At 43.6% G+C, this 115,343-nt stretch carries 75 protein-coding genes and 2 pseudogenes (2 of these 77 running past the window's edge); 44 read left to right on the top strand and 33 right to left on the bottom strand.

Annotated elements, in window-relative coordinates:
- The 8 genes from K6V30_RS04285 to K6V30_RS04250 form a co-directional block, all read left to right on the top strand.
- On the top strand, positions 1-119 hold the 3' end of the coding sequence (locus tag K6V30_RS04285; RefSeq protein ID WP_055269277.1) for a hybrid sensor histidine kinase/response regulator transcription factor. The gene continues 3,961 nt to the left of window position 1, outside the view; only the last 119 of its 4,080 coding nucleotides appear in the window; the start codon falls outside the window, past its left edge; the stop codon is at positions 117-119.
- Between the two features lie 414 nt (positions 120-533).
- A complete protein-coding gene (locus K6V30_RS04280; RefSeq protein ID WP_117615196.1) occupies positions 534-3,734 on the top strand; it encodes a SusC/RagA family TonB-linked outer membrane protein in 3,201 nt (1,066 codons plus the stop codon).
- Between the two features lie 12 nt (positions 3,735-3,746).
- Complete coding sequence (locus K6V30_RS04275; RefSeq protein ID WP_224207260.1) at positions 3,747-5,714, top strand: RagB/SusD family nutrient uptake outer membrane protein; 1,968 nt, start codon at positions 3,747-3,749, stop codon at positions 5,712-5,714.
- Between the two features lie 34 nt (positions 5,715-5,748).
- A complete protein-coding gene (locus K6V30_RS04270; RefSeq protein ID WP_055269275.1) occupies positions 5,749-7,020 on the top strand; it encodes a DUF4959 domain-containing protein in 1,272 nt (423 codons plus the stop codon).
- A gap of 14 nt (positions 7,021-7,034) precedes the next feature.
- Complete coding sequence (locus K6V30_RS04265; protein WP_055269274.1) at positions 7,035-7,718, top strand: DUF4998 domain-containing protein; 684 nt, start codon at positions 7,035-7,037, stop codon at positions 7,716-7,718.
- A 105-nt stretch (positions 7,719-7,823) separates the two neighbouring features.
- Complete coding sequence (locus tag K6V30_RS04260; protein ID WP_141758178.1) at positions 7,824-8,657, top strand: hypothetical protein; 834 nt, start codon at positions 7,824-7,826, stop codon at positions 8,655-8,657.
- A gap of 111 nt (positions 8,658-8,768) precedes the next feature.
- Positions 8,769-10,598, top strand: a complete 1,830-nt coding sequence (locus K6V30_RS04255; protein ID WP_055269272.1) for a DUF4838 domain-containing protein — start codon at positions 8,769-8,771, stop codon at positions 10,596-10,598.
- Positions 10,599-10,662: 64 nt separating this feature from the next.
- Positions 10,663-12,249, top strand: coding sequence for a beta-N-acetylhexosaminidase (locus K6V30_RS04250; protein WP_055269271.1), 1,587 nt, complete (start codon positions 10,663-10,665; stop codon positions 12,247-12,249).
- A gap of 1,214 nt (positions 12,250-13,463) precedes the next feature.
- Here K6V30_RS04250 and araJ read toward each other — a convergent pair.
- Complete coding sequence (gene araJ, locus K6V30_RS04245; RefSeq protein WP_022301329.1) at positions 13,464-14,606, bottom strand: MFS transporter AraJ; 1,143 nt, start codon at positions 14,604-14,606, stop codon at positions 13,464-13,466.
- A 529-nt stretch (positions 14,607-15,135) separates the two neighbouring features.
- Between araJ and K6V30_RS04240 the strand changes: the two genes are divergently transcribed.
- The 6 genes from K6V30_RS04240 (at position 15,136) to K6V30_RS04215 (ending at position 27,450) form a co-directional block, all read left to right on the top strand.
- Positions 15,136-16,827 carry a DUF6377 domain-containing protein gene (locus K6V30_RS04240; RefSeq protein WP_055269269.1) on the top strand — a complete coding sequence of 564 codons (1,692 nt, stop codon included), beginning with the start codon at positions 15,136-15,138 and terminating at the stop codon, positions 16,825-16,827.
- Between the two features lie 232 nt (positions 16,828-17,059).
- Entirely contained in the window at positions 17,060-20,062 is a 3,003-nt protein-coding gene (locus K6V30_RS04235) for a SusC/RagA family TonB-linked outer membrane protein (protein ID WP_055269318.1), read from the top strand.
- Between the two features lie 42 nt (positions 20,063-20,104).
- Positions 20,105-21,568 (top strand): RagB/SusD family nutrient uptake outer membrane protein, encoded by a 1,464-nt coding sequence (locus K6V30_RS04230; protein WP_371441490.1) that lies wholly within the window; start codon positions 20,105-20,107, stop codon positions 21,566-21,568.
- Between the two features lie 36 nt (positions 21,569-21,604).
- The gene (locus tag K6V30_RS04225; RefSeq protein ID WP_055269317.1) at positions 21,605-23,119 is read left to right on the top strand and encodes a SusE domain-containing protein; all 1,515 of its coding nucleotides are present in this window, start codon (positions 21,605-21,607) and stop codon (positions 23,117-23,119) included.
- Positions 23,120-23,133: 14 nt separating this feature from the next.
- Complete coding sequence (locus K6V30_RS04220; RefSeq protein ID WP_010535881.1) at positions 23,134-24,912, top strand: endo-dextranase; 1,779 nt, start codon at positions 23,134-23,136, stop codon at positions 24,910-24,912.
- 24 nt (positions 24,913-24,936) lie between these two features.
- Complete coding sequence (locus tag K6V30_RS04215) at positions 24,937-27,450, top strand: glycoside hydrolase family 31 protein (RefSeq protein WP_032836618.1); 2,514 nt, start codon at positions 24,937-24,939, stop codon at positions 27,448-27,450.
- A 283-nt stretch (positions 27,451-27,733) separates the two neighbouring features.
- Here the strand turns inward: K6V30_RS04215 and K6V30_RS04210 are convergent, their stop codons facing one another.
- Positions 27,734-29,872 carry a glycoside hydrolase family 31 protein gene (locus tag K6V30_RS04210; RefSeq protein WP_010535879.1) on the bottom strand — a complete coding sequence of 713 codons (2,139 nt, stop codon included), beginning with the start codon at positions 29,870-29,872 and terminating at the stop codon, positions 27,734-27,736.
- Between the two features lie 445 nt (positions 29,873-30,317).
- Between K6V30_RS04210 and K6V30_RS04205 the strand changes: the two genes are divergently transcribed.
- From K6V30_RS04205 to K6V30_RS04170, 8 genes are all read left to right on the top strand, one after another.
- Complete coding sequence (locus K6V30_RS04205) at positions 30,318-31,121, top strand: alpha/beta hydrolase (RefSeq protein WP_010535878.1); 804 nt, start codon at positions 30,318-30,320, stop codon at positions 31,119-31,121.
- 165 nt (positions 31,122-31,286) lie between these two features.
- On the top strand, positions 31,287-32,936 hold the full coding sequence (locus K6V30_RS04200; protein ID WP_022301339.1) for a glycoside hydrolase family 32 protein: 1,650 nt from the start codon (positions 31,287-31,289) through the stop codon (positions 32,934-32,936).
- A gap of 80 nt (positions 32,937-33,016) precedes the next feature.
- Positions 33,017-33,358 (top strand): cupin domain-containing protein, encoded by a 342-nt coding sequence (locus tag K6V30_RS04195; RefSeq protein ID WP_055269268.1) that lies wholly within the window; start codon positions 33,017-33,019, stop codon positions 33,356-33,358.
- Between the two features lie 122 nt (positions 33,359-33,480).
- Positions 33,481-34,428, top strand: coding sequence for a cysteine synthase A (cysK, locus tag K6V30_RS04190; protein ID WP_010535875.1), 948 nt, complete (start codon positions 33,481-33,483; stop codon positions 34,426-34,428).
- Between the two features lie 105 nt (positions 34,429-34,533).
- Positions 34,534-35,019 (top strand): DUF4252 domain-containing protein, encoded by a 486-nt coding sequence (locus K6V30_RS04185; RefSeq protein WP_010535874.1) that lies wholly within the window; start codon positions 34,534-34,536, stop codon positions 35,017-35,019.
- Entirely contained in the window at positions 35,006-35,518 is a 513-nt protein-coding gene (locus tag K6V30_RS04180) for an RNA polymerase sigma factor (RefSeq protein ID WP_010535873.1), read from the top strand. Before K6V30_RS04185 ends, K6V30_RS04180 begins: the two co-directional genes overlap by 14 nt.
- Positions 35,505-36,032: a hypothetical protein gene (locus K6V30_RS04175; protein WP_055269267.1), complete on the top strand. Its 528-nt coding sequence runs from the start codon at positions 35,505-35,507 to the stop codon at positions 36,030-36,032. The genes K6V30_RS04180 and K6V30_RS04175 overlap by 14 nt, the downstream gene beginning before the upstream one ends.
- The gene (locus K6V30_RS04170; RefSeq protein WP_010535871.1) at positions 36,029-36,487 is read left to right on the top strand and encodes a DUF4252 domain-containing protein; all 459 of its coding nucleotides are present in this window, start codon (positions 36,029-36,031) and stop codon (positions 36,485-36,487) included. Before K6V30_RS04175 ends, K6V30_RS04170 begins: the two co-directional genes overlap by 4 nt.
- Positions 36,488-36,629: 142 nt before the next feature.
- Here K6V30_RS04170 and K6V30_RS04165 read toward each other — a convergent pair whose 3' ends face one another.
- The 10 genes from K6V30_RS04165 to K6V30_RS04120 form a co-directional block, all read right to left on the bottom strand.
- The gene (locus K6V30_RS04165) at positions 36,630-37,109 is read right to left on the bottom strand and encodes a pyridoxamine 5'-phosphate oxidase family protein (protein WP_010535870.1); all 480 of its coding nucleotides are present in this window, start codon (positions 37,107-37,109) and stop codon (positions 36,630-36,632) included.
- Positions 37,110-37,334: 225 nt separating this feature from the next.
- Entirely contained in the window at positions 37,335-39,491 is a 2,157-nt protein-coding gene (gene rnr, locus K6V30_RS04160) for a ribonuclease R (RefSeq protein WP_022301341.1), read from the bottom strand.
- Between the two features lie 147 nt (positions 39,492-39,638).
- Positions 39,639-41,867, bottom strand: coding sequence for a fibronectin type III domain-containing protein (locus K6V30_RS04155; RefSeq protein ID WP_010535868.1), 2,229 nt, complete (start codon positions 41,865-41,867; stop codon positions 39,639-39,641).
- Between the two features lie 39 nt (positions 41,868-41,906).
- On the bottom strand, positions 41,907-42,986 hold the full coding sequence (locus tag K6V30_RS04150; RefSeq protein ID WP_022301343.1) for a BACON domain-containing protein: 1,080 nt from the start codon (positions 42,984-42,986) through the stop codon (positions 41,907-41,909).
- Between the two features lie 36 nt (positions 42,987-43,022).
- A complete protein-coding gene (locus K6V30_RS04145) occupies positions 43,023-44,369 on the bottom strand; it encodes a DUF4302 domain-containing protein (protein ID WP_010535866.1) in 1,347 nt (448 codons plus the stop codon).
- A 13-nt stretch (positions 44,370-44,382) separates the two neighbouring features.
- Positions 44,383-45,333 carry a zinc-binding metallopeptidase gene (locus K6V30_RS04140; RefSeq protein WP_010535865.1) on the bottom strand — a complete coding sequence of 317 codons (951 nt, stop codon included), beginning with the start codon at positions 45,331-45,333 and terminating at the stop codon, positions 44,383-44,385.
- A 21-nt stretch (positions 45,334-45,354) separates the two neighbouring features.
- Positions 45,355-46,926 (bottom strand): RagB/SusD family nutrient uptake outer membrane protein, encoded by a 1,572-nt coding sequence (locus K6V30_RS04135; protein ID WP_010535864.1) that lies wholly within the window; start codon positions 46,924-46,926, stop codon positions 45,355-45,357.
- Between the two features lie 32 nt (positions 46,927-46,958).
- Positions 46,959-50,546 carry a SusC/RagA family TonB-linked outer membrane protein gene (locus K6V30_RS04130; RefSeq protein ID WP_029425140.1) on the bottom strand — a complete coding sequence of 1,196 codons (3,588 nt, stop codon included), beginning with the start codon at positions 50,544-50,546 and terminating at the stop codon, positions 46,959-46,961.
- A 154-nt stretch (positions 50,547-50,700) separates the two neighbouring features.
- Complete coding sequence (locus K6V30_RS04125; protein ID WP_010535862.1) at positions 50,701-51,873, bottom strand: FecR family protein; 1,173 nt, start codon at positions 51,871-51,873, stop codon at positions 50,701-50,703.
- 80 nt (positions 51,874-51,953) lie between these two features.
- Complete coding sequence (locus tag K6V30_RS04120; RefSeq protein ID WP_010535861.1) at positions 51,954-52,448, bottom strand: RNA polymerase sigma-70 factor; 495 nt, start codon at positions 52,446-52,448, stop codon at positions 51,954-51,956.
- Positions 52,449-52,586: 138 nt separating this feature from the next.
- On the opposite strand from K6V30_RS04120, the gene K6V30_RS04115 reads away from it, so the two are divergent.
- Both K6V30_RS04115 and K6V30_RS04110 read left to right on the top strand, forming a co-directional pair.
- Complete coding sequence (locus K6V30_RS04115) at positions 52,587-53,594, top strand: NAD-dependent epimerase/dehydratase family protein (protein ID WP_010535860.1); 1,008 nt, start codon at positions 52,587-52,589, stop codon at positions 53,592-53,594.
- Positions 53,585-54,550 carry a phosphatase PAP2 family protein gene (locus tag K6V30_RS04110; protein ID WP_010535859.1) on the top strand — a complete coding sequence of 322 codons (966 nt, stop codon included), beginning with the start codon at positions 53,585-53,587 and terminating at the stop codon, positions 54,548-54,550. Before K6V30_RS04115 ends, K6V30_RS04110 begins: the two co-directional genes overlap by 10 nt.
- A gap of 14 nt (positions 54,551-54,564) precedes the next feature.
- On the opposite strand, the gene dusB is transcribed toward K6V30_RS04110, so the two are convergent.
- Positions 54,565-55,557: a tRNA dihydrouridine synthase DusB gene (gene dusB, locus K6V30_RS04105; RefSeq protein WP_055269265.1), complete on the bottom strand. Its 993-nt coding sequence runs from the start codon at positions 55,555-55,557 to the stop codon at positions 54,565-54,567.
- Positions 55,558-55,695: 138 nt separating this feature from the next.
- Between dusB and K6V30_RS04100 the strand changes: the two genes are divergently transcribed.
- The 13 genes and pseudogenes from K6V30_RS04100 to K6V30_RS04045 all read left to right on the top strand — a co-directional run bounded on the left by K6V30_RS04100 (position 55,696) and on the right by K6V30_RS04045 (position 70,340).
- Complete coding sequence (locus K6V30_RS04100) at positions 55,696-56,979, top strand: peptidase U32 family protein (RefSeq protein WP_029425139.1); 1,284 nt, start codon at positions 55,696-55,698, stop codon at positions 56,977-56,979.
- 4 nt (positions 56,980-56,983) lie between these two features.
- Positions 56,984-57,388, top strand: coding sequence for an acyl-CoA thioesterase (locus K6V30_RS04095; RefSeq protein ID WP_010535856.1), 405 nt, complete (start codon positions 56,984-56,986; stop codon positions 57,386-57,388).
- On the top strand, positions 57,385-58,509 hold the full coding sequence (gene dprA / locus K6V30_RS04090) for a DNA-processing protein DprA (RefSeq protein ID WP_055269264.1): 1,125 nt from the start codon (positions 57,385-57,387) through the stop codon (positions 58,507-58,509). Before K6V30_RS04095 ends, dprA begins: the two co-directional genes overlap by 4 nt.
- Before the next feature lie 60 nt (positions 58,510-58,569).
- Positions 58,570-60,081 (top strand): putative Ig domain-containing protein, encoded by a 1,512-nt coding sequence (locus K6V30_RS04085; RefSeq protein WP_055269263.1) that lies wholly within the window; start codon positions 58,570-58,572, stop codon positions 60,079-60,081.
- A 211-nt stretch (positions 60,082-60,292) separates the two neighbouring features.
- Positions 60,293-60,397 (top strand): annotated as a pseudogene (locus K6V30_RS25340) (DUF4248 domain-containing protein); the annotation flags it as partial.
- 547 nt (positions 60,398-60,944) lie between these two features.
- Entirely contained in the window at positions 60,945-61,946 is a 1,002-nt protein-coding gene (gene rhuM / locus K6V30_RS04080; RefSeq protein ID WP_022301352.1) for a virulence RhuM family protein, read from the top strand.
- Between the two features lie 327 nt (positions 61,947-62,273).
- Entirely contained in the window at positions 62,274-62,588 is a 315-nt protein-coding gene (locus K6V30_RS04075) for an HU family DNA-binding protein (protein WP_010535843.1), read from the top strand.
- Between the two features lie 248 nt (positions 62,589-62,836).
- Positions 62,837-64,117 carry a DUF3575 domain-containing protein gene (locus tag K6V30_RS04070; protein ID WP_055269262.1) on the top strand — a complete coding sequence of 427 codons (1,281 nt, stop codon included), beginning with the start codon at positions 62,837-62,839 and terminating at the stop codon, positions 64,115-64,117.
- A gap of 7 nt (positions 64,118-64,124) precedes the next feature.
- Positions 64,125-65,087, top strand: coding sequence for a DUF5119 domain-containing protein (locus K6V30_RS04065; RefSeq protein WP_055269261.1), 963 nt, complete (start codon positions 64,125-64,127; stop codon positions 65,085-65,087).
- Positions 65,088-65,138: 51 nt separating this feature from the next.
- On the top strand, positions 65,139-66,149 hold the full coding sequence (locus K6V30_RS04060; RefSeq protein WP_010535840.1) for a fimbrillin family protein: 1,011 nt from the start codon (positions 65,139-65,141) through the stop codon (positions 66,147-66,149).
- A gap of 303 nt (positions 66,150-66,452) precedes the next feature.
- Entirely contained in the window at positions 66,453-67,349 is an 897-nt protein-coding gene (locus tag K6V30_RS04055; RefSeq protein ID WP_055269260.1) for a helix-turn-helix domain-containing protein, read from the top strand.
- A gap of 112 nt (positions 67,350-67,461) precedes the next feature.
- Positions 67,462-68,235 carry a 3-keto-disaccharide hydrolase gene (locus tag K6V30_RS04050; protein ID WP_029425128.1) on the top strand — a complete coding sequence of 258 codons (774 nt, stop codon included), beginning with the start codon at positions 67,462-67,464 and terminating at the stop codon, positions 68,233-68,235.
- Positions 68,236-68,813: 578 nt separating this feature from the next.
- Positions 68,814-70,340, top strand: a complete 1,527-nt coding sequence (locus K6V30_RS04045) for a sulfatase (protein ID WP_055269259.1) — start codon at positions 68,814-68,816, stop codon at positions 70,338-70,340.
- 142 nt (positions 70,341-70,482) lie between these two features.
- On the opposite strand, the gene K6V30_RS04040 is transcribed toward K6V30_RS04045, so the two are convergent.
- The 4 genes from K6V30_RS04040 to K6V30_RS04025 all read right to left on the bottom strand — a co-directional run bounded on the left by K6V30_RS04040 (position 70,483) and on the right by K6V30_RS04025 (position 74,992).
- Complete coding sequence (locus tag K6V30_RS04040) at positions 70,483-71,238, bottom strand: succinate dehydrogenase/fumarate reductase iron-sulfur subunit (RefSeq protein ID WP_008761731.1); 756 nt, start codon at positions 71,236-71,238, stop codon at positions 70,483-70,485.
- Positions 71,239-71,274: 36 nt separating this feature from the next.
- Positions 71,275-73,254: a fumarate reductase/succinate dehydrogenase flavoprotein subunit gene (locus K6V30_RS04035; RefSeq protein WP_010535836.1), complete on the bottom strand. Its 1,980-nt coding sequence runs from the start codon at positions 73,252-73,254 to the stop codon at positions 71,275-71,277.
- A 37-nt stretch (positions 73,255-73,291) separates the two neighbouring features.
- The gene (locus tag K6V30_RS04030) at positions 73,292-73,996 is read right to left on the bottom strand and encodes a succinate dehydrogenase/fumarate reductase cytochrome b subunit (protein ID WP_010535835.1); all 705 of its coding nucleotides are present in this window, start codon (positions 73,994-73,996) and stop codon (positions 73,292-73,294) included.
- A gap of 120 nt (positions 73,997-74,116) precedes the next feature.
- On the bottom strand, positions 74,117-74,992 hold the full coding sequence (locus K6V30_RS04025) for a helix-turn-helix transcriptional regulator (protein ID WP_029425127.1): 876 nt from the start codon (positions 74,990-74,992) through the stop codon (positions 74,117-74,119).
- A 124-nt stretch (positions 74,993-75,116) separates the two neighbouring features.
- On the opposite strand from K6V30_RS04025, the gene K6V30_RS04020 reads away from it, so the two are divergent.
- Entirely contained in the window at positions 75,117-75,521 is a 405-nt protein-coding gene (locus K6V30_RS04020) for a discoidin domain-containing protein (protein WP_055269258.1), read from the top strand.
- Between the two features lie 569 nt (positions 75,522-76,090).
- On the opposite strand, the pseudogene K6V30_RS04015 reads toward K6V30_RS04020, so the two are convergent.
- Positions 76,091-77,071, bottom strand: a pseudogene (locus K6V30_RS04015) (sulfatase-like hydrolase/transferase); the annotation flags it as partial.
- A gap of 474 nt (positions 77,072-77,545) precedes the next feature.
- Positions 77,546-77,851 (bottom strand): LamG-like jellyroll fold domain-containing protein, encoded by a 306-nt coding sequence (locus tag K6V30_RS04010; protein WP_022301287.1) that lies wholly within the window; start codon positions 77,849-77,851, stop codon positions 77,546-77,548.
- Between the two features lie 306 nt (positions 77,852-78,157).
- Here K6V30_RS04010 and K6V30_RS04005 point away from each other — a divergent pair, with 306 nt between their 5' ends.
- Positions 78,158-79,120 (top strand): glycoside hydrolase family 18 protein, encoded by a 963-nt coding sequence (locus tag K6V30_RS04005; RefSeq protein WP_022301286.1) that lies wholly within the window; start codon positions 78,158-78,160, stop codon positions 79,118-79,120.
- A gap of 78 nt (positions 79,121-79,198) precedes the next feature.
- On the opposite strand, the gene K6V30_RS04000 is transcribed toward K6V30_RS04005, so the two are convergent.
- A complete protein-coding gene (locus tag K6V30_RS04000; RefSeq protein WP_055269257.1) occupies positions 79,199-83,314 on the bottom strand; it encodes a hybrid sensor histidine kinase/response regulator transcription factor in 4,116 nt (1,371 codons plus the stop codon).
- A gap of 223 nt (positions 83,315-83,537) precedes the next feature.
- Here K6V30_RS04000 and K6V30_RS03995 point away from each other — a divergent pair, with 223 nt between their 5' ends.
- From K6V30_RS03995 to K6V30_RS03975, 5 genes are all read left to right on the top strand, one after another.
- Positions 83,538-86,684 carry a SusC/RagA family TonB-linked outer membrane protein gene (locus K6V30_RS03995; RefSeq protein ID WP_022301283.1) on the top strand — a complete coding sequence of 1,049 codons (3,147 nt, stop codon included), beginning with the start codon at positions 83,538-83,540 and terminating at the stop codon, positions 86,682-86,684.
- A gap of 32 nt (positions 86,685-86,716) precedes the next feature.
- Positions 86,717-88,732: a RagB/SusD family nutrient uptake outer membrane protein gene (locus tag K6V30_RS03990; RefSeq protein WP_055269256.1), complete on the top strand. Its 2,016-nt coding sequence runs from the start codon at positions 86,717-86,719 to the stop codon at positions 88,730-88,732.
- 20 nt (positions 88,733-88,752) lie between these two features.
- Entirely contained in the window at positions 88,753-90,093 is a 1,341-nt protein-coding gene (locus K6V30_RS03985) for a BT_3987 domain-containing protein (RefSeq protein ID WP_055269255.1), read from the top strand.
- A 109-nt stretch (positions 90,094-90,202) separates the two neighbouring features.
- Positions 90,203-92,155: a glycoside hydrolase family 97 protein gene (locus tag K6V30_RS03980; protein WP_055269315.1), complete on the top strand. Its 1,953-nt coding sequence runs from the start codon at positions 90,203-90,205 to the stop codon at positions 92,153-92,155.
- A 36-nt stretch (positions 92,156-92,191) separates the two neighbouring features.
- On the top strand, positions 92,192-93,781 hold the full coding sequence (locus K6V30_RS03975; protein WP_029425119.1) for a glycoside hydrolase family 30 protein: 1,590 nt from the start codon (positions 92,192-92,194) through the stop codon (positions 93,779-93,781).
- Between the two features lie 95 nt (positions 93,782-93,876).
- Here K6V30_RS03975 and K6V30_RS03970 read toward each other — a convergent pair whose 3' ends face one another.
- The 13 genes from K6V30_RS03970 to K6V30_RS03910 form a co-directional block, all read right to left on the bottom strand.
- Positions 93,877-94,878 (bottom strand): FecR family protein, encoded by a 1,002-nt coding sequence (locus K6V30_RS03970; RefSeq protein WP_055269254.1) that lies wholly within the window; start codon positions 94,876-94,878, stop codon positions 93,877-93,879.
- Between the two features lie 15 nt (positions 94,879-94,893).
- On the bottom strand, positions 94,894-95,403 hold the full coding sequence (locus tag K6V30_RS03965) for an RNA polymerase sigma-70 factor (RefSeq protein WP_010535822.1): 510 nt from the start codon (positions 95,401-95,403) through the stop codon (positions 94,894-94,896).
- 54 nt (positions 95,404-95,457) lie between these two features.
- Positions 95,458-98,040 carry an outer membrane beta-barrel family protein gene (locus K6V30_RS03960; RefSeq protein WP_055269253.1) on the bottom strand — a complete coding sequence of 861 codons (2,583 nt, stop codon included), beginning with the start codon at positions 98,038-98,040 and terminating at the stop codon, positions 95,458-95,460.
- An 80-nt stretch (positions 98,041-98,120) separates the two neighbouring features.
- Positions 98,121-99,698 (bottom strand): S41 family peptidase, encoded by a 1,578-nt coding sequence (locus K6V30_RS03955; RefSeq protein ID WP_055269252.1) that lies wholly within the window; start codon positions 99,696-99,698, stop codon positions 98,121-98,123.
- A 63-nt stretch (positions 99,699-99,761) separates the two neighbouring features.
- Positions 99,762-100,220, bottom strand: a complete 459-nt coding sequence (gene coaD / locus K6V30_RS03950) for a pantetheine-phosphate adenylyltransferase (RefSeq protein ID WP_010535819.1) — start codon at positions 100,218-100,220, stop codon at positions 99,762-99,764.
- Complete coding sequence (locus tag K6V30_RS03945; RefSeq protein WP_055269251.1) at positions 100,217-102,094, bottom strand: DNA topoisomerase IV subunit B; 1,878 nt, start codon at positions 102,092-102,094, stop codon at positions 100,217-100,219. The genes coaD and K6V30_RS03945 overlap by 4 nt, the downstream gene beginning before the upstream one ends.
- 9 nt (positions 102,095-102,103) lie before the next feature.
- The gene (locus K6V30_RS03940; protein WP_010535817.1) at positions 102,104-103,240 is read right to left on the bottom strand and encodes a hypothetical protein; all 1,137 of its coding nucleotides are present in this window, start codon (positions 103,238-103,240) and stop codon (positions 102,104-102,106) included.
- A gap of 108 nt (positions 103,241-103,348) precedes the next feature.
- The gene (locus K6V30_RS03935) at positions 103,349-105,853 is read right to left on the bottom strand and encodes an outer membrane protein assembly factor BamB family protein (protein WP_055269250.1); all 2,505 of its coding nucleotides are present in this window, start codon (positions 105,851-105,853) and stop codon (positions 103,349-103,351) included.
- Between the two features lie 23 nt (positions 105,854-105,876).
- Complete coding sequence (locus tag K6V30_RS03930; RefSeq protein ID WP_055269249.1) at positions 105,877-107,775, bottom strand: sodium:solute symporter family protein; 1,899 nt, start codon at positions 107,773-107,775, stop codon at positions 105,877-105,879.
- A gap of 364 nt (positions 107,776-108,139) precedes the next feature.
- On the bottom strand, positions 108,140-109,333 hold the full coding sequence (locus tag K6V30_RS03925) for a glycoside hydrolase family 130 protein (RefSeq protein ID WP_010535814.1): 1,194 nt from the start codon (positions 109,331-109,333) through the stop codon (positions 108,140-108,142).
- Between the two features lie 109 nt (positions 109,334-109,442).
- Complete coding sequence (locus tag K6V30_RS03920; RefSeq protein WP_010535813.1) at positions 109,443-110,984, bottom strand: glycoside hydrolase; 1,542 nt, start codon at positions 110,982-110,984, stop codon at positions 109,443-109,445.
- 26 nt (positions 110,985-111,010) lie between these two features.
- A complete protein-coding gene (locus K6V30_RS03915) occupies positions 111,011-112,795 on the bottom strand; it encodes a RagB/SusD family nutrient uptake outer membrane protein (protein ID WP_010535812.1) in 1,785 nt (594 codons plus the stop codon).
- Positions 112,796-112,828: 33 nt separating this feature from the next.
- Positions 112,829-115,343 carry the 3' portion of a SusC/RagA family TonB-linked outer membrane protein gene (locus tag K6V30_RS03910; protein WP_022301275.1) on the bottom strand. 539 nt of this gene lie beyond the right edge of the window, so only the last 2,515 of its 3,054 coding nucleotides appear in the window; its start codon lies off the right edge, out of view; its stop codon occupies positions 112,829-112,831.

Raw genomic sequence — 115,343 nt, 5'->3', positions numbered from 1 at the left:
CCGTTCAGGAAGTTTGTGAGATGGTGGGGTATAATGATTATGACACATTCAGAAAGCATTTTGTCGCCAAGTTTAAAGTTTCACCTTCCAGATATGATAATTCAGCTGAGCACCAATAGAATTGAGTTGTCGGCAAATTTTCTCCAAATATATCATAAGTTTTGTTTTTCTCACATATTCCTATAATATGTGGGAAAATGTTGTCGGGCATATGGAGAGACTAAATGTCAAGGAACCCCGTAACTGATAAAGAATCGAATAAACGATTTAATGTGGTCCTTCTGGTGTTCTGTGACTGTATTTGAATAAAAAAACGGGAGTTTATGATTAAAATGCCTGCAATGAAAAAAGGCCGTTATTTATACTTTTGCAAGTAATAAAAGGAGGAGAAAGCTTAATTTCTTCTAGTGGATCCGTTTTGCCGGAAGAGAATACCTTATTATTATAATCTTAAATTAATTGTTAGCCTATGGAACAAAAAAAGTTTCGGTATTATTATGAAATCTATTTTATTAATGAAAAACAAAATTTTTATGAAACATTACTCAACTATTGAAAGACAATTTCACTTTCGATGGAAAGAATGGTGTACGGTCTACCTGTTCTTTCTGTTTGCATGTGGATTACCATTGGCTCTGAAGGCTGAAACAAGCGAGGTCGCATCCGTATTTCAGAATAAGACAAAATCCGAATTGAAAGGAGTAATCCTGTCAGCGGATAATGAGCCTGTTATAGGGGCGAATGTTCGTATTGAGGGAACCAATGAAGGTGTTATTACTGATTTGGACGGACAGTACAGTATCTCGGTTCCATCGGAAGGCTGTAAAATTCTGATTTCCTTCATGGGATTCAAATCGCAAACACTGACTTTTAACGGAAAAAATCAGAATAAATTTCGTAGTATCACTCTTTTCGAGGATGAGAATATGCTGGATGAGGTGGCGATAGTCGCTTTCGGAACTCAGAAGAAGGAGAGTGTGATAGCGTCAATTTCGACTATCAAGCCTGCAGAGCTGAAAGTGCCCAGCAGTAACCTGACCACCGCGCTTGCGGGACGTATGGCCGGTATCATTGCTTATCAACGCAGCGGTGAACCGGGGCAGGACAACGCGGACTTCTTTGTGCGTGGAGTCACCACTTTCGGTACGGGAAAAAAAGACCCTCTAATACTTATTGACGGGATAGAGCTTACGGCAAATGATTTGGGGCGGCTCAATACAGACGATATCGCCTCCTTCTCTATTATGAAAGATGCCAATGCCACCGCCTTGTATGGCGCTCGTGGCGCGAATGGTGTAATCTTGGTAACCACCAAGGAGGGACAGGAGGGAACTGCAAAGTTTTCCGTCCGTTTCGAAAACTCATTCTCAGCAGCAACGCGGAATATTGAATTGGCGGACCCGGTTACTTATATGAAACTGTATAATGAGGCAGTCAAAACGCGCAATCCACTTGGAGTAGATTTTTACTCGGAAGATAAGATTAACAATACTGGCAAACCGGGGTCGAACCCCTATGTTTATCCTGCTACCGACTGGCAGAAAGAAATCATGAAGGATTTCACTTCCAACCAGCGTCTCAACGTGAACCTAAGCGGTGGTGGAAAGGTGGCCCGTTTTTATATCGCCGCGCAATATAATCAAGACAACGGCTTGCTGAAAGTAGCCAAAGAGAATAATTTCAACAGTAATATCAATCTGAAAAAGTTCTCCTTGCGTACTAATGTTAATATGAATATCACGCCTTCTACGGAAGTGATATTCAGAATGCACGGAACGTTTGATAGCTATACAGGGCCTATTCAGGGTGGAACGGATGTATTCAGAAGCATCATGCGTACCAATCCTGTTCTTTTTCCGGCTGTCTATCCCAAAGACGAAGCCAACAAAAACACCCGGCATCTGCTCTTCGGAAATTACGACGGAGCCAATTACATCAATCCTTATGCCGATCTGGTGAAAGGATATAAGAACTATAGCGAAAGTCTCGCTTTAGCGCAGGTGGAATTGAAGCAGAATTTAGATTTCATTGTGAAGGGGCTATCAGCGAGAGTTATGTTTAATACCACTCGTTACTCCTTTTTTGATGTCTCGCGCTTTTATCAGCCGTATTATTACAGAATCGGAAGTTATGATAAGAAATCGGACGTTTACCAGCTTCTGGCTTTAAATAATGAGGACGGTACGGAATATCTGAATTATAACGAAGGTCAGAAGAGAGTTACAAGTACCACTTATGTGGAAGCCGCATTGCAGTACAACCAGACTTATGCGGAGAAGCATAGCGTAAGCGGATTGTTGGTATATACCCTCAGGGAAGAACTGAACGGAAATGCCGGCAGCTTGCTTCTCTCTCTGCCTAAGCGTAATATCGGGCTATCAGGTCGTTTCACTTATGCCTATGACAGCCGCTATTTTGTTGAGGCGAATTTCGGCTATAACGGCTCAGAACGGTTTGCAGCGCAGGAGCGGTTTGGATTCTTCCCGTCTGCCGGTGTAGGTTATATAATCTCTAATGAGGCATTCTGGGGAATTAATAAAGATATTGTCAATAAATTGAAATTCAAGGCTACTTATGGTATGGTTGGTAATGACCAGATCGGAGAACCGACGGATCGTTTCTTCTATCTCTCCAACGTTAATCTTAACAATGGTGACAAAGGCTACTCTTGGGGAACGAATTTTGATTATAATGTAACGGGTGTTTCTACATCCCGCTATGCCGACCCTTTTATTACATGGGAGACTTCCTACAAGCAAAACTACGGTTTTGAGCTAGGTCTCTTTAATAAAATAGAGTTGCAAGGTGATTTCTTTATCGAGCGGCGTAAGAAGATACTTCAGAATCGTGCCAGCATACCTACGACAATGGGACTTCAGTCGGCCCCACAAGCGAATATCGGAGAGACGAAAGGAAGCGGATTTGAACTCTCGCTTGACTACAACGAAGTGATAAATAAAGATTTCTGGATCACGGCCAGAGGAAACTTTACCTATGCGAAAGCAAAATATGTAGTTTTTGAAGAGCCGAATTACTTCGATTCTCCGTGGCGTCGCATAACAGGATCGCAACTTGGACAAGGCAGAGGACTTATCGCCGAACGACTATTTGTAGACGATGAAGATGTACGTAATTCACCTAGACAAGACTTCGGAGCATACACTGCGGGGGATATCAAATACAAAGATATTAATAATGATGGAATCATTAATGCCAAAGACGTAGTTCCGATTGGATACCCGACGAGCCCAGAAATCATCTATGGACTGGGTTTCTCTATCGGATATAAAAGTTTCGACTTCTCCTCCTTCTTTCAAGGGTCGGCTCGTTCCTCTTTCTGGATCGATACGACGGGGGATGACCATATCAGTCCGTTTGGCGGTGAACGAGCTCTTTTAAAAGTGATTGCCGACGATCATTGGTCGGAAACGGATCGTAATATTCGTGCTTTCTGGCCGAGATTATCTGTTGGCGGTATGAGTAACAATAACCAACGAAGTACTTGGTTTATGCGGGATGGATCATTTTTGAGATGGAAATCAGCGGAATTGGGATACACACTTCCTAAGGATATTTCCCGAAAGGCTAGAGTTGAGGTAGCGCGTCTTTATTTGAGCGCGACCAATTTGCTATGCTTTAGCAAATTTAAGCTATGGGATCCTGAGATGGCCGGTAATGGATTGGGATATCCCTTGCAAAGAGTTATCAATATTGGTATAAACTTAACTTTTTAATCTTCCGTGATTATGAAAATACGACATATATCTAAGGTGCTGATAGCACTTCTATTTACTACCTCTTGTGGTGATTATCTAGATGTGATTCCAGATAATATTCCGACTATCGACCATGCATTTATCGATCGGATCTCCGCCCAAAAGTTTCTAGCTACCTGTTATTCGTATCTTCCGAATGATGAGACCGCTCCGAACAATCCGGCGATGGTTAGTGGTGAATGCTGGATAGCGAAGGAAGGACGCGGCTATTTTAATTTCTTCGAGAGTGATGTATGGGATATGTTCAGGGATCAGGGATTCCAGACGGTAGGAAATCCTATCAGTAACTATTGGGATGGCGGTGCTAACGCGAAAAACCTCTGGATCGCTATCAGAGACTGTAACATTTTTCTTGAAAACATTTATAAGCCTCAGGATTTGACTGAAGGAGAGCGTGCCCGTTGGATTGCCGAAGTTACGTTCTTGAAAGCGTACTACCATTATTATCTGTGGGTGCGCTATGGTCCTATACCGATTACAGATACGAACATCCTGGTTTCCGCTGGTCCGGATAAGGTTCGGGTTTATCGAGATCCCTCCGACGATGTAGTCGATTATATTGTAAGCACTATCGACAAAGCGCTACCCGATCTGTTTGAACAGGTTACTTCCGAATCGCAGGAGTTGGGAAGGATCACTAAGCCTATCGCATTGGCCATCAAGGCAAAATGTCTTGCCTACGCTGCCAGTCCTTTATATAACGGCAACCCTTACTATGCTAATTATGTTGACAACAGAGGCGTTCATCTCTTCCCCGTCGAGTATAAGGCAGAAAAATGGCAACGTGCTGCCGTGGCATTGAAAGAGGCTATTGATGTGTCTGAAAAGGCAGGACATAAGTTGTATTATTACGACAAGTATTTCGGAAGTATCAGCGATTCCACTAAGAGAACATTGAATATCAGGCTGGCAGTGACCGATCGCTGGAATAAAGAGGTGATTTGGGGTAGAAGTGCCGGGGCTATTAATCGATTGCAGATTAACTGTGATGTCCGTACAAGTGGAAATGGACTCAGTTCGGAAATTACCGAAGCGCTTTCTCCTACGCTTGAAACCGTAGAACGTTTTTATTCTGACAATGGAGTTCCTATTGACGAGGATAAGACTTGGCAGGAACTTTACAAGGAGCGTTATCAGACGCAGGCTATTACTTCGGACTATAAATATTACATGTGGTATAGTTCAAATAATCCTCAGGTAACGGCCAAGCTACATTTCAGACGTGAAACCCGTTTCTACGCGTCACTCAATTTCGATAGAGGAACAGTGTATGGTAAAGATAAAACTCTGTATGATACATATGCTACTACTGGTACTCCAGGTAGTGACAAAACGATGGAGGTGGCACAAATGCGGAGCGGTGAAACTGCAGGCCGTACGGCCGCTGAGAAGTTTTCAATCACCGGGTATACACCTAAGAAAATGGTGGCTTTGACTTCATACGTAAAGGAAAATTCATACGTGGGTTATGCTTATCCTTTCCCTATTGTCCGATTGGCAGATCTTTATCTTTTGTATGCCGAAGTACTTAATGAGGTTAAGTCGGCTCCCGATGATGAAGTTTACAAGTATATTGATTTGGTCAGGAAGCGTGCTTCATTGGAGGGTGTTGTCGACAGTTGGAAAAAATATTCGCTTGATCCTAACAAACCGCTTAGTCAGGATGGTATGCGTGAGATTATTCATCGTGAGAGGGCAAATGAACTGGCTTTCGAAGGGCAGTACTATTGGGATATCAGACGTTGGAAGACTATAGAACAAGAATTTGCGAAGCCGATACGCGGGTGGAGTGTGACCGAAGGCAATCCGAATGAATATTATAAGGTACAAACACTGCAGCCTAGTATTTCATTCTCGGTGAAAGACTATTTTTGGCCCATAAGTCAGAGCGCTCTGGATGTTAACCGGAATCTCGAACAGAATCCGGAATGGAAGTAAGTATGTAACATAATCAATTTAAAAGTTAACAGCAATGAAAACAAAATATTTCATGCCTGTCCTCTTTCTCTTCTTATCAGCCTTGTTGGTATGTTGTACGGAAGAATTTGTGGGACAACCATCTACTGATAGTACCTCTCCGGGCACAATTAGTGTTGTTAAGGTGGAGAGTACTCCAGGTGGAGCTAACATTATTTATAAGGCTCCGTCTGACCCCGATCTACTTTACGTGAAGGCTTATTACGAGCTCAATGGGAAAATGCAGAATACAAGTGCTTCGCTCTATACCGATACGTTAAAAATAGTTGGTTTCGGAAATACAGATCCACAGACTATACAGGTGTGTTGTGTAGATCGGAGTGGTAACGAAGGAAAAGCCGTACCTGTAGATATTAAACCCCTTACTCCGGTTGTCGAACAGGTTTTCGAAACCATTCATATGGTGACGGCATCGGGCGGTATACAGCTTACTTGGGAAAATAAAGTCCGTGAATCGGTGGCTATTGTGATTTACGCGTCTGACAACAATGGATATCTTACCGAAGCGGATGTCGTCTATACATCTGTCCCCAAAGGTAAATATACGCTTAGGGGATTTGATGATAAAGAAAGGACATTTGCTGTGAAGATACGCGACCGTTGGGGAAATAATTCAGAGATAAAGGAGGGGAAATTCACTCCTTATTTTGAAGAAGAGATCCCCAAAGAAAATGGTAAAGGAGCAATGAAACGTTATTGGTTACCTTTTGACAACCCTACGAATATTAGCTGGACGAATTTTGAGTTCTGGAATATGTTTGATGGCATTACAGTTGGTGAAAATATGTTCCACACTAATTATGGTCCTCCACAAAGCCCGGTTTACTTTACTATTGATTTAGGTTGTCTGGTTAAATTGGGACGTTACAAACTTTGGTATCGCCAGAACACAGGATGGGGGCATCACAATCCCCGGAAATGGCGTCTTTATGCCACAGCCGATCCAAAACCTTCTCAAGATGCCCATCCTTCGGATGAGGAGGAGTATTGGAATAAAGACGCGAATGGTGTTCCTCCCGGAAAGTTTGCTACTGATACGGCACTAGGCTGGTATAAAGTGGGAGATTTTGAGGCCGAAAAGCCTTCTCTCAACGGTGGCTCACCACAGGATGATAATGATGTCATGTTGTCGGGACTCGAGTTTGAGGTAGACCCCAATTTGCCTCCGGTACGTTATATCCGTTTTGAGTTGGTTATCACGTGGGGAGGAGCGACAGATAATGTCCATATATCGGAATGGGGATTCTGGGGTAAGATTATAAAGTAAAAAACAAAAAGATTATGATGAAAAACAAGTATTTACCAATTATTTGCTTATTCTTCCTGTTTGCTTCGTGCTCTGGAATGAACGATATCATACAAGATTATCTTGACCGAGGTGAGATTAACTACATAGGACGTCCCGACTCACTGCTGACAACCGGTGGAAATGGACGGATGCAGCTTAGATGGCTTGCAGGGAAAGACCCTCGCGTAGAAGGATATATCATCTATTGGAATAATCGGACAGATTCGGTTGTGGGCGAAATAGACCGTAACAACCTCCTGAAAGATCGCTATAATTTCTGTATATTTAATGTGAAGGAATCATCTTATGAGTTCGAATTAGTTCAGACCGGTTCGAAAGGAGTCAATTCTATCGCGTCTACTGTGACAGGTAACGTGTATGGAGATAGCTATATTTCGCAACTGAAAATAAGGGAACTTATAAACGTAGCCGAAGACGTCGATGGAGTCAAATTGACGTGGGGAATCAGTAACAGCAGTAAGTATGTGGATTTCACTTACGAAAAGGCAGATGGAACTGAAGCAATCTGCCGTATATCATCGCAAGTGAATGACATAATTCTGCCGAATCCGAAGTCACGGGGTGCATATAGTTATAGTACCTACTATGTGCCAGGTAAAGATTCGCTGGATGTATTTAAGGCACCGGAAGTGGTTGATGGTAATTTTCCGTTTTGATTAGGATTAAACAGTGATAACAGACAAAAGGTAAAGGGGGGGCAACCGCCTCCCCTTTATTTCTTTTGGGTTTGCATGATATTATTCAATATTAAAAATATGCTTATGAAGTCGTGTCTCATTCTCTTTCTATTAGTATGGAGCTGTGCTTCTTCAATGTTTTCTCAAGACTTGCTGGTTACCCAAAGGAAAGATTCTATTAACTGTGATGTAGGGGTGCTTGACGAGAAAGGATTTTATCCGTTTATATTTATGATGGATGGTAAACGTATGGAAGGTCTCATTCACAAAGATTCTGTTCTTTTGGTGCGTAAGAAACTATTTAGAAGTCTCTATTCCAATCGTCTGAGACCTTGGTATCCTCTTCTTGAGATCGGCATTGATGCAGGTGTTGCCCATCAGTTGGGAGCATTTCGTCAAGATCCGGATCTAACTTCCGGAAGTGGATTTCAAGCTCGCACAGGTTATTATATTGGGGCAGACATTACTTATTTTGTTTCCAAACGGATAGGATATGGCGTCAAATACAATTACCGTTCCCTTTTAGGTGGTGATCTTTCCTATAATTATCTCGGACCACTTGTTCATATTAGGTTCTGGTCTCCGAAAAGGAAAAATAATCTCTTTTTCATGGCATCGGTAGGCTATGGGTGGATGGAACAGAAGGATGCTCCCGTTCAAGTGGGACTGACTAGACCTCGGATTACGATGTCTGCCAAAGCCGTTTCGGGGGACATTTCGGTAGGAGGAAATTTACGCTTGTCCAAAGCTGTATCACTGCGCGTCAAGTTATCTGGGATAGTTGGCTTCCCTAGTTTCAAGAGGGTGAAAGATATTCAGAAATATGTGCAAGCAAGCGATGAGCCTCTTGAACTCGGAAGCTATTGTGATAATATGAACTCAATCAACCTTTCTGTTGGATTCACTTTCCATAAGTAAAACCTTAGATAAGTTTGAATCGAATCATTTCTTATATTCGTTTGAGAGATTTTGATCAATGAACTTTTTGTATATCGGATATTAGCAAAATATCCATGATTATTATTGCCCATGAAATATTGCATTGCATTTATATCGTTTTTTTTATTTTCCTGTTATAGTTTTGGTGGAGGATTCACTATTACGAAGAATAAGGAATATGCCATTTATATCCGGCAAGATTCTCCAAAGCTTATGCGTTATGCCGCTAATGAACTGGCCAGATATCTGGCTGAAACCACCGGAGCTATATGTGAAGTGAAAGCTGAAAAACAGTGTGCGGTTAATCAACTAACTGTGGGGACGGAGAAACCGGTTAAGGCAGTTTTTCTTCCGAATACACTAAAAGAATCCGCTGATGATGAATTTATAATCCGTGTAGATGATAATAGTCTGACAATAGACGGTGGAAATGCGCGAGGGGTACTGTATGGTGTCTATACTTTTCTTGAAGATTTTTTGCAATGCAGGTGGTATTCTTCCAAGGTTCGAATTATTCCGTTCTCGGGCACTACTCGGATAAAGACCTGCAACATTGGATATAAATCGCCCGTAAAATGGCGTGAAGTATATTATTATGAGTTGTGTGACCCTTATATCGCTGGCATCCTTAAACTGAACGGGAATGGTGAACGGCAAAATAAGGTTGCGCCATATCGTTTCGCTATTAGTGGAGGGAATCATGCAGGATGGGGATATTGGTGCCATTCGTTATACTCGATGGTTCCACCTTTTCTTTATGATACTCATCCCGAGTATTTTTCTGAAATAAATGGAAAAAGAATAGCTCCTGTCGGTAAAGAAGGTGGTACGCAGCTATGCCTGACCAATCCTGATGTATTAAAGCTGTCGGTCGAAAAACTTCGGAAAGAAATGAGTAAGCCTGTCACCGGTATGCCTGTATGGGCAGATTCTACTGCTACTTATTGGAGCATAAGCCAGATGGATGGGAACGGAAATTGCACATGTGACGAATGTAAGCGTTTGGATAAGTATGATGGAAGTCCCAGTGGATCAATTCTTAGTTATGTCAATAAAGTTGCTGCTAAATTCCCCCATAAGAAAATAGCTACATTGGCATATATATATTCGCGCAAAGCCCCTCGATATACGAAGCCTGCCCCTAATGTCGCCATTCAACTGTGTGCTATTGAAACAGCCCGTGATGGAATAAACCTGCCTATTACATCTTCTCCAATTCATGCTTCATTCAGGAATGATTTTCAAGAATGGGGACGAATCTGTAATGATATCGTTGTTTGGGATTATGTTGTACAGTTTCAAAATCTGATTTCTCCTTTTCCTAACTTCTCTGTAATGCAGGACAATATTCAATTTTATATAAAAAATAATGCAACAGGAATATTCTGTCAGGGTAATCGTGAAAAAGGAGGAGAGTTTGCCGAATTGAGAGGCTATTTGCTAAGTAAGTTGTTATGGAATCCGAATTGTGATTTTCTGGTTCAGATGAAAGACTTTCTGAATGGGTACTATGGAGCAGCAGGACCTTATTTATATGAATATATAAAGATGATGGAATCGGAATTGAGAAAGTCAGGACTTAAACTTTCAATCGATGGCGAACCGGAATTTCATAGAATGGGTTATCTGTCCGTAAAATGTTTAAAGAAGTATAATGAATTGTTTGATAAGGCAGAAAATAGTGTCCAAAACGATCGAGACATATTAGCGAGAGTACAGAAGGAGAGAATGGGAATTATGTATGTTCAGCTACGTTTGGGATATGGCAGTCTACTTGAAAGAAAAGCGATTTTACATCATCTGATAGAATTGGCAAAGATTAATGATGTATGGATGTTTAGCGAAGTAGATTGGAGAAAGGATCAGAGTGGAAACAGAGAAATGTTTGAAGTTAAAATGAAATCAAGTTTGAGTGAATGAAAAAGTTTATATGCATATTGTTTGAATTATTTAAAATGGATATAGATTTAATAATTAATGAACCATGAAAATTTACATTAGCCTTTATTTTGTCTTTTTTGTCAGTTGGTTGTCAGCTCAGGACATGACTTCTGCTCTGATACCTATGCCGAATCAGGTAAACATGTTGCAAGGTAAACCATTTTGTTTGGTTGACGGGAAAACAATGATTTATATAAATCGCCCGGAATTGGAGTTTGCAGCGCATAGTTTGCAGAGTGTCATTCAAGAGAGAATGCAGATCACTCTCTCTTCTACAGAATCTATCCGGGCTGATATACGCTTGTTGATAGATCCTTCTATAAAAGGAAATGAACATTATCTTATACATGTAGATAGCCGGGGGATGACAATTAGTGGAGCCACTGTAGCGGCAGTCTATTATGGAGTGAAGACTGTAGATCAGCTTCTTCTAGGAGATGTATGTACTACTATGCAAAAAAAGATATCTCCAGTATTGATTGATGATGCTCCAAGATTTTCTTATCGAGCATTGATGCTTGATCCGGCTCGGCATTTTTTATCAGTGGATGATATTAAGTTTTACATTGACCAAATGGTATGTTATAAATTTAATGTTTTGCAATTGCACTTAACAGATGATCAAGGGTGGAGAATTGAGATTAAGAAATATCCTCAGTTGACTAATAAAGATTATTATACTCAAGAACAGCTTGCTGATCTTATTCGTTATGCTGCTCTACGCAATGTCGAGATCATTCCCGAATTAGATATTCCCGGACATACAACAGAAATATTGGCTGTTTACCCTGAATTGGGTTGCGACATTTGTGTTGATACGATACCTAAAGTAGGGAAACAGTATGATAATATGCTTTGTGCAAGTGTTGAGAAAGTTTATACAGTATATCAAGATATTATCAATGAAGTTTCCAAATTATTTCCGTCTCACTATATTCATTTAGGAGGAGATGAAGCTCTTGTCGATAAGAACTGGGCTGTGTGTTCACGATGTAGAGCATTGATGGTAAAACTAGGATATGAAAAAGCATCGCAGCTTATGATTCCTTTCTTTAATCGTATGTTATCTTTTGTCCGGGAAAACAAAAAAACACCTATTCTTTGGTGCGAGCTTGATAATATTTATCCGCCTGCCAAGGATTATCTTTTTCCCTATCCTAAGGATGTGACATTGGTTAGTTGGCGAGGAGGTTTAACTCCTACTTGTTTGGAACTTACCTGTAAGTATGGTAATCCTGTAATTATGGCACCAGGTGAATATGCCTATTTAGACTATCCGCAATTGAAAGGTGACTTTCCGGAATTCAATAATTGGGGGATGCCTGTCACCACTTTACAAAAGTGTTATCTGTTTGATCCAGGTTATGGTGTGTCAGCTAAAGAACAGGAACATATACAGGGGGTAATGGGTACTTTATGGGCAGAAGCTATACAGGATATCAATAGGGTGACATACATGACTTATCCTCGTGGTATGGCTTTGGCCGAGGTCGGATGGACCCAAATGGAATATCGTAATTGGGATTCATTTAAGCATCGACTTTACCCTAATTTAATGAATCTAATGAAAAAAGGTGTTTCTGTTCGTGTCCCTTTTGAAATAGTGGAAAGAAGATTGGGTAATCAATAGGCTTCATATATTTTTCTGTTTCAACGTGGGGTAGCACTAAATGTTAAGTCATAACTGGGCGACCGTTAAAAGTAGTTTGTGTGCTGATATTCATAATGTCATTGCTACTCCTAGGTAAGGTTCACTGAATAATTTATTTTGTCTAAAATTGAGCAAAAACGTAGATATTTTTAGAAATACAGCATGGATAATGGCATTTGTGTGCAAAAATACTACTATAAAATACACCGATACCATTTTTCGCTTGTAGTTTTAGGTCGTTTAACGTGAAAAAGGATGCATTTAGTGTTAAAATCATTAGATTTTATATGCTATACATTTAAATATCAGCAAATAACGATTATTTAGTAAACTCTATCTAAAATCTGCAAGTTTTTGTATCTTTAGATATTAAGACTTGCAGATTTCCTTTTAAAGTCCATTCCATCCTTTTTATTACTTTTTTCTTTTCTTGATAATTTATTGAACTGGCAGCATACTTTGAACAAACTCTCTCACAAGGTAAAGTGACAAGGGTTTTGAAGAATCATTCAACTTCTTTTTGTAGTTTATACAACAAGAATTCTACTAAATCTATTGCAGAGACAGTCATTTTTGAGCTAATGAGGGAAACTTGGTATACTTTCTGTCTTTTTCTGATAATTGTGCAGGTTTGGAAAAAGGTCTGGAGCAAATTGACAAAATGAATTTTTAATCTCTTTAGAAGGTTCTTTTTCTGCCTGACGGCAGGAACGGATGGAAATAAAGGAATGAAAATCTGTATTTCGTTCATAAATAGGGTGGTATATGAATCTTTACAATTCTAATAATTCGGTATTCATACCTTTCCTGTCAAATAGGGTAGCTTGACTTGTTGGATACCGTTAGCTGACATGCAGAACATTAATGGCTGACATGTCAGGTAGCCTTACTCAACGTGTCAGTCATTAATGTGCTGCAAGTTGGATATATATATTCTACATGTCAGATAACAACACTTTTGCATAATCTTCCATTCAAACGGGACAGATATACAGATCATCTGTATATTCATGCATTGCCTTATTTCCCCGAAGGCTGGTTTGCTCGTTTTTGAAAATGCATCTGTCAGCAGAATCGTCAATATGGTGCCATTGGTCTTCTTATTCTTCGGTTTTTCTCTCTATTCGAAAATGATTAAGAATAAGGTGAAAATCCAGTATTTATTCGATAAAGGGGTTAGGAAGCTGTAAAGTCTAGTACTTGGCTTGATACTTCTTATAAAAAATTAGGAACAAGGTAAATCCGATCAGCGCAAACGGAACACCTGTCAAGGCAGGATAGCGATAGCCACCACTAACTGCAAGTCCCCCGGCATAAGCACCGATAGCATTTCCCAAATTGAACGCAACTTGTACGCAGGCAGCTCCCAACATCTCTCCACCTTTAGCTACCCGGATAATCAATAGTTGCTCCGGACTGGAGACAGCAAACAGTCCTGCTGTACAGAGGCACATCAGTAGAGCAGCTGCCCATTTGTAAGGAGAGAGGAAGAAGATAAGCAGCAGCATCAGACAGATAAGTGCTTGTGCAGCAGTACCTACCTTTCCGGGAGAGTAACGGTCAGAGAGTCGTCCACTGATCAGATTGCCCATGACCATACCGAATCCGGCAAGAATCATCAGAGGGGTGATGCTTTCGGCAGAGAAACCGGAAACATTTGTCAACATGGGATTAATATAGCTGTACCAGCAGAATACACCGCCATTTCCCAATGCCGTAGCACCGAGAATCAGCCAAGGAGCCGGAGTTTTGAGAAAGCGGAACTGTCCTTTGAAGCCGGTATCTTTCAGTCCTTCTACATGAGGAACCCATCGCCAGATATAATACAGAATGACGATTCCCCAAAGACCTACCAGCAGGAAGGTAGCACGCCACGAAAGCATGGTGCTTAAAGAAGTTCCCAATGGTACACCGAATAGGTTGGCAATGGTCATTCCGGCAATCATGATGGAGACAGCTTCCGAGCTTTTACCTTTATCGGCAAGTCTTTCTGCCACAATAGAACCTACTCCGAAATAGGCTCCATGAGGAAGTCCGGAGATGAATCGGGAAATAAGCAGCATCCAGTAACTAGGTGATAAGGCTGCACAGATATTACCTATCATAATCAGGGTGACTAATACCAGCAATATATGTTTTAATGGATACTTCCGGGCCAATGTTAATACGGGGGCACCTACACAAACCCCCAATGCATAGGCGGAAATAAAATGCCCGGCAGTAGGGATACTTATCTGTAAATCTCTCGCTACATCGGGCAGTATACCCATCATCACAAACTCTGCGATACCCAATCCGAGGGTACCGAATGCCAATGCAATAAGACTCTTCTTCATACGAAACTTAACCTAATACCTGTTACTTTTTTTACCTTACTTTATTTAGCGTGACTTTTATCGGAGCGCAAAGGTAAAACAAAATATCTCAGGGTGAGTTCGCCATGAAAGATTTTGATTTAAATCAATTTATACGGTTTAGAGGTAGGACGGATATATGGAGTTATCCACTAATAGCTCAATCCGGGAGAAAGGAAAAGGGAGTCAGTTCAATGAGTAGTCCGATTAAATACAATGACTTTAAACCGCTTTTTTGAGGATTTTATAAGAGATTATTTACAAATATTCTTTAAATATCAGATAGTTAATAATTTCTTTATAGCCGGGCTCTTAATAATTTGTCGGATACTTCATATCTGTTTTATCCTGGTGTGACCAGATTTATGGCCATTATTAGAAATGTAATTATTGCAAATATAATAATTATCCTCCGTCTGTTTTTTAATGGCCTCATTTATCATAATAATTGTAAGAAAGGCTTGAGGTTTCTGAAAGACTTTTATCTTTGCAGTAATAATATGCATAGACTATGAGAAAGATTGTTTTGATTTTCGTGACAGTTGTCCTTCCCTGTTTGCTTTGTGCAAGAAATGATGATAAGAGTACCGACGCGTTGCTTCGTCAGATTGATGGTATCATTAAGAACCGCCAGACTTACGGAGCAGAGAAGGAAGCTCGTATTGCTGACCTGAAGAAACTACTTTCGGAAGCAACTTCCGATGAACAGCGTTATGGGTTTTGTGGCAGGCTCTTCGATGAATATCGGGCCTATAATCTGGATTCTTCTTATGTATATGCACAAAGAAAGCAGAATCTGGCTTCTCATATGGGAAAACAAGATTATCTGGATGATTCCGCGATGAATATGGCAGAGGTAATGGGAACAACCGGAATGTATAAAGAAGCTCTGGAGCAGCTGGGGCAGATAGACAAGAAGACATTGCCCGATTATCTGTATTCCTATTACTATCATTTATATCGTACCATCTATGGACTGATGGGAGACTATGCCGTCACGGAAAAAGAAAAGAAGGCATATTACCGGATGACAGACCTGTATCGGGACTCTCTTTTGCAGATAAATGCTTCCGATTCTTTGGGGCACGTATTAGTCATGGCTGATAAATGTATAGTCCATGCCCAATATGATGAAGCAATTCGTATGCTGATGGATTATTACGGAAGACCTTCGATGGATGAACACTCCAAAGCTATGATTACTTACACCCTTTCAGAAGGATATCGCCTGAAGGGAGATAAAAAAGGGCAAAAGCACTATCTGGCTCTTTCGGCTATTGCCGATTTGAAATCGGCGGTGAAAGAATATGTATCTCTTCGGAAACTGGCCTCTCTTGTCTATGAGGACGGAGATATAGACCGCGCTTATAATTATCTGAAGTGCTCGTTAGAAGATGCTACTCTTTGCAATGCCCGTCTGCGTACATTAGAGATCTCTCAGGTGTTCCCTATCATCGATCAGGCCTACCAGCTGAAAGCGAAGCGGCAGCAACAGGAAATGAAGATATCGCTGATCTGTATTAGCTTGCTTTCTATCTTCTTGCTGGTAGCTGTCTTCTTTGTTTATAAACAGATGAAGAAAGTGGCGGCAGCCCGTCGTGAAGTGCTTGACACCAATACGCTGTTGCAAGAGCTGAATGAAGAACTTCATCACTCCAATTCACAACTGAAAGAGATGAACCATACGCTTTCAGAAACGAACTATATCAAAGAAGAGTATATCGGGCGATATATGGACCAATGTTCTACATACCTCGACAAAATGGACCTGTACCGTCGCTCTCTGAATAAGATTGCGGCTGCTGGTAAGGTTGAAGAACTCTATAAAGCAATCAAATCCTCCCAATTCCTCGAAGAAGAATTGAAAGAGTTCTATGCTAATTTCGATATGACCTTCCTGCAGCTCTTCCCCAACTTCGTGGAAGAATTCAATGCTCTGCTCGTTGAGCCGATGCAGCCTAAAGCGGGAGAACTATTAAATACCGAGCTTCGTATCTTTGCTCTTATCCGGCTGGGGATTACGGATAGTACGAAGATTGCCCAATTCCTGCGTTATTCTGTTACTACCATCTACAATTACCGGACGCGTGTCCGTAATAAAGCACTTGGCGAACGAGATGAGTTTGAGGCTAAAGTGATGAAAATAGGTAAGGTAGAAGAGAAGGTTGCGGAGACGGAAGAGAAAGCCGCCCGCCCGGAATAGAGAAAATGAAGGGAAAAAGTGAAAACCGGTAAGACGGAAAAGTAAGAAAACCACTACTTTTTTAGCATAATTGTTATTTTATAATAATCTTATTATTAATGGTTTATACTGTATGTTACTGTATAAATCACTATATTTTTGCTATCTCTCAAAAGAAGCGGGTTTAATTGTGGATACTTTTGTTTCAGCGAGAACAAATAGTAATCCTAATATTAACTTTAAATTATTGTACATGAAACAGAGCATGAAGTCGAAAGGCTTTGAACGCCGCCTCTTATTAATAATGTGGGGCTTGTTCCTATCTCTTAGTGCATTTGCACAACAGATTACAGTAAAAGGACATGTGGCAGACGCTGCAGGTGAGCCGGTTATCGGTGCCAGCGTGATAGAAGGGAAATCCACGAATGGTACGATTACCGATATAGACGGTAACTTCTCATTAAGTGTTTCAGCCAACAGCACACTGACTGTCTCTTTTGTCGGCTATAAGACGCAAACCATTTCGGTGAACGGGAAAACCTCGTTGAAAGTAACTTTGCAGGAAGATACGGAAGTATTGGATGAAGTAGTTGTAATAGGTTACGGAACAATGAAAAAGAGCGATTTGACCGGTGCCGTGTCTTCTGTCGGGGTGAAAGATATCAAAGACTCTCCGGTAGCCAATATCGGTCAGGCGATGCAAGGCAAGGTATCCGGCGTACAGATTATCGATGCCGGTAAGCCGGGTGACAATGTTACCATTAAAATCCGTGGCTTGGGAACGATCAATAACAGTAACCCTTTGATTGTCATCGACGGAATCCCTACCGACTTGGGATTGTCTTCTCTGAACATGGCTGATGTAGAGCGGGTAGACGTATTGAAAGATGCTTCGGCAACGGCTATCTACGGTTCGCGTGGTGCAAATGGTGTAGTGATGATTACCAGCAAACGTGGTGCAGAAGGTGCGGGAAAGGTAACGGTAAATGCAAACTGGGCGGTTCAGAATGCAACCAAGGTGCCCGATATGCTGAACGCCGCTCAATATGCTGCCCTGAGCAATGATATGCTGTCTAATAATGATGATAATACAAACCCTTACTGGGCAGACCCTTCTTTATTGGGAGCAGGAACGAACTGGCTGGATGAGATGCTGCGCACGGGAGTGAAACAAAGTTACTCTGTGAGCTACTCCGGCGGTACGGAGAAGGCTCATTACTATGTATCCGGTGGTTTCCTCGATCAGTCCGGTATCGTAGAAAGCGTTAATTACCGTCGTTTCAATTTCCAGGCCAACAGCGATGCTCAGGTCAATAAGTGGCTGAAGTTCACGACTAACCTGACGTTCAGTACCGATGTGAAAGAAGGTGGATCTTACAGTATCGGAGATGCAATGAAAGCACTTCCCACCCAGCCGGTGAAGAATGAAGACGGCAGTTGGAGCGGTCCCGGGCAGGAGGCGCAATGGTACGGAAGTATTCGCAACCCGATCGGTACACTGCACATGATGACCAATGAGACCAAAGGATATAACTTTCTGGCAAATATTACCGGAGAGATCACCTTTACCAAATGGCTGAAGCTGAAAAGTACCTTCGGTTATGATGCCAAATTCTGGTTTGCCGACAACTTTACTCCGGCTTATAACTGGAAACCGAACCCGGTAGAAGAATCCTCCCGCTATAAAAGCGATAACAAGTCGTTCACCTATTTGTGGGACAATTATTTTGTATTCGATCATACTTTCGCCCGGAAACATCGTGTGGGTGTCATGGCTGGTTCTTCTGCTCAATGGAACAACTACGACTATCTGAATGCTCAAAAGAATATCTTCATGTTTGATAATATCCACGAGATGGACAACGGCGAGAAGATGTACAGTCTCGGCGGTAGCCAGAGTGACTGGGCGCTGCTTTCTCTGATGGCACGTCTCAACTATTCTTACGAAGATAAATACCTGCTCACAGCCACTGTACGTCGTGACGGTTCTTCCCGTTTCGGCAAGAACAACCGTTGGGGGACTTTCCCTTCCGTCTCTCTGGCATGGCGCATTTCTCAGGAAAACTGGTTTCCGAAAGACAACAACTTCCTGATGAACGATCTCAAACTACGCGTCGGATACGGTGTGACCGGTAATCAGGAAATCGGTAACTACGGTTTTGTTGCTTCCTATAATACGGGAGTCTATCCTTTCGGCAACAATAATTCTACCGCTTTGGTATCGACGACCCTTTCCAATCCGAATATTCATTGGGAAGAAGTGCGCCAGACCAACTTCGGTGTAGATATGAGCCTGTTCAACTCACGTGTCAACCTTTCGCTGGATGCATATATCAAGAAGACAACCGATATGTTGGTGAAAGCTTCCATTCCTATCACTTCCGGCTTTGAAGATACTACCGAAACCTTCACTAATGCCGGCAAGATGCGTAATAAGGGAGTGGAAATGACCCTGCGTACCATCAATATGAAAGGTCTTTTCTCTTGGGAATCTGCTTTGACGGCTACCTATAACAAGAACGAAATTCTGGACTTGAACAGTGAGACCCCGATGTTTATCAATCAGATGGGCAACTCCTACGTGACTATGCTCAGAGCCGGTTATCCGATTAATGTATTCTATGGATATGTGACTGACGGGCTTTTCCAGAACTGGGATGAGGTAAACCGCCACGCTACCCAGCCGGGAGCCGCTCCGGGTGATATCCGTTTCCGGGACTTGAATAACGACGGAGTCATCAACGATGAAGACCGTACCGTAATCGGCAATCCGAACCCGAACTGGTTCTTCTCTCTGACCAACAATTTTTCTTATAAGGGATGGGAACTCTCTGTTTTCCTGCAAGGTGTATCGGGTAATAAAATTTATAATGCCAACAATGTAGACAACGAAGGAATGGCAGCCGCTTACAACCAGACCACAGCCGTATTGAACCGCTGGACAGGCGAAGGAACTAGCAACTCCATGCCCCGCGCTATCTGGGGAGACCCGAATCAGAACTGCCGTGTATCCGACAGATTTGTAGAAAACGGTTCATACCTCCGTCTGAAGAACATTACACTTTCGTATACACTGCCCAAAAAGTGGATGCAAAAGATTCAGCTGGAAAATGCCCGCATCTCCTTCTCTTGCGAGAATGTGGCCACTATTACCGGATATTCCGGCTTCGATCCGGAAGTTGACGTCAATGGTATCGACAGCAGCCGCTACCCGATTTCACGTACGTTCAGCATGGGTTTGAACTTTAACTTTTAAATCAGGAGGAAGAATATGAAAAAGATAACAACTTTGGTGATGATGTTTGCCATGCTGGCATTGACATCATGCAACGATTTCTTAGATAAATATCCTAAATATGGAGTCGATCCCGAATCGGAAGTAACGAACGAGATTGCTGTGGCACTGACCACTGCCTGCTATAAGACTCTCCAGTCGTCCAATATGTACAACCAGCGTATATGGAGTCTTGATATCATTGCGGGCAACAGTGAGGTAGGTGCCGGAGGGGGAACTGACGGACTGGAAACTGTTCAGGCTTCCAACTTCATAGCCCAGAGCGATAATGGCTTTGCCTTGTACGTATGGCGCTCTCCGTGGGTAGGTATCGGACGTTGTAACATCGTACTTTCCAATCTGCCTTCGGCTGCTGTCTCTGATGAGATAAAGACCCGTTGCATGGGTGAAGCGTATTTCCTGCGTGCACATTATTATTATATTCTGGTGCGTCTGTATGGAGGTGTACCTTTGCGCCTGCAACCGTTTGAGCCGGGAGAATCTACGGATATTGCCCGTAATACGGTAGATGAGGTATATGCCCAGATTCTTTCCGACTGTAAGAATGCAGTGGCGATGCTTCCTCCGAAGAGCAGTTATGGAGACAGCGACAGAGGACGTGCCTGCAAAGAAGCCGCAATGGCCATGCTGGCGGATATTTACCTGACACTTGCTCCTAACCATCGCGAATACTATGATGAAGTCGTGACTCTATGCAATGACATTGCCGCGATGGGATATGATCTGACTCAATGCAATTATGCCGATAACTTCGATGCTACCATCAACAATGGTGCGGAATCCCTTTTCGAAGTACAATACTCCGGAAGCACGGAATATGACTTCTGGGGCGGTGATAACCAGTCATCCTGGCTGTCGACTTTCATGGGACCTCGTAATTCAAGTCTGGTAGCCGGTGCTTATGGATGGAACCTGCCTACAGAAGAGTTCTTCAAGCAATACGAAGACGGTGATTTACGGAAAGACATAACTGTATTGTATCAGGGCTGTCCCGCTTTTGACGGCATGGAGTACAGACGTTCCTGGTCGAATACAGGTTATAATGTGCGCAAGTTCCTTGTGTCGAAGACCGTCTCTCCGGAGTATAATACCAACCCCAACAACTTCGTAGTATACCGCTATGCGGATGTCCTGCTGAAGAAAGCGGAAGCATTGAATGAACAGGGACATCCCGAACTGGCTGCCGGACCTCTGAACATCGTTCGTCAGCGTGCCGGGCTGGCAGATGTGCCGACTACCCTGACCCAGACCGAAATGAGGGAGAAGATTATTCATGAGCGCCGGATGGAGCTAGCTTTTGAAGGACACCGCTGGTTTGATATGATCCGTATTGATAATGGAAACTATGCGCTGACATTCCTGAAATCCATCGGTAAGAATAATGTGACCAAAGAACGCCTCCTGCTGCCTATTCCGCAGACAGAGATGGACTCCAATCATCTGATGACTCAGAATCCCGGTTATTAATCTGTTTTATAATCATTCATTTAGATCAATAATATGATGAAGAAATATATATATCAGTTGTTATGCTCTCTTTTCATCGGCGGAACCATGGTTGCCTGTGCCGAGGATTATATGGAGACAGATAAAGGACATGATACCCTTACCCTTTCGGTGAATCAGCAGGAGCTGGTGTTGAACGAGAAGAACCATAGTCAGGAAGCGCTTGCCCTTTCGTGGACTACCGGAACGAATTACGGAAGCGATAACCGCATCTCTTATACGCTGGAACTGGCTGAGGCAGGAACAGACTTTGCCAATGCTTACTCAGTAGATTTGGGCACAGGAACGTACCAGTGGACAAAGAAAGTAGAAGAACTTAACCAGTTTCTGAATACGCAGCTTGGTATCGGCTATGCAGTGAAAGCAGAGCTGGAAGCACGTATCACAGCTGTCGTTGCCGGAATGGAAGATCAGAAGCAGAGTGCAACGGCTGCCTTCACGGTGACTACTTACCAGCCGGTTACTACCACACTTTACTTGATTGGCGACGCTACTCCGAAAGGATGGAGTGCCGACGAAGCGACGGCAATGGAGCGTACGGACAACGGACAGTTTACGTGGATCGGAAAACTGACAGCCGGATCGTTTAAGTTTATAACGACTTTGGGAGACTTCCTGCCGTCATACAACCGTGACGCCAGTGCCGGAGAAGCGCTCAAACTAACCTACCGCACATCAGGCGACCAGCCGGACGAACCGTTCACAATGAGTGAAGAAGGAACGTACATTGTAAAAGTAGACCTGCTCGACTTGTCGCTGACTCTTACCGAAACGGAAGCCATCGGCTGGAGATTTGAAGAATTTTTCATTGTCGGCTCGTTTACCGGTGACAATGGCTGGGGATTTGAAGCACTGTCCAAAGATGCCGTTCAGATGGATTTGTTCCATTATGGAGCTGTCATCCCCTGGAAAGCAGACGGAGAATTTAAATTCGCTTCTGTGGCAGACTTCGGCCAGTCGGATGCCTTCTTTCATCCTGCTACAGCAAATGCTCCGTACACTTCGACATCCGTAGTACTCGGAGGCGAGGATAATAAATGGCAAATGAAGGAAACCGAATGCGGCAAACCTTATAAAGTACTGTTCTACACAGGCAAAGGAAAAGAAAAGATGCTGATGCGTCCGTTCACTCCTTACGAAGGACTGTATCTGGTAGGTGAGGCAACTCCGAACGGATGGAGCCTGGACAATGCTACCCCGATGACGAAGAGTGCCGACAGTCCTTACGTCTTCACATGGAGCGGTACGCTGAAAGCCGGTGAGATGAAGATTTCATGCGATAAGCAGTCCGACTGGGGCGGAGACTGGTTTATGGCGGATAAGAATGGCAAGACTCCGACGGGTGAGGTGGAAACAGCCTTGTTCGTCACCAAGTCTGACGCAGAGTTGAGCAGCATGTATCCGGATGCGGACTTGGGTGGTCTGGATAATAAGTGGAATATTCAGGAAGCTGGTTCTTATCGGATTACGATTGACCAGTTGAAAGAGACGATCTCGATTGTGAAACAATAAAACAAGAATTCAAGATGAAGAAAATAATATACTTGGCAGCTGCTTTCCTGTGCATGGCTTGCAGTGATGATCATGAGTCGGACCAGCAGCATGGAGGAGCTTCGGGAAGTGTGACCGAAGTGACTCCGGTAACATCGGACTTAAGTGTCGGCCTGTCGACGGATAAGGCTTTCTATAAACCGGGAGAAAAGGTGGTATTTACAGCAGACAACGCTCTGCCTGCCGGAACCAAAGTACGTTATCGCCTTTCGGGTGAAACGGTCGGAGAGGAGTCGGTAAACGGTACCGGCTGGACGTGGCAGCCGCCTGCCACCGATTTCAAAGGATACATGGCAGAGGTTTACCGTCAGGAAAATGGCACGGATGTGATAGTCGGCACGATTGCGGTAGATGTATCCAGTGACCCGGCACGTTTCCCGCGCTACGGTTTTGTCGCTGATTTCAGTCAGGAGAAGACAACTGCGAAGACGCAGGAAGAGATGGCATATCTGAACCGTCACCATATCAACTGGGTGCAGTTTCAGGACTGGCACAATAAGCACCACTGGCCGTTGGGCGGCACACGCACGCAGTTGGACGAGGTATATATGGACATTGCTAACCGTGAGGTTTATACAAGTTCGGTGAAGAACTACATTGAAGCACAACACCGTTTCGGTATGAAATCCATGTTCTACAATCTTTGTTTCGGAGCCTTGAAAGATGCTGCCGCGGATGGAGTAAAGGAAGAATGGTACTTGTTTAAGGATGCTTCTCATACCACTAAGGACAGTCACGACCTGCCGGGCGGATGGAAAAGTAATATCTATCTGGTAGACCCTTCCAACAAGGAATGGCAGGAATATCTTGCCGAAAGGAATGACGATGTGTATGCTAATTTCGCCTTCGACGGTTATCAGATAGACCAGTTGGGAAGACGCGGTACTCTTTACGATTACAGCGGTACTCCTGTCAACCTGCGCGAGGGATACGCCTCTTTTATAGAAGCGATGAAGCAGGTTCATCCGGACAAGAGTCTGGTGATGAACGCAGTCAGCCGTTACGGTGCCCGCCAGATAGGGGAGAGCGGCAAAGTCGATTTCTTCTATAATGAAGTATGGGCGGATGAGGCCGACTTTACCAATCTGAAAGCTATTCTTTATGAGAATGGAGTATATGGTAACTACCGGTTGAATACGGTTTTTGCAGCCTACATGAATTATAACAAGGCAGATAACCGGGGAGAGTTTAATACGCCGGGTATCTTGCTGACGGATGCCGTAATGTTTGCTTTGGGTGGTTCGCACCTCGAACTAGGAGGCGATCATATGCTGTGCAAGGAATATTTCCCGAATGAGAACCTGACCATGAGCGAAGAGCTGAAAACGGCGATGGTTCATTACTACGACTTCCTGACGTCGTATCAGAATCTGCTTCGCGACGGAGGAACAGAGAACAGCATCACCATGAACTGTACCAACGGCGAAATGAAGTTGAATGTATGGCCTCCCCAACAAGGGTCGGTCACTACCTATGCCAAACAGGTGGGCGACAAGCAGGTGATACATCTCCTTAACTTCTCGCAAGCGAACAGCCTGAGCTGGAGAGACGTGGACGGCACTATGCCGGAACCGGCTTTGATTACGAAAGCGGCTTTGCAGATGAATCTGCCGGCAAAGGTGAACAAGCTGTGGGTAGCATCGCCGGATGTACACGGGGGAGCTTTGCAGGAGCTGGCTTTTACACAAGAGAACGGAGTCGTTTCTTTCACTTTGCCTTCTCTGAAATATTGGACCATGATTGTAGCTGAATAAGGTGGCTGAGACAGAATGAATAAAATGACAGGTATGAAGATTAGATACAGGTTTTGGGTGTGGGCACTGTGCCTGATGTTTCCAACGCTGGTATGGGCGGAAAATGCGGTACGTACATGCACCTCTTTTACACAGCAAGGGCGCCGGGTGACTTTTCACCTGGCGGACAGCGCTGCGTTGCAGTTGCAGCTTTGCAGCCCTTCGGTAGTCAAGGTCTGGTTTTCGCCGGACGGAACACTGCAACGGAAAAATGCTTCCTTCGCAGTGATCAACGAAGAGCTGGAAGACGTGGGAACAGTACATGTGGATGAGCAGGCAGCCTGCTACGAGATTTTCACGGCGAAATTGCGTATCCGCGTGAATAAGTCTCCGTTGAGTTTGCAGATATTCGATAAGTATCAGAAGCTTTTGTTCAGCGACTATGCTGACAAAGGACACGTGAACGAGGGGACAAAGAAAGTGGAATATAAGGTACTCCGCCGAGACGAGCACTTCTTCGGACTCGGAGAGAAAACGGGGAAGATGGACCGCAGAGGTGAGTCTTATAAGATGTGGAACAGCGACAAGCCCTGCTACAGTGTAGTGGAAGACCCGCTCTACAAAAGTATTCCTTTCTTTATGAGTAGCTACCGGTATGGTATTTTTCTGGATAATACGTATAAGACAGAGTTCAAGTTCGGTACCGAGAGCCGTGACTACTATAGCTTCGAAGCACCGGATGGCGAAATGATTTATTATTTCATCTTCGGAAAAGATTATAAAGAAATCATCGGTCAGTATGCCGGCTTGACGGGCAAACCCATTATGCCTCCGAAATGGGCACTGGGCTTTGCTCAGTGCCGGGGACTGCTTACCAGCGAGAAACTGAGCCGTGAGATAGCCGAAGGATACCGTCAGCGCGGAATCCCTTGCGATATCATCTATCAGGACATCGGCTGGACAGAACATCTGCAGGACTTCGAGTGGCGGAAAGGAAACTACACGGACCCGAAGAAAATGCTGTCCGACCTGAAAGAAATGGGATTTAAAGTCGTGGTATCACAAGACCCGGTCATTTCACAAGCCAACAAGAAGCAGTGGGAAGAAGCCGACCGTCTGGGTTACTTTGTGAAAGACAGTACCGACGGCAAGAGTTACGACATGCCCTGGCCCTGGGGAGGCAACTGCGGAGTAGTGGACTTTACCTTGCCCGCCGTAGCCGACTGGTGGGGAGCATATCAGCAGAAGCCTATTGATGACGGCATCTCCGGCTTCTGGACGGATATGGGCGAACCGGCATGGAGCAATGAGGAGCAGACCGAACGCCTTGTGATGAAACATCATCTGGGCATGCACGATGAAATCCATAACGTCTACGGACTGACCTGGGACAAGGTAGTGAAAGAACAATTTGAAAAGCGTAACCCCGACCGTCGTGTTTTTCAGATGACCCGTGCCGCTTATGCGGGCTTGCAGCGCTATACGTTTGGCTGGACAGGCGATTGCGGCAATGGTGACGATGTTTCGCAGGGATGGGGGCAACTGGCCAATCAGATTCCGGTGATTCTTTCTGCCGGACTGGGATTAATTCCGTTTACCACCTGTGACATTACCGGGTATTGCGGAGACATTGAAGACTATCCCGCTATGGCGGAACTTTATACCCGCTGGATACAGTTCGGCGCATTCAATCCTCTGAGCCGCATTCATCATGAGGGCGACAACCCGGTAGAACCCTGGCTCTTCGGACCGGAAGCGGAAAAGAACGCAAAGGCAGCCATCGAACTGAAATACCGCTTGCTGCCTTATATTTATACGTATGCCCGCGAAGCTCACGACACAGGTTTACCGATCATGCGTCCGCTCTTCATGGAGTATCCGATGGACATGGAGACTTTCTCTACCGATGCCCAGTTCCTTTTTGGACAGGAACTGCTGGTGGCTCCCGTAGTGAAGAAAGGGGCGCGTACAAAGAACGTCTACTTGCCCGAAGGTACCTGGATTGATTATAACAACCGGAAGACGACTTACATCGGAGAGCAGTGGACTACCGTAGAGGCTCCGTTGTCCAGCATTCCGATGTTTGTAAAGCAAGGTTCTGTTATCCCGACTATGCCGGTGATGAACTATACGCATGAGAAGCCTGTCTATCCTTTAATCTTTGAAGTTTTCCCGGCGGCAAAGGGAGAAGAGGCTTCGTTTACTTTGTACGAAGATGAAGGAGAAAATCTCGGTTACCAGCGGGATGAATTTGCCAAAACTCCCGTTCGCTTCCGGACGGATGAGGACGGTTATCATCTTTCGGTTGGTGCCCGTGAAGGGAAAGGCTATACAGTGCCCGGTCCCCGGAACTTTGTTTTCCGCATCTATCTGAAGACAGCTCCCAAAGGAGTGACCGTTCAGGGTACGAAAGTAAAGAAAGTGAAGCCGGAACGTTTGGAAGAGAATATGGATAGTGATACCGAAAGCTTAGTGTGGAGCTGGGATAAGGAGACTGGCATTTGCAGTCTTCGTATGCCGGATCGGGGGGAAGAGAGTCAGATTTCCCTGCATATATAGTCTGGATTCGGCTCACTTTTTGTAAGTGTAAAAGTAAAAAGTATCTGCCGTCTGTACCAGAACGCTCATAAGTAGTTAGCTTATAGTGATTGGTTGCAGGACGGCAGATACTCTTGTTTTTGTTTCCCGGCTTGAAACACTTAGTTTCATTGCTTGAAACACTTTGTTCCAAGCAATGAAACTAAGTGTTTCAACGGTTGAAACTAATCATGAAATTACTAGCTTGTTTCTTTGCGATAGTTTGCTTCAGTGGACCTGACTTCAGTAGACCGTAGCTTTTATCTTAGTTGATAAATTCGTAGCCTTTGAGTTGGTATCTCTTGATCTTGCAACCTTTCGTTCTCGTCAGCTTTACCTTTCCTTTAGCCGCATTCAAGGTGACTTGATTGAACTGTCCTTTTTGGAAATCATAGCTTATACCGTCATCCTCGAAAAGCTGGCAGGTAGCGGTCGGAGTACCATACACTTTGCAGTTCAGGTTGAATACGGTTTGTGCATCTACATAGGGAACAGGCTCGGCAAGAGGCAACAGTGTTCCCTGACGTACGTAGAGTGGCAATTGATTGAGTTCGGTTGTAATCTCATATTCACGGTTGCCTTCATACTTTTCGTTGGTATTGAAGTTATACCAGGTTCCTTCCGGGAAGTAGACTTTCCGTGCTTTCTTATTCTCATACAGGGGAGCCGCCATCAGTCCGTCGCCGATCATGTATTGGTCGCTGATCGTGCGCAGGCGTTCATCCTTCGGGAAATCCATCAGCAGCGGGCGGAAAGGAGGCGTTCCTTCTTGCTGGTATGTGTGGAAAGCTGCATAAAGATAAGGAATCAACTCCATGCGCAGGTTGATCAGCGTGCGGGCATATTCCTCATATTGCTTTGCTTCCGGCAGGAACTCGCCCCGTTCGTTCTTTCCACGGTCGAATTGCAGCCAGGGGGCATATTGCAGATACCATGCGTTCACCATTGCTTGTGGAGAAAGAATCACCGTTTGCAGGCGATGGAAGAAATCTTCGGCAGAGTGAGCTTCGCGTACTTCGGGACACCACAACAGCCCTCCGAATGCGGAGTTGCAGAGTGCCTGAATGTATTCTTTGGGATCGTATGTGTCACTGTAGAGCACGGCGCTGCGTGAAGACATAAACATGCCGGACGAACGGTAATCCTGATAAGTACGGGTGTTCTTGGCACGGTAGATGCTGTCCATCGCGTTTACGTAGAGAGAACCGAATACCTGGTGCATCTGTTCACCGTCGATACCCGAAGGGAATTGCGCCAAATCCGGGAAGCACCATGTGGCAGAGGCGAATGAGATATTCGAGTTGTCACATTCGTCCAGTTTGAAGCCGGAGATACCTTCATCTATCAGTGTGCGGTGGTAGTCGGTGAATATCTTGTGTGCCTCCGGTTTGATAAAGTCAGGTACCAGTCCGTTCCATACGAGGAAGTCGCCTGAGTAAGGTTCCAGTGCCTTCCGGATGGGGGAGCTGGGGTGTACGTAGGCGTGTTCCCACAGGTTGACCTTGTATCCTTTCTCTTGGAGCCGGGTCAGCATTTCTTTGTGCTGCGGGAACCGGTCTTTGCTCCAGATGTAAGAGCAGGAATAAGTGGCTGTCTGCCATCCCGGTTCGAGTCCTAATACGTCACACGGGATATTGTTGTTGCGGAAGTAATCGGCAAAACGCATCACGGAGTCCTGCGTAGCATCTCCTTTCACACGGTATTTGAATCCGAGTCCCCACATCGGAGGGAGACATCCTCCGCCGGAGAGAAGATTGTATCTCTTCACTACGTCCAGCACTTCCGGTCCGGTGATGACGAATACTTCGATACCTTTTGCACCGGGGACATCGATAAATATTTTGTTTCCGTTGCTCCTGTTCTTATACAGGTCTTCCGTAGTGGTAGCGATATGCTTTCTTTCTTCTATTCTTTGCTGACGACTGTGTTCGGTTTTCTGGTTGGAACCGCACAGAAAAGTAGTATACCGTGCTGTGTTGACCAGAATGCCGTATCCTTTGGTAGAGACATAAAATGTCTGCGGGGCATGCGTGTATCCGAGTCCGTTCAGTGGATTGTCATTTACTATCGGACGTTTGCGCAGACCGCGCTGACCGAAAGTTTCGAATTGAAGTCCGAAACCGTAGATTTGTTCATTGTCTTCCAGGGGAACTTCAATCAGGCATCCCCGGTCGGTTATCTTTATCTGCACGTCTTCGGCATCAAAAGGCAACTTGGCTGCAGGAAGTGCCTTCATTGCTTCTATGACAGGCTTGCCACCAAACAGGGAATAGGGGGTGAAAGTATCAATCTCTCCCTTTTGCAGTTTGATAACTCCCGGAGCAATCTCTTTCTGGGCGGACACTTGTACGGTGGAGATGAGCCCTGCTGTAATCAGGAAAAGGTAAAGTAATAGTTTTTTCATTGCAGTTTATTTTTATCATGGTTACATTTATATAAGACTCTCAAGAGATTCTTTACCACTAAAAAGCTATGTGGAAATATTGCAAATATAAGAATAAAGTATCTTTGAACCTGCGTTTTTCATCTGCAATAGACGGGTTGTCAGGCGTTAATACTTGATGTTGTCAGCTGTTAACGTCTGACATGACAGGTATTAATATCTGAAGCGACAAACATTAATACCTGAGACGACGGATATTAATGCCTCAAATTACCGTTGTTAATGTATTGAGAATCAGTTACGTATATTTGGGGCGAGATCTGTTTCCGTTTGAAGTGAGTATTTCTTTTTCTATTCTTATCAAAAATTCGTAATATTGCATTCCATAAAGGAACATCTGGTGCAGTGCATTTGCCGGATATCACCTATTGGAAAAGAATACTGAAACACTGAAATAAATAAAACCATGAAAAAGAATTGTTTTCTCCTTCTCTTCTTACTTTGTGCTTGCTTTGTTCAGGCGCAGAATACTTATCGTACCGACAAGGACATTGCTTATGTATCTGGTTCCGAAACGGATGCTTACCGTCTGGAACGTTGCAAACTGGACATCTATTATCCCGAAAATAAGAAGGATTTTTCAACCATCGTATGGTTTCACGGTGGTGGTATGGAAGGCGGAAGCAAGTTTGTGCCCAAAGAATTGACAGATCAGGGCTTCGCGGTAGTAGCGGTCAATTATCGTCTGAGTCCGAGAGCTAAGAATCCGGCTTATATAGAAGATGCTGCCGAAGCTGTGGCGTGGACATTTAAGAATATCGAGAAGTACGGAGGCCGCAAGGACCGTATCTTTGTTTCCGGTCATTCGGCGGGAGGTTATCTTACGCTGATTCTGGCAATGGATAAGAAATATATGGCTGCATACGGAGCAGATGCGGACAGTGTAGCCGCTTATCTTCCGGTGAGCGGGCAGACAGTCACTCATTTTACAATCCGTAAAGAGCGCGGACTGCCGAATGGAATCCCGATTATTGATGAATTTGCACCGGTAAATAAAGCCCGTAAAGATACGGCTCCGGTTGTGCTGATAACGGGAGACAAGAATCTGGAAATGGCAGACCGGTACGAAGAGAATGCACTGCTGGCATCCGTACTGAAGAATATAGGCAATCAGAAAGTCACCCTGTACGAGCTTCAGGGATTCGACCACGGACAGGTACTCGGCCCTGCCTGCTATCTGATTGTTAATTATGTGAAGAGGTTTAAATAAGATGTCTCCGGTTATGCAAAGAGCAGGTCATAGAAGGAAAATATCCGGTACATGTTACATTTTTCATAGGCTATGAATCATTTATTATATTCAGAATAGGAGGGATTGCCTACATTTACTCCGATTTTATAAACTACTAACTACTAATAATAAATGATTATTGCTATGAAGACATTAAACAGCAGAATCACACTGACTCTTTTTATTCTTGTTTCTTCTCATCTGCTGGCAATGGCAGGAGATGTATCTTTTAAAGTAACGAAGAAGTATCTGAACTTCCCTGTTTCTCATGCCGAAAATAGGGCGAAAATGACTTTTGAAGTAAACGGCAAGCCGGATTTGTCCGTCGTTATTCGTCTGGCGCCGGATAAAGCCGAGTATTGGGTATTCAAAGATGTATCGGCCTTCAAAGGAAAAACAATCAAGATAACCTACGAGGGCAATGAAAAAGGACTCAGCCAGATATACCAGTCGGATGAAATCGCAGGACAGGATAGTCTGTATAAGGAAAAGAATCGTCCGCAGTTCCACTTTACTACCCGGAGAGGTTGGATCAATGACCCTAATGGACTGATTTATTATGAAGGTGAGTATCACTTGTTCTACCAGCATAATCCTTTCGAAAGAGACTGGGAGAACATGCACTGGGGCCATGCAGTCAGCAAGGACCTGATACATTGGACCGAATTGCCGGACGCTTTGTATCCCGACCATTTGGGAACAATGTTCTCCGGTTCGGCAGTAATCGACTATGATAATACCGCAGGATTCAATAAAGGCAAGACTCCCGCCATGGTTGCTGCCTTCACGGCTGCCAGCAGTGACAGACAAGTGCAGGGAATAGCATACAGTCTGGACAAAGGACGTACATTCACGAAGTACGATAAGAATCCGGTAATTAACTCCAAGGAGAAATGGAACTCTCAGGATACACGTGACCCTAAAGTGTTCTGGTATGCTCCTTCCAAACATTGGGTGATGGTGCTGAACGAACGTGACGGACACTCTATTTATACATCTGCCAATCTTAAAGACTGGAAATACGAAAGTCATGTTACAGGTTTCTGGGAATGCCCCGAGTTGTTCGAATTGCCGGTTGATGGTGACAAGAACCACACGAAGTGGGTGATGTACGGTGCCACCGGTACTTATATGCTGGGTTCTTTCGACGGTAAAGTATTTACGCCCGAAGCAGGAAAATACTGCTATACCACCGGAAGTATCTATGCAGCCCAAACCTATAACAATATTCCGGCAAGCGACGGCAGACGCATTCAGATAGGCTGGGGAAGAGTTTCTCATCCGGGAATGCCTTTCAATGGAATGATGATGCTTCCCACGGAATTGACTTTACGTACCACTAAAGACGGTATCCGCCTTGTCAGTGTGCCGGTAAGAGAAACCGAATCTTTATTCACTCCTGTCCATTCATGGAAATCTCTGACTTCGGACGAGGCAAACCGCAACCTGAAAGAATTTTATGATGCCGATTGTCTTCGCATCAAGACAACTATCAAGCTGTCTCACGCCACCGATGCGGGCTTTAACTTGTTCGGACAGCGAATGATTGGCTACGACATGAACTCCAATACGCTGAACGGCCATTTCTACTCTCCGCAAGACCCGACCAGCATGGAACTGACTGCCGATATTTACATAGACCGTACCACAATCGAAGTCTTTATAGACGGTGGGCTGTATTCTTACTCTATGGAACGCCGTCCGGACAGGAACAATAAAGAAGGTTTCCATTTCTGGGGAAATCGTATCGAAGTCAAGAACCTCGAAGTATTCTCGGTGAAATCTATCTGGTAAATAGTGAATGGACAAAGCTTGTAATTAAAGAGACAAAAGCTATCTTTGCTTCTCAGTAATAAACAATAATAGATTGGAACATGAGAACACATAGCGAAGCTTTCCAGTTTGAGAAAGAACTGGAATGGGAAAATCCGGCTCCGGGCATCCGCCGCCAGATGATGGGATATGACGGACAGTTGATGATGGTGAAGGTGGAGTTTGAGAAAGGTGCCGTTGGCGCTATGCACCAACATTATCATAGTCAGGCTACTTATGTGGCAAGCGGCAAGTTCGAACTGGCCATTGGCGATCGGAAAGAAATTCTCTCCACAGGCGATGGCTACTATGTGGAACCCGACCAGCCTCATGGATGCGTCTGCTTGGAAGCAGGTGTACTGATTGATACATTCAGCCCTATGAGATCCGATTTCTTATCCTGATATCTTGGCAGAGAGTCAGACATGTGTGGTACGAAATTACCACATATGTGGTATTTTCTCTGAACAGAATCTCCCTTATCTTTGTAATATCTTAAAACAAAGGAATTTAAAAGCAGATATATATGGAAAAGATTGCAAAGAAGTTGACGGATTTAGTAGGTAACACTCCGTTGCTGGAACTAAGTAATTATAATAAGAGTAATGATCTGAAAGCTCGCCTGATAGTGAAGATTGAATCATTCAACCCTGCGGGAAGCGTGAAAGACCGTATCGCCCTGGCTATGGTAGAGGATGCGGAAACCAAAGGAGTATTGCAGCCGGGATCTACCATTATCGAGCCGACAAGTGGAAATACCGGAGTGGGATTGGCATTTGTTGCAGCCGTAAAAGGGTATAAGCTGATTTTGACTATGCCCGATACCATGAGTGTGGAGCGTCGTAACCTTTTGAAAGCTCTGGGAGCGGAACTGGTTCTTACTCCCGGTGCCGACGGCATGAAGGGGGCGATTGCCAAAGCCGAGGAATTGAAAGCTGCCACCTCCGGATCTGTCATCCTGCAACAATTTGAGAATCCCGCTAACCCCGCTATGCATCTACGCACTACCGGACTGGAAATATGGAGAGATACCGAGGGGAAAGTCGATATCTTCGTAGCCGGTGTAGGTACAGGCGGGACCGTTAGTGGTGTGGGTGAAGCATTGAAGATGCGTGACCCCAGTGTGAAGATTGTAGCCGTTGAGCCTGCAGACTCTCCGGTACTGTCCGGTGGGAAGCCCGGTCCTCATAAGATTCAGGGTATCGGAGCCGGATTCGTCCCGAAGACGTACAAGGCTTCTGTAGTAGATGAAATTATCCAGATACAGAATGACGATGCCATTCGTACCAGCCGCGAACTGGCAAAGAAAGAAGGCTTACTGGTCGGAATATCTTCGGGAGCCGCCGTATATGCCGCTACTCAGGTGGCGAAGCGTCCGGAGAATGAGGGGAAGATGATTGTAGTATTGCTGCCCGATACAGGCGAACGCTATTTATCTACTATCCTGTACGCTTTCGAGGAGTATCCTCTGTAATAAAAAGATTTTTTTATTTTTGTTGTAACAACTTTCTCGTTGTTCCCGTCTATTTAATTGAAGCGCTTCAATAACGACTTTAATTTAAATAATAAAGAAGGAACAATGAGAAAGTTTTTATTTACCCTATTGCTGCTTTTAGTTTGCCATATTGGATATGGGCAAAGCATAGACAGTCTTTTCGATGAGTTTGAATGCGAACAGAATGTCGACTATGTGAAAGTATCTCCTTTTATGATGTCTCTCGGAAAGATGTTCTGCAAACATGAAGAGGGAAGTGAAATCATAAGAAAAGTGAAATCGATGAAAGTCATGGACTTGGGAGATTGTTCGGCAAGCGTGAAAAAACGTTTCAGCAGTAAAGTAAGCAAGTTGAACCGGAAAGGCTATGAAGAACTGATGCGCATCAACGATGGAGGAGAGAAGGTGCACATACTGATGAAAATCAGAAAGGATGCTATTCGCGAATTATTAGTTGTCTGCTCCGGAAACGATAGCTGTACATTGATACAGATAAATGGTAAATTTGTCAAAGATGATATTGATAAACTGGTAAGTATGGAAACTGGAAAGAAGAATGGACGTCACTGATTTTAAACAACAATTTCTGCCCTGCCACCGGAAGCTCTTTCGGGTAGCTTTTCAGCTAATGGGGAACGCCCAGGATGCTGAGGATATGGTGCAGGAAGCATATCTGAAATTGTGGAATAAGCGCGGTCAACTGAACGGTGTCCTGAATGCCGAAGCTTACAGCGTCACTCTTATCAAGAATTTGTGCTACGATGCACTGCGTCGTAACCAGTTGGATGAGGACGGACGTGCCCCCGAAGAACTGAATATCTCGGCAGACTTCAATATTATCAGCGAAATGGAATGGCGGGATGAAGTAAATCAGGTACAGCGTCTTATCAGTCAGCTCCCCCGGCAGCAAAAGCATGTGATGATACTGCGGGATGTGAATGACTGTTCCTTCGAAGAAATAGAACAAGCCACGGGACTGAATGCTGTCAATATACGAGTATTGTTGAGCCGGGCCCGCAAAAAGATACGTGAACAATTTAACGCAATAGTTGAGTATGAAACCAGATGATATAGAAGATTTGCTGACACGGTATTACGAGGGTGTAACTAGTGAGGCTGAAGAAAAGGAACTCAAACGTTTCTTTATGGAAGAGGAAGTTTCTGAAGATTTGCTTGCCGAGAAGGAACTTTTCCTGCAGTTGGCTGCCTGTCCTGAACCCGAAGTTCCTGTCGGGCTGGAAGAAAGGCTGAATGACATGATAGATGCGTGGGATATGAGTGAGAAGCGAGCGTTGAAAGTAAAAAAGCGTACACGTATCATCCGCCTGCAATGGTTAGGAAGCATAGCTGCCAGTCTGCTTCTTTTGTTTTCAGTAGGAATGTATCTGTACAAGCCTTCTGCTCCGAAGGATACGTGCTCTACTCCCGAAGAAGCCTATATGCAGGCACAAAAGGCGTTGGTTATGTTGTCTTCCCGGTTGAACAAAGGGATGGAGGAAGTGGAAACGGTACAGGAAGCCACTGGCAAGATCAGAGAGAATGTTTATGAACAATTAAACCGAATAAATAATACAAAACAATGAAACGTACGTATATTATTACCCTGTTATTTTCTTTGTGCTCACTATTTATGTATGCGCAGGACAGTCGCTTTGATAAGTTTGCAGACATGGAAGAAGTTACTTCAGTTTATATCTCCAAAGCGATGCTCAGCCTGATGCCCGATATGCAGACGGAAGGCGTGAATATTGGCAGTATAGCTTCAAAACTGGATAACATACGAATTCTGAGTTGTGACAAGCCTGCTATCATTGACAAGATGAAGAAAGAGTTCGCATTTATTAATTCTAAGAACGGTTATGAAGAACTGATGCGTATCAAAGATAAAGGAGAAAAGACTACGATTTATCTGAAGCAGGATAAAAACAAGAAGAAAGAATTTGTTCTGATGACTGGTGAGAAGAATGAATTTACAGTAATTATCATTACCGGAAATCTTACTCTGAAGGAGATACAAGGTATTGTAAACAAGGAATAATATTTTATCCGCAGGTTATACTACCTTCCTAATATAGGGAGCGGCATAATCTGCGGATAAAAATTTATAGAGATGCTCGGTCATGTTTGCTTCACAAACCATTATCACTGCTCATGGCTGTTCTTTACGCTACCATTTCTTCTTATGGTTTTTCATCTGCCCGCAGACCGAAAACTTTTCCTGTCATCTGGTCTACAGGTACTTTCCATACTTTGACATTCCGTACGGCAGGATCGGAGTAGCCGAACTGATCCTTCGTGTAATGGCGCATGATAATGTCCAGTGCACGGCGTTTCTCTTCCATATCCTCTATGAATTCTACTTTGCCACGACACATGGCACTTTCAGAGCGCATGCTATAGCTGCAGGCTACTTGTTTATGCTGATAAACGAGTTTATGGCCGAGGCTGAACGTGATACACACGTTGTTATTGCGTTGCAGCATTTCTATTTTCCCGCCTTCGGGACCGGAATGGAGGTAAAGGATATCGTTTTCATAGCCGAAGTTCATGGGAACTACGTATGGATTGCCTTCTAAGTCTACCATGCCTACAAAGCAGGCATCCGCCTGAAGAATAATGGATTCGATTCGTTGCTTGTCTTCGATAACGATTGTTTTCATTTTCAATGTCGGTTTTCTAAAGTTAAGTGTGTCTCCCTGATTTATAGCACTATAATGGGATGATAGGGAGAGAATCAGTTCTTTGTTTGTGCCACCCTACTGGCACGGTTGTGCCAAAGGCATGGCACAGTTGTGCCAATGCGGTGGCACAACCGTGCCAATAGGGTGGCATAAGATGAGTAATACTATCAATCAGTTTTAAGTATATACTTATTGCATTTACTTCTATTTCTCAATAAGCGCAAAGTCTAACTGCTTCTTTTCCAGATTGGCACGTGCCACACGGATCGTGATAGCATCTCCTAAACTGTATATCTTGTTTTTGCGGCGTCCGCGGAGACAATAGTTCTTTTCGTCAAATTCATAATAGTCGTCATCCAGGTCACGGATCGGAACCATACCTTCGCATTTGTTTTCATTGAGTTCAACGTAAAGCCCCCATTCCGTCACACCCGAGATTACTCCGTCATAAATCTGTCCGAGTCGCTCGCTCATGAATTCTACCTGTTTGTATTTGATGGAAGCACGTTCGGCATTGGCGGCAATTTGCTCCATGTTCGAACTGTGGTCGCAGAGATCCTCATATTTTGTTTCGGATACGCTTCGCCCTCCGTCCATGTACTTCGTTACCAGACGATGTACCATCATATCCGGAAAACGACGGATCGGCGAAGTAAAGTGGGTATAATAATCGAATGCCAGTCCGTAGTGTCCGATGTTGTGCGTAGAATAACGCGCTTTCTGCATGGCACGGATGGATACGGTTTCAATGAGATTCTCTTCCTTCTTTCCGTGAATATCATCCAGCAAATGGTTGATAGACTTTGATATGTCTGTTTTTGTTCCGCTTGTACGCACTTTGTAGCCGAAGCGGGCGATGAACTGTGACAAGTTCTCCAGTTTCTCCGGATCGGGCAGATCGTGGATACGGTAAGGAAGTACTTTCGGTTTCTTATTCTTGGGTACGCGTCCCACCTTTTCCGCCACCGTCCTGTTAGCGAGCAGCATGAATTCTTCTACCAGCTTATTGGCGTCTTTGGACTCTTTAAAGTAAACGCTGATGGGTTTTCCCTTCTCGTCAATTTCAAACTTCACTTCATAGCGGTCGAAGTTGATGGCTCCTGCTGCAAAACGTTTCTCACGCAGTGCTTTGGCTATCGTATCCAGCATCAGTACTTCTTCCTTGAAGTCACCGGCCTTGGTTTCGATAATCTGTTGCGCTTCTTCGTAGGTGAAACGGCGGTCGGAGTTGATGACAGTGTGTACGATACGTGAATCTTTGACTTCTCCTTTCTCCGTGATGTCGAAGATGACGGAGAATGCCAGTTTTTCTTCATTCGGACGCAAGGAACAGATGAAGTTACATAGCCGTTCGGGAAGCATGGGGATGGTCCGGTCTACCAGATAAACGGAAGTCGCCCGCTTCTCTGCTTCCTTGTCGATGATGCCTCCTTCTTTTACGTAATGTGTCACGTCGGCGATGTGTACACCCACTTCCCACAAACCGTCTTTTATGGGGCGGATAGAAAGTGCGTCATCAAAATCTTTGGCATCTTTCGGGTCAATGGTGAAAGTCGTTACCTTACGGAAGTCTTCGCGTCTGGCTATTTCTTCCGGAGTAATTTCTGCAGGAATTTTATCGGCGGCAGTCTCTACCGCTTTCGGGTATACATAGGGCAAGCCGAATTCGGCAAGGATAGCGTGCATCTCTGTCGTATTATCTCCTGCTTTACCCAGAATATCGATCACTTGTCCGATAGGATTCTTTGCCTTATCCGGCCATTCGGTTACTTTTACGATTGCCTTGTCTCCGGTTTTTCCGCCTTTCAGCTTTTCTTTCGGGATGAAGATGTCGTTGGCAAGCGTACGGTTCTCTGTGACTAAGAAGGCGTATGATTTGGCTACTTCCAGAGTACCGACAAATGTATCATTGGCACGTTCCAGTATTTCTATTACTTCTCCTTCTGCGTCTTTATTTTTTCTTTTGGCATAGAAGGTGATTTTTACTTTGTCATTGTTCATCGCATGTGCCGAATTTCGTTCGGCAACAAAGATCGGCTCGCCTCCACCTTCGGGAATGAAGGAGTTCTTCCCATTGCTCTTGCGCTGGAAAGTACCCGTCATTTCCGTTCCGTGATTGTTCAGCCGGAACTTTCCTTTTTCAATTTCAGAAATATAGTCGTCATCTAAAAGGTCATGTAATATATCAACGCATAGCATTTTCTGCGGATGAGTAGTGAGATGCAATTCCGAGAAAATGTATTTCATACTAAGCGTCTCGCTTGGTTTGGCATGGAAAAAGTTAATCAATAACGCTGCCAGCTCTTTCTTATTCATTCTTTTGCCGGCCTTTTTCTCTTTCTTTTCTTTCTTTTTCGCCATAATGTAGTCATTTAAAATATGTTGATACAAAGATATAAGATTATTTTCCTTGTAGAAACTTTGAGGCGAGAAAAAATAAACCACCCTTGATACTTTATCTCTATAAAGGAGGTCAAGGGTGGCAGGGGTAACTTAAAAGAGAGATGATTATGGTAGTGTTGTCGTAATGTTCAGACACTTGTCTTTTTCGCGGTAGAAGAAGTATCCGTATCCGGAGTCTTTTAATGCGATATTCATTTCTTGGGCTGCTTCCTCAAGGCTGGCTTGACTGGAATCCTGCATCTTAAATACATCCGATTCTCCTATTACGCCGGAATGTCCTTTTATTGCATCGGAAGCACTCCACCAGTACGTGGAGTTCATGTTTGTATAGGCATTACTCATACCAACAATGCCTCCGGCAAATACTGTTTCTCCATTACCGGTCAGACTGCCTTCAATGAGAGAGTAGCATCCGGTTAGTATTTTACGTGCCCTCATAGTACCACTGGCAGCTCCGGCAATACCACCTATATTTATGCTGTTTCTTCCACTTGCCGTTTCGGATGTTGCCTGCATTGTTCCTCTGCAGACTGTGTAGCAGCCATAAATACCTCCGCTCAGTAAATTTGCCGTTATACCTCCACAAGAAGCTCCTGCTGTACCTCCTTTTACTGATAAGAGGGCATTCGTGTCAATGTTTGTCCAGCAACGGGTTAAGGTGGATGTACTGCCTGCAATGCCACCTGCCATCGCTATTTGGGGATGTTCTGCCGTAATTTTACCTTTGAGAGTTACGTCAGAGTCTGAGATTCCTCCCATTTGGAAACTCCCCGTACCATATACGCCTCCTACATACGTTGCATCCGAACTAGATCCGCTGCTGCTACATGTTCCTGCTATTTCACCCAAAATAGTTACATGTAATGCACTGCATCCGTAGCCTGCTCTGACTTGTGAACCAATGGCCCCGCCGACATCTACCGAATTGTCGGCTTCTGCTTTTAAGCTTCCTTTAATGAGAATGTTGCAATTGCCGAACATATCGGCTGCATAACTACCGGAAACTCCTCCCACAGCAGCCGATGTACTGATGGAGCCTTCTTCGGATGACTTTTTACTTTTGGCATGTATACTTCCGTTGATTGTGACATCGCAGGCACCTATGCTTGAGCCGCTTGAAGCACCACATATACCTCCGGCATGTGCTCTTGCACTTCCATATTCACGTGAGTCATCAATTGGTTTAGATTCTGCCAGGATCGAACCGTCAACTACTGCCTTACAATACGTAATATAACCGCTGTTTCCATATCCGGCAATGGCACCTACTTGAGGAGTGGCCCCGTTGACTATAAATTCCGACGAAGCCGGAATATTCACCGTACATTGATTGATTGTACCTAGTATCGTACCGCATATCCCTCCAACGATGGATGTGCCGTCTGTATCGGTGGTGAATGAAGCACGGATACTACCTTTAAAGGTACAATTAGTAATGACTGCCTGATAACCGTAAGCCAATATGCCTCCTATAACTAAATAATTGGCTGTTTCTTGGGTTCCTGTATGCACAGCTGTGATATCCCCTTCTACGTTTAAGTTAGAGATGGTGCAACCGGATTTGGACAAACCGAACAAACCACACATGGCACTTGTATTATTGCTGGAGTAATTGATGGTAAAGTTGTGTATAGTATGGTTTTTTCCATCAAAACTACCACTGAACATATTCTTTTCGGGCATAGCAATGTTTTCGTTGTCAAGTCCTGTACCTATCGGAGTCCAGTCGTTTACTCCACTCATATCGATATCGTTTCCCAGTTCATAATAAGCTTTTGTATAGTCAATAGTTGGGTCCATTTCTATTTCAATCTCATCCTGATCTGTAGCAAGTATTGCCTGAGTGTTTTTAATTTCATTGGTTTTGTTAACTAGATAAGCCATCAGTTTTAACTGTCCTGCAGTTTTGATGATAAATGGATATTGTTCGGTTCCCTCACCGGAGGCAAAAGTTCTGGCAACAGAACCTTCCGGCATTTTGACGGCTATCCATTTGCTGAAAGGAGAGGCTGAGGAAGCATTTGCTGTTGTTGAACAGACTGCTACCCAATATTTATTTTCTGATTCCAATCCGGTGAAAGTAGCGCTGGGTTCGGATACGGTCTGAGTTTTGTCTGTCAATTCTCTCCATTCGTCTTTGATTTTTACAATGTAACTTGTAGCATTGGGATCAGCTGTCCATGTTACTTTAAATGAGTTGCTGGATATATCGCTGTATTTGATATCTCCTGGGGCTGATAACGAAGTTACGTCATCATCGTCTGAGCATGATGCGATAGTAAGTGTGAAACCGCATATGATACTAAGAATAACCCAATAGAATATTGTTTTCATATAATTGATATTTTAATGTATCTGGGTAATATGAACTAATTATCTGAATAATTTAAGATTGTAAATGTCCATGGTAAGGGATGGCACAAAAGTATTTTGTGATATATTGTCTTTTTCCAGGAAGAATCCTAGCAGTAAGTCGGCAATAGTATCTCCTTCGGCACTTCCATTATCTTGTAAAGTCAATACAATTTCTCCGTTTATCATAGTCGGAGCAAGGTTGACGCTTTGCTCAGGAAACCAATAACTATAATAACCGGAGGCTATTCCCGAATAAATATATAACGTAGTTGTCATTGTACCGTCTTCATTTTCTACCTTTGTTTCTCCTTGGTATTGTCCGGATGCAATCTTGAAACCATGGTCGGTATAGGTTGCTTCCAGAGTCATCGGGAAGAGGCTGGAATTAGGAAGAGAAATAACATAAGTTCCATTCTCTTCGCTTTCTTTTATACTGGCCGGACCTTTACCTGTAGCCGAATCTTTTTGCCAGATACGATTGAAACTAGCTACCCAGCTTCCCAGTAAGTTTTCGGCATCATATTGCATAAGCACATATACGGCAGTACGTACCCCATTTGTAATTTCTACAGATGTTCCGCGTACAGTATTGGTGGTGTTTTTCTCGAAGTTAAATTGGATACCCTCATCTACTAATTCGTAAGATAACCATTCTTTGGCATCTTCGGGAATGTTTACTTTAAATGGAAATGAACCTTTCAGCGCAATAATCAACGAACTCTTTTCGTTTCCTGTAGCCTGTTGCAAATCATTTTCGTTATAAATGATGATGGCGCCTTGCTGTGTAACGGTTACTCTCTGTGTATTTGCTTCATTACGAATGATAATTTGTGCAGATCGTCCCGGAAAGTCGTAATTCTCCTTTACGTCAAATGTAACCATCTCATGGCTTGTTTCTTTTATTGTACACCAGTCTGCGTCTGCAACTGCCGTCACGTCACCGGTTGCTTCTATGCGGATAGAACCTGTTCCACCGGCGGCTTTGAACGTTACGTCTGATTGGATGACCTTCAATACGGATACGCTTGAGTCATCATTGTCGCATCCTGCAATCAACATACATAACGTCAGTATGAATATATTTAGTAACTTTTTCATTCTTGATACTTTTTAAAATGTTCAGCATTCAGGTTATTATTGCTTTTCAATTGTATAGTCGTCATACCAGCCTACCCATCCGCCAAGAGTACTTTGGCTATATGCGGGTGAAGTATAACCTTGGAATACAAGTGCAGTAGGTTCCGCTCCGGTCAACTGGCTAAAAGTTCCTTCGTCTTTGAAACTTATTGTTAGTGGAGAAGTGCTTTCTGTCTTGCTTACCACAGAGAAGTAATAGCCTGTTTCCGTACTCATGAAATAAGGAATGTACGACATGCCGTTGCCAAATGACAATGCACCGTAATAGCCGTTTATTGAGCCTAATGCCTGAACCGGTATAATCATCTTGCCACTGGAACGGTCATAGGTGATGCTGATAGGTACATTGAGACCTGATAAGTTAAAGCTTTTGTTCTCTACATTTTGTGAAATGGTGATGTCGAACTCTTTACTTTCGAACGTCTGCTCTTTACCACTTTCCGGCTGTGTCAATGCTTTACATTTGAACTTGTAACTACCAAGAAGATCATGATAATAAAGATAACCTTCCGGATAAAGGGATACTAATTTTACTCCTTGAGCACTTTCATCCGTACAAGTGAATGTCATGAACGCATTGTCCCAGGCAAAATATTGCATTTTTTTGCCATTGATAATAACAGGTTCGCGGAAGTGAAGTCCGTTGGGAGTAAAGACAAAGGGGATCGTTGTGGAAGAGGTCTCTGTTTTTCCACTAAATGACAGCGTATAGTTATCACGTTTTAAATAACCGATTTTTTCTCCTCCTGCCATTATATCGAATTGATATAAATAAGCATTCTCTTCTATTTCATTCACTCCCCTGATATACTCTTTCCATTTAGTTGTTACCGGCATTCGTGTCATGGTCATTGTATTACCATATTTCTTTCCTAGTAGAGTGATCTGGTTATCCGAAGCATCCATGATAATAAACTCATAGTCTCCCCCCATGTTGGCATTTGCATCGTTTCCACTGCCTGCCGGAGCTGCAAAAGCATGAATCAGCTCATTATAGCTGTCAAATGTGAGCATGGTGGATTGTTCGGAAACCACCTGATAGAGAGATTCTATAAAAACTCCTGATGGTACATTAGGGGTACTTAGTGTAGAAGCCATCGTCACTTTTTTGTCATCAAACTTACAAAGGAGAGTGATACCTCCCATAGCATAGCCGGAGCCAATATAATATTCCAGCAGCCAACCGTTTGGAGAGCTTTTTAATAGTTCGCTACATTTAATAACATCTGCAGCGGCACGTTCGGCAGAGGACTTATCGAAATAATCATCCTGTTGAAATAAACAGGAATGAAGACCGATACAGGCTGTAACCAATATAAAGTAGGTTAATATTTTTTGCTTCATAATCAGTGTCTTTTTAGTTGTTGGTAGAGTTGATGTCGTCTTCAATATCGATAGTGTTCAGATCTAAAGAATAAATTTCATCCTGACGCCGTAGTACGACAGAACGCAGATCATCTAAATCTATTCCCCAGGTATCTCTCATATAATTATAGACAATATTGAATTTTTTGTTGATTATTGCTTCACCGCTTTCTCCTGCGGCAGCTAACATGGATTTCCAATAATACTCATCGTGGGTGACATATATAGCGATGTTTTCAACAAAATCTTCTCGGGCCTCGCTCATTGCATAGGGGCTGACAAAACCTGCTTGCCAGGCTTGCTGGTCGGTGCGTGAACTTTGTTTTCCGGTTTCCGGATCGGTATACACATACCAGTTGCTTCCGATATATGCATTTTCGGTGATGCGGTCGAAGGCAGGATCGTAATTTTTTGTCTGATGCAGAATATGAGCGAACTCATGATGCATTGTTTTGAAATAGAATTTGTTTAATTGTTCTATATTAATGTTTTCCACATTCAGGCTATTTACATTGTAAAGGGTAATTTTCATTCCCCCTTCTGCTGTTCCAAGTACCATCGTCCCGCTTTTATCGTAAGCCGGAGAACCTATCAGATGTATCGTTTTGGGAATGTAAACCCGCAGGAAGTTAATGCCGCACAGCTCATCATATGCTTCCATCCAGACATGCTTTACAATTTTGGCTAATACCACCGACTTATTATAATCGGCAGGGATCAAATTCTTGGATTGATCGCTTTCGATATCTTCCATACGGTATTTGAAGGTGACGTTGTAGGTATTCATGTAATTTCTGAATAACCAATGATCGAATGCATTGCCGGTAGTTTCTTCCATCGGGAAGATGCTGTTTGCAGTATCGATATCCTCATCATTGTTACATGCGCCCAAGCAGATTGCTGTGGCGATGAATAATGCGTATAATAAGATGTATTGTTTCATATTCTTTTCTCCTTTCTCTTTTTATCTTGGATTTGCTTCTATACCTGCTGCTATTACATTTGCCGGAATCTGGACGACCCTGCGCAAGTCGTTTTTGTCCATGGTATCAGTAATGTCCATTAATTCTTCGTTTTCAAAGTAACGGCGTTGTACAGTAATGCCGTATCGTCTTATATCTTGCCAGCGTAGGCCTTCTCCCAGTGTGGTGATTCTGCGCAGATGCAGGATACAATGAATGAAGTTAGTCTGTCTGCCGGGTTCAAGCGTAAAGTCTGGAGACAAGGTCTTTTTAGGAGTGATAACTCCTTCATTAAGATTATAGTATTTCATACTTCCGTAAAACTGGTCAACCATTTCCGGAGTTATCGTTTGCGTATGGGTAGTAAAGGACTTCTGCCAGGAAGTGATGTCGGCGGCAGCTTTATCATATTGTTTCAGATAGGTGTATGCTTCTGCACGAGTGATCAGAGTTTCATCAGTAGTGAATGCAGGAACCATGGCGTAAGGATAAAACCCACCGCCTGATACGGCTATTTTTGCCATTAGAGTGATCCGGCGGAAAGAGATTTTAGGTGATCGCGAAGGTTCAAATGGTTGTTGGCGGAATCTGGTGTAGGCACCCCATAGTCCGGTTGAATAACAATCTTCCAGCCCGGTTACAGCATTGTGTGAGTAGCGCATGCAGAGTCCGTAACCGGCATCTATTACTCCGCCAAGCGTAGAGCTGGTACTGAGAAGGAGTAGGTTGGCGGGCTCACTTGCATCGATATAAGCATTAGGCTGGACGTCTCCATTGGGGCTGAGGGTCCCGAGATATTTCCAGTCCCGCAGTACTTCATCGGCATTTGCTCCTAATACAAGATTAGCGTATTCTACTACTTTTTTGCAATTAGAGAAATCCGGTTGCATATAATAGAGGTAGAAACGTGCGGCAAAAGCATATGCCGCTTTCTTGTTGAAATGATATTTGGGAATAGAATAGGCATCATCGTTAATTAGAGGGATGCCTTCTTCCAGATCAGCTGCAATTTTTCGATATACACTGGCGAGCGTACCACGTTCGTAATGGGGGGCTACAGTAGTCTGAAGTGTTTCCATGTAGGGAATGCCTAATTCCTGTTCGGCTGTATTACTGTTATATGCTTGGCAAAATGTAGTTGCCAGCATAAAATGAGCATAGGCACGGCATACCAGAGCTTCCCCTTTCTGGGGATTTAACGATGTCGGATTTCCCAGGTTCTTGATTCCTTGCAGTGCATGGTTGGATGAGGCGATTGCCGCATAGCAGGCATCCCATAAGGCTTGTGGAGTATCTTGTCCTTCTTCGTAGGTATCTTTCCAGTTGTACAAGTCCTCTTCTACCTTTTGCCAGTAACCATATGCACGACTATTCTCGTCTGTGTTATCGCTGTATAATTCCCCTATTTCGCAATTTGTACTTTGCGGATAGGCAGATACCAGGATATTGGCGATACTTTGTTCGGTATCCAACTCTGTCCGGTTGTCCGGAAGTTCATCCAGAAAACTGCTGCAAGCTGTATAGCATGGAGCTAGTAGCAATATCAGTCCTATATGTATTATATTTTTTCTCATATCTAATTTTATTTATAAACTTATTAGTTAATTTATAATCCTAATCTCAATGTCAAAGTAAACTGACGGGGTACCGGAGAGGCTACGCCTCCGGTGTTAAAGAACTCCGGGTCTTGTCCGTTCAATTTCTTATCTGCATAAAGCAGGAAGAGGTTAGTAGCTTGTAATTTGAGTGATAAGTTGGATATCTTTAACGGGTTCAACCAAGTGCGTGGAAACTCATAGGCGAGTGATATTTCTTTCATTCGGATGAAGTCTCCCTTCGCGATGCGGGCCGTTGAGTAATTATAAGCATTGTAGGCATAAGACAGATTCAGATTATGGCTATACTGCGGATAGCTGATTATTGCCGGAATATCTGTTTGGCTTTCATCGCCGGGTAGTGTCCATCGGTTCTTAAATTCACGCGGCATAGCTGTCAGGTCGGAGTAGCTGGCTTTGAATACCGGGTCCAGACGGACTACATTGCCGAATGAATAAGTAAGGAAAACATTTAGCTTGAAGCCTTTATATGTGAAGACGTTTCCAAGACTACCGGTGATAGTCGGGTCTGTCGGTCCTTCATATTTCAGATAATCGATATTGTCACGTGCCTGGAATTCAATCTCTGTGCTTGTAATTTTACCATTGATATCGAATAGGGGAAGACCATTCTTGTCCAGGCCTACAAATGGGATAGAGAACAAACCACGAACCGGATAGCCTTCACGGGCAAATCCGTTACCGGAAATTAAATCCATCACATTTGCCAGTGATTTAAGGTCGGTAACTTTATTTTTGGTATGTGAGAAGATAAAGTCTGTGCTCCAGCTGAAGTTCTTTTTCTTTATATTCTGTGTAGAAAGAGTGAACTCGATACCGTGACTTTCCATTGAAGCTACATTAGCATACGTATAAGTTCCTCCTCCGCCAACTCCCGGGGTGATTGCCGCTCCGATGAGGTCATAATTGTTACGTTTATACCAATCGAGTGCCAGATTGATCCGGTTATCAAGGAAACCAATATCCCCACCGATATTCAATTCATGTTTCTTTTCATAGGTCAGTTCGCTGTTCTCACTGTCTGCCATAAAGATTCCCGGTTCTTGGATATCTGTAAAAGGGCGGTAGGGAGAATAAGCTCTGAAAATAGCTTGTGAGTTTGTTACATTGGCGGGACCGCGGTCGGCTGTCAGTGAATAAGAAACTTTCAGAGTGAGGTGTGAAAGAGTTGGTTCCAGCTTTTTGAAAAAGTTTTCTTCATGAGCATTCCATGCTCCTGACAGGTTCCAGGTGGGGAGCCAACGTGCAGAGTGACTTCTGCCCATGCGGTTGGTTCCTTCATAACGGAATGTCCCGTTCATGGTATAACGCCCGTCGTACGAATAGGTCACGTTGGCAAATGTGGCCACACTGCGTGCCAAACTGTGTTCCAGCGCATAATATTTATCGTCTGCTTCCAATCCTTTCTTGAAAAACTGATATACATAGGATGGAGTTTCACCCATTGAGTATTGCATCCCCCAACCATTGAACATGGTGTATGAACGGCGGAGATCATTGACTTCCATTCCTCCGAAAGCATTGGTGATATGCTTCTCGGCAAATAGATGATTCCATGAAGCGGTCGCACGGAAATCCAATCCTAACATTTTGTAATCTTTACGTTGATAGATGCCTCCTCGTGGCAGAATGCTGATAGGTAATGAGTAAATATCATCCGGATCGCTGTAAAGCAGCCCATTGTTGTTACGAATGGTTGCGTCATCCATACCTGTGCGATATGCTGTTGCCTGATTAGAGTTATCCAGGATATTGTGCTCTTGAGAACTGGCCTGATATTTTAATGATCCTAATGCGCTAAACTCCAGTTCGGGAAGGGCTTTCCATTTTATCTCTCCCTGAAATTTCACATCTACTACATTCAGTTCAATGTAGTTATTGTCTAGTTCATGTAAAATATTGAATGGAGCATAATTGGAAGTATAATAAGCGTTCGGGTCCATTGCTCGAGAAGTGTTGATGGCATAAGAATATGGGTTGATATCAAAACTGCGACTGACTTCTCCATTTGCGGCGTTGACGGTAGAGCTAATGGTTCCGGGTGCTTTTTGCTTACGGTAGGATGCGCTTGAAATCAGGTTGACGGATAGATTTTTGAGTACGTTATAAGTTGTGTTTACATTTGCTGTATAGCGTTTCACTTCACTTTGTTTGTACCATCCCGGATCGAGCATTGCACTCAATGATGCATAGAAAGAAGACTTTTCAGTTCCGGAAGTAATGCTGACCGAGTGGTTCTGTGAAATATTATTAGAGAATAAAGCATCAAACCAATCGGTATTTCTCATTTCTGCTTCGCGTAGATAAGCGTTCATTTCTTCAGTACTGGATATGGCATATTGTCCGGTGACAGGGTCGAAAGTATTGATAAGCTTATACATACGACCATATACACCACTATTGGCAGCGCGATAGATGTCACTGTAATTTAACCATCCTTTTTGTTCCATTTCTTTATAAACTCCCATTTGCTCCTGTGAATTCATAATGTTGAATTCGTTATAGGTGGGGATCATACGAGTGGTAAATTCACCTGTATAACTAATCTTGTTAATACCGGCTTTTCCTTTTTTGGTGGTAACGACAATTACACCTGCCATAGCACGTGCTCCATAAATAGAAGTTGCAGAGCCATCTTTCAATATCTGAAAGCTTTCAATGTCGTCCGCATTCAGACCGGCAATAGCAGAACTGATCAATGTTTCTGCGTCTCCCGAAGAGAGATCGTCTGCACCGACTTCAATTGCGTCTTCCATAATAACTCCATCCACCACCCACAGAGGTTTGGAACTACCATATATAGAGGTAGCACCACGAACCCGGATTTTAGGAGCAGTACCAAATGTTCCCGATACATTTTGAACTGATACACCGGCGGCACGTCCTTCCAGCGCACGACTGATTTCGGGCATACCGTCGAGTTTTACTTCTTCGGCGGATAGCTGTGCAGTAGCACCGGTAAACAATCGTTTATCCATTTTCTGCATGCCTGTGACTACGACTTCCGACAGCGTTTGCACATCGGTATTTAGTGTAACACTCATCGTTGGAGTGGCGGTTAGCTCCTGTGGATGCATGCCAATATAAGAGAACTGTAAGATAGAGTTGCTGGCTACTTTCTCGATAAAGAATTTGCCATTCAGGTCTGTCAGTACTCCGGATTTGCTGCCTTTAATCTGTACGGTGGCTCCGATGAGCGGTTGCCCGTCATCTCCGGATATGACTACTCCGTTAACATCGAATATTTTAGCCTGTTTGGATGGGCCGGTAGGAGTGATTGTGATAAACTGGCCATCTATATGGTATTCTAATGGCTTGTCGATGAGTATGATGTCTAGTGCTTGCTTTATGCTCTTGTCTTTTACGGACCCCGAGACTGTGAATTTCTTGACATCATCATACGTAAACAGGATTTTGTATCCTGATACTTTCTCCAGACGTTTCAACACAGAAGGCAAGCGTTCATTGTTGAATTCCAACGTGATTTTCTTTTCGTTTTGTGTCTGAGCTTCTGCCGGTCGTGGCAGTAAGCATACGCATAGGAGGCACACGATAAATAAATACCAGTTTCTTTTCATACGTTTGATTTTAAATAACACTATTTTGAACTTGTTTTATATTAATAGTGCGTATGAAAGGAAATTTAAGACACCCCTTTTGCGAATTATTTTCTTTAAAAGATAATATTTTGTTGTTTTCTTTGTGCTTTTGTATACTTTTTGTATGAAAATACTAATCGATAGTAAGAGTATTGCCGTTTAAAGTTACGGTTACTTTTTTCATCCGATTAAGTAATTGAATGGTGTGTTCAAGCCCAAGCCGGCGATCAGCTACAAAGTGCATTTTGTAGTTCATAGCTTCTTTATTGCGGAATTCTATACTTACATTGTACCAGCGTCCGAGATTTTGCATAATTTCCCGAAGAGTGACATCGTCAAAGTAGAAGTAGCCGTCTTTCCAGTAAATGTAAGAGTCCAAATCTACTTCCGTCAGGATAAAATTGCCGTCAGCTTGCAGATGTGCATCTTCTCCCGGAGTAATGGCAGTGTAGGCGCCCCCTTGGGTGTTACTGACTTCTACCTTTCCATTGATAAGTACTACGTGAGAGTCTTCCGGGTTGTAGCTGCGTATATTGAATTCTGTACCTAGTACACGTGTTTGTATACTTGGAGTCTTTACAATAAATGGTTGCTGTTTATTAGGGGTTACTTTGAAGTATGCTTCACCTTCCAGATATACGGTACGTTCTTTTTCTACAAATGCCGTGGGATAAATTAATCGGGTATTTGCATTGAGCCATACTTCTGTTCCGTCACAAAGGATCACTTTAAAGTTCTGCCCTCTGGGGATGGTCAGTGTATGAGTTTGAATCGTATTTTGTGCATTAGGGACATTGGCTACTGTCTTTTTAGTACGGCTGTAATCCAGATATTCTTTGGTTTTGGCAGCTACTTTCGGATCTTTTTGTGATTCACCTAATATCATTTTCTCTCCGTCTTCAGCTTGCAGGGTAATTTCTTGGGGAGTATTATCTGCTGTAAAGACGGTGATTGGGTCAGGAGTCGGGAATATATCCAGAGTATTGGATATGATGAATACAAGACCTGTGAGGATAGCCGCCGCTGAGACCAGACTGATGGCGAGTTTCAGTCCGGCAAAAGGTTTTCGCTTAGTGTGTTTCGCTTTGAAACGAACTAATTCAGCTTCTACGTCTATCGATCCGGGAGTTTGCTGTTGTTGTAACGCTACATTCATATCCATGATGTCACGGCATGTTTGCAGGCATTCATCATCTTCAAGAGCGCCGGACGTTTCTTTCTCATTGAGCTCTGAGGGGGATTCCATGATATCTAATGCTTTTTTGATGGAATCATTTATATCGTTGTAACCTTTGTCCTTATCCATAAATAACTTTTCAGTTCTTGGTTGTTTTTATTTCTATTACTTATTTTAATACGTTTGTTTAAGATAGTTAGATACCCTCTTTATTCTTTTTTAGCAAACTCTTTACGGAGTACAGAGAGTGCTTTTACAATGTGTTTTCGGACAGCGCTTACGCTTATATTCAGTTCATCAGCCACTTCCTGATATTTTTTTCTTCGTACATAACATTCTTCAAGGATATGCCGGGTGTGGGCAGTAAGCGTTGAAATAGCTTTGTGGATGCGCATCATCCTTTCGTCATATTCTTTGTATTCTGTTTCTGTGTATGATTCGGTCAGTTTTATATATAATTGAACATATTGTTCGTGTACGTTCTGATGACGCAAGTAATCGATGCATTTGTTACGGACGTAAACATAGAGATAAGATTTGGCTGTGGTTTTATCAATCTTGGCATAGTTAGTCCAAATAAATTCGAAAGCATCACTTGCGATATCTTTACTAGCCTCCATATTATTGATCAGATGGAATGCATAATAATAAAGTTGGGGGTAGTACTCTTTAAAAAGATAGTCGAAATCTGCTTTGTCTTCCACGTGCTTTAAAGTGTTGAATAGTAAATAAATTGCGTTGCAAATAAACAAATAATAATTGAGAAAAGCAAAATGGCTTTTGTTTTATATTTATTGTATCTTTGTAGCGTCATTCTTTTCTTATATATTAGGACTATATTAATGGAGAGTATTCTAATTACAGGTGCAAGTGGATTCATTGGAAGTTTTATTGTCGAAGAGGCACTGAAACGAAAGTTTGGTGTGTGGGCGGGAATCCGTTCTAGCAGCAGCAAGCAGTATTTGAAGAACCGGAAGATTCATTTTCTGGAACTGGACTTTGCTCATCCCAACGAATTGCGTGCCCAACTCTCCGGGCATAAAGGGACGTATAACAAATTTGATTACATTATTCATTGTGCGGGAGTCACCAAGTGTTCGGACAAGAAAACATTTGATTATGTAAATTATCTTCAGACTAAATATTTTGTTGATACGTTGAAGGCACTCAATATGGTTCCGAAGCAGTTTATCTATATCAGCACATTGAGCGTATTCGGACCGGTGCATGAAAAAGATTACTCGCCCATTTCGGCAGATGATTCTCCGATGCCTAATACGGCTTATGGATTTAGTAAACTCAAAGCCGAACTTTATATACAGAGCATTCCCGGTTTCCCTTATGTCATTTATCGTCCTACAGGAGTTTACGGTCCCCGTGAAATGGATTATTTCCTGATGGCAAAGTCCATCCGTCAGCATGTGGACTTCTCGGTGGGTTTCCGGAGACAGGATCTGACTTTTATTTATGTAAAGGATATTGTGCAGGCCATCTTCCTTGGAATAGAGAAAAGAGTAGCGAGAAAAGCGTATTTCCTGTCGGATGGAAACGTATATAAAAGCCGCACATTTTCGGACTTAATACAAAAAGAACTGGGCAATCCGTTTGTTATTCATATGAAATGTCCATTAATTGTGCTAAAAGTTATATCTTTGCTCGCTGAATTTATTGCTACGCGTTCCGGGAAGAGCAGTACGCTGAATTCTGACAAGTATAAAATAATGAAACAACGTAACTGGCAATGTGATATAACCCCTGCAATGACAGAGTTAGGGTATGCTCCCGAATATGATCTGGAGAAGGGAGTTCGTGAAACGATTGCCTGGTATAAAAACGAAGGATGGCTTTAGACTTATTTAAGCGAGTGGAAACCCGGAAGGGGTTGTTTGCTGTGGAGAAGATTACATTGATTTATAATCTGTTGACCTCCATCTTGATACTGTTCCTGTTTCAGCGAATGGATCATCCATGGCACATGTTGCTGGATAGGGCGATGATTGCTGCAATGACTTTCCTGTTGATGTATCTTTATCGGCTGGCACCTTGTAAGTTCTCGGCATTTGTGCGGGTTGTCATTCAGATGAGCCTGCTTTCGTACTGGTATCCCGATACGTTTGAGTTTAACCGGTTCTTCCCCAATCTTGATCATGTATTTGCTGTTGCCGAACAATTTATCTTCAATGGGCAGCCTGCTATCTGGTTCTGCCACACATTTCCGCATCTGATAGTCAGCGAAGCATTCAATTTGGGATATTTCTTCTATTATCCGATGATGCTGATTGTGACGTTATTCTACTTTATCTATAAGTTTGAATGGTTTGAGAAGATGTCATTTGTACTGGTAACTTCTTTCTTTATTTATTATCTCATTTATATCTTTGTTCCGGTGGCGGGACCGCAATTCTATTTTCCGGCTATCGGGTTCGATAATGTGTCGAAAGGTATCTTCCCGGCTATTGGCGATTATTTCAATCATCATCAGGAACTATTGCCCGGTCCCGGCTATCAGCATGGGTTCTTCTACAATCTGGTAGAGGGCTCGCAGCAGGTAGGCGAACGACCTACTGCGGCATTCCCCAGTTCTCATGTCGGCATTTCCACTATCTTGATGATTATGGCGTGGCGTGGCAGCAAAAAGCTCTTTGCCTGCCTGATTCCTTTTTATATGCTACTTTGTGGTGCTACCGTGTATATTCAGGCGCATTATGTTATTGACGCTATTGTAGGCTTCTTCTCAGCGTTCGTTTTATATGTTGTAGCAACGTGGATGTTCAAGAAGTGGTTTGCGCAGCCGATGTTTAAGTAAACCAATCTGGTATATCATCGATCTACAGATGCTAGATTGGCAGTTATCTCATCAAATATCCGGAACAATTCTTCCTTTGTTTCCGCCCGAAGCATAGCGATACGGGTATTACGAAAATTAGGAATGCCTTTGAACAACGGACTGGCAGCCAGATGACGGCGTACATGCAGAATACCTCTGCGTTCGTCAAGCAGATTCACACTGTCTACTACCTCCTGTCGTAATACCTCCATGCACCATTCAAAACTGAGTGGGGGAAGCGCTTCTCCTGTTTCCAGATAATGCTTCACTTCCTTGAATATCCAGGGGCGTCCGAAGCTTGCACGACCGATCATGACAGCGTCTACTCCATAACGGTCGAAACACTCCTTACAGCGTTGAGGCGTAGTCACATCTCCGTTGCCGATGATAGGAATATGCATGCGGGGATTGTTTTTTACTTCCCCTATCAGTGTCCAGTCTGCTTCTCCGGTGTACATTTGCGCACGGGTCCTACCGTGGATAGTCAATGCGGTAATACCGCAATCCTGCAATTGTTCTGCCAAATCTACAATGATTTTATTATTGGCATCCCATCCCAGACGAGTTTTTACAGTTACCGGTATTTTCACGGCATCTACTACCGCACGGGTAATCTCCAGCATCTTCGGAATATTCTGTAACATTCCTGCTCCGGCACCTTTTCCCGCTACTCTTTTCACCGGGCAACCGAAGTTGATATCGAGAATATCAGGCTGTGCCTGTTCCACTATTTTGGCGGCTTCCACCATTGTTTCCGTATCCTTCCCATAAATCTGAATGGCAACAGGACGCTCTTCGTCACTGATGCTCAACTTCTGCGCGGTCTTGTTGACGGCACGTATCAATGCATCACTCGATACAAATTCAGTATATACCATGTCGGCACCGAACTTTTTGCACATCAGGCGGAAAGCCGGGTCTGTCACGTCCTCCATGGGGGCGAGTAGTATAGGATGTTCTCCCAGGTCTATATGGTTTATCTTCATAATTGATACTTCTTTTTTGCCGTGCAAAGGTACGGATAAAAACTGAAAGAACTATTTGTTGAGGTAAGTTTCACGGATGCGGATTAATTCGTACCTTTGCATACTCCTATCACATTTTAATGATTATCGAACAGTAAAATGAATATAAAAGACTTTGAAATAATGGCGCCTGTCGGTTCGCGCGAATCTCTTGCGGCAGCCATTCAGGCTGGAGCCGATTCTATCTATTTTGGTATAGAAAACCTTAACATGCGTGCCCGTTCTGCCAATACGTTTACCGTTGATGATTTGCGTGAGATAGCCCGGACGTGCGACGAACACGGGATGAAAAGCTATCTGACAGTCAATACGATTATCTATGATAAGGATATTCCTTTGATGCGTACTATTGTCGATGCGGCCAAAGCAGCCGGAATATCTGCAGTGATTGCTGCTGACGTGGCAGTGATGAATTATGCCCACCGGATCGGGCAGGAAGTGCATTTGTCTACTCAGCTTAATATATCGAATGCGGAAGCCTTGAAATTTTATGCCCAGTTTGCCGATGTTGTGGTGCTTGCACGCGAACTGAATCTGGAGCAGGTTGCAGAGATTTATCGTCAGATCCGGGAAGAAAATATCTGTGGACCGAGTGGTGAACAGATTCGTATTGAGATGTTCTGTCACGGTGCTCTGTGTATGGCAGTCTCCGGAAAGTGCTACCTCTCTTTGCATGAAATGAATCACTCCGCCAACCGGGGGGCTTGTATGCAAGTATGCCGTCGTTCTTATACCGTTCGTGATAAGGAGACAGATGTGGAACTGGATATCGACAACGAATATATCATGTCGCCGAAAGACCTGAAGACTATTCATTTTATGAATAAGATGATGGATGCAGGTGTGCGTGTATTCAAAATCGAAGGTCGTGCCCGTGGCCCTGAGTATGTGCGTACAGTGGTAGAATGTTATAAAGAGGCGATTCAGTCTTATTTGGACGATACCTTTACAGACGAAAAAATCGCAGCTTGGGACGAACGTCTGAAAGCTGTTTTCAACCGTGGATTCTGGGATGGCTATTACCTCGGACAACGGCTTGGCGAATGGACACGGAATTACGGTTCGGCAGCTACGGAGCGTAAAATCTATGTGGGTAAAGGTATCAAATACTTCTCCAATATCGGCGTTTCCGAATTTCTGGTGGAGGCGTCCGAAGTCAGTGTAGGCGATAAATTGCTGATTACGGGACCAACCACCGGTGCAGTCTTCATGACGCTGGACGAAGCCCGCGTCGATCTGAAACCGGTAGAAACAGTCAAGAAGGGACAGCGCTTCTCGATGAAATCAGACAAGATACGTCCCAGCGACAAATTATATAAATTGGTATCTACCGAAGAACTGAAGAAGTTCAAAGGACTTGATGTAGAACAGAAAAGAGGATAAACAGATGAGTCAGTACATTTACGAGCTGGAGATGAAGGTACGCGATTATGAATGCGACCTGCAAGGTATTGTCAACAATGCCAATTATCAACATTATCTGGAGCATACCCGCCATGAGTTTCTGATCTCGGTAGGTATTAGCTTTGCAGCGCTTCATGAGCAGGGAGTCGATCCGGTAGTGGCGCGCATCAATATGGCTTTCAAGACTCCGTTGAAGAGTGGAGATGAATTTGTCTCCAAGCTATATATGAAAAAAGAGGGTATCAAGTATGTATTCTATCAGGATATCTTCCGCAAAAGTGATCAAAAAGTAGTAGTGAAATCCACTGTTGAAACGGTATGTGTGGTAAACGGACGTTTGAGTAGCAGCGAATTATTCGACAACGTCTTTGCTCCATACCTGAAATGACCGATAACGAAGAAGAACAGATTTATAGCATCGCTCTGACCATGGTGCCCGGTATCGGGCACATTGGAGCGAAGCGTCTGGTAGAGGGCATGAAAAGTGCCACTGATGTCTTCCGCTACCGGAAAGAGCTTTCCGAACGTATTCCCGGAGTTAACGAACGGATATCTGCCGCACTGGATTGTCCGTCACTCATTGCCCGTGCAGAGCAGGAACTCGGATTTCTGCAGAAGAACCGCATTCAATGCCTGACTTATTATGATGAAGCTTATCCTTCCCGTTTGCGGGAGTGTGAGGATGCTCCTGTCGTGCTTTTCTTCAAGGGAAATGCGGATTTGAATGCTCTCCATATTCTAAATATGGTGGGTACCCGCCACGCTACCGATTATGGAACGCAACTTTGCGCTACTTTCCTTCGTGACTTGAAAGCGTTATGTCCTGATGTGTTAGTGGTCAGCGGCCTTGCCTATGGCATTGATATCAATGCCCACCGGAGCGCTTTGGATAATGGACTGGCTACGGTAGGCGTATTGGCTCATGGATTAGACCGTATCTATCCCTCTCTCCATCGTAAAACGGCTGTTGATATGCTCGACAGAGGTGGTCTGCTGACTGAGTTTCTTGTCGGCACAACACCGGACAAGCATAATTTTGTTAGCCGAAACCGCATTGTAGCAGGTATGTGCGACGCTACGATTGTGATAGAATCTGCTGCAAAAGGCGGTTCCCTGATTACTGCCGAACTTGCGGAGAGTTATCACCGTGACTGTTTCGCTTTTCCCGGTCGCGTTACTGACGAATATTCCAAGGGATGCAATCAACTGATCCGTGACAATAAAGCTTCTCTGCTTTTATCTGCCGAAGACTTTGTGCAGACTATGGGCTGGAATGTTGCTTCCTGCGTGGAAAAAACAGTCAATGTACAGCGTGACCTGTTTCCCGATTTGTCCGGAGAAGAACAACGAATCGTTGATATTCTGGCACAACGCGGAAATCTGCAGATTAACACGCTGGTGGTGGAAACTGACATTCCCGTTCATAAAATGAATGCTATTCTTTTTGAACTTGAAATGAAAGGAGTTGTACGGGTATTGGCTGGAGGAATGTATCAATTACTGATTTAATTGTCTGGATATTGTTTGTTTTTCGTTATATTAGCAGCCTAATTAAAAAATAATACCCCCATGAGCAAAATACATTCTTTCTTCATCTTATCTATTCTTTCTTTTTTTGTAGTAAACGTATCTTTGTTTGCCGGAAATAAATCTCAAACAAACATCAATCAAAATTTTTTTGAAGGAGCACCGAGCATTCATCCTCCCCGGGTGATAGCCAATTATACGGCAACTCCTTTCATGTTTTATATTCCTACTACCGGCCAGCGACCGATGGAATGGAGTGCTGAGAAGTTGCCGAAAGGTTTGAAACTGGATTCGAAAACAGGAATTATCACAGGAACAGTCGCTTCGGAAGGTGAATATATGGTCACTCTCAAAGCTAAGAATTCGCAGGGAACCTGTACGCAAAAGCTCGAGATTCATATCGGTGACGATTTGCTGCTGACTCCTCCTATGGGGTGGAACAGCTGGAATACTTTCGGGCAACATCTCACGGAAGAACTGGTATTGCAGACTGCGGATGCACTGGTGGCAAACGGAATGCGTGATCTGGGTTATTCCTATATTAATATCGATGACTTCTGGCAGCTGCCGGAGCGAGGGGCTGACGGACATATACAGATTGATAAAGCGAAGTTTCCTCGTGGAATAAAATATGTTGCTGACTATCTGCATGAACGGGGCTTTAAACTCGGGATCTATTCTGACGCAGCCGATAAAACCTGTGGCGGTGTTTGTGGCAGTTATGGGTACGAAGAAATGGATGCGAAAGATTTTGCTTCCTGGGGAGTCGATTTGTTGAAGTATGATTATTGCAATGCTCCTGCCGGCAGGGTGGAGGCTATGGAGCGATATGCTAAGATGGGCAAGGCTTTGCGTGCTACCGGTCGTTCTATTGTGTTCTCTGTTTGCGAGTGGGGACAGCGTGAACCTTGGAAATGGGCAAAGCAAGTAGGAGGACATTTGTGGCGGGTTTCGGGAGATATAGGAGATGTATGGGACCGTGAGGCCAATCGGATGGGTGGACTGCGCGGTATTCTGAATATTCTGGAAATCAACGCTCCTTTGAATGAATATGCCGGACCTTCCGGGTGGAATGATCCGGATATGCTGGTTGTCGGTATTGGCGGGAAGAGCATGAGCATCGGCTCGGAATCGAAAGGATGTACTCAGGAGCAATATAAGTCTCATTTTGCCTTATGGTGTATGATGGCTTCTCCTTTGCTTTGTGGAAATGATGTACGGAACATGGATGATAGCACTTTACAGGTTTTGTTGGACAAGGATTTGATTGCTATCAATCAGGATGTGCTCGGTAAGCAGGCAGAACGCAGCATTCGTGCGGATTATTATGATATTTGGGTGAAACCGTTGGCTGATGGTCGTAAAGCTGTCGCTTGTTTCAACCGGATGGATACTCCGCAAAATATAGAACTGAACGCGAAAACGGTGGAAGGTTTATCTTTGGAACAGGTATATAGTCTCGATAGCCGTTCTACGGAAAATGCTGCGGATGGTATGATTGTAAAGCTGGCTCCTTATCAATGCAAAGTTTATATTTGTGGTAAGCCGAAATAGGAACAGGGATGAGGTTGGGGCATAAAAAAAGGAGCAACGCCTTGCTCCAACCTTTGTTAACCTTAAATCTAATACTATGAAAAAAATCACATGACAAATGTAAGCCTTCTTGCCATTTCTTCCAAATTAAGTTTCTTGTATTTGGGTCTCTTTTGATTTCTTTCACGGATTTTCACTGTTATCGCACACAATGGGGCTGAATGTGGAATATCAAGAGCTTATACCGACAGGTTATTTGCCGTACAATCATCGGTTTTTGACTTCAAAACAGTATAAGATCATAATAAAACATCTAGGTGATCCTTATGAGGATTAGGGCGTAAGTAACCCGTAAATGAGCTAAGGGCTGCAAACTTTTATGGAGTTTTCAGCCTTTTTGTTGCATAAATTCAAAGAAAAGAAGTCTGAAACCAATCGCACGAGTTTATAATAAACCGAGAGACCGTTTATTATAAACGGTGAAAGAATTTATTATAAATCAAATCGTCGATTGTTCATAACTATTCAGCATTTTTCAAGAGAGTCCTTGAAAGGGCTGGCTATATCTCTGAATATTTCTTCTCATTTAGTAATTAGATCGTACATAAAATGAAGTATTCATTTTATACAGGAAATTATTGGAATGGTAATAACGGCGAATGTAAGAATTGCTCTATCAATTTTAGCTAATAATTGTGCTGCTTTCGGGAATAATCAATATCTTTACATGAAATATCAAGTTAAATCAGTTGACATAAGAGGATTTTAATATTGAACTGATTATTAATACTTAGGTACAAAATTAATAGTCCTAAAATAAATATTGATTGAGGTGTGTGGGCTGATATAAATGTTTATATCAACTCTAATATTTGGAAGTAAGCATGGAACAAAAGAATGAAATTATTATATATCAGTCTCAAGATGGTACAATAAAAGTCGATGTGCTATTTTCTGATGAGACGGTATGGTTGACGATTGATCAAATGGCGACCCTGTTTGGGAAATCCAGATCGACTATAAACGAGCATATTTTAAATGCATATAGCGAAGGAGAATTAGTGGAAGACGGGACAAAGAGAAAAATCGGAATTTCCGATTTTTCTACTAAACCTACAAATTATTACAATTTGGACGTCATTATTTCAGTTGGCTATAGGGTAAAATCTATACAGGGTACTCAGTTCCGTATTTGGGCAACACAGCGTTTGAGGGATTATATCATCAAAGGATTTGCACTGAACGATGAGCGATTTAAGAGCGGTTCATCCATGAATTACTTCCGCGAGTTGTTAGACAGAATCCGGGAGATTCGTTTGTCGGAGCGAGTTTTTTATCAGCAGATTAAAGATATTTATGCCACAAGTATAGATTATGATCCGTCTGACGAAATGACTCTTGCCTTTTACAAAGAAGTACAAAATAAACTCCTTTGGGCGGTTAGTGGCAAAACTGCAGCGGAGCTAATTTATTATCGGGCAAATGCTGCATTGCCGCAGATGGGTTTGACATCGACATCGTTGCCCAACAAAGTTCGCAAAGTTGATGTGGAAATAGGAAAGAACTACCTGAATGAAGAGGAGATTGGACTCTTGAAATTGATTGTAGAGCAATTCCTTGCATATGCAGAGATTCAGGCGATGCAGCACAAACCGATGTATATGCGGGATTGGATTGAGAAATTGAAGCAGGTACTTACAATGAATGACAAGAATATATTGGAGCATGCCGGATCTATTTCTCATAAGCTTGCTTTGCAAAAGGCAGCTGATGAGTATGACAAATATAAGGTAGTACAAAAACAATTGGAGCATTTGGAAAGTATCAAAGAGTTGGAACAAGATATTCAAAAATTGAGTATTAATAAGAATAAAAAAAAGAAATAGTCTAGATTTCAATATGATACCTCTGAATATTTAGGGTATTCACGAAAGACCTTCTATATAGCGGATATAAGATCAGCTTAAATGACCGCGAACGTTTTTATTATTAACGCGTTTATGAAGAAAAAAGATTAATTTGTATAACTTCTTATAGATTAATGTACTATCTGTAGATATCAACCACTCTAAAGCAACTGAAAGGGGACACAAAGGAGACAAGAGAGGACTGGATGCTTTGTGCCCTGTGATATCTTTGCAGAGTCATTCAGAGACAAAGAGAATGGCAAACAAATAACCTTTATTTTTTTAACCATTTAAACCTTAACAATTATGGCTTTAGAGTATGTAGTAACAAAAGGAGTGTTCGGTTTTGACAAGGACAAAAACGAAAAGTATGTAGCAAAGTCGGTTTGTTCCGGCAGAGTAAGTTCTTCCAAGATGTGTGGTAAGGTAAGCCACCTTTGCGGAGTTCATCGTAAAGTGGTAGATTTGTTCGTCAGCGGGTTGGTCGATATGAGCATCACTCGCCATACAGAACTGGAAACAGATTATACGAATGGAGGTGGCAGTGGAAAGCCCGCTACCGGCGGAGATGGTGGTAAAGACGATGGAGAGGAGGTACCGGTACCTGACTCTACAGTATAAATCTCTAGTGTGATGCTTGTCTCATAAGAGTAGTAGTAAATGCACAGATGATCGATGAACCTCGATTTTCTGTGCATTTTTTCAGTAGTTGGCGTCTTAGTCTATTAGGAATTTCGTGATTATTGAACTTCAAACTTGCAAATTCGTTCCAATCGTTTCACATAACCTTTCATGCCCTGTTTTTTGTTTCATAAGTATGATTTTGTTTGCATATTAACTTCTATATTTGTTCATAGAAACGAACAACTATGAAGTATGGAATCTATATATTAGCTATTTTCATGGCATTTTCTGCCTCATTGAAAAGTGGATATGCGATGGTTTCGTCTTTCACAGTAACGCAAGATACGACCAGACAAGTCGTGGTATATTTTGATAGAGAGGATACTACAGTTGATTTTAGTTATAAGAATAATAATCAGTATATTAACGTGTTGGATTCTTTGCTCGGCAATAAAGAGAATATCCGATATATCACAGCGGTCAATGTCATTACTTTTGTTTCGCCCGATGGTGATTCGGTTTATAATACTGTTTTATCTGCCAGGAGAAACAATTCGGTGAGAGAGTTCTTACAACAACGTTATCCGGCTGTTGATATGAAAAAGATTCAACTTTTCTCAGGAGGAGAAGATTGGTCTGAATTTCGTAAGGTAGTGGAAGAAGATTCGGACTTTCCGGAGCGTGAAGAGGTAATGATGTTGATGGACTATCATCGGAATGATATTGGGAAGAGAAAGCAATTGTTGCGTAAACTCAATAAGGGAATGGCATACCAGTATATGCTTCGCAATGTGCTTCCTCAGTTAAGGAGATCGGTAATCACAATCGTCCGGGAAATTCCGGAAATAGATAGGAAGAGTTTTGAGCCGGTATCTTCTGCCTCCGGGTTGTTTGTTTCAGAACAGGAAGAGGCGCTTCCGAATCATCGACCGGATAAGCCTGTGGGAGAAAGTAAGAAAAAACAGGTCTATGAGGTAACGATATCGGAGGCAGGGGGACCGGCAAAAAATGAAACGATACTGGCGGTGAAGAATAACCTGCTGTATGATTTGGCGTTAGCACCGAATATAGAGGTGGAAATTCCGATGGGCAGGAGATGGTCTTTGAATACTGAATACAAATGTCCGTGGTGGCTGAACAGTAAGCATAATCTCTGCTATCAGCTTCTTTCGGGAGGTGTGGAAGGACGTTGCTGGCTGGGTGACCGGCGGAAACACAAGCGATTGACTGGTCATTTTGTCGGGCTTTATGCCGAAGGCGGAATCTATGACTTTCAGTTGCAGAGCGATGGCTATCAGGGCAAATATTATGGAGCTGCGGGAGTGACTTACGGATATGCACGGCAACTGGCACGACACTTTTCGATTGAGTTTAGTCTCGGCATCGGATATTTGACAACGGAATATAAGAAATATACTCCATACGAAGGAGATATAATATGGGCAAATAGTGGACGTTACAATTTTATAGGTCCTACCAAGGCGAAAGTTTCTCTGGTATGGCTGATAACAAAGAGAAGGAGGTAGGACCGTTATGCGAGATACAAGAGATATGCTTCTTGTGCTTCTGTCCTCACTGCTGATGCTAACCGGATGTAGCCGTCGCGATATATTGGATGATTATCCCGTAAGTGGGGTTGAAATTTCGCTGGATTGGAACGGTGTTACCAATAAATTGCCGGAAGGGGTTCGGGTGATCTTTTATCCGAAGAATGCGGAAGGCAGAAAGATTGATACCTACCTTTCAGTAAAAGGAGGAAAAGTAAAAGTGCCGCCGGGACGTTACTCGGTAGTGGTTTACAACTATGATACTGAAACGGTACAAATCCGGGGAGAAGAAGCCTATGAGACGATTGAAGCCTTTACGGGACATTGCAATGGGTTAGGCATTGCAGGAACGGAGCAACTGGTCTGGGGACCTGATCTGTTGTATGTTGTGCGGATAGATGACTTAAAGATAGAAAACAGTGAAGAGGAGCTTCAATTGAACTGGAAACCAAAATTAGTGGTAAAGACCTATTCTTTTAAATTGAAGGTACAAGGACTCGAATATGTTTCTTCAATCGTTGGAAGTATAGAGGGTATGTCAAGTTGCTACGATTTGGGGTTGGGATGTGGAAAAGCAGGTGATTCACCCATCTATTTTGCAGCTAGAGGAAGTGCAGGTGAAGTGACGGGTAGTTTTACTGTTTTTGGAACATCGGAAGGTGTAATAAGCCGGGCAGGTAACGCAATAAAGTTGACGCTGGCATTTGTCAAAACAGATAATAAAGTGCAAAAGATGGAAGTTGATATAACGGAGGTGATTGCTAATTCGGAAAGTGGTGGCAGCGGTGGTGATGATGACGGTGATGAGCCTTTCAAAGAAATAGAGTTACCGGTTGAGGACGAGGTGAAGGTTGATAAACCGGATTCTAGTGGTGGCGGAGATGGTGGTTTTGATGGAAATGTTGATGGCTGGGGAGATGATGAAGAAGTGATTTTACCCGTAAATTAAATTTGAGCATAAACAAAATATAACAATATTATAAACTTAAAAAATACGATTATGAAGAAGGTTTTATTGGCAATTGCAGCAGTTGCAACGATTACTAGCTGCTCACAGAATGAAGAGTTTGAGAATCCGGCACAAAGTAATGAGATTAATTTTACTTCGGTAGTAGGAAAAGCCACGAGGGCTACAGTAGCAGTTACTGAGACTCTACAAGATAATGGTTATAAATTATATGCTTATAACACTGGTGATAAGAATATAGCTGATGCAACAAGCCTTGGAGAAGCATTTATTAATGATGAAGGAAAGTACGAAAATTCTACTTGGAAACTTAAGACTGGTGGTTATTATTGGCCATTAAATGAAAAGATACATTTTTTCGCATATTCTCCAACTACTGCTAATATTGGATCTGATAGTTGGAATGCTACAGGGAAGTATCCTAGTTTTTCTTATACTGTTCAAGCAGAGGCAACACAAGAAGATTTGTTAGCTGTAGCTGTAGCTGATAAGTGTAAGACTGGTGTAACTTCCATGGGTTCTGTAAATTTGATATTTAAACATATACTAACTCAGATTAATTTCAAATTAGTGGGTAAAGATGCTGGTTTTACATATTCAGTAACGGGTATAAAATTGACAAATGTAGCCAATGAAGGTACTTATACTTATTCTAGTAGTACAGGAGCTTGGAGTGATTTGAAAGGAGCAGCAGAGTATTCTTATGTATTTACAAATCCAACCAGTGTTACAGGAACAGGAACTGTTGTAATAGCCAAAGACGGTAATGCGTTGATATTGATGCCTAACACTAATGTAGCTGCAGTTAAGGTCCTTGTTGCATACTCTACGACTAAGGATAGTAAAACATACTTTACTGGTACGAAAGAAGTTGTTCTAAGTGGTAGTTGGGGAATTGGTCAGAGTATTCTTTATACATTGACTTTGCCATCTGGTGCTGAAGAAATTACAGTATCTCCAAGTGTTGATGAGAATGGATGGGGTACTGACAATGAAGGTTCTACTAGTGAATGGAATAATACTGAGAACACACCTTCAAATTAGTTGTAATATAACTAGTTTTAAATAACTGAGTAGATTTGAAGGAGTAAGATTTTATATCCTCTAAATATATTTTGAATCCTGGCTTTGTCAAAAGCTAGGATTCTTTTACTATAAAATAGATTTTCGCCTATGAGGGTTGGTCTACAAAATTCTGAGAGAGTGTAATAAATATCACCCTTTTATAGTTTTAATGAAATGAATTTCATGCATATTTTACTTTTCTTTTCCTTTTTTATGGCTATATAAAAGATTTCATATATTTTTGTTGGAAACATAAACAGATACAAACATCAACAACAATATATGGCATCTATCTGTCAAGGCACTTGGGATTGTCAGGATTGTCCGAAGGCCGTAGGCAATACAATTATTCACATTATATACCAGCGAGGTTTTCATAAACCTGCCCAGAAATGTGAGGAGAACTTCATCCTTTTTTTGATAAAGGGAGAGATGTTAGTCAATAGTCAGGAGTATGCGGGTACGATGCTCAAAGAAGGAGAATTTATCCTTCAGGCTATCGGTTCAAAATTTGAGATGCTTGCTATGACTGATTGTGAATGTATCTATTATGGTTTCATTCAACCGGAGATGTTTTGTGATTCTCGTTTCAACCATATCATGAAAGATGTGCCTTCTCCGCTTATCTATTCCCCTTTAAAAATAATTCCTGAGTTACAATATCTATTAAGTGGGTCTATTGCTTATCTGAGAGATAATAAAATCTGCCGGGAACTGCTGTCATTAAAGCGCAAAGAACTGGCTTTCGTTTTGGGTTACTATTATTCCGATTATGACCTTGCGACCTTAGTACACCCTCTCGCTAAATATACCAATAGCTTTCAATGCTTTGTGTTTCAGAACTATAAGAAAGTAAAGACAGTGGAAGAGCTTGCCCAACTGGGTGGGTACACACTCAGCACATTGCGCCGTATTTTTACCAGTGTATTTCATGAGCCGGTATACGAATGGATGCAGGCACGGCGTAAAGAAGGTATTTTAGATGATTTGCATAATTCCAACTATAGTATATCTGAAATATGTTATAAATATGGCTTTGAATCCCTGCCTCATTTCTCCAACTTCTGCAAGAAGTTTTTCGGAGCTTCTCCACGCAATTTACGAAAGAACGAGTACGAGAATAAGAACAAACTATCTGATACGAAAGAGATTGAATACTCATCCGGTGGTTTATTATAACAGAATTGCTTCAGAGATTAACAATATGTTTTTTAATGTTGTATATTTGTAAGTCCCAATATCCGGGATAATAATTAAATATCTAAATAGATATATGAAACCTATGTATTACATGACAAAAAGAAATTTGCTGACTACTATCGGTATGTTGGCTGTAGTATCGGCTTTTGCCCAGAAAGAATATCCCTCTCGTGCGCCAATGACCCCTGCCATGTCAGAGTATTGGACACCTCAGCCTCCCATCGTTACTCCGGGAAAAGCACCGGCAGAAGCAATCGGTGCACCGTCTGATGCTATTATCCTATTTGATGGTAAAGACCTGTCTCAATGGGAAAACTCTAAAGGACAAGCTGCGGGATGGACTGTTCATGATGGAGTATTCACAGTAAAGAAGGGTACAGGTGATATCCGTACCAAACAGAAATTCAATGATTTTCAGTTACATCTGGAATGGTGTATCCCGGAAGGTATTGAAGGTACAAATCAGGCAAGAGGTAATAGCGGAGTATTTCTACAAGGTATCTATGAGATACAGATCTTGGACAACTACGAGAACGAAACGTATGTCAATGGTCAGGCCGGAAGTATCTATAAGCAGACTCCTCCTTTGGTCAATGCCATGAATAAACCCGGTGTATGGAATACATTCGATATAATTTATACTGCTCCTACTTTCAAAAAAGACGGTACTTACCGCACACCTCCACGTGTCACTGTCTTGCAGAATGGAGTACTGTTGCAGAACAATACGACCATTTTGGGAACAACTCCCTATGTCGGTTTTCCGGAAGTGGTTCAGCACGGCGATGGTCCTATCGCATTGCAGGATCATGGGGACCCGAGTGCTCCGATTAGTTTCCGTAATATCTGGATCAGAGAATTATAATTTCTGATTAGATGTATGCTGAAAATTAACTCATGGAAAACATCTGATCCCTATTGCTGAAATTACTAAGTGAGTTCATATAAAAAGAAAGTGAGTGTACAAACTCTCATAAACTAAAAGCCACCCTTGCTACAACTGTCTGGACTGCACCCCAAAAGTTGAACACAAAACTTTAGGATTGCAGTTCAGTCTGTGGCGGGGATGGTTTCGTTAAAATGAGAATTTTGACATATTCTCATTTCCATGAACCGATATGCTGCGGCTGGATGTGAGCCGATGTAAAAAAGGAGCTTTTGGAAAATTGCTCCGTATCCGTATGCCAGGAACTGTAACAAGCCTATTCTGTAATTTTTCAGAGAGTATGTCAAAGTTTCTTTTTTTCTTTGCACATATAGCGCTATTATCGTATATTTCTACCCATTTTCCTTAAAACCAGTCTAATACATCTTTATTACAGAGTTGTGCACTTCAAATAAAGCCATACTAAGGCGGAATAGGAATCTTGTTTTTTATCTCAATGATTTTTGAATTTATTATACCTACATACAATAACCTGAGTGTAAATGAAAAACCATGTAATGAAAACAAATCGAGCTTTTAAAGAATTCTGTGTATTAGGAGGCTTAGCTTATTCCGTTTGCGGAGTAGCTCAGGAACGTCCGAATATAATTGTCTTTCTGGTAGATGATATGGGACTTATGGATACTTCAGTCCCTTTTCTGGCGGATGAGAGCGGGCAACCGGTACGCCACCCTCTAAATGACTGGTACCATACTCCGAATATGGAGAGACTGGCCAAACAAGGCATTTGCTTTTCTACTTTTTATGCACAAAGTGTAAGTTCCCCTTCCAGAGCTTCGATCATGACCGGACAAAATGCGACCCGGCATGGAGTCACTAACTGGATTAACGCTGAAAGTAATAACCGGACTCCTTTCGGACCACCCGAATGGAACTGGAAAGGTCTCAGAAAGGATATGCCTACTATGCCCAGAGTCCTGCAACAAGCCGGATATAAGACGATTCATGTAGGAAAGGCACATTTCGGCTGTATGGGAAGCGAAGGAGAAAATCCATTGAATATTGGGTTTGATGTAAATATCGCAGGTTCCGGTATAGGCCATCCCGGCAGTTATTATGGCGAATGGGGATATGGCTCTATCAAAGGAGAAAAGGCAAGAGCGGTTCCGGACCTGGAGAAATATCATGGTACAGACACTTTTTTGAGTGAAGCTCTGACTGTAGAAGCCAATCGGGAGATCGCTGCCGCTGTGAAGGAGAAACGTCCTTTTTACCTGAATATGGCTCATTATGCTGTTCATTCACCTTTTCAGGCAGATAAGCGTTTCCTGTCACGGTATACTGATCCGGATAAGAGCGACCAGGCAAAGGCCTTTGCTACTTTGATAGAAGGAATGGATAAATCTTTGGGCGACGTGATGGACCAGCTCGAGAAGCTGGGGATAGCCGAAAATACTTTAATATTCTTTTTGGGAGATAATGGCGGTGATGCTCCTCTGGGAGATGAACGCGGATATGGTTCTTCTGCTCCTTTGAGAGGGAAAAAAGGTACGGAGTTTGAAGGTGGTATGCGGGTTCCTTTTATAGTGGGCTGGGCAAAACCGGAAAAGAAGAGTGCAGTACAAAAACATTTGCCAATTGAGGCCGGAGGCATACAGATGCAGCTAGGTACAATCATGGATATTTATCCGACAGTTTTGTCTGTGGCAGGCTGTGAAGTTCCCCAAAACTATGTGATAGACGGGTTCGACCTGAAAAGGCAACTGAGCGGTAAGGCGGACCGGAAACGTCCCGAATCTTTCCTGATGCATTTCCCTCATGCCCATCGTGGCAGCTACTTCACTACCTACCGTCTGGGCGATTGGAAACTGATTTATTACTATTCTCCTGAAACTCCGAAGCAACCCAAAGCTTTGCTTTACAACCTGAAAGATGATCCGGAAGAAAGAAAGGAACTCTCTTCTACGCATCCGGATAAATGCAGAGAGATGATTCAGGAGATGGCGGCTCAGTTGGAAAAGGAAGGAGCTCTTTATCCGGTTGATAAACAAGGAAATGAGTTGAAACCTTTTGTCTACTTCTGATAAGGATGAAACCGGAGGATTGGAAAGGATGAACAACGGATAACATCCATACACAATCCATCAGCATCTGCCTGCAAAAAGAAAATCCCCCACCGGCAATGCCGGCGGGGGATTTATGCTATTAATCAAATCAAGCTCACGCTTAGTCTTTCAGCTTGGCGATGATAAAGTCGCGGTTCAGGCGGGCGATGTTGCTGATAGAGATATTCTTCGGACATTCAGCCTCGCAAGCGCGAGTGTTGGTACAGTTACCGAAGCCCAGTTCGTCCATCTTGGACAACATAGCCTTTGCACGGCGCAAAGCTTCCGGTTTACCTTGCGGAAGCAAGTTCAACTGGCTAACCTTTGCAGAAACGAACAACATGGCAGAACCATTCTTACATGCAGCTACACAAGCACCACAACCGATACAAGAAGCGGCATCCATAGCTTCGTCAGCGATTGGCTTCGGAATCAGGATTGCGTTGGCATCCTGCGGAGCACCTGTACGAACGCTTACGTAACCACCTGCCTGCATGATCTTGTCATAAGCAGTACGGTCTACCATCAAGTCTTTGATTACAGGGAAACCAGCCGAACGCCAAGGCTCAACAGTGATGGTGTCACCATCGTTGAAACGACGCATATAAATCTGGCAGGTAGTAGCACCTGTTGCAGGACCGTGCGGATGTCCGTTGATGTAAAGAGAACACATACCGCAGATACCTTCGCGGCAGTCGTGGTCGAATACAACCGGTTCTTTTCTTTCGCTGATTAGCTGTTCGTTCAGAATATCCAGCATTTCGAGGAAGGAAGTATCACCGGGAATATCTTTCATTTGGTAGGTTTCAAAAGCGCCTTTAGCCTTCGGGCCTGCTTGACGCCATACCTTCAGTGTAAATGATATATTTTTATCCATTTTCGTCTAATTCTTTTAAATGTTTAACTTCACCGATTAGCTCTTGTAGTTACGGGTCTGAACCTTGATAGCTTCGTATACCAGCGGTTCTTTGATCAATACAGGGGCTTTTTCATCGTCACCCTGATATTCCCAGCATGCTACGTAGAAGAAGTTTTCGTCATCACGTTTTGCTTCTCCTTCTTCAGTCTGGTATTCTTCACGGAAGTGACCACCACAACTTTCGTTACGGTTCAATGCATCGTAAGCAACAAGCTCACCCATAGTGATGAAGTCGTACAGACGGATAGCCTTGTCGAGCTCTACGTTCATACCTTCTTTAGAACCGGGGATAAACAGATTTGTTTCGAATTCCTTGCGGACTGCTTTCAGTTCGGCGATACCTTTCTTCAAGCCTTCTGCCGTACGTCCCATACCTACATATTCCCACATGATGTGACCCAGTTTCTTGTGGATAGAATCAACTGATTCATTACCCTGGATGCTCATGAACTTGTCGATCTTGGCTTGAACAGCTTTTTCTGCTTCAGCAAATTCAGGAAGATCGGTAGAGAAACGAGGAACAGTAATCTGATCTGCCAGATAATTCTGGATTGTGTAAGGCAATACGAAGTAACCGTCTGCCAGACCTTGCATCAATGCAGAAGCACCGAGGCGGTTTGCACCGTGGTCAGAGAAGTTACATTCACCGATAGCGAACAGACCCTTGATAGTAGTCTGCAATTCGTAGTCTACCCAGATACCACCCATTGTGTAGTGGATAGCCGGATAAATCATCATCGGATTATAATATTTCACACCACTGATTTCTTTGGCCAGTTCACCCGGATTAACGTCAGTGATTTCTTCATACATATCGAAGAGGTTGCCATAACGCTGGAGAACTACATCGATACCCAGACGGTTGATAGCTTCAGAGAAATCGAGGAATACAGCCAGACCTGTGTTGTTTACACCGAAGCCTGCGTCGCAACGTTCTTTAGCTGCACGGCTGGCAACGTCACGCGGAACCAGGTTACCGAATGCCGGATAACGGCGTTCCAAGTAGTAGTCGCGGTCTTCTTCAGGAATATCGCTTCCTTTGATTTCGCCTTTCTGTAATTTGATGGCATCTTCTTTCTTTTTCGGAACCCAGATACGACCGTCGTTACGCAGAGATTCAGACATCAGAGTCAGTTTGGACTGCTTGTCACCGTGTACCGGGATACAAGTCGGGTGAATCTGAACATATGCGGGGTTGGCGAATACAGCACCCTTGCGGTAGCAAGAGATAGCAGCTGTACAGTTACAACCCATAGCGTTGGTAGACAGGAAGTAAGCGTTACCGTAACCACCGGTAGCGATTACTACGGCGTGAGCGGCGAAACGTTCCAGTTCACCTGTGATTAAGTTTTTGGCAATGATACCGCGGGCACGTCCGTCGATGATAACAACGTCCTGCATTTCGTAACGGGTGAACAGTTTCACTGTACCTACGTTTACCTGGCGGCTCAGTGCAGAGTAAGCACCCAGCAACAGCTGCTGGCCGGTCTGGCCTTTAGCGTAGAATGTACGTGATACCTGTGCGCCACCGAAAGAACGGTTGTCCAGTGTACCACCGTATTCGCGTGCAAAAGGAACACCCTGAGCTACACATTGGTCGATGATAGCGTTGGATACTTCAGCCAGACGGTATACGTTAGCTTCGCGTGCACGGTAGTCACCACCTTTTACTGTATCGTAGAACAGACGGTAAACAGAGTCACCATCATTCTGATAGTTTTTAGCAGCATTGATACCACCCTGTGCAGCGATAGAGTGTGCACGGCGCGGAGAGTCCTGAATACAGAAGTTGAATACTCTGAAACCCATTTCACCGAGGGATGCAGCAGCAGAAGCACCTGCCAGACCCGTACCCACAACGATGATATCCAAACGGCGTTTATTAGCGGGGTTCACCAATTTCTGGTGAGCTTTATAGTTGGTCCATTTCTCAGCCACCGGGCCTTCTGGAATTTTTGAATCTATCTTGATCATAATATTATTTACAATTTAATCATTTACAATTTACTATTTAGCAAGCACCGCCACAAAGAAGTGATTTCACGAAGAATACCACTACTACCAGTGCGAAACCGAGTACTACAATCGTAGAGTAGATGTTAGAAATACATTTCCAACGATTGATCCATACTTTGTTGTTCCATCCCAGTGATTGCATGGAGCTCCAGAAGCCGTGAGTCAGGTGGAACCACAAAGCAAACAGCCAAATGAGGTAGAGCACTACATAAACCGGACAAGAGAATGTCTGCTGGATGTGATAGGCACCGTTTGCTGCATAAGCCAGCGTCAGTGTGTCAGCATGCATGTCCAGATTGTGCATCAGTTCAGGCAACTGCATTTTTGCCCAGAAGTTGAAGAGGTGCAAACCGAGACCTACGATAACGATAAGGCCCAACACCAACATGTTTTGAGAAGCCCACTCTACAGTTTTCGGTTTGTCAACCACCGCATAGCGTTCGCTGCCGCGCGCTGTGCGATTCTGCATTGTCAGCCAGAACGCGTAGATGATGTGAATGATGAAAAGAGCAGCCAGTGCTGCGGTAGCTACCAGCGCATACCAGTTTGCTCCCAAAAACTCACAAATCATGTTGTAACCATCAGCCGAGATGATTGCAACCAAGTTCATCGCCATGTGAAATGTTAGAAACAGGACAAGGGCGATACCGGTAACGCTCATCACCACTTTCCTTCCTACAGATGAATTACTTAACCACATAAATGATTGAATTTAAATTATTTAATTGTTAGAACTAAAATTTCGACGTTTTACACCTCTTACAGACTGCAAAAATAGGGGAAATAGATTGATTGACCAAAGAATTAAAGAAATAATTCCTTAATCGGTGATCTTTCCGATTTTTTCGCCATTGGCCGCTTTCTTGCGTAAGGCGCGCGGAGTGTCTCCGAAAGAATCTTTGCAGAAGTGTGCAAGGTGGGAGAGGGAGTCGAAACCGTACCGGTTGCAGATCTCCGTAATTCGTAATTTAGAGTGCTGGAGGTCTTCCAGGATGCCTTCCCGTTTTTTCTCCAGTATCCATTCGTACACCGGAATGCCGTAGAAGTTTCTGAAGAGGCGGCGGAAAGTGGTAGTGGTATATCCGCCCAGATGTGCAAATTCTTCCACGTTCTTCACTTTGGTGTAGTTCTGCATGACAAAGTAATGGAAACTTTCCGTGTAGGAGCTGATCGGGTGGAAGAACGATTTCAGCTGGGGCAGGGGATAGTAATTGGTTATTAAGTAAACCAGTTCCTGACATTTCAGGTTGATGAATTTGTTGCAGGGAGGAACAGGCTCGTCAAGATAAGCCGCCATATCGGTGACGAGGTTGAGCAGTCGGTGGTCCATCACCAGAGGGGTATAGGCCAGCGGAGCTTCCGCCTGGTCGATGATTTCGCGGTAGCGGTCTTCGCAAAGCAGCGGCAGTTCGTTGAACCAGAAGACAATGTATTCGGTATCTGTAAGTGCCAGTGCTTCGTGCTTCGAGCCGATGGCTTGCAGGATGAATTGCTTGTCGTGCAGGGTAGTTCCGGGATACTCGTCGCTGTTGACCAATAATTCACCTTTTATGATAAAGAGCATACAATTTTGCGTACACTTATCTTTCGGAATATGCTGACCCCTGAGCATATGTCTGTGGATAAGAATACCTTCTGTTGCTTTAGGACATCCTGCGCAATCTTTCTGTTGTATGCAAAGTGAGTCTTTGGACATGAGTTCTATCATGTGAATTATTGTCTTCAGGGACAAAGATAATCGTTTTTTTGTGATTTTTAGGTTCTTTCTTCCATTTATGTTTTAGCATAAACCCGCACATAATTGTCTTTATGGAGATGTGATGATGGAGCTGGACTGGAGTGTCAACTTTCATAACACGGGTTTATGGGTAGGATATTATACTTCTGATATGGTTGCAGTGATTGACCTTGGCTCTTTGCAGCGCATTTCTTCCGTAGAGGTTTCGGCATTGACCGATTTGAGTGCATGGATTATGGGACCGCAGGCTATTTCCATATTTCTCTCTTCGGATGGAAAGAGCTACAAACGGGTATCCCGGCAAACTTATCAGGCACCCACAGATGCCATGGGCGAGAAACGAAGTGAGTTGAACAGACTCTCATTCAATAAAAAATCTGCGAGATATGTAAAAGTGCTCGTAGAACCTTTTAAGGGATTGCCCAAAGGACATTCCGGCGAAGGCGAACCCCCTTTCTTATTTGTAGATGAAATACGGGTAGATTGATTTCTTCTCAACGAGTTTAAATATGAGTTTTGCTCTCATGCTCTCACAGTCTGCCTGTATCCCTTTATTCATCGGAGTTGCAGTGATGGTAGCAACTGTGGTGGCAAGTATGAGGGCAAGCGTTTGCTCTCACTTTGTTTTTGTTCTGTAGTATATTGTTTTCCTGATGTTATTTGTTGATCTCTAGTGTGTTAATACTTGATGTGTCAACTATTAATGATTGACGTCCCGGCTGTTAATAACTGATAAATCAGACGTTAATAGCTGAGACGTCATACATTATTAGCCGATAAATGGTTCAAGCCTTCTGAAAGAACAGGTGAATTGGAGCAACAGATCCGGTCAACCTGACCGGATGGTGCGGTTCATTCAGCTCTATCGACAGGTGTTTCAAAAAGTTTCAAGCGCTTGAAACACTTTGTTCCACCGCTTGAAACACTTTGTTTCATTACTTGAAACAGTTTGTTTCATTGCTTGAAACACTTTGTTCCAAGGCATGAAACACGCTGTTTCAACGGTTGGAACTGAATTTGGAACTATTTGCTTGGGCTGACCGGCCTTGTTGTTCCCTATTTATAATAGTATTTCTCTAATAATTCCTGCATTTCCGGGTACTTTTCATCCGTATCTCCTACTTCTTTGCGAAGGTTCAGCATGTCCTTTTTCATCTGCTTGATGACAGGTGCATATTTAGGATCATTGTATGCGTTGTGATTCTCGTGCGGATCATTTTGCAAGTCGTAGAAATCCCATGACGGAGTGAAGTCGAAGTTTTCCGTGTCCGTCATATCCAGATTGCGGGCATAGTAGAAGATGAGTTTGTAACGGTCTGACCGGATGGCGAAGTGTGCCGGACGAATCGCGTGGTTAGTCCAGTAGCGATAGTAGATTTCTTGGTCGGAAACGTAGACAACAATGGTGTTATCTGCGATGCCCATTTCGTCCAATGTTTTCAGCAACTTGCCGATATTGTCGTCGACAGTGGCTCCGCAACGCATGTAGTCGCGGATAAACTTCTGGTATGCGGCTTTTCTGGCAGCGGTCCGTTGCATGCCTTCGGTGCTGAATGGCAGTCCGGGATAACGGCACCACCATTTGTCGGGGTCTTGCGAGGCAATGCGCCAGCGGCGTTCCAGTTCTTCGAGTGTCTGGCCGACGAAAGAACGCCCGTTGGTTTCCGGCCCCCAGTCGAGAAGGTTTTCCGGTTCGGGGAAGGTGACTCCGTCGTAGAGGTGCTCCATGCGTATCGGATAATCGTAAGGCTCGTGGGTCGCCTTGAAGTGGCAGCACATCATGAAAGGCTGCTTGCCGTCCTGCTGTTTGATCCACTTGATGGCTTTTTCTGTCACCAGATCGGTAGAGAAGCCCGGCACCCGTTCGCCGAAACGCCGGTTGCCCGGCCAGGGATCGGTGCTCTCGATGAATGTAGGATCGCGGTATTCGCCCTGGTCGAAGAAGATAGAGTAATAGTCAAACCCTTGCGGTTGCGACTGGATATGCCATTTGCCGACCAGTCCGGTGTTGTATCCGTTGGCTTGCAGGGCGGTTGCCCAGGGCGTGTATGGAGGTGGCCTGCATGTCATCCGTCAGAATAAATAAGACATTGGGAGGCGGCACTTCGCCGGCTGTTTTCGACTGGCACCCGATGGCGAGGGGCGTGAACGCCAGCGGCAGATATCGGGATATAAAAGAGTATCGGATAGCTGATTTCATATGAAGGGGGTATGTTATATAAACGATGTGTTATTAAAGTTTTAGACGCGAATCAAGCAGACAGAACGAATTACAAATAAATTCGCGGGACTACTTAATTCACGCCTAAAGATAGTGAATGTGATTTACATTATACTGTTTTCCCTACAAAAAATGTTGGTTGTCCAGTATATATCGCCCTTGGGCTAACCAACCGTTAGTTGTTGCTCTTCGTTTTGGTGAAGCATTGCTCAGGTCTCCATTCAATGATTTTTCCGGTCACCACGGTAGCGTCATTGCCATTGCCGGAGCTGTCGTGTACCACATCCCCTTCACCTTCGTCCATCTTCCAATAACCGGTAAAGGTTGGAGCTGACAGCTACGGGGCCTCCCATGTTACTCTGAATTTCCGCTTGCGTCAGTGCTTTGTTCCATAAGCGTACCTGTCCCATCATATGTTCGTTCTTCGTGTTGGCATTGAAGAAGATGATGGAAGTCATATCGGCGGGTACACCGGTAGCATCTACATCCTGCACCTTCTTGCCGTTGGCGTAAAAATGACATTTAGTCTGGTCGTATACCATAGCTACGTGTGGAAACAGCATGGCGAAGTTGAACAACCTGTCGTAATAGTGCATATACAACGTACGAAAAGCCTGCGAATCGCCTTCGGATACTGATCTTAGTATCTGCTACCCGTTTTCTATACGTTGATTTTTATTCATAGGTTCTCTTTTCTTAATATAGTAGAAGATGGTGATTTTGGCTGCAAAGAAACATACTTTATTTTGTTTTTCCTGGCATTTTTGGGGGGATGTTCTGTTTTTCATATTCTAAGGATAAACTATCTGTTGATTTTTGGAAGTATAATAGTGATTTTTGAACATCTGTTTGGGTGAGGTATGCGTATTTTTGCGACCTGAACCGATTAATTATCAATCATTATGCTAGTACCGAGAAAAATTGTATTCTTTCTTTTTTTGTTAGTAGGATTATCGTTGTATGCGCAACAAGACTATTTTGTCAGCTCCTATGTACGGGGTAATTTTTATAACCGTGGTCGTATTGCTGCTGAAAGTTTGAGGGCAAGCGATGACTTGATCTTTTTGAATGTCCGTCCCCATAAAGACGGTTCTCTTTCTTTTGAGAATCCCCGTGTTTTTCAGGAAAAAGGAGTGACGACCTGGGAAGAACTGATAAAGTCGGTCCGTGCCGATGTGAAGGGGACGAAAGCGAAACTTCGGTTGGGTGCCGCCGGTGGCGAATGGAAAGCAATGGTAGCGGATGAGGCTGCCCGGACAACATTTGCAAAAAATATAAAGAAGGTATTGGGAGAAAATAAACTGGACGGCATCGACCTGGATTTTGAGTGGGCAGAGACTGAGAAGGAGTATAAGGATTACAGTCTGGCTATCCTGAAAATGAGAGAAGTGTTGGGAGACAAGTATCTTTTCAGTGTGTCTTTGCATCCTGTTTCCTATAAAATCAGTAAAGAAGCGATAGCTGCCGTTGATTTTATCTCTCTGCAATGTTATGGCCCTTCTCCGGTCCGTTTTCCTATGGAGAAATATGCTTCGGATATACAGATGGTACTGGCTTACGGCATTCCCAAAGAGAAACTGATGGCCGGCGTTCCCTTTTATGGAGTGACGAAAAATGGCTCGAAGAAAACGGAAGCATATTTCAGCTTTGTACAGGATGGATTGATTACCACGCCTGCACAGAATGAAGTGACCTATAAGGGAGAAGTATATGTTTTTGACGGGCAGGATCATATCCGTACTAAAACGCGCTATGCGATGGAACAGCAGCTGAAAGGGATGATGAGCTGGGACTTGGCGACGGATATGCCGCTGAAAGACAGCAGATCATTGTTCAGAACGATGCTTGAGGAGTTGGGAAGATAGTTTAAAAGCCCGATAACAGGGCAAAACACACCTCGAACACTTTCTGGACTTAACGGCTTATTGACTGACTTTGTTTCTTTATTCCTGTTTTATCAACTTCAGATAATCCGAAGGAGAAACACCAAATTCATCTTTAAAACATTGACGGAAATAGCCTGTACTATTCATCCCTACTTTATAGGCTATTTCTGAAATATTATATTTTCCTTCGAGGAGCAAACGTTCCGCATTCTGCATTTTTACTTTACGGATATATTCGTTTGTGGAAAGTCCGGTTAGTGCTTTCATTTTTCGGTAGAGTGTAGAACCGCTCATACACATTTTGTCAGATAAATAGGTGATATCAATCTTCTCTGATGAGAGGTTGTCTTCAACCAATTGTGTAATTTTCTCAATGAATTCATTGTCCAGCTTGCTGAGAGCTTCAGTGATGATGGAATGTTTCTCGTCCAAATGGACGCTGGAGGCATGAGTTGTTCCGGACTGTTGGAATTGAGCGATCAATTTCTTTCTCGAATCGAGCAGATTGTTGATGCGGCTACGCAGTAGAGAAGCACTGAAGGGTTTGGTCAGATAGGAATCTGCTCCGACCTGATATCCCTCTTCTTTATCTTGTAGTGAGTCTTTGGCAGTCAGCAGGATGACGGGAATATGACTGGTACGTACATCTTCTTTTAAGTGCCGGCATAGTGTGATACCGTCCATCACCGGCATCATGATATCACTGACTATAATATCGGGAATGCGGTTGAGTGCCTGCTCTTTTCCTTCTTCACCATTGCTTCCTGCGATCACTTCAAAAGAGTCGGAAAAGGATTCGGCGATATAATTCTGTATTTCTTCATTATCCTCAACAATTAGCAGGATAGGTTTGCTGTTCTCTGTTGTTGCTGTTTGAGAATCATCCGTGATTGTTTCCTGATATTCCGGTTTTGGAGTCATTTCTGTGGAGTCGGCATGTAAGGCATTCGGATAGGTGTTATCCGTCAGTAAACTGATATAGAAAGTACTTCCTTCATTCAGTGTACTCTCTACACGTATATCACCTTCATGCAGTTCGACAAGATTTCTGACTAATGACAGTCCGATGCCGGTACCTGATGCCTGATGTTTGCCGCTTTCCTGATAGTAACGGTCGAAAATATGCGGTAGGGCTTTCGCTGAAATACCGTATCCTGTATCACTGACCTTTATCTCTGTATAGGAAACTTCATTTCTTATAGTTTGATACAAACTAAGAGTTACACGTCCCTGCTCTGTGTATTTGAGGGCATTGGATATCAGGTTGTCCAATATAATGGTAATGATTTCTTTATCAAAGAAAAGCAGTATCTCTTCTTTTTCTGTTTGAATCTGGAAATCAATCTTAGGCTTTTGATTCAGTTCTTTGTATTTAAGTCCTATTTCATAAATGAGCGGGGTGAGATTACCTTTACAGATACATAGCTTCTTGTTCTGCGTTTCCGTTTTCCTGAATTCCAGAATTTGGTTGATCAGATTGAGTAAACGAAGGGCACTCTGATGAATGACAGAAAGTTTTTGTATTTGTTTTGTCGGCAGAGATGTATCTTTTTGCATATCCTCCAGAGGACCGAGAATCAGTGTGAGAGGTGTACGCAACTCATGTGTGATATTGGTGTAAAAACGCAGGCGTTCCTGGTTCAGTTCTTGTTCCTGCTCATGATTTTTCTTTTCCAGTGTATAGAGGCTTTCCAAATCTATTTTCTTTTTGTAAGCATGTAGAATGAGATAAATGATGCTGATAGATGTCAGGATATAGATAAGCTTTGCCCACCATGTCAGCCAAATAGGGGGATTGACCCGGATGATAAGGGAAGTGGCTTCTTCCGGCCACTCCTGATTGTGTATGCGTGCTTTGATAAGGAACTCATATTTGCCGGGTGGAATATTTCGGAAGGTTACGCTGTTGTTCTCATTAACGGTATACCAGGAATTCTCAAGTCCTTTCAGCATATAGGTATAATCCATCTGATTCACAAAAGAATAGTTTTGTACATTGAATGTCAGACTGAATGTGTTCTGCTCATGTGTCAACTCTACTTCCTGTTTATCGGATAGTGAAACAAATACTTCGCTGTTTTTTTGATTCCCCAATCTTTCAAATATTCTCATCTCGGTAATGATGACAGGTGGTATCTTGAAATTGCTCATCGCAATATTGGGAGCAAAGCAGCAGAGTCCGTTGATAGATCCGAAATAAATGGAGCCATCGGTGTTTTTTGCTACACTACCTCTCATAAAGTTTCCGGCAGGAACATCGTCAGAGTGTCCATAGTGATAGAACCGTTTTTTCTTTGTCACGTAACATCCGATCCCCTTGTTGGTACTGAACCAGATATTTCCTTGCTGGTCTTCGGTAATTGCCTGAATGAAGGTGTTGGCAAAACCGTCTTTACGCTGATAGGTTTTGTAATCCGTATCTTCCGGTGAACGGAAACATACCAGCCCGTCACCGGTAGCCACCCACATCCTTTTCTCCTTATCCTTGTATATTTGATTGACGGTGTTGGAGCAAAATCCTTCTCTTTGTATATAATGCTTGATTAGGTGAAAGTCCGGACTATATACTCCCATTCCATCACCGAATGTTCCGATCCAGAAACGTCCTTTCTCATCTTGTTCAATTGTACGGATCAGATTACCGTGTAATTCGCTGTTGCCGGAATGATAATGCTGTATCACTTCCATCTTTTCCGGATCGTAAATGTATATGCCTTCACTACATCCTATCCAGATACGATGATGATTGTCTTCGCAGAAAGCACGTACATCTAAATTGGTTCTGCCCATTGGAGTGATTGAGCGGAATGTCTTTGTTTGGGAATTATAGAAGCTGACACTTCCCAGAAAGGTTCCAAACCATAAATTTCCTTTAGAATCCCGGAAAGCAGTCTGTACGGAATTGGACAGCAGTTCTCCTGTTTCTTTTTTGTAGATGGCTACACGCTTGTTGTTTTCAAAAACATTGATTCCTCCGCCATCTGTACCAATCCATAGACGTCCTTGTTGATCTGTACATATACTGCTTACAATCTTGTTATTCAAACTGTTGCTGTTGGTGGGAATAGGAGAATAATCGATCGTTGTGAACAAAGCAGGTTCACTGCTGATGAAGTTGATTCCTCCTCCCCATGTTCCGAGCCATACGTTGTCAAAAGAGTCCTGATAGATATAGCGTACGCTGGCATTGGAAAGGCTGCGGCTGTCGTCTCCTTCCCGGAGAAACTCAAAGGTGATTTGCTCGGGTGACAGGAACTGGCTTTGTTTTAAATCCAGTATTGTGATACCGCTTAGCTCGGAGGCAATCCAAAGTTTATTATTCTTTAGTTGTTTGATGCAGAAAATACGGGTGGAAAGTGTACCATATTTGTCGTTCCGATTTTGCTTGAAAGTGACAAAGCTTTGGGTAGTTGAGTTGTAAAGAGCCAACCCTCCATCTGTCCCCAGCCATATATTTCCATAACTGTCTTTTAAGATGGTACTTACTTCATCTCCCGGCAGACTGTTAGGATCATTGGGATCATGACGGAAGTTTTTTGTACTTCGGTCTTTTAATGAAAGGATGCTGAAACCGCTGTTGACATGACCGATATAGAGATTTTCATCTCCTCCGTCAAGTACTGTCCAGGTCTGTTCACTTTCTAATGTAGGGACAGTTTTTTTGTTATAGTGTGTGAACTTACCTGTAGCGATATCAAGATATTCTATACCTCTATAATAGGTACAAATCCATAAACCATCTGTGTTTTGGGCTGAGACGATGTCAGTAACATCATTCGTTATCAGGCTGTTTGGATTCTGCGGATCGTTCTGATAGGCAGTGAAGGTTTGTGAATGATAGTTGTAAGCGTTAAGCCCGTCACGCTGGGTGGCAATCCAGATAATAGGACGTTTCGGATCAGCATATACTTGGTTTAGTTCATTACCGGTGATACTTTGGGTATTGTTGGACGGATCATTCTTATAATAGGTAATAAAACGGGTACCATCAAACTTGTTCAGCCCTTCTTCTGTGGCAAACCATAGGAAACCTTGCTTGTCTTGTGTAATGCCGACTACATAATTATTGGAGAGTCCCTGCTCTATACCTAATCGCTTGATAATATAGGGTTGAGCCATCAACCAACAGGAGGATGTCAGAAGCAAAATCACAAGAATGATGTATCGTTTCATGATTTGTGTTTATTTGTTTTATATTCAATTCCAAAAATAGAAATAAATATTTTATTTTGGCTATGTAAATCGTGCATTGCATGATTTACATAGCCTCTCTGCATGATTTTTGTCTGTTATCTCTATGTTATTGGTCTATATTTGTGCAGTAAAACAGAAGAAATACTGTTTGGTTTCACTGCGAACTTGAGTTTTCTGAATTTCTATATTAACAATTAATACTATGATGAAAAGTTTATGTTGTAACTCTAAACAAAAGTTGTTAGTGGCATTATGTCTGCTATTTTGTTTGTCGGGAAATGCACAACAGGCGAACACTGTTAATCGTGCAGCTGCAAAGGAAAAGACTGTAGGAAAGCGTACTTTGATTGGTACTGTAATAGATGCAAGTACTGGAGATGCGCTGATTGGAGTCAATGTTAAGGTGAAAGGAACGGGAGAAGGTACTATTACCGATTTGGATGGTAAATTCTCTATCGGGGTAACGAGCCAGACGCAACTGGAAATCTCTTATATCGGTTATAAGACACAGACGTTAATGGTAGGAGACTTGGGGGTGATGACTGTTAAAATGGAATCTGATAATGAGATGTTGGATGAAGTGGTAGTTATCGGCGCCGGTACTCAGAAAAAGGTGTCTGTAACAGGTTCTATCGCTACAGTCAAGGGTACTACACTGAAACTACCATCTTCTTCACTGACCAGTTCACTTGCCGGAAAGTTATCGGGTATCGTTTCTGTTACTAATAGCGGTGAACCGGGTTCTACTTCTGATTTTTATATTCGCGGTATCAATACTTTCGGCGGACGTTCTACACCGTTGATTTTGTTGGATGGGGTAGAAATCTCTTCTAATGACCTGAATCGAATTCCGGCAGAATCTATTGAAAGTTTTTCTTTACTGAAAGATGCCTCTGCTACAGCTATTTATGGTAATCGTGGAGCTAATGGTGTTATGTTGGTAACTACCAAAAGTGGTACTGAAAACACAAAAGCGACTGTAAATGTGTCTTTGGAAGCTTCTTATTTTCGCCCGATGAATCGGGTGAAATTTGCTGATGGAGCAACTTATATGCAGACCTATAATGAAGCTGCCCAAGCCAGAAGTGCAACGCAGATTACTTCTCCGAAGTATACGGAAGAGCAAATCACCAATACTGCAAATGGGGTAAATCCTTATGTATATCCGGATGTCGACTGGTATGACCTTATTTTCAGAGAAGGCAATTTCAACCAGCGTGCCAATGTAAATGTGCAGGGAGGGGGATCACGTGTGACTTACTATATGAGTTTGCAGGCAAATCACGATACCGGACTGTTAGATGCTCCTGATTATTACTATAGCCCTAATATAAACAACTGGGAATATAATTTTCAGAACAACATATCGTATAAGTTGACTAATACGACGACCGTTGACTTGCGTATGATGGCACAGATTGGTAACAAAAAAGGGCCTAATTATTCTACCTCCGATTTATATAAGATCGTCATGCAGGCTAATCCTGTAGCATTTCCTGCTTATTTCCCCAGTGAAGATGGTGATGAGCATATACGCTTCGGTAATGCAGAAATAAAATCCGGTGTTTACGGACAGAACCCGTACGCATATATGATGAGTTCTTTTAAAGAAGGCAACTATAATACGCTGAATACCTCACTGAATATTACTCAGGATTTGAGTTTTCTTACCAAAGGATTGAGCGTGAAAGCATTAGTTAACTTTAAAAACTGGTCGGAATCTACTTATAACCGTTCCATTACACCTTATTATTATAAAGTGAAAGATGGGTCTTATGATTTTGGAACGAATCAGTATGAACTTCAGACATTACAGACAGGATCGGACTATGTTAGCCAGTCGGATATCAGTAAAAGTGCCGATCAAACCTTCTACTTTGATTTTCGTGCTGACTGGAAGCGTAGCTTTGGTGATCATAATCTGACTGCGATGCTTATGTATATGATGCGTGAATATCGTAGTAGTGTATTACCTAACCGTAATCAAGGTTACTCAGGGCGTTTGACTTACGATTACTCTAGCCGCTATTTATTTGAATTTAACTTTGGCTATAACGGTTCTGAACGTTTGGCATCCGGTGAACGTTTTGAATTTTTCCCTGCTGCTTCCGTTGGTTGGGTAGTAAGTTCTGAGAAGTTCTGGGAACCGATGAGTAAGTATGTCGACCACTTAAAACTTAGAGCTTCTTATGGTTTGGTCGGTAGTGATGAGTTTAACGGCAGTGCTCCGCACTTCTTGTATCAAAATAATATCAGTATTGGTGCGGGACACAGTTTCTGGACCGGTCTTCCTTCCAATGAAATTAACAGAAAAGGTCCTGCTTTCTATGTATTAGCTGTTGAAAATGCAGGTTGGGAGCATGTGAAGAAGTTTGATGTCGGTTTTGATATGTCTCTGTTCAATCAGTTGAATATTACTTTTGATTATTTCCGCGATCATCGTGACCGTATTTTGATGGCACGTTCATCTTGGCCGAATATGTTAGGATACTGGGGATCTCTGCCTTGGAGTAATATTGGTGAGGTAATCAACCGTGGTGTCGAATTGAGCGTGAACTGGAATAAGCGGTTTGGCAAAGATTGGATTGTAGATTTCCGTGGTAACTTTACTTATAATCAGAATGAATATAAGTATGTTGATGAGCCGGAGTATCCTTATGTATGGCAGACTAAAACAGGGAAGCCATTGAATACCCTGACCGGTTATGTAGCTGAAGGATTATTTACCAGCGAGGAAGAAATAGCTAACTGGCCGGATCAGTCACAACTGGGAGCCAACATTATGCCAGGCGATATTAAGTATCGTGATATCAATGGCGACGGAGCCATTACAACGGAAGATCAGGTGATGCTGTCTCCCTATAATAGTGTTCCCCGTATTCAATATGGTTTCGGCTTGAATCTAACCTATAAGAAGTTTGATTTGGGTGTATTCTTCAATGGTTCAGCAAAACGCAAGATCATGATCAACAGCGGATATGCTCCTTTCCTTTCCGGCGGTGGCGATGGTATGACTACTGAAAGTCTGGAACGCAACCTGATGCAATGGATTGCTGATGATCATTGGTCGGTAGATAACCCGAATCCGAATGCGGCTTATCCTCGTTTGGGTATAACCAGTGCCGATACTTCCAATAATACTCAGCCTAGTTCTTACTGGATGCGCAATGGAAATTTCTTGCGTTTTAAGAGTCTGGAAGTAGGTTATCGTTTTCCATATTGCCGTGTTTACTTTAGCGGTGACAACCTGGCGGTGTTTAGTCCGTTCAAGTTATGGGACCCGGAACTTTCTTGGAATGCTTATCCTTTGCAACGAACCTTTAACTTAGGCGTTCAATTTACTTTCTAAAAGCACAGTTTAACTTATAACAGAAAAGAAGTATGAAACTAATACAAAAAATAATCCAAATATCACGGACCTTGCTGATCTCTTGCTGCCTGTTGACTTCTTGTAATTATCTGGACGTCATTCCGCCTGCACAAGCTGACTTTGATGATACCATGAAAGATGAAGCTGCTACGCTGAATTTCCTGTTTACTTGTTACGGCTATATTCCCCGTGTACATCCGTTCGAATTTAAAGCATTCGAACAATCTGCTGATGAACTTATATCACCTAAGATGTGGGATGATTATCAACAACAAGTAGCGTGGGGAACAATCTCACCTTCTTATTACAACAGTTGGGGCGGTGATGACATGAATATCTGGACGCCCAGTTACAATTGGCTGGGTTATGTGCACCATTTCCTGAGTCTGATAGATGAGCTACAGCCTACTGGAGTAACCGAAGATGACAAGGCACAATACAAAGCTGAATGTTATTTTCTGGAAGCATACTACCATTTTCGTGTGTTGCAGGCTTTTGGACCGTGTCCGCTCATTACAGAGAAAGTGGATCCGAATATAACAAACGATCAGATTCCCGGACGTTCACATTTTGACTACTGCGTGGATTACATTGTAGGTAAACTGGATGATGCAGCCAATGTTCTTCCGGCTACGAGAGCGACGGAAGACCTCGGTCGTGCTACTTCTACCATTTGTAAATGTCTTAAAGCTCGTGTACTGCTGTATGCCGCTTCTCCGCTATGGAATGGTTCTTTCTTTAAGCCGGACTGGCAGAATGAGAATTATGAAACACCGGATTATGGCAAAGAACTGGTCAGCAACTCTTACGACCGTGAAAAATGGAACCGTGCATTGACTGCGTGCCAGGAAGCTCTGACAGCTGCCAAAGCAGCTGGTCATGACTTGTTCGATATTGATACAGCTAACAAGAAAGCGGAACGTGACGGAGTGGAATTACCTTTTATTCCGGGTAAGGAAGAAGACACACCGGAAAATGAGGAATTCAAAGAGCGTGTCCGTATGTTCCAGTATCTGATTACTGCCAATGAAGGGGACAATAACAAAGAAATTATCTGGGGACAGCGTATTGACTCAGATGTGAATAATGGTGGAGAAGCTACCGACTCTCGTTTGCCGAACCGTGTAGTGAAGAAAAGTGATGGAAGTTGGGCAGGCGGTTGGGCAGGTCTGGCACCTACCTTGTACGCTGTGCAACACTTTTATACAGAGAATGGAGAACTTCCGGAACAGGACAGTGATTTTTATCCGAAGTCAGAATGGTATACCCGTTTTTATGAAGGAACTTCGAGTCCCGAACTCGCAACTAACGGGCTGGATAGTGAAGATGTGAAGAATGATATCATCAAACTGAATGCCAAGCGTGAAGCTCGTTTCTATGCATGGATTGCTTTTGATGGTTGCGAGTATGCAAAGAAAATCAATAATGGTAATCCACTTTGGCTGAATTTCAAAAACACCAATACCAATGGATGGCGTTCTTCCGATTCACGCAATATAGCAGGTACCGGTTATTTGTCGAAGAAGTTTATTGATCCGAATATACGTTTCAGTGCAAGTGGAACCCGTAGCCATACTCCTTCAAGACGTCCGTTTATCCGTATGGCGGAACTTTATCTGAATCTGGCAGAATGTTACGCAGCATTGGACGATACACCGAATGCTATTGAGAATCTGAACGTAATCCGCAAACGTGCCGGAGTCAGAGACCTGGAAACAGCTGACCTGACAGATATGAATATAACGGAATGGGTACGCAATGAACGCTTTATTGAGTTGTACGAAGAAGGACACCGCTATTATGACTTACGTCGTTGGGCAATTGCTCCACAAATGCTTAAAGCAGGACTCCGCTATGGTTTGAACGGACTAGCTCTAAACCCGAATTTCGAGGAATTCAACACACCAACTCAGATTGACCAGCCTTTTAAATGGGACGATCGGTTGTATCTGCTTCCGGTATGGTCGAGAAGTGATATGGATGAACTTTACAGTAATCCGCAGATGGTGCAGGCACCCGGTTATTAATCATCTAAAAACAATGCATTATGAAAATAAGAAATACATTATTGTTGGCGGGAAGCCTGCTTTTATTGGGTGCCTGCGATGAATCAAAATATGATCTGGACAGCTTGGTCCCGGAACAGTATCATAAGATATTGTATGTGAATAATAGTGGTAAACAGGAAGTGACTTTGTATGATACGGGTGAGAGCTATGCATACACTTTTTCAATATTCAAATCGGGAAGTGAACCCAGTCTGACTGCCAGCGCAGACATTTATGTGTTGACGCAGGAAGAACTTGACAACGAGTATAGTGATCCTGAGGCTGTAAACTATAAATTGATAGGTACAGACTGTTATTCGATAGAGTCGACCCATCTGGATTTTTCGGCTACCGACCGTTATAAACCGGTTACGGTGTCATTGGACCCGGAGAATATTAAGTCTATGATAACAGCCAATCCGGATGCGGTATGGGTATTGCCTTTGCAGGTTGTAAGTGAAAATGACTCTGTAAATAGTGAGAAGAATGAGCTGTTTCTGCAAATAACCGGAGTCATCACCCCGTCTTTTGGATTTGAAAGTTCGGCTGTATCTGTGAAGGAGTATAGTTATGGTTCTGCTATTACCGAAAAAGTCGCTTTGGGGCTTGATACGGAAAATAGCTGGGAGATAAACTGTGAGTTTGCTGTAGACGATGCATATCGCACAGCTTATAATACAAAGAATAAGACTATATTTCAGGCTTTGCCGGATGGCAGTTATTCTTTCCAGGATCAGATGACTCTTTCTCCCGGTACTACGAATACGGAATTGGCTGTCACGATAAACACTGATCAGTTGGAACCGGGTGATTATATGTTACCTATCCGTATTGAATCGGTTTCTATATTTGGTATCTCTTCAACCAATGATGTGTATCCTTTGACTATTCGTATTCTTGGTCCGCTGTTAGATCGTACGAGTTGGACGATAGAGGCCAATACACAAGAACCGAGTGGTGAAGGTTCCGGAAATGGTGTGCCTTCATGTGCATTGGACGGCGATCTTTCGACTTACTGGCATTCGTCCTGGCAGAGTGGTACCCATGCTTTACCTCATGAGTTGATTATTGATACCAAAGAGACATATACATTTACTCAGTTTGGTCTGGTACAAAGACAACATGATAGTTATATGGATGCGGGTGCAGGAGTCTTCTATGTGAGTGATGATAAGGTAAACTGGACAGAAGTCGGAACGTTCACTATGCAGAAAATTCATGCTACTCAGAACTTTACTTTGGAGACTCCGGTACAAGGCCGTTATTTCAAGGTACAGATTACACAAAGTAACAGAGATCTCAATACTTCTTTGGCAGAGATATATGCATATGGGTTGTGATTTCAAATCATGAATCTTAAAAGGTTTTCAGTTGTTTTAGATTGCTTTTATAAATATGGCAGGCGGAAAATATCCGCCTGCCTATATTGACTATTAAATATTTGATATGATGAAGAATAGACTAAAAGGTTTCGCTTTTATGTTGACGACAGTTGTTTCGTCGCTGGCTGCGCAGAATGTGGTTGTTAACGGACCCGATGGTAAGTTGCAGGTCACGGTTTCGTGTCCGGAAGAAGGCAAGGCATCCTACTCTCTTGTTTATAACGGAAAGCAGATGCTCGAATCTTCCCCGTTGGGGTTGGAAACGAATTTAGGTAGTTTTGCCAAAGGAATGAAGTTGACCGGACATCAGGAGAAGCAGATTGATACCGTTTATACTCAGTCGCGCATAAAAGCTTCCCGCATACACTATTGTGCTAATGAATTGGTTTGTTATTTCGTTAATGATAAAGGCCAGAAAGTGAATGTAACGTTTCGGGTGAGCAACAATGATGTAGCTTTCCGGTACACATTGCCTCGTCAGGGAGAGACAGGAAGTGTTGTAGTGAATAGCGAAGAAACGGGATTCCGTTTTCCTGCCGGAACAACCACCTTTCTTAGTCCGCAGAGTGATCCTATGATTGGCTGGAAACGGACGAAACCTAGTTACGAAGAAGAGTACAAGGCAGATATCCCGATGGATGTGCGTTCACAATATGGACATGGATATACGTTCCCTTGTTTGTTTAAAATCGGGGAAAATGGTTGGGTGCTTGTCAGTGAGACGGGAGTGGACAGCCGCTATTGCGGTTCACGTCTGAGCGATGTCACAGAGGGAAGTCTTTATACAGTTACCTTTCCTATGCCTGAAGAGAACAATGGTAATGGAACGGTAGAACCGGCTTTCTCTTTACCCGGTTCTACTCCTTGGCGTACTATTACTGTGGGGGAAACATTGAAGCCTATTGTGGAAACGACTGTCCCGTGGGATGTAGTCGAACCGCTGTATGAAACGGAACACCAATATCGTATGGGACGGGGAACATGGAGTTGGATAATCTGGCAGGATGGTAGTATTAACTATGATGATCAGGTGCGCTATATCGATCTGGCTGCAACTATGGGTTACGAATATGTACTGATAGATAATTGGTGGAATACGAATATCGGTTATGAGCGTATGGGGCAACTTATTAAATATGCACAGAGTAAGAAGGTGGATATGTTTTTGTGGTATAGTTCCAGCGGCTATTGGAATGATATCGAACAAGGGCCTACGAATTTGATGGATAACCCTATTGCCCGTAAGCGCGAAATGAAATGGTTGCAAAGTCAAGGAGTAAAAGGTATTAAGGTCGATTTCTTCGGCGGTGACAAGCAGGAGACAATGCGTTTGTACGAAGCTATATTGAGTGATGCCGGTGATCATGGGCTGATGGTTATCTTCCACGGTTGTACTTTGCCGCGTGGCTGGGAACGGATGTATCCCAATTATGTAGGCAGTGAAGCGGTGCTGGCTTCGGAGAATATGATTTTCAATCAGCATTTCTGTGATGAAGAGGCTTTCAATGCTTGTTTACACCCCTTTATACGTAATTCGGTCGGTTCTATGGAATTTGGCGGCTGTTTCTTCAACAGACGATTGAATAAGGGAAATAACGGGGGAACAACACGCCGGACTACAGATGTATTTCAGTTAGCGACTGCTGTTTTATTCCAAAATCCGGTTCAGAACTTTGCTTTGACTCCTAATAATCTGACAGATGTTTCCCCGGTCTGCATTGACTTTATGAAAGAAGTTCCTACTGAGTGGGATGAGAGTCGTTTTGTTGATGGTTATCCCGGGAAATATGTAGTGCTGGCCCGTCGTCATGGTGATAGTTGGTATCTGGCTGCTGTGAACGCTACTAAAGAACCCTTGAAACTGAAACTGGATTTACCGATGTTTGCCGGAAAATCAGTTTCTTTCTATAGTGATGACAAACAATTGCAACCACAGTTACGGCAGTATAATGTAAAATCTGATGGCAAGTTTCAGTTGACCATTCAACCGCAAGGAGGCGTTGTTTTAAAGAATAACTGATCGTGAGCATATTTTAATAGGTAGTAAGACTAGGTAATGAAAGGTAAAATGTTTTTGGGCGCTTTCGGTTTTTTATATATGGGGATAGTAGGTGGATGTTCTCAGCCTGTCCCTGATCTGTGCTATCAGATTGAAGTGGATAAACCGCTACAGACAATGGACTATTTCGGTGCTTCTGATGCCTGGAGTATGCAGTTCATTGGTTTATGGCCGCAGGAAAAACAAAATCAGATCGCTGACTGGCTGTTCAGCATGGAGAATGATGAGAATGGTAAACCGAAAGGGATTGGTTTGTCTCTCTGGCGTTTCAACGTTGGAGCAGGTAGTACGGAACAAGGTGAAGCAAGCCAGATTGCTTCACCTTGGATGCGTACCGAATGTTTTCTGCAAGCGGACGGAACGTACGACTGGAATAAGCAACAGGGACAGCGTAACTTCTTGAAACTGGCAAAGGAACGGGGTGTTACCAAGTTTCTTGCTTTCCTTAATTCTCCTCCTGTGTATTATACTCAAAACGGTTTGGCTACTAATACCGGTCGTGGAGGGACGGCAAACTTGAAACCGGACTGTTACGAGAAGTATGCACGTTTTCTGGCAGATGTAGTAGAAGGAGTAGAGAGGCAGGATGGAATTAAGTTTGACTATATATGCCCTTTCAATGAACCGGACGGGCATTGGAACTGGGTAGGACCGAAGCAAGAAGGTTCTCCGGCAACCAATCGGGAAGTTGCCCGGACCGTTCGTTTGCTGAGCAAAGAGTTTGTGAACCGGAAAATGGATACGCAGATTATGGTGAATGAATCTTCGGATTATCGTTGTATGCTCCGTACCCATCAAACGGATTGGCAGCGTGGCTATCAGATTCAGTCTTTCTTTTGTCCGGATAGTGTGGATACTTATTTGGGGGATATACCCAATGTTCCCCGATTAATGCTTGGACATAGCTACTGGACAACGACTCCTCTGAGTGAATTGCGTGCCAAGCGCTGCGAACTGCGTGAAGCCTTGGATAAATACAACGTCGGCTTCTGGCAGTCAGAAACCTGCATCATGGGGAATGATGAAGAGATAGGCGGTGGTCACGGCTTCGACCGTACGATGAAGACAGCGCTTTACGTCGCTCGTATCATCCATCATGACATCGTGTATGCGGGAGCGAAGAGCTGGCAGTGGTGGCGTGCCATTGGCGGCGATTATAAAGACGGATTGATTCGGGAATATACCGATGAAGATCTCAGAGATGGACGTGTGGAAGATTCCAAACTTATGTGGGCATTGGGTAATTACAGTCGCTTTATCCGTCCGGGAGCTGTCCGCCTGACTGTTTCTGCTTTCGATAAAATGAAGAATTTAATTCCCGGTGGTGATACGGATCAACAGGGGTTGATGTGCTCTGCTTATAAAAATGCGGATGGTTCGTACGTTATTGTTCTCATTAACTATGCACAGGCGGAGAAAGAATTTGCCATCGACAAAATTGACGGTAACAGAGTTCAATGGCAAGTTTATCGGACTTCTGATATAGAAGGAGAAGACTTAATGCCCGTTGAAAAGGTAAAGAGTGGAAAAACGGTCAGGATTCCGGCACGTTCGATTATAACATTATTGAGTAAACCGCTTTCATAGAAGAGAATTATTTGTTTATTCCTTTGAATAAAAACTGTTTTATACTTTGATTCTTTTTCCTCTGTTTATCAGACCGTACAGTTCTTACTAGAAGTTTATTCGACTATTATCTGTTTATTGTCATACTGAAAGTGTGCAATGTTTAAATCATTCAGTACATTCAGCAAAGTCTTTATCGGGACGTTCCGGCTAAAGCGGAAATGAACTCGTTTGTGTAGCAGGTCCGCCGAATGACAGATGATGCTGATATTATACCAAGTGCCTATATTTTGCAGTACTGTTAGCATCTCGGTATTATCATAATAAAATTCGTCTTTGAGCCACCCTTCATTTTCTGTTTGGGTGGCTTTTGATAACTGAATATCACCGTTTGCCGTTAATGTAGCGCATTGTCCGGGCAATATTCTCTTTTCGGGTAGAGATTTTACTTTGCCTACACTCACATGTCCTTGGTATAGTGTGACGACAGGAGGATTGCCGGGATAAGCGTTTACATCGAATACAGTACCCAGTACCTGTGTTTGCATCTTCCCGGCGGAGACGATAAAGGGATGGTGGTTGTCCTTAGTAACTTCGAAACGTGCTTCTCCGGTAAGACTTACGATACGTTTCTTTTTGGAAGCAAATTCTTTCGGGTATTCCAGACGACTGTTTGCGTTTAGCAGTACTTTGCTTCCGTCCTCCAAAGTGACTTTGGTCGTTGTAGCTGGTGGGGTAGAGATGATGATGATGCCGTTTTCTTCCGTGGTTGTAATCTGCTCCGGTGCATGGAGGGCACTAAAGATTTCGATAAACTGTCTGTTATCCGTTTTCTGCCAGGGCGACCAGAGCAATATGGATAAAGCGAGCATTGCTGCTACGCCGCCGGACAACCAGATGCGGAGATGGAGTTTCCGTTTTTTCTGTTCTTGACGTTGCACGAATATACTCCATTCTTTCCGGGTTTCTTCCGGCAGGGGCATATCACCCAATGCTTCACCGAAGGCGTTCTGCAAGCGGTGTATCTCAGCATCTTCAGAGAATGGACAACGGTTATCTGCTACCGGTCCATAACTGGAATCTTCCGCTTTCATCGTACATTTTTCTTTCTCTTTCATAACCTGTCCTCCTTTTTAATCTTTCATGGCTTCGCGTAGTGTACGCAAAGCTTTAGATATATGTTTTTTTACTGTGTCGGGACTGATACCAAGCTGCCGGGCGACTTCCCGGTAGGTAAGATGTTCGTAGTAGCACAAACGAAGTACCGTGCAAGTTGGTTCAGGCAGACTTCGGGCAATCGCTTCCGCTTTTTGTAGCAGCGCTTCGTGTTCCCGATAGTTATTTTCTACATCAGCCAGTGTTGCTTCGTAGAGAGCTTTTACATTTTCCTGCTCTACTTGGAGATGCTTCAAGCGGTTGAGGCAGTTGTTGCGGACGGCTGTGTATATCCATCCGCCCCGGTCATTCTTGTTCAATTGCTCGAAATGTTTCCAAGCTTGTTCCATTACTTCGCTCACTATATCACGTGCTTCTTCTCTATCCCCCATCAATTGTGTGGCATATCGTACCATTCGCGGATACATTTCCGTAAACATCTGTCCGAAGGCTTCTCGCTTTGTTTGACTTTTATGGAACAGGAACATTCTTTTAAGGATTCTGTGGCTGTAAAAGTAGCTTTTCTCTTTCAAACTACCAGTTTACAAACGTGACTTTTCGCTTGCTCCGGCTCCGGTTCCTTTATATTTGCTCTTCGTGGCGTTGAACTGATAACTCAGTCGGATGCCGAAACGCTGTTGATCAAGGTAATCACGGTTGGAACTAAAGGTCCGGTCACCATAGATGGTGAAGTATCTGTAGCCAGTATGAAAGATGTCTTTTGCAGTTACTGATACTTTCAACGACTGGTCCTTTAGGAACGATTTGGTCAGTTGGGCATCCACTCTTCCTTCGGTTTTCCAGATGGCGTAACTTTGTTTGGCACCGGGTGACAGTATTCCTTTGATGTTGAAGAACCAACCTTTAGGGAAACTGAAGTTGTTGTCGAAATTGAAATGGAATCGTGGTTCATTCCAGTTTTGGGGAATGCCTACGCAGGCAGCATGTGAGTCGTACCAGTTGACACTGGTGGTGAACTGAGGTTGCCAGATGCCGATTTTCGGTGAGAGGGCGATGCCGGCTCCGTATATGTTGGTATGCGGAATGCTTGCCATACCGAATAGCAGTACGCCGGGATGGTTGATGTCGTCATACGGTCGGGTGTAGTTGGTGTACATATTCCAGCAATGGTCGTAGTTGATGTTGAAGTTGACCCATTTCCATCCGACATCGAAGGTGGTTGAACGGTGTATCTGAGGAACGAGAAACGGTTCTCCGCTCTGATAGGAGTATTTGTTCTGATAGGTGATGGCGCTGGTGAGCATGTCATAGCTGGGACTGTATTTCAGAGTGCGGTGAGAAAGGGCGAGAAACCAGTTTCCGGAAGTGTATCTGATGCTGATTACAGGTATCCAGTCGTGGTAGATGGGGCTTTGTCCGTCCTGGTGAATCCCTTTCTCGTAGTAATCTGTTTGTTGAAATTCATAGCGCAGTCCGGCTAAGATATTAAACTTTCCCAATGGCAGGCTGTAGTCGATGAAGCCGGAGAACATCGTTTGTTTGATGCGGTCGTCGGCATCGGCGGAGAAGCCGCTTTGGAGGAAAATGTCGTGGCGGTTGGTGAATGTCTCTTCTGTGCCGAAACTGAGTTTGCCTTTCCAGAGTGGGGCGGTGATCAGCAGTTTGGCGGCATAGAGGTGGTTGCGTACGCGGTTGCTCGAAGTGGCGTCTTCGGTTCCGTTGTTTTCGGCATATTGATGGATGCGGTCGCGTCCGTACAGGTAGTCGGCGTTGAAGTCGATGTTCCACTTGCCGAATGTACCGTTGTAGTATCCGTTGGCTGCCTGCCACCAGCCGGTATGGGCATCTGTTTGGCGGAGAGCGTGCAGATGGTCTACTTCTTTGCCGTCTTGCAGAATGCGAGTTATCCCTTCATTGGTAGTATGTGCATTGCCTATGTTCGTGCCGGGCATATAGCGCATGCCGAATGACTGATCTTCGTCGATTTCGTAGTTGAATCCCAGTTCACCGTTGAAGGTACGATAGGTTTGTTTGCTCTTATCCTCTGTCGATTGGTTCCAGTCGGATGAGGCATAAATGTCCTGACTGGAGGTACCTGTTCTGTAATTGTTGATTTCCGCAAAGTCCCCTTTCACGAAAATATCTAGTCCGCCGGTACGGTAGTTCAAGGAGATGCCTTCGTTACCGATCGGTTCGTGTCCTTGCGAGTAGTCAGTGTAGAAACTGCCGCTCATTCCCTGTCCGCGTTTGCGGATGGTGCGCAGACGGATGACCGCGCCCACCGAAGAGCCATATTGTACGCCCGGTGTAGTGATGATTTCTGCCGATAGTATTTCATTTGCTTGCAGGCGGTCCAGTTCAGTCTTGTCTCTGACTTTGCGACCGTTGATATAGATTTCGGGGGTGCCTCTGCCCAGTACGGTATATTCTCCGTCCGAGCCGGTGACAAAAGGGAGGTGGGAGATCATTTCTTTGGCTGACCCCATCAGTGAAAGGGGCGTTCCGGCTATGTTGGCTGTCAGCGTTCCGTCTTTCCGTTCTATCAGCGGGCGGGAAGCGGTGACGACTATTTCTCTCAGTAGCTCTGTGTCGGGTTGCAGGCGGATGGTATTTTGTTGGCGGCAGGGGATTATTTGAGGACAGTATCCTATGTAAGTCGCTTTCAGCAAACAGTCTTCTCCCGCTATCGGAGGCAGATGGAAGGAGCCGTCTTCTTCGGTCACGCTTCCGGCAAGGAAACTGGAATCAGCGGCAAGGGCGAGAATGTTGACAAAAGGCAGGGGCATCCCTTTTTCGTCATATACTTTGCCTTCTACGGCGATGGCTTTGTCCGATTTCTTGCGCTGTACGACGAAATACTCTTCCCGTTCGATACAGACAAAAGGTTTGCCGGTTAATACAAGGTCAATGGCTTCGTGCTCCGTTTTTTCGCGGATGCTGACGGTTACCCGATAACTTTCTGTTCCGTTGTAGGTGAAGAGAATATTCTTTCCGCCCGCTTTTTCTATTTGTTTCAGTGCTTCGGGCAGACCTTCTTTTTTCAGTTCCAGTGAGAACTTCTTTGCAGAGGTCTGTGCCTGCAAAAGGGGAAGGGCAAAAAATAAACCGTATCCGATCAGTAACCAGCCGATTGCTGTCCAAGTAAAATCAAACTGTCGTATCATACTTCTGTTTTAATGATTTTACTTATACTACAACCAAGGTGTCTGATCGGGTACGGTTTATCTGTTTTATTTTTCGATATTTATTTCAACTTCTTCTGATACTCACCCGAGCGGAGGATTTCCAAAGCTTTCTGAACACTTTCATTCGTGGCATTCATCACCCGGAAGTACTCGTTCATATCCCAGAGGTCACGGGCTATCAGTGCTTTGAGTTGCGTTTTGATAAGCGGCAATGATTTTTGATATTGCTCTTCGTTAAACTTCACACCTTCCTTCTCGCCCATTTCACGGAGAGTGGCCAGCATATCGTCATCAATGATGAACTTCTCGTTGAAGTGCTCGAATTTCTTATATTTGTCAGCCAATTCTTTCCGGTGATCCTCTATGAATTTCATCGTGAATTTGATAATGACTCCTTTTCCGACCAGATTCCGGTGATAATCTGTGTAGAGAGTTGTGTCGATTGGAACGAAGTAGTCCGGCATGATGCCGCCTCCACCATAGACAGTACGTTTCAGTTTCTTGGTCTGCACTTTCAGAGAGTCGGGGAAGTGAATACTGTCGGCATTCATCAGTTCTCCGTGATTAAAGCGTTCTATCAGGTCCTTATTGTAATCAGTCGAACTGTCATAAGGCTTTTGGATGCAACGACCGGCAGGAGTATAGTATCGTGCAATGGTCAGTCGGATCATAGAACCATCCGGAAGGTCGATAGGACGTTGTACCAGTCCTTTGCCGAAAGAACGGCGGCCTACGATGATACCTCTGTCCCAGTCTTGTACTGCACCGCTCACAATCTCGCTGGCAGAAGCAGTGTATTCGTCTACCAGTACGATGAGGCGACCGGTACGGAAATCTCCGTTTCCTTTGGCGAAGAATTCGCTGCGCTGTGCAGTTCTGCCTTCGGTGTAAACAATCAGTTCCTTTTGCCCTAAGAATTCATTGGCAAGGTCGATAGCGGCATTCAGATATCCTCCGCCGTTGCCTTGCAGGTCGAGAATCAGGTCTTTCATACCTTGCTTCTGGAGAGCCGTCATAGCTTTCTTGAATTCTTCGGCAGTGGTGGCTCCGAAACGGTTGATACGAATATATCCGGTCTTTGGCTGAATCATGTAAGAAGCGTCGAGACTGAGAATAGGAATCTTATCTCTTTTCACAGTGAATATTAACGGTTCTTGTACGCCACGACGGACAATTGTCAGATTAACTTTTGAGCCTTTCGGTCCACGCAGGCGTTTCATGATATCTTCCGTGCTCATCTTTACTCCTGCGATGGTGGAGTCGTTAACAGCTATGATACGGTCTCCGGCAAGGATACCTACTTTCTCGGAAGGTCCGTTGCTGACAGGTTGTACGACGAGTAGGGTATCTTCAATCATCTGGAACTGTACACCGATACCTTCGAAGTTGCCTTGAAGCGGTTCGTTCATTTTCTTCACTTCTTCGGCATCCGAGTAGGTGGAGTGCGGGTCAAGCTGTGCCAGCATCTTGATGATGGCTTCTTCTACCAGTTTGTCTTCATCTACTTTGTCTACATAAAAGTTGGAAATGGCAAATTCTGCCATCTGTAGTTTTCGCATGGCGGAAGAACCGAAGTTCTGAGCTTGTACACTAATAGCACACAGGCAAATACACAGTATCGTTAGCTTTTTTATCATCTTCTGTATTATTGGGTTAAGTTTGCCTGCTGTTCTCTTTGGGGCAAGTGCTTAACTTGATTATTATTCGCTGATTATCATTCCTTCGGGGATAAACTGGCTGATATCTTTATTGTAGGTCAGCAGTTCACGTACAATGGTTGAACTGACACAGGTCAGTTCCGGTTCCGTGAAGAGCAGGATGGTTTCGACACCCGCCAGTTTACGATTAATATCTGCAATCGTTTCCTCATACTCGAAATCCTTCACTGTGCGGATACCGCGGACGATAAATTGCGCTTCTACCTGTTGCGCAAAGTCTATCGTCAGACAGTCATAAGACATCACTTTGATGCAGGGATTGTCTTTGTAGAGATTCCGGATCATTTCTTCTCTTTTCTCGATGGGGAAATAGGTATTCTTGTTTTCGTTGATACCGATTCCGATAATAACCTCGTCCATAAAGGTGAGTGCACGTTTCACTACCGAATAATGACCGATGGTGAAGGGGTCGAAAGTACCCGGAAATATTGCTCTTCTCATGATGCCAAGTCTTCTTCTATAACCAGATTGTCTATAATAAAGTTCTGTCGTTCCATTGTATTCTTGCCCATGTAGAACTCCAGAAGTTCTTTCACGGCATCAGTCTTACGTAATGTCACTTGTTCCAGACGCATGTCTTTGCCGATAAAGTGCTTGAACTCGTCCGGTGAAATTTCTCCCAAACCTTTGAATCGGGTGATTTCAGGGTTGGGACTTAATTCATTGATAGCATTCACCCGTTCTTCATCGCTGTAGCAATAGATCGTTTTCTTCTTGTTGCGTACGCGGAACAGAGGCGTTTGCAAAATATATACATGCCCCTTCTTTATCAGATCGGGGAAGAATTGCAGGAAGAAAGTAATCAGTAACAAGCGGATGTGCATGCCGTCCACATCGGCATCGGTAGCTACGATTACTTTGTTGTAGCGTAGTCCTTCAATGCCGTCTTCTATATTAAGGGCAGCCTGCAGCAGGTTGAACTCTTCGTTTTCGTAAACTACCTTTTTCGTCAGTCCGAATGAGTTCAGCGGTTTACCACGGAGGCTGAATACTGCCTGTGTGTTTACGTCGCGGCTTTTGGTGATGGAGCCGCTCGCTGAGTCTCCCTCGGTGATGAAGATGCAGGAGTCTTCTTCCATTCCTTTCCCTTTCGGGTCGTTGAGGTGAATACGGCAGTCGCGTAGCTTCCGGTTGTGCAGGTTGGCTTTTTTAGCACGTTCGCGAGCCAATTTTGTTACGCCGGCGATCGCTTTGCGTTCTTTTTCCGATTCCTGTATTTTTTGTTGGATCACTTCCGCTACGTCCGTATTCTTGTGCAGGAAGTTGTCTACTTCCAGTTTGATGAAGTCGCCTACGTATTTGTTGACTGTCATACCTCCGGGAGCCATATTGGTAGAGCCCAGTTTGGTTTTAGTCTGGCTTTCGAAGATCGGTTCTTCTACGTTGACGGCGATGGCTGCCACCAGCCCGTTACGAATATCGGTGTAATCCATGTTCTTGTTGAAGAACTCTTTGATGGTGCGGGCGATGTGTTCCTTGAAGGCACTTTGATGAGTACCTCCTTGGGTAGTATGCTGCCCGTTGACGAAGGAGTAATATTCTTCTCCGTACTGTCCGGTATGTGTAAAAGCAATTTCGATGTCTTCTCCTTTCAGGTGGATGATAGGATAGAGTCCGGTTGCCGTCATATTGTCGTTCAGCAGGTCTACCAGACCGTTACGTGACAAGATTCGGTGGCCGTTGTAAATGATGGCAAGTCCCGTATTCAGATACGTGTAGTTGCGTAACATTGTCTCGATGAATTCGGGCTTGAAGCAGTAGTTTACGAACAGTGTGGCATCCGGTTCGAAGAAGATGTATGTTCCGTTATCTTCTTCGGTGTCCTGCGTCATGTCAGTTAGCAGGTTGCCTTTCGAGAAAGTGGCGATGCGTACTTTACCGTCACGGTAACTGCGTACTTCAAAACGAGAGCTCAATGCGTTGACGGCTTTTACACCGACACCGTTCAGACCGACGCTTTTCTTAAATGCCTTGCTGTCGTACTTACCACCTGTATTCAGCATGCTTACGGCTTCAATTAGTTTTCCTTGCGGAATGCCTCGACCGTAGTCGCGAACACTGACACGGAGGTTTTCTTCAACGGTAATTTCGATTTTCTTACCGGCTTGCATCTTGAACTCGTCGATACTGTTGTCAATGACTTCTTTCAGAAGGACATAGATTCCGTCTTCGGCATGCGCACCGTCGCCCAGCCTGCCGATATACATACCGGGGCGTGTGCGTACATGTTCCATGTCGCTTAAGTGGCGGATATTGTCATCTGTGTACTCTACTGTATTGTTGTTGTCTACAGGTATCAATTCGTTCTCTTCCATAGTTGCTTTTTATTTTATCTCTTTGATGAACGCACGGCGGCGCTTATGTTGCTTAGTCTCAAAGTAATCCCATTGTGCCTGAACTTTTCCGTTCAGTTCCAGTTCGGGGTTGCTTTCCGCAAAGATAAAACCTAATTTTTGATAAACTGGAATTAAATCGGAAAATAACAAAGCGTTAACACCTTTATTTTGGTACTCCGGTTTCACTGCTACAAGCAGTAGGTCAAGCATTTTGGCACGACGTTTCATGAATAATGCTTTCAGCAGATAAAACCATCCGAGTGGCAGTAATCGTCCGTGTGATTTTTGCAGGGCTTCGGCCAGTGAAGGCATCGAGATACCTACGCAAACCAGCTTGTCATCGGCATCGGTGATAAGGGTAACCATTCGTAAGTCAAGAATCGGAAGATACATTTTTACGTATTGGTTGATTTGCCGTTGTGTCAGCGGGGAGTAGCCGTAGAGCGGGCTGTATGCTTCGTTCATCAGTTCGAAGATTTCCTGTCCGTAGTCTTTGGCTATTTTTCTTCCGGAGGTGTATTTCTTTATCTTCAGGTTGTATTTTCGTTGAATCAGTTCGGAGATACGCTTGTGCTTGTCGGGGATGGCATCGGGGATGTAGATTTTGTATTCCACCCAGTCGGCGTCTTTCTCGAAACCGAGTTTCTCCATGTGTACGGGATAGTACGGGTGATTATAGATGGTGGCCATCGTACTGAGCTGGTCAAAGCCTTCAATCAGCATTCCTTCAGCATCGAAGTCGGTAAATCCGAGTGGTCCGGCAATATGGGTCATACCTCGTTCTTTTCCCCAGTCTTCTACAGTTTTGATAAGTGCGGATGATACTTCAGGATCATCTATGAAATCTATCCATCCGAAACGGACGTTTTTAGCATCCCATTTTTCGTTGGCACGGTTATTGATAATAGCAGCCACACGGCCTACGATTTTGTCGTCTTGGTATGCCAGAAAATAGTCTGCTTCACAGAACTCGAATGCCGCATTCTTCTTTTTGTTGAATGTGTTGAGCATATCATCGTAGAGATCGGGCACGGAATAGGGGTTGCCCTTATACATCCTGTAATTAAAGCGAATAAACTTCTTAAGTTCTCTCTTTGTAGAGACTTTCTTGATTGTAATAGCCATATCTCGTATTTATGATTGAGGGGCAAAGATACGTGATAATCTTTAAATTACAACGCTGTGGGGCGAGAAAACTGTGTGCCCGGAGAGCTGACCGGGAAAAATAAAAAGTTATAAATCGTTCTCCGGACTGATATTTAGAGAAAAGGGGGTAGTTATGCAATAGACATTCCCGGCGAAGTCACAAACTATCATTTTATTTCCTGACACTGCCACTGTGGAGAAAATGGGTGCCCCGAGATTCAGCTTGTCTTTGATAATTCCCGTTGCTTGGTCGATGGCGTATAAGTATCCGTCGGAAGCTCCGATGTAAACAATTCCTTGTGATAATACAGGGCTTGTTTCTACTCCGGCTTGTGGAGTGGAAGAATAAGGGGCTGTATATACGAGTGAAGGTTTTGTTTCAGCTTTCCATTTGATGAAAAGTGTGGATTTGTCCAGTGCCATGATTCCACGGTCTGCGGTTCCGAATATAATTTCTTGCTCGGTGACAAGCGGTGTAGACGTAACATCCAGATTGGCTGATAACTCTTTTTGTTGGAGTACTTCTCCGGTTTGAGGTTCTATTATGAAAAAGCTCTTGGAAGAAATGATCCACAATTTCCCATCTTTATAGACCGGAGAAGCTCCCCGGTTACCGAGTCCGTTATCAGAGAGTTTCCAAAGTTGTTTGCCTGTACGGATATCGTTGCCGTATAGCCCTCCCCATTGCGTTCCACTGATTAATACATCTCCGGCAACGGTGAGTGTGGTGGTAGAGCCTTCCCGTTGTTTCCAGTCTTTGTTTGTCCATATTACTTTTCCGGTTTTCAAGTCGTAGGCTGAAAGTCCGGTACCGATTCCGGCATAAACGATTCCCTTGTCTATTGTTAGTCCTTCCGTCAGATAAGGATAGCTATTCAGGTGGATGTATTGCTGCCGCAGTAGTTTTCCTGATTCTGCGTCAAGGGCGTAGAGATTGCAGGAGGCATCTTGGGCGATAATGATTCCATCTTCACAGGCAATCGTATTCTTTACTGAGTTTTCCGTGCGGAATTTCCATATTTGTTTGCCGGAATTGAAATCGAATGCACAAATGTATGTATTGAGTGACGTGTTATCGTCGGTAGTGGCAATGAATACTTTTTGTCTGGTGATGATGGGGGACGTCATGAAAATATTACTGCCTGTGTTTGCTGTCCATTGGAGTTGCAGGGGAAGTTTGATCTGAGAGTCATTTATTCCGCCGGAATGACTGGCATTCTGAAGTAAAGTGTTCCAGTCTTTTCCCGGAATGGAAGTCAATTTAAAGTCCTTTTGATAAAGGAATCGGTTTGTGGCAGTCGCTTTCTTTCCGTCGTTGAAGAATGAGGTCACTGTCAGCCCCAGCTTCTTTCCGTCTGTATTAGCTGGAATTTGGATGTTTTCACTCCAGTTCCAGTCACTGCGGGGAGTCAGTTCGCCTTTGGCTATTTCCTGATGATTTTCCAAATCATTCAGGATATAAGAAACACGCGATGTTCTTGCCTGTGAGTTATAGGTGTTGACCGAAACCGGAAGCAGGTTGTTGTCCGGATGTATTGGGGTTGTTTGATTCTCCATCGGAGAAACGATGGCGACTTGCGGTTCAATGAAAGTGTATCGCAGTTGCGTTGTGATATGATCATTTGCATCTACTTTTATATCCCTGAAAGAAGAAGGTGAATGGTCGATGCCCCCTTTATCCAGTGTGCCGGTGCAGATCGTGTAAATACCTTTTTGATTACGGACATAGTTGTAGTGCATGTGTCCATAGAGCTGTGCTTTTGTATTGAAGGTACGGAAGTCGAGGATATGTTCGTTATCGGCTTTGAAAACAAAAGTATCGCCGGGGGTGAACAGATCGTGGTTGAAGAGAATCAATGACTGATCTTTCTTCATCATGGCGAGGTCGTTTTTTAGCCAGTTATATACATCCCTTTGAGTATAATCGGTGGGATTGTCTCCGTGATCGATGGGGGTAACGACATAATGAATGTTGCCTATATCAAACGAATACCAGGTCGGACCATAAATCGATTCATAGAGTTCTTCACCATAGTTGCCTTTTACTAAGTCGTGATTGCCTATGCAATAGTAGACCGGGCAATTCATAGTCTCTGCGTTCACTACTTGATTGTGCATTTTCAATCCCGGTTCATAACAGATATCTCCGGTATGAATCAGAAAGGCAGGCTTTTCGTTCTTTACATATTGTTGTAAGTCAGTTACCCAACGTCCCATTCCTCCGGTTACTTCCGTATCGGTGATTTGAACGAAAGAATGCTCTCTCGGTTGGGTCCGTTCGCTTTCGGTCAGCAGGAAATCATAACTCTTTCTGTTTTCTTTGACAGGGAGGTAGAATTGTTGCGTCTCGAACCTGGCAGGGGTAGTCATGCTGATGAACCGGGTTTTCTCGAACCCTGGCAGGGAGAACCGTCCTTTTTTATTTGTTTTTACTACATTCATTCCATCAGTTACCATCACTCCCGCCAGTGGTTTGTCTCCTTTGTCGAATGTGCCCGATTGATCGGTGTCGATATAGACTGTTCCTCTGAATTGAGCGTATAGCGGAAGGTATAATAAAAATGACAATAGTATTACTGATAGTCTTTTCATGGCCGGTTCTCTGTTTTAGTGTGTTAAGTTAAATCTTCTTTTTGTTCTTTTATTTGTTTCATCTCCTCGTTGTATCTTATTTCTTCTTTGCATAAAGGCTTGTACCACGTCTTTCTCAATATAAGCGTAGTAATCAGCAGCAAAGCGATAGAACTCCAGAGTCCCAGCTGTTCACGAACAACAAGATACATGGGGATGATAGTAAGAGTACATTGCCAGATAATTCCTACAGACACATTAAATGCGTCTCTTTTGAAGTTTTTATTTACCCGGATGTGAGGATAGCGTGCTATTGCTTTTTCCTGAATCGGTTTCCAACAGCCCCACGGACGCACATTGACATAGAAACTGATAAGTGTTTCTTCATCTGTAGCCGGGGCGCTATAAGTTCCAATGATACATCCGATCAGTGAAATGCCGAATAATACAGGGAAGAAGTAGATTACCCATGCATCGGGTACAGTGAATTTCATGACAATAGCGGCTATTACTCCCGCAGTCATTCCCCAGAAATAGCCTTCACCGTTGAATCGCCACCAATGCCACTTTAGTACGTTAGCTGCGATATAGCCTCCGAAAAGTGCGCCTACAATCCACTGGAATATTTCATTGATGTCTTTCAGGAAGAATCCGATGATAGTGCTGACTACTACTACCGCTACAGAAATGACATAGCTGCTGCGTATCTGCGTTTTGACACTTGCTTTCGGGTTGATATATTTCAGATAAATATCGTTCACTATATAGGCGGGAGCTGCGTTGACGGTAGAAGCAAAAGTGGACATGAAAGCTGCCAGCAAACCTGCCAGTAGTAATCCGGCAAGTCCTGACGGAACATATCGGGTTATTAAATGAGGAAGAATTGTCTCAAAGTCTGTGCGTGTAACTTCCATTTGTGACAATCCTCCATCTTCCTTAAAGAAGTAGATAGCCAGTAACGCAAATCCCATAATCATCAGATAACGGGGAATTAATAGCACTACAGATACAGAACCACTCATCATCGCCGCTTCTTTAGGCGACTTGCAGGATAGGATTTTCTGCATATCATAGTTGGGGGCAGGACCGGCCATGCTCATGAAGATACCTTTGAGTAAAGCCATCATGACAAAGATACCTATCAGGCTGTAAGGTTCGTTTGCCATTCGCTCGGTTAACAGGCTCATCCGACTGCTCCAGTCTATATCGAGTGTCCATCCGAAGAAAGGGGAATCCCAGCTTGCTGGTACAAAGGAGTGTATCATATCGGGTGCCACCATCTGCATACCAATCACTACGATGACGATGCCAGCTACTGTCATGATAAGGAACTGAACGACATCAGTCCATACAATGCTCAGCATTCCTCCCAACATTACATAGAAGGTGGCGATAGCTGTAAAGAAAATGCCATATACATGCGGAACATACTCCGGTGAAACAGTGAAAGGAATATAAGGTGAGATGACTTCCCAAGGAATAAAGATTTCCATGAATTTACCTATTCCTATAAATCCGTAACTCAGGAAGCCAAGTACGCTCAATAAAGCAAATACTACCACGATTGTGTGAGAAAGGGTAGCTCCTTTGCCTTTGCCGAAACGGGTTTTGATCCATTCGGCCCCGGTGAGTACATTGGAACGGCGCAGCCACACGGACAGATAAACCATCAGGAATATCTGATTGAATACCGGCCATAACCAGGGAATCCAAAGACTTTTAAAGCCATAAGCGAATGCCCAGTATACCATCAGCATAGTACCTGTAATGTCGAACATGCCGGATGCATTGGATAGCCCCAGCATATAGAAAGGTAGTGATTTGCCTCCTAGGAAATAGGAATCCATATTTTGTGCAGCTCGCTTTTTCAGTATGAGTCCGATGATAATCATGGTAATGAGATAGGCGCAGATGATAAGAAGATCGGCTGTGTGTAATTTCATGTCGTTGTTTTGATTTGGTTTAATATATTAATTATCTATTCGATACAAAAGTAGGGCGAATATAGAGAAGAAACAAATATTATTTTAACCCATGCTGATACTATTTATCTGACTTCCCATATCTTAATATCTGACTCCCCAAGTGTTAATACTTGGCGTGTCAGATATTAACATCCCGCAAATCAGGTATTAACGTTTGAAATGCTGAATAGAGCACCTTGAAAGATACACGATAATACTGCTGTTTTGGAGTGTACTCTATAGTTTTTGCGCCGATATAAAGAAACAAGATTCCTATACATTCGTTGTATAAGAACCTTGTTTGATTAGAAATCGTTTTCCCGGTTAACTAATGATTCCGGAACTATAATGCCACAGCTGTTTCCGACATAACGAGCTTGTTAGCTTCTATTAGATTAGAGATACTATTGACGGAGGTTGCTGAGCGAAGTTTGTCTTCCGGTGTATGCAGGCAATAATCTATTAATCGTTCAATAGTGGAAGTTGCCACATGCATCCGTGTGTCGGAGGAAGCGTAATAAATAAAAACGGTTCCGTCTTCATCTGCAATCCATCCGTTAGAGAATAATACGTTGGATACATCTCCGATTCTTTCTTCTCCTACAGGTGCCATGAAGTAACCTCCCGGCTGGGCTATAACTTTACTTGGGTCATCTAAGGATGTCATATATAAATATAAGACATATCTAAGTCCGGCGGCACAGGCACGGACACCGTGAGCGAGGTGTAACCATCCTTTGGGGGTTTTGATAGGATGAGGACCTTCGCCGTTTTTTACTTCTTTTATAGTGTGATAATGTCGATAATTAATGATTGTTTCTTTTTTTATTTCCGCATGGGTGATATCGTCAATTAACGTCCAGCCGATACCTCCTCCGTTTCCCGCATCAATGAAGCTATCTTGCGGTCGGGTGTACAGGGCATACTTTCCATTTACAAATTCCGGGTGTAGCACTACATTGCGCTGTTGGTTTTTGGAAATCAGATTGGGCAGTCGTTCCCAGTTTTTCAAATCTTTTGTACGCACGATGCCTGCTTTGGCTATGGCAGAAGACAGGTCACCCGGTACAGCGTTCGGATCAAGGCTTTCGCTACAAAATATACCATAAATCCAGCCATCTTCGTGGGCCGTCAGACGCATGTCGTAGACATTTGTTTCATTCGGGTCTGTGTCAGGCAGCTCTATCGGATATTCCCAGAAGCGAAAATTATCGATGCCATTGGGACTTTCGGCGATGGCGAAGAAAGATTTTCGGTCATTTCCTTCTACGCGTACCATCATCAGATACTTTCCATTCCATTGGATGGCTCCCGCATTCATGGTAGCGTTGACTCCGATCCGTTCCATTAGCCATGGATTGGTTTCCGGATTCAGGTCGTAACGCCACTCCAGAGGGGCATGCTCGTTTGTTAAAACCGGGTATTCGTATCTTTCGAAAATCCCATTGCCGGGAAGAATAATCCTGTTCGCGCGGGTTATCAGAGTCTCATGCGCTTCTTGTAGAAGACGCAATCTGTTGTCATAAATTCTACTCATAATACTATTTCTTTAATAAAATAATTCCAGATCCGATAAGGGAATCCGGAATCATTTTATTGACAATACAAAACTTAATTGTTCCTCTTTCAATTTGCCGGATTGTGTTTTATTTGAACCTTCCGGTGATTGTTACTACACTATATTTGGGAACAGTCACAGAACGTTTGCCGGTCGAAGACGGATTCAGCTTTTTGCGCAACCATTTCACGCTGGAACTGGAGGTATATGAAACCATACTGTCGAAATCTTTGCCGTCTATTTCCAGCAAGGCATCGAAGGCTTTGGATTTTGACTTGTTCACTAATACAATGGTATATGTGTCGTCTTTGATGTATGCGGATGCACTCAAATCTTTTGGGATTCTGTTCGCCGTTGTTGATTTCGTTTCTACGTCTACACGCGTTGAACCTCGCTGGATATATCTGGAGAATTGTCCGATAGAGTAGTAGCGGTCTATGCGATAATATGAATTACTGAAATCCCATGCATCTGTTTGAAGAAGGTTTTCTCCGGTCGATGTGCATTGACGTGCGCCTGCCCACCATACGACGGCATTGGTCTGGGCTTTTGTCAGGTAATCATGATAGTTCTTTGCCCATTTCATTGCATCATTCCACGTTTCGTCGCGGGTTTTGTCATCACAAGTCTCTGTTTGCCACACATGGATTCCTTTTTCTTGAGCTGCTGTCATTGGCAGGATATTGGCATCCACTGTAGAATAACCATGTCCTGCTGCAACGATGTTGGCGTCCGCTAAATTCGGGTTGTTTTTCAAAGAAGTTTCCACCCATGTCACGGCATTTGCCCACCAAGGCAACTCACCGTAAATGATTTTTGTGTCCTGTAAGCCTTGCTTATTCAGTTCCGGGCGCAGATAGTCCATCGTGAAATCCGCCATTTGCTGATTTCCCCACATACATCCGTCCCATCCTCCCATTGCTTGGTCGGGTTCGTTCCAGCCGGAGATACCATAGACGTTGATACCGAATTTATCTTCAAGAGCTTTTGCAAAGCCTGTCAGGAACTCGGCATAAACTTGACTGTGTTCGCTATTGAAAGAACCGCTTCCGCCACTGGCTACTTCGCCTTCGCCAAAAGATTTCCATACTACAGGAGGAGTCCATACGGAGAAGAAGTAATAGATATCCATCAGTTTTCTTTTGCACAGGTAGTCAATGATCCATAGTTGGGAATATTCTTTGTATTTCCCGCTATCTGAATTAAAGAGCGTTTTCTGTTCAGAAGAATGTGCTCCCAGATGATAATTTTCATTTGTTTTGAAATTAAAAGTATTACCATCTTCAGAGGCGGATGAGGCGCATACCTCTCCACGATAGATATTAAATTTCAATCCGTTTTCGCCAAACAAGTCGTCCATGATTTGTTCACGTTTCATACATCCGTATACAGCTTCCGCCCATCCGAAGTTACATCCGAAACCGTCAATCTCCTGATGCTTGTTTTCCGGTTGGATTCTGATTACTGATTCTGTAGTCGGTTCGGCTGAAATGCCGTCATCTTCGTCGGATATCACTACCGGGTCCGGAATATTCACTTCATCATGACTCAGGCTGTTGTCGTCACAAGCCGTAACGCCTCCGAGCAACAGGAACAATGATGTGCTTAAAAATAGATATATCTTTTTCATAAACTGTTTCTTAATAGTGTTTCTAATTATTTCCAGAATTTATTCTGTTCTACAGATGAGTTGTTAAGTTCTCCTGCGGGGATAGGGAAGTATTTATGTTTTTCTCTGAAGTTATATGCTCCCTGTTTATCATTTCCTTTTAAGATCATCTGAATTTGAGGGGTTGTATACCAGCGCTTCAAGTCGTCGAAACGATGACCTTCTCCAAAAAATTCAAGCAGGCATTGATGTTCTATTTCTTTCATCAGCTCGGGTTGTTGGAACTCTTTTTCAGGCAGTCCTGCTCTTTGGCGGATTTCGTTCAATGCCCAGTTGGCTCCGTCTTTATCCGCTTCTTTTGTGCACGCTTCGGCGTACAGCAGCAATACTTCCGCAAAACGTATGATGCGGACATTGTTTGCTCTGCCTTCTACATTACCCATGTTATCGGCACTTTTTGATTTTACATAGTGGGCAGTGTATTTCTTTAATAGAAACTTACCGATCTGAGCACCGCTTGCCTGACTTACATTAAAGATAGGAGCACCACCAGCCATTTTGGAAGCATTTCCTGTCCAGAGGTCGTCCATCGTGAAGAGACCACCGTAGAACTTTCCGTCATACCAGCCATTTTCTTCTGTAACCCAGTCACCGTATTCTTCCGGAGTAAAGAACATGCTGGCATAAATTCGCTTGTCATATTTCGAATTTGGTTCTGCTGTTTTATCAGGATTGGCGATTTCTTTCATTTTCTGAGTTCCGTCTTCGTTGTATTGTGGATTTCCGTCTTTATCCAGATCAGGGACTAGAACGGTGGGCTTGCTTCCGCGTGTTTCAGTAGTAAATTCGCTGACAAGGAAGGCTGAGGGCATCAACTTTGCCCATCCCCCTGATTTAGCAGGACCTACAAACTGTGCCAATGAACTGCCCAGGCTAATACCACCTTCATTACCCCATGACATGTCACCGTCGCTGCTGTACTGTAATTCGAATACAGATTCGGCATTGTTTTCATTGGCGGTAGTGAAGTTGTCGACAAAGTTTTCCATCAGACGATAGCGCTTTCCTGAAGTTCCGAATGGACTGTATGAAGAGTCAATCAAACCTTTCAGTGTTTCTTTGGCTTCTTTATACTTGTGCTGTGTTGCATACACCTTGCCAAGTATGGCGATGGCTGCCCCTTGCTCGATACGTCCTTTTTGTTCAGCCGGGCGGGTTTCCGGCAGGTTGCCGTCATTGATTGCGTCGGTCAGGTCCTTTTCAATCTGTTGCCAGATTTCAGCTTCGGGAGATGACGTTTTGTTGGGATCGTCTTCATTCGACGGAACCAGACGCAAAGGCACATCTCCGTAGTTATTTACCAACAGGAAATATTGATAGGCTCTCAACGTGAGAGCTTCGTCTTTAATCATGGCACGGTCGCTTTCCGTGATACCGCTTGCCGGTACCTGGTCGATGTATCTCAGTACGATATTGGCACGTTGTATACCTGCATACAAAGCACCGTACGGGTCATTTCCTGTTGTGGCGGAGTTTTGAAATGTAGCTATATCCCACATACTGGCTTCTTCATTCAGTATCGTAAAGATATCGTCTCCACGGCTGTTGAGGTTGAGCCATCCGTCAAATGCGCCGTAATATCCGTTCATCTGGTATTTGATAGGTGAGTAAGCTGCTGCCAATGCGCTTTCCGCATCTGCCTTATCCTGCCAGAAGTTTTCGTTGGTAAAGTGGTTCGGGTCTTTCAGATCCAGAAAAGAGTCGCTGCATGATGTCAGCGCTCCGGATAGGAGAGCTGATACAAGCATATATGATAACCAATTCTTTTTCATAATTCAATGTTTCAATGTATTAATCTTAGTATGTTATAAACCTAACTGGATTCCAAAGGAAAATGTACGTGGAATAGGGTAACGGCCTTGGTCAATTCCTCTTGAGAAAACATTGTAGCTCACGCCGGTAGAAGAACTTTCGCCCAGGTCGGGAGTATAGCCGGTATACTTGGTCAAGGTCAGCAGGTTTTCCATAGATACGTAAAGACGCAGGTTCTGGATCATAGCTTTTTGTAGCCATTGTTTAGGGAAGGTATAACCGATATCAATCGTTTTCAGTCGTACGTAAGAGCCGTCTTCCAGCCATCTGTCGGTATAAGCCAGTTTATTGTCCGTACCGTCTACCTTTGAGAAACGGGGCATGTCGGTATTCGGGTTATCCGGTCTCCATGAGTTGGCGACGTTCGTGCTTAAGTTACCGTTGAATGCGCCTGATTCGAGGCAATAGCGCGGATAATTATAAATCTTGTTGCCTGCCACACCGTCGATAAAGATGTTGAGGTCGAAGTTGTTCCAGTCGCCGCCTAACCTCAGTCCGAAGGTGAAGTTAGGAAGGGGGCTGCCTACGTCGTGCTGGTCATTCGTGTCGATTTTTCCGTCGCCGTTCCAGTCTTTGTAGCGTACATCGCCTACTTGTGCACCCGGTTGAATCAGTTCACCTTTTCTGTTCTTGTAGTTTTCGATTTCTTCCATGCTGCGGAAGATACCGTCTGTTTCAATCAGGTTGAAGTAAGACATGGAATGTCCTTTCTTAAACATGTTGATACCGCGTCCGCCTGCTCCGTGAGCCGAATAACCGGAGATAGACATATACTTTCCGCCGGCGTTGATTTCAGTCACCTTGTTGTTTGCCGTACTTAGGTTGGCGCCGATGTAGTAGTTTGCTTTGTCACCGATAGAACTGCGCCATGTAGCGGAAATTTCGATACCCTTGTTTTGTACTTGTCCCGCATTCTGGATGGAGAGTCCGTTGATACCGGTAGAAGAGGCGTAAGGAATCGGCAGCAATACATTATTTGTATTTTTGATATAAGCATCTGCGGTTAGTGCCAGTTTCCCGTTCAGTAAAGTTACGTCCAGGCCGATGTTGTAAGTTTCCGTATTTTCCCATGTCAGGTTGTCCGGTGATACGGCATTTACAAAAGGTAGCTTACCAAACCATATCGAGTTGCCTTGCAGGTAGTTCATACCGTCGCTTACCACACTCAATGTAGGATAATAGCTGTCCATTTCCTGATTACCCAGTTTACCGTAGCTTAAACGCAGTTTCACTTGGTCGAAGATGTTTTCCAACGGGCGGAAGAACTTTTCACGGTTGATGTTCCATCCCACAGAGACTGAGGGGAAGCTGCCAAAACGATGTCCGTCTTTGAAGCGTGATGAACCGTCACGACGGATAGAAGCAGAGAACAGATAACGGTCGTCGTATGAATACATCACACGTCCGAAGAGAGAAACCAATGCCTGTTCGTGTATGGAACTGCTGGATTTCATGGTAGTCACGTTGCCGGTCATTGTGTCGATAAATTTCGGAAGGTCGGAGTTGCTTCCGTTCAGTCCGTAGCTTTTATCTTTCTGTGCAGAATAGCCTACCATTCCCGAAACTGTATGCTTGCCGAAGGTGCGGTCATAATTCAACGTATTTTCCAGTACCCATGAGTCGAAGCTTGAAAAACTTTCCGAAAGGTCCGGTGCTTCATTGGTTCCATAAGTCCCCAAGTCATATACGCCTGTATAATTACGGTTTTTCGTGTGATTTCTTCTCATACCCAGGTTCAACTTGTATTTTAATCCGTTGATGATTTCAGCTTGGAGGTATGCGTTCAGAAAGATTTGTGTACTTTCGCTCGTAATATCATTGATTTCAGAGATTGCATAAGGGTTCGGAAGGTTGATGTCTGCAGAGGTACCCCATCCTGTAGCGTTCTCCGGGTCGAAAATAGGAATAACGCTGGGGAAACGCAACAAGCCGTTCATCGTATCCTGATCCGTACCGCCTTTGCCTTCTGCCATGCGAAGGATTAAAGACTCGCCTACAGTGACGCGGTTGTTGAGAAAGCTGAAGTCGCTTTTCAACCGGATGTTATAAGATTCGTGGCTGCTGTTGCGCATGATGCCGTCTTTATTCAGATAGCCACCGGATGCACTGAATGATGCGTTTTTTGAACCGCCTGTGACAGCTACGTTTGCTTTGTACACCATGGCTGTATTCAGTATGACATCTTGCCAGTCCGTACCTTCACCGGTATATGGCACTGCATCGGTTTCTGCACCATAACCATCAGCGGCAAGTCCGTAATAGCGTGCGAAACGGCTGTATTCTTCGCCATTCAGTACGTTCAGTTTTTTAGGGTTCTGCTGAACACCTGTGAAGAAATTAACGTCCACTTTGGTCGGCATTTCCTTGCGACCGCCTTTGGTGGTAATCAATACTACACCGCCTGCTGCACGGGAACCATAGATGGCAGCTGCAGCCGCATCTTTCAATACCTCTATAGACTGGATGTCGTTGGGATCTACCATATTGATATCGCCGAATGCACCGTCA

The organism is Bacteroides faecis (assembly GCF_020091505.1).
GTDB lineage: Bacteria > Bacteroidota > Bacteroidia > Bacteroidales > Bacteroidaceae > Bacteroides > Bacteroides faecis.
This window is presented reverse-complemented; position numbering and strand designations above follow the sequence as displayed.

What these genes read in the sequence shown, in the direction of transcription:
- K6V30_RS04280 (WP_117615196.1), top strand. Translation starts at nt 534, where the DNA reads ATGAAACATTACTCAACTATTGAAAGACAATTTCACTTTCGATGGAAA.
- K6V30_RS04275 (WP_224207260.1), top strand. Translation starts at nt 3,747, where the DNA reads ATGAAAATACGACATATATCTAAGGTGCTGATAGCACTTCTATTTACT.
- K6V30_RS04270 (WP_055269275.1), top strand. Translation starts at nt 5,749, where the DNA reads ATGAAAACAAAATATTTCATGCCTGTCCTCTTTCTCTTCTTATCAGCC.
- K6V30_RS04265 (WP_055269274.1), top strand. Translation starts at nt 7,035, where the DNA reads ATGATGAAAAACAAGTATTTACCAATTATTTGCTTATTCTTCCTGTTT.
- K6V30_RS04260 (WP_141758178.1), top strand. Translation starts at nt 7,824, where the DNA reads ATGAAGTCGTGTCTCATTCTCTTTCTATTAGTATGGAGCTGTGCTTCT.
- K6V30_RS04255 (WP_055269272.1), top strand. Translation starts at nt 8,769, where the DNA reads ATGAAATATTGCATTGCATTTATATCGTTTTTTTTATTTTCCTGTTAT.
- K6V30_RS04250 (WP_055269271.1), top strand. Translation starts at nt 10,663, where the DNA reads ATGAAAATTTACATTAGCCTTTATTTTGTCTTTTTTGTCAGTTGGTTG.
- araJ (WP_022301329.1), bottom strand. Translation starts at nt 14,606, where the DNA reads ATGAAGAAGAGTCTTATTGCATTGGCATTCGGTACCCTCGGATTGGGT.
- K6V30_RS04240 (WP_055269269.1), top strand. Translation starts at nt 15,136, where the DNA reads ATGAGAAAGATTGTTTTGATTTTCGTGACAGTTGTCCTTCCCTGTTTG.
- K6V30_RS04235 (WP_055269318.1), top strand. Translation starts at nt 17,060, where the DNA reads ATGAAACAGAGCATGAAGTCGAAAGGCTTTGAACGCCGCCTCTTATTA.
- K6V30_RS04230 (WP_371441490.1), top strand. Translation starts at nt 20,105, where the DNA reads ATGTTTGCCATGCTGGCATTGACATCATGCAACGATTTCTTAGATAAA.
- K6V30_RS04225 (WP_055269317.1), top strand. Translation starts at nt 21,605, where the DNA reads ATGAAGAAATATATATATCAGTTGTTATGCTCTCTTTTCATCGGCGGA.
- K6V30_RS04220 (WP_010535881.1), top strand. Translation starts at nt 23,134, where the DNA reads ATGAAGAAAATAATATACTTGGCAGCTGCTTTCCTGTGCATGGCTTGC.
- K6V30_RS04215 (WP_032836618.1), top strand. Translation starts at nt 24,937, where the DNA reads ATGACAGGTATGAAGATTAGATACAGGTTTTGGGTGTGGGCACTGTGC.
- K6V30_RS04210 (WP_010535879.1), bottom strand. Translation starts at nt 29,872, where the DNA reads ATGAAAAAACTATTACTTTACCTTTTCCTGATTACAGCAGGGCTCATC.
- K6V30_RS04205 (WP_010535878.1), top strand. Translation starts at nt 30,318, where the DNA reads ATGAAAAAGAATTGTTTTCTCCTTCTCTTCTTACTTTGTGCTTGCTTT.
- K6V30_RS04200 (WP_022301339.1), top strand. Translation starts at nt 31,287, where the DNA reads ATGAAGACATTAAACAGCAGAATCACACTGACTCTTTTTATTCTTGTT.
- K6V30_RS04195 (WP_055269268.1), top strand. Translation starts at nt 33,017, where the DNA reads ATGAGAACACATAGCGAAGCTTTCCAGTTTGAGAAAGAACTGGAATGG.
- cysK (WP_010535875.1), top strand. Translation starts at nt 33,481, where the DNA reads ATGGAAAAGATTGCAAAGAAGTTGACGGATTTAGTAGGTAACACTCCG.
- K6V30_RS04185 (WP_010535874.1), top strand. Translation starts at nt 34,534, where the DNA reads ATGAGAAAGTTTTTATTTACCCTATTGCTGCTTTTAGTTTGCCATATT.
- K6V30_RS04180 (WP_010535873.1), top strand. Translation starts at nt 35,006, where the DNA reads ATGGACGTCACTGATTTTAAACAACAATTTCTGCCCTGCCACCGGAAG.
- K6V30_RS04175 (WP_055269267.1), top strand. Translation starts at nt 35,505, where the DNA reads ATGAAACCAGATGATATAGAAGATTTGCTGACACGGTATTACGAGGGT.
- K6V30_RS04170 (WP_010535871.1), top strand. Translation starts at nt 36,029, where the DNA reads ATGAAACGTACGTATATTATTACCCTGTTATTTTCTTTGTGCTCACTA.
- K6V30_RS04165 (WP_010535870.1), bottom strand. Translation starts at nt 37,109, where the DNA reads ATGAAAACAATCGTTATCGAAGACAAGCAACGAATCGAATCCATTATT.
- rnr (WP_022301341.1), bottom strand. Translation starts at nt 39,491, where the DNA reads ATGGCGAAAAAGAAAGAAAAGAAAGAGAAAAAGGCCGGCAAAAGAATG.
- K6V30_RS04155 (WP_010535868.1), bottom strand. Translation starts at nt 41,867, where the DNA reads ATGAAAACAATATTCTATTGGGTTATTCTTAGTATCATATGCGGTTTC.
- K6V30_RS04150 (WP_022301343.1), bottom strand. Translation starts at nt 42,986, where the DNA reads ATGAAAAAGTTACTAAATATATTCATACTGACGTTATGTATGTTGATT.
- K6V30_RS04145 (WP_010535866.1), bottom strand. Translation starts at nt 44,369, where the DNA reads ATGAAGCAAAAAATATTAACCTACTTTATATTGGTTACAGCCTGTATC.
- K6V30_RS04140 (WP_010535865.1), bottom strand. Translation starts at nt 45,333, where the DNA reads ATGAAACAATACATCTTATTATACGCATTATTCATCGCCACAGCAATC.
- K6V30_RS04135 (WP_010535864.1), bottom strand. Translation starts at nt 46,926, where the DNA reads ATGAGAAAAAATATAATACATATAGGACTGATATTGCTACTAGCTCCA.
- K6V30_RS04130 (WP_029425140.1), bottom strand. Translation starts at nt 50,546, where the DNA reads ATGAAAAGAAACTGGTATTTATTTATCGTGTGCCTCCTATGCGTATGC.
- K6V30_RS04125 (WP_010535862.1), bottom strand. Translation starts at nt 51,873, where the DNA reads ATGGATAAGGACAAAGGTTACAACGATATAAATGATTCCATCAAAAAA.
- K6V30_RS04115 (WP_010535860.1), top strand. Translation starts at nt 52,587, where the DNA reads ATGGAGAGTATTCTAATTACAGGTGCAAGTGGATTCATTGGAAGTTTT.
- K6V30_RS04110 (WP_010535859.1), top strand. Translation starts at nt 53,585, where the DNA reads ATGGCTTTAGACTTATTTAAGCGAGTGGAAACCCGGAAGGGGTTGTTT.
- dusB (WP_055269265.1), bottom strand. Translation starts at nt 55,557, where the DNA reads ATGAAGATAAACCATATAGACCTGGGAGAACATCCTATACTACTCGCC.
- K6V30_RS04100 (WP_029425139.1), top strand. Translation starts at nt 55,696, where the DNA reads ATGAATATAAAAGACTTTGAAATAATGGCGCCTGTCGGTTCGCGCGAA.
- K6V30_RS04095 (WP_010535856.1), top strand. Translation starts at nt 56,984, where the DNA reads ATGAGTCAGTACATTTACGAGCTGGAGATGAAGGTACGCGATTATGAA.
- dprA (WP_055269264.1), top strand. Translation starts at nt 57,385, where the DNA reads ATGACCGATAACGAAGAAGAACAGATTTATAGCATCGCTCTGACCATG.
- K6V30_RS04085 (WP_055269263.1), top strand. Translation starts at nt 58,570, where the DNA reads ATGAGCAAAATACATTCTTTCTTCATCTTATCTATTCTTTCTTTTTTT.
- rhuM (WP_022301352.1), top strand. Translation starts at nt 60,945, where the DNA reads ATGGAACAAAAGAATGAAATTATTATATATCAGTCTCAAGATGGTACA.
- K6V30_RS04075 (WP_010535843.1), top strand. Translation starts at nt 62,274, where the DNA reads ATGGCTTTAGAGTATGTAGTAACAAAAGGAGTGTTCGGTTTTGACAAG.
- K6V30_RS04070 (WP_055269262.1), top strand. Translation starts at nt 62,837, where the DNA reads ATGAAGTATGGAATCTATATATTAGCTATTTTCATGGCATTTTCTGCC.
- K6V30_RS04065 (WP_055269261.1), top strand. Translation starts at nt 64,125, where the DNA reads ATGCGAGATACAAGAGATATGCTTCTTGTGCTTCTGTCCTCACTGCTG.
- K6V30_RS04060 (WP_010535840.1), top strand. Translation starts at nt 65,139, where the DNA reads ATGAAGAAGGTTTTATTGGCAATTGCAGCAGTTGCAACGATTACTAGC.
- K6V30_RS04055 (WP_055269260.1), top strand. Translation starts at nt 66,453, where the DNA reads ATGGCATCTATCTGTCAAGGCACTTGGGATTGTCAGGATTGTCCGAAG.
- K6V30_RS04050 (WP_029425128.1), top strand. Translation starts at nt 67,462, where the DNA reads ATGACAAAAAGAAATTTGCTGACTACTATCGGTATGTTGGCTGTAGTA.
- K6V30_RS04045 (WP_055269259.1), top strand. Translation starts at nt 68,814, where the DNA reads ATGAAAACAAATCGAGCTTTTAAAGAATTCTGTGTATTAGGAGGCTTA.
- K6V30_RS04040 (WP_008761731.1), bottom strand. Translation starts at nt 71,238, where the DNA reads ATGGATAAAAATATATCATTTACACTGAAGGTATGGCGTCAAGCAGGC.
- K6V30_RS04035 (WP_010535836.1), bottom strand. Translation starts at nt 73,254, where the DNA reads ATGATCAAGATAGATTCAAAAATTCCAGAAGGCCCGGTGGCTGAGAAA.
- K6V30_RS04030 (WP_010535835.1), bottom strand. Translation starts at nt 73,996, where the DNA reads ATGTGGTTAAGTAATTCATCTGTAGGAAGGAAAGTGGTGATGAGCGTT.
- K6V30_RS04025 (WP_029425127.1), bottom strand. Translation starts at nt 74,992, where the DNA reads ATGTCCAAAGACTCACTTTGCATACAACAGAAAGATTGCGCAGGATGT.
- K6V30_RS04020 (WP_055269258.1), top strand. Translation starts at nt 75,117, where the DNA reads ATGATGGAGCTGGACTGGAGTGTCAACTTTCATAACACGGGTTTATGG.
- K6V30_RS04010 (WP_022301287.1), bottom strand. Translation starts at nt 77,851, where the DNA reads ATGCACTATTACGACAGGTTGTTCAACTTCGCCATGCTGTTTCCACAC.
- K6V30_RS04005 (WP_022301286.1), top strand. Translation starts at nt 78,158, where the DNA reads ATGCTAGTACCGAGAAAAATTGTATTCTTTCTTTTTTTGTTAGTAGGA.
- K6V30_RS04000 (WP_055269257.1), bottom strand. Translation starts at nt 83,314, where the DNA reads ATGAAACGATACATCATTCTTGTGATTTTGCTTCTGACATCCTCCTGT.
- K6V30_RS03995 (WP_022301283.1), top strand. Translation starts at nt 83,538, where the DNA reads ATGATGAAAAGTTTATGTTGTAACTCTAAACAAAAGTTGTTAGTGGCA.
- K6V30_RS03990 (WP_055269256.1), top strand. Translation starts at nt 86,717, where the DNA reads ATGAAACTAATACAAAAAATAATCCAAATATCACGGACCTTGCTGATC.
- K6V30_RS03985 (WP_055269255.1), top strand. Translation starts at nt 88,753, where the DNA reads ATGAAAATAAGAAATACATTATTGTTGGCGGGAAGCCTGCTTTTATTG.
- K6V30_RS03980 (WP_055269315.1), top strand. Translation starts at nt 90,203, where the DNA reads ATGAAGAATAGACTAAAAGGTTTCGCTTTTATGTTGACGACAGTTGTT.
- K6V30_RS03975 (WP_029425119.1), top strand. Translation starts at nt 92,192, where the DNA reads ATGAAAGGTAAAATGTTTTTGGGCGCTTTCGGTTTTTTATATATGGGG.
- K6V30_RS03970 (WP_055269254.1), bottom strand. Translation starts at nt 94,878, where the DNA reads ATGAAAGAGAAAGAAAAATGTACGATGAAAGCGGAAGATTCCAGTTAT.
- K6V30_RS03965 (WP_010535822.1), bottom strand. Translation starts at nt 95,403, where the DNA reads ATGTTCCTGTTCCATAAAAGTCAAACAAAGCGAGAAGCCTTCGGACAG.
- K6V30_RS03960 (WP_055269253.1), bottom strand. Translation starts at nt 98,040, where the DNA reads ATGATACGACAGTTTGATTTTACTTGGACAGCAATCGGCTGGTTACTG.
- K6V30_RS03955 (WP_055269252.1), bottom strand. Translation starts at nt 99,698, where the DNA reads ATGATAAAAAAGCTAACGATACTGTGTATTTGCCTGTGTGCTATTAGT.
- coaD (WP_010535819.1), bottom strand. Translation starts at nt 100,220, where the DNA reads ATGAGAAGAGCAATATTTCCGGGTACTTTCGACCCCTTCACCATCGGT.
- K6V30_RS03945 (WP_055269251.1), bottom strand. Translation starts at nt 102,094, where the DNA reads ATGGAAGAGAACGAATTGATACCTGTAGACAACAACAATACAGTAGAG.
- K6V30_RS03940 (WP_010535817.1), bottom strand. Translation starts at nt 103,240, where the DNA reads ATGGCTATTACAATCAAGAAAGTCTCTACAAAGAGAGAACTTAAGAAG.
- K6V30_RS03935 (WP_055269250.1), bottom strand. Translation starts at nt 105,853, where the DNA reads ATGAAAAGACTATCAGTAATACTATTGTCATTTTTATTATACCTTCCG.
- K6V30_RS03930 (WP_055269249.1), bottom strand. Translation starts at nt 107,775, where the DNA reads ATGAAATTACACACAGCCGATCTTCTTATCATCTGCGCCTATCTCATT.
- K6V30_RS03925 (WP_010535814.1), bottom strand. Translation starts at nt 109,333, where the DNA reads ATGAGTAGAATTTATGACAACAGATTGCGTCTTCTACAAGAAGCGCAT.
- K6V30_RS03920 (WP_010535813.1), bottom strand. Translation starts at nt 110,984, where the DNA reads ATGAAAAAGATATATCTATTTTTAAGCACATCATTGTTCCTGTTGCTC.
- K6V30_RS03915 (WP_010535812.1), bottom strand. Translation starts at nt 112,795, where the DNA reads ATGAAAAAGAATTGGTTATCATATATGCTTGTATCAGCTCTCCTATCC.